This is a genomic window from Nisaea sp., from assembly GCF_017640745.1.
Taxonomy (GTDB): Bacteria; Pseudomonadota; Alphaproteobacteria; order Thalassobaculales; family Thalassobaculaceae; genus Nisaea.
Genome location: NZ_JAEPQA010000004.1, coordinates 11,803 through 121,016, shown reverse-complemented (window position 1 = coordinate 121,016; position 109,214 = coordinate 11,803). Strand labels below are relative to the sequence as shown.

The window sequence follows — 109,214 nt, the reverse complement described above, 5'->3', positions numbered from 1 at the left end:
GGCCTTCACCAAGGACGGTACGGTCACGGCGGGCAACGCCTCGGGCATCAATGACGGTGCGGCCGTAACTGTCCTGATGACGGCGGACGAGGCCGCGAAGCGCGGCATCACCCCGCTCGCGCGGATCGTTTCCTTCGCCACCCGCGGCGTCGATCCCTCGATCATGGGCACCGGCCCGATCCCGGCGAGCCGGGCGGCTCTGGAGAAAGCCGGATGGTCCGCCGAGGAGCTCGACCTGGTCGAGGCGAACGAGGCCTTCGCCGCGCAGGCCTGCGCGGTGAACAAGGATCTCGGCTGGGATCCGGCGAAGGTGAACGTCAATGGCGGCGCCATCGCTCTCGGCCATCCGATCGGCGCGTCGGGCTGCCGCGTGCTGATCACCTTGCTGCACGAAATGCAGAAGCGCGACGCCAAGAAGGGTCTCGCCACGCTCTGCATCGGCGGTGGCATGGGTGTCGCGCTCTGCGTCGCGCGGGACTGACACTGAACTGACAGAACCGGGGACGGAACCGGAGGGGCCGGTTCCGTAAGCCGCCGGTCTGAATTCGATCAATGGAAATCGGAGGGAACAATGGGACGTGTCGCAATCGTAACGGGCGGAACCCGGGGCATCGGCGAGGCCATCAGCCTCGGCCTGAAAGAGGCGGGCTGCACCGTCGCGGCGAACTACGCGGGCAATGACGAACGGGCGAAGGCCTTCACCGAGCGGACGGGCATCAAGAGCTACAAGTGGGACGTCTCGGATTTCGAGGCCTGCGCCGCCGGCGTGAAGCAGGTGGAGGCCGATCTCGGCCCGGTCGACATCGTCGTCAACAATGCGGGCATCACCCGCGACGGCACGATCCATAAGATGGATCACAAGATGTGGCAGGACGTGATCGATACCAATCTCGGCGGCTGCTTCAACATGTGCCGCAACGTGATCGAGGGCATGCGCGACCGGAAGTTCGGCCGCATTGTCAATATCGGCTCGATCAACGGCCAGGCCGGCCAGTACGGCCAGGTGAACTACGCTGCCGCCAAGTCCGGTATCCACGGCTTCACCAAGGCGCTGGCCCAGGAAGGCGCGCGCTACAACATCACCGTGAATGCCATCGCGCCGGGTTATATCGATACCGACATGGTCGCCGCGGTGCCGGCGAACGTGCTGGAGAAGATTGTCGCCCGGGTGCCGGTCGGCCGTCTCGGCCATGCCGAGGAGATCGCCCGCGGCGTGGTCTTCCTCTGTGCCGACGATGCCGGCTTCATCACCGGATCGACCATGTCGATCAACGGCGGCCAGCACATGTACTGATCCGGCAGGCGGGCCGGTTCCCGGTCCGCCGCCTCCCCTCAAATCAGGAGACAGTGCGATGAGCGCAACGGTCAAGCCGGTGGCGTACGAGGAGGCCTGCGACAAGGTGCGGGCGGTCTATGACGACATCATGTCGAGCCGGAACATCGATTTCGTGCCCAATGTCTGGCGCACGCTGGCCAGCCATCCGCCAACCCTCGAGCGGGTCTGGTACGGCCTGAAGGAGGTGATGGCGCCGGGCGCACTCGACGCCCGGACGAAGGAGATGATCGCGGTCGCGGTCTCGGCCACCAACGGCTGCGAATACTGCACCCGTTCCCACACCCGCCAGGCCCGCGGCCACGGTATGACCGAGGAGATGTACGGCGAACTGATGGCCGTGATCGGCATGTTCAACCAGACAAACAAGCTGATCGAAGGCTACCAGGTCGAAGTAGACGGTTTCCTGAAGGAAGTCTGAGCTACGGTCCCGGAGACCGGTTCACCCGGTCTTCGGCATCACGTCGAGACGTACCACCGCGCCTTCCAGGTCCGGCGACGGCGCCGGATAGTAATCCATCACCAGCGGGTCGTGCCCGGGTACGATATGGTCCGGACTGTCCGCCAGCAGCTCGATGGTGTTGAAGCCGTTCATCATCGCGCCGAGGTCGTAGCAGATCACAAACGGTTTGCGCTCGCGGATGTTCTCGTAGAAATGCGCGCAGTCCGAAGCGAGCACGATCCAGCCGCGTTCGGTCCAGACGCGCACGCACATCAGGCCCGCGGAATGCCCGCCGATCTTGTGGATCGAGAGGCCGGGCGCCAGTTCCGCGTCGCCGTCATGGAACTTCGCCTGCCCGCCATAGACCTTGCGGACCATTGCGACGACGTCCTCGACCTCGAACGGGCGCTGGATCGCCTCGAAGCACATGCAGCGGCCGGTGGCGAAGGCCATTTCCGAATCCTGGATATGGAAGGTGGCGTTCGGGAACTCTCCAATGCCGCCCGCATGGTCATAATGCATGTGAGTGAGGATCACATCCTCGACCTTTGTCGCATCGATCCCCATCAGGGCGAGGGCCTCGGTGGTCGAGCGCAGCAGCGGGGCGCCCCGTTTCAGGGACGCGACCTCGCCGAAGCCGGTATCGACCACGAAGGTCCGGTTCTGGTTGCGGATCACCCAGACGAAATAGTCGAGCGGCATGGGGACGTCGTGCGCATCCGCAAAGACGAAGTTCTCGGCGCGCATGCGTTTGGCATTGTGTGCATACCGTATGGCGAAAACCTCGTGGACTTCTTTACCGCTCATTTACATCACTCCCCTATAGTTTGTTGCCTGACCGTATTGTTTCGTTGAGCAGAGCATGGCGTAGCATTGCATGACGAGAAGAAATATGGGAGAAATCCAGATAATAATGGAAAATCAGTGATTTAGAATATTTTTCATTAAATTTTCTGGACCTGAGTAAATCCATAGGTGGTTTCGAGCAAAAGAAGCGCGCGCGTGCGGCGCGAAGACCAGCAACGGAGGAGACGGGGACAATGTTCTCCAAGTTCAACGACATGAAGTTCGGCATGAAACTGCTGATCGGGATCGGCGGTATCCTGCTGCTGCTCGTCCTGAACAGCCTGGCCTCGTTTTTCGGTCTCTGGGAAGCCGGTCAGGCCCTGTCGCGCTATCAGCTTCTCACCGGCCAGGCCGGACAGCTGACGAGCGCGCGCGCCGACCTGCTGCTGGCCGATAGCAGCGTGAAGCAGTTCGTGATCGACGGCCGTCAGGAATCGGCCGACAACGCCCTGTCCAAGCTCTCGGCGGTACGCCGCGATCTCAAGGTCGCGGAAAACAGCGCACAGACGGACCGGCGGCGTGAGCGCATCGCCGGCATTCAGGCCGGCCTTGCGGAGTACCGCACCGCCTTCGATACCGTGGTCGAGAACCGGCAAAAGCGGGATGTCGCCATCGCCGAGGTCAACAGGCTCGGGGCGGGGCTGGAGAAACAGCTGTCCCAGATCATGGCTGATGCCAACGAGGCCTACGACGCCGAAGCGGCGTACAAGGCGGGGCTGGTGCTGCGGAGCATGCTGATCCAGCGCGCCGATCTGAACCGCTATCTGCTTGAGAACGACCCCGAGATCTTCAAGCTGGTCGAGGCGGAGATGGAGCCGCTCGCCGTCGCGCTCGCGGATCTCATCGGCAATCTGCAATTCGGGCAGGACGAGAACCTGATCAAGGAGTTGAAGGACCGGGTCGAGGCCTATCAGACCGGGCTGACCACGGTGCGCGATCTTTTCGTCTCTCTCAACACGATCCTGGACGAACAGCTGAAACCGACGGGCGATGCAATCCTGGCCTCCGCGAGAGAAGCGAACACCACCATTCGAAACGAGCAGGACGTGCTCGGCACCGAGGCTCTGCAGGGGATCAAGAGCACCGAGATTCTGACCGTTGCCGTCACTGTCATCTGCGTTCTGCTCGGACTGGCGGCAGCCTTCGTCATCGCGCGCGGCATCTCGCGGCCGGTCAAGGCGCTGACGGAAGTCATGGCGCGCCTCGCGGAAGGCGACTCGAGCACCGAAGTTCCGATGACCGAGCGGGGCGACGAGATGGGCGAAATGGCCAAGGCGGTCATGGTCTTCCGCGAAGGCATGCTCAAGAACGAGGAGCTCCAGCGCGAGACCGAGAAGGCACAGGAGCGTCGCGAGGCGCGGACGCGGAAAATCGAGGAGCTGACCCGCAACTTCGACAGTACCGCCTCGGAGACCCTGAAATCGGTGTCGGAAGCGGCCGAAACCCTGCGCGGGTCGGCGAACAGCCTGACCGCGACGGCGGACCGGTCGAGCAACATGGCCAGCATGGCATCTTCCGCTTCCGATCAGGCGACCGACAATGTGCAGACGGTCGCCAGCGCGGCGGAAGAACTCTCCGCCTCGATCACGGAGATCTCGCAGCAGGTCGCCCGCTCCACCCAGGCCGCCGACCGGGCGGTCGCGGATGCGGAGCAGAGCCGTCAGCTGGTCGGTCGTCTCGTGGACAGTTCGGCCAAGATCGGCGAGGTGGTGAAGCTGATCACGGACATCGCGGAACAGACCAACCTGCTGGCGCTGAACGCGACCATCGAGGCAGCCCGCGCCGGAGAGGCCGGAAAGGGCTTTGCGGTCGTGGCAAGCGAAGTGAAAAACCTCGCCAACCAGACCGCGCAGGCCACCGAGGAGATCGCGAGCCAGGTGCAGACCATCCAGGACGACACGCAGCAGACAGTGTCCTCGATCCAGCACATCGCCGAGCTGATCGAGGATATCAACAAGATCTCCGCCGGCGTCGCCGCTGCGGTCGAGGAGCAGAGCGCGGCGACCCAGGAGATCGCCCGCAACGTCTCGGACGCGGCCGCGAGCACCGGCTCCGCCAACGAGAATATCAGCGGGGTCAGCGATGCCACGCGGGAGACCACGGCGATCTCCGGCGAGGTGCTGAGCGCGTCGGAGCTGGTTGCGGCCAAATCCGGCGATCTCAACAAGGTCGTGCAGCGGTTCCTCGCCGACATGCGGACGGTCTAGGCCGCCGGCTACTCCGCTGCCGCGACGGCGGTGGGGCGTCTGCCGGGCAAGAGGGTGACGGTGGCCGTGATTACGGCCGCCGCAACGGCGCCCGCGAGGAACATCGCCGGAAAGCCTCCGCCCTCGTCGTAGAGCCAGGAGAGCCCGGGCACCACGGCTGCCGAGACCGTGAAGGTCAGCACGTATTTCACGGCATAGACCTGCCCGCGCCAGCGGTCCGGCGTATAGCGGGCAACCAGCGTGTCATTGATCGGGATCTGGCCGAAAACCAGCACCATCACTGCGGCGGAAGCCGCCACCATGGCCCATCCGTCGAGGTTGATGGCGATGAAGAGCGCGACCGCCTGTCCCGCCGTGACGGCAAGGAAGATCGGCTTGATCGCATGGCGGTCGATCGCCCGGCCGACGACGATCTGGGAGAAGGCGGCGATCGCATAGACGGCGCTCGCGATGGCGCCGATCTCGGTCGCCGAGAAGGTGAACCCGGCAAGCCGGTCGTCCAGCACCTTCGGCAGGGCGACGGTCATTGAATTGAAGATGAACCCGCCGATCGCCGCGGAAATGCCGATCACCAGCAGGACGCGCTGCCAGCCGATGGCTGGCGGTCCGTGATCGGCGGTCTTGCTGGCGGCGCTTTCCTCAACCGGGACCGACCTGATCCGCGTCCAGTAGAGACCGGCAAGGATCGAGAAGCTGCCGAGCAGGATGAAGGCGGTGCGCCACCCGGCGAAATCGGCGAAGGCGCCGATGGCGAGGGCCGAGGCGGCCACCCCCATATTGCCCCAGACGCCGTTGACCCCGAGCCGGCGCCCGACATTGCCGCCGCCCTTGGCCACCATGGCGATCCCGACAGGATGGTAGATCGCCGCGAAAATGCCGAGCAGGGTGAGGGACGCGGCGAGATGCCAGAAGCTCTCCGCGAGCCCGGCAAGGATGCCGGCACCGCCGATGCCGATGAAGAAGATCGTCATCATCCGTTCGCGTCCCCAGCGGTCGCCGAGCCAGCCGGCGGGCAGGGAACAGGCGCCGAAAGCGATGAAGCTGCCGGTCGAAAGCACCAGTACGGAGCCGTAACTGTCGCCGATATCGGCGGCGGCAAGCGCCGCCACGGCCGGAAAGAGCAGCATGAACAGATGATCGAGCGCATGCCCGAGATTGAGCAGCAGCAAGCGGCGGGGTTCCATCGGCAGCCTCCCTCGTGGACTGGTCAAATCATGCCACACGGCGTATCGTCCGTCTTGCGATGGAAAGCCAACAAACATCGATGAACGGACAAACATCTCCCATCCGCGATGCGGTCGCGGCGCTCGACGCCTCTGCGCCGCAGATTGCCGCCTTCGGGACTTTTTTCGCCGAAGGGCATGACACCGGGGAGCATCACCACGACCGCGCACAATTCGTTCATGCCGAGCGCGGTCTGCTGCAGGTCTGGACGCGGGAAGGACAATGGTCGGTTCCGCCGGGCATGGCCGTCTGGGTTCCCGGCGGTGTTCCGCACCGGGTGCAGGCGATGAGCGACGCCGATTTCGTCTCGCTCTATATCCGGGAGCCGTTTGAGGGAGAACCGAGGATCCCGATCCCGGCCCATTGCGGCGTGGTGGCGGTGTCGCCCTTTCTGAAGCAGCTCATCGTCCGGCTCCGGACAGTTTCGGAAGACGGCGATGCGGAGCGCTCGGCCCGCATTGGCGCCGTGATCGCCGACGAACTTGGCGACCTCGTCTCGGCCAATCTCCACCTGCCGGTACCGGCCGACCGCAGGGCGGCCAGGGTCGCCCGCGCTTTGATAGAGGATCCGGCGGATCCGCGGGAGCTCGCCGACTGGGCCCGAATAGCCGGCGCCTCCGGCCGGACCCTCACGCGCATCTTTCTGCGCGAGACGGGACTGTCCTTCGCCGAATGGCGGCAACGCTGCCGATTGATGGCGGCGCTCGAGATGTTGTCCGCCGGCCGTCCGGTGACGGCGGTCGCATTCGATACCGGCTATCGCAGTTCGAGCGCTTTCGCGGCGGCTTTCTCCAGAGCGTTCGGATCGCCGCCGCGGGAATTCATGCGCAACGCCGACAAGGCCTGAGCAAGATTGCGTGACTGTCTATCCGGCGTTCATCTCCGGACGCGCAGGGGGAAGGGCCGACGCGTCGGCGACAAGCCGGACCGCGATGCTTTGCTCGCGCCCGCGTGCGGATATCTCCGCGGTTTCTCCAAGCTCCAGTGCGAGGCCGGCCGCTTCGATCACCGCTTCGGAGATGATCAGCTGGACCCCGTGATCCTTGGTCAGGGCTTCGAGCCGGCTCGCTGTGTTCACCGTGTCGCCGACCGCGGTGAGGCCGCGCGTCGCCCGGTAGCCGAGTTCGCCGACGATCGCCGGCCCGCCATGAATGCCGATGCCGATGCGTAGCGGTTCGCCGAGATCCGCCGCGAGACTGTCGTTCAGGCGTTTGAGGTTCTCCGCCATGCCGCGGGCTGCTGCAATGGCGTTGCGCGCGCCCGTCTCCAGGCCGCGATCGACTCCGAAAAGCGCCATGATGCCGTCGCCGATGAACTTGTCGATGCGCCCGCCCGCCTCCTCGATCGCATGGCCCATTTCGGAAAAGTAACGATTGAGGATGAAGACCGTGTCGTAGGGCAGACGCTGTTCCGAGAGCCTGGTGAACCCGCGTATATCGGCGAACAGCACGACGATGTCGCGCTCCTGCCCGGCGAGATAATCCGGCCGCGCACCGGTGTCCTCGACGCTGGCCTGGGCCGGCGGCAGCAGCGGCGTGACCTCCACATCGACTTCCGGGAAGGTCTGGCAGGCGAGCCGGACATTGTCCGGTGCACCGACACGCCTCAACACGCGCTGCTCCAGCTCGGAGGGCGGGTGCAGGGCATCCAGCCCGATGCCGATCCGCACCCGGCAGGTCGAGCAGCGCCCGCGCCCGCCGCAAACGGAGGCGTCCGGAATCCCGGCCGCCCGGCTGGTCTCCAGAATGCTCGCGCCGGCCCGGTGCCCCACCTTCTGGCCGGTGTGATAGGTCAGGGTAACGTCCGGCTCGCGCTTCCGTTCCAGATGCAGCCTGAAGGCGCGGGCGGCGAAGGTGAAGAGGACGAGGCCGTAATATCCGTACTCGACACGTTCCACGAGCCGCACGACATCCTGCGCCCGCTCGCCGCGCGGAAGCTCGAACGAGGCGACCGCCTGCGAGAGCCACGCCCCCTCCTCCGCGAGCCTCAGCACTTCCATGCCCGACGCGACGAAGCCGGAAAGCGAAAGGGTCGGGACCAGTACCGCCAGGGCCAGCCAGAGCGGCAGCAGCCGGCGATAGCCGGGCCGGTATCGGAGCCAGAGGTGCAATCCTATGCAGCCATGGATCCAGGCCGCGAGCAGCAGCACCGTCTGGTTGACGGCATAATGCGGAACGAATTTCCAGACCAGGAGCTGGACATAGAGGTAGGATGGATCGGCGTCGAAAAACTCGTCGAGGATGCGGGTTCCGATGGCGTGGGCGATCAGGAAGACCGGGATCAGCAGGCCGAGGGAGAGCTGGGTGAGTTCCGCCTGGTTCATGTCCGTCAGCGAGTCGCGCCGGTAGGCGGCATAGAGTGCGCCGAGAAAATGAACGGTGAAAGCACCGTAGAGTGCCAGGGTCGTCACCGGATGGTGCCAGAAGATGACGAACGCGCGCCCGACAACCGCCAGGGCTTCGGTCGAAAGAATGCCGAAGCTGTGATTCAGCAGATGGTGGGCGACATATGCGAAGAGAATCAGACCTGAGACGGTGTGAGCCCGGCGGACAAGCAGATCGCTCTGGCCACGCGGTCGGGAAGATTCTTCGCTCAAGCGTGCTGCTCCAGATGTCCGCGTCGGCTCAAAAGAATATTAGATAGGTACAATCCGGGAAAACCCAATTCTTTGATTCTTACTGAATTTCAGGTACATCGCAGGGGTTGGGGAAAACGCCGCTGAAGATAGGGACCAAGTTCGCACGAGATGAGCGCGTTACTATCGATCCAGAAGTTAACCAAACGCTTCGGGCCGATCACGGCCGTCGACGGCCTTGAGTTCGAGGTCGGACGCGGCGAGGTACTCGGCTTTCTCGGCCCGAACGGGGCTGGCAAATCGACCACGATGAAAATGATCTCCGGCTTTCTCGCGCCGAGCGCAGGAACCGCTGTGGTCGCCGGACACGACGTGCGCATGGCGCCGCAGGCGGTGAAGGCGGCGATCGGCTATCTGCCCGAGGGCGCGCCGGCCTACCCGGACATGACCCCGCTCTCCTTCCTCTCTTTCGTCGCCCGGATCCGCGGTCTGGCGGACGGGGAGGTGAAGGACGCGGTCGAACGGGTGATCGAGCAGACCCGGCTGACGCAGGTTGTGATGCAGCCGATCGAGACGCTTTCCAAGGGCTACAAGCGACGGGTCGGTCTGGCCCAGGCGCTGGTCCACGATCCCGAGGTGCTGATCCTCGACGAACCGACCGACGGGCTCGACCCCAACCAGAAGCACGAAGTCCGCAACCTGATCATGAGCATGGCGGCGGAGAAATGCATCGTCGTCTCGACCCATATCCTCGAAGAGGTCGACGCGGTGTGCAGCCGGGCCATGATCATCGCCCGCGGCCGTGTGCTCGCGGACGGCACTCCGGAAGAGCTGAAGGCCCGCTCGGGGGCCGCCAGCCTCGACGACTTTTTCCGCGAGGTGACCGGCCATGCGTAACATCGGCCTGATCTTCCGGCGCGAGTTCGGCGCCTATTTCGCGACGCCGCTCGCCTATATCTTCATCGTGATCTTCCTCGTCATGGCGGGCACGCTGACGTTCTTCGTCGGCGGTTTCCTTGCCCGCGACCAGGCGGATCTCCAGCCGTTCTTCGGGTTCCACCCCTGGCTCTACCTCTTCCTCGTTCCGGCGCTCTCGATGCGGCTCTGGGCGGAGGACCGGCGGCTCGGGACGATCGAACTCTTCCTGACGCTGCCGATCACGATGTTCGAGGCGGTGGTGGGCAAGTTCCTCGCCGCCTGGGCCTTCACCGGTGTCGCCCTGGCATTGACCTGCCCGTTCTGGATCAGCGTGAACTATCTCGGAAATCCGGATAACGGCGTGATCCTCGCCTCCTATATCGGAAGCTATCTGATGGCCGGCGCCTATCTCGCCATCGGATCCCTGATCTCGGCGATGACAAAGAACCAGGTGATCGCCTTCGTCGTTGCCGCGGCCGTCTGTTTCCTCTTCACCGTCGCGGGCTCGCCGATCCTGCTGAACTATTTCGAGAACTGGGCACCGGGGGGACTGGTCGAGGCGATCGCCAATTTCGGTTTCCTGACCCATTTCGACGCGATCCAGCGCGGCGTGATCGATCTGCGCGACGTGATCTTCTTCGGCTCGGCGATCGTCATCGCGCTGATCGCCAATGCGTTCGTCATCGACTGGAAGAAGGCGGAATAGGATGCGCGCGCTCCAGACCCTCTTCACCCAGGGCCGCATCGCGGTCACGGCGCTTGCCCTGCTGCTGGTCCTGTTTCTTGGCCTCAACGTGTTGAGCTCCAGCCTGCTGACCTCGACCCGCCTCGACCTGACCGAGGAGGGGCTCTATTCCCTGTCCGACGCGACGGAGGAGCTGATCGAGAACATCGAGGAGCCGATCACGCTCAAGTTCTACTATTCGCAGGCGCTTGGGCGGAACGTGCCGTTCTACGGCATCTATGCCGGCCGGGTGCGCGATCTGCTCGGAGAGTACGAGGCGCGCTCCGGCGGGAAGATCAAGGTCGAGATCTACGACCCGCAGCCCTTCACCGAACTTGAGGACCGGGCGGTCGCCGACGGTCTGCAGCAGATCCCGCTGCAGGAGGGTGGCGAGCAGGTCTTCTTCGGCATTGCGGGGACCAACCTGACCGACGACCGGGAGGTGATTCCCTTCCTGCAGCCCGAGCGCGAGCCCTTCCTCGAATACGACATTTCGCGACTGATCTATGCCCTGGCGACCACGCAGCGGACCGTGGTCGGGATCGTCACCAGCCTGCCGATGGACGGCACGGTCCGGATGAACGCGATGGGGCAGCAGACCCCGGTTCCGGCCTACATCATCGCCGACCAGATCGGCGCGACCTACGAGACCCGCTATCTCGAAGCCGATTTCGAAAAGATCCCGGACGACGTCACGGTGCTGATGCTGGCGCATCCGGGCGAGCTTGGTCCGAAGGCGCAGTTCGCCATCGACCAGTTCATTCTCGGCGGCGGCAAGGCGCTGATCATGGTCGACCCGGATTCGGAAACGGAGGGCGGGCAGGCCCAGTTCTTCGGGCGCAGCGCCCCCGATTCGAGCGATCTGCCGATCCTGTTCAAGCATTGGGGCGTCGCATACGACCCGAGCAAGATCGCGGCCGATCGCCTGACGGCCCGCAAGGTGCAGCCGGGCCAGGGCCAGCGTCCCGTCGACTACGTCGCATGGCTCGAACTGCGCGGCGGGAACATCGACAAGTCCTCGCCGATCACGACCAACGTCGACACCATCGCCGTCGCCAGCACGGGCCATATCGCGCTTGCGGACGATGCTCCGGTGAAAATGACGCCGCTGTTTTCGACATCGCTCGGCTCCATGGAACTGGACGCCGAGCAGGTGAAGGGAATGCGCACGCCGCAGACCCTGCTGCGCAACTATGTCCCCGGTCCGGACGCGTTCGTGCTTGCTGCCCGGCTGACGGCGGAGAAGATCACCACGGCCTTTCCGGACGGCCCCCCGGAGCCGGAGCCGGTCGAGGGCGAGCAGGCGCCGAGCGCGGAAGAGATCGCGGCCTACAAGGCGCTGTTCCCGAACGTGCTGATGGAGTCCGCCGCGCCGCTCGACGTCATCGTGGTGGCGGACAGCGATATTCTCGCGGATCGCTTCTGGGTTCAGGTGCAGCAGTTCTTCGGCCGCCGGGTGCCGGTGCCGGTCTCCGGCAACGGCGATTTCGTGCTGAATGCCCTCGATGCCCTCTCCGGCAGTTCTTCGCTGCTCGGGCTTCGCGGGCGAGGCTCCACCGCCCGGCCGTTCGAGGTGCTGGACCGTATCCAGCGTGAGGCGGAGAAGGAATATGCGGCCCAGGAAGAGCGGCTGCAGAAGACCCTTTCTGAGACCGAGAAGCGGTTCGACGAGCTGCGCCGCGCGATGCCCGAGGGCGCGGCCGCCATCATCTCCGACGAGGAACGTGCCGAGATCGAACGGTACCGCCAGGAGATCCTCCGGATCCGCGGCGAACTCCGGGCCGTGCAGCGCTCGGTGCGCGGGAATGTGGACCGGCTGGAGAGCGATCTCTGGTTCTATAACATCGCCCTTGTTCCGATCCTGGTCACGGTCCTGGCGCTGCTGCTCGCCCTCTGGAGGGTGATCCGCCGCCGCCGTATCCAGGGCCAGGCCGGTTAGGGAGGGATCGATGCTGAATCTGCGCACCCTTGGACGCCTTGCCGCCGTCACGGCCCTCGTCGTGCTTGCCGCCGTCGCCGCCATTCTCGCCCGGCAGGACGCGACGGTCACCGCGATCAAGGACACCCGGGCGTTTCCGGGTCTGGAGGACCGCATCCCCGATATCGCCAGGATCGAGATGTCCTGGAGCCGGGACGGGGCGGTGGAACAGGTCACGGTCGCCCGCGACGACGGAACCTGGCGCATTCTGGAGCAGGGCGGCTATCCGGCCGACACGGGCCGGGTCCGCGATTTCGTCCTGTCGCTGGCCGAACTGAAGCTGGTCGAGGCGAAGACAGCCGATCCCGAGCGTTACGCGCGCCTCGGCGTTGCCGATGTCAGCGATGCCGGGTCCGAGGCGACCCGGGTCCGGATGGTTGGCCGTGACGGAGACGTGCTGGCGGATGTGCTGATCGGCAAGGAGCGGGCCAGCGGAACGGGAGCGCCGATGGTCTATATCCGGCCGGCGGCCGAGGCGCGGTCCTGGCTTGCCCTCGGCAGGGTTGACGATGTGCAGAGGGCGGCGTCCTGGGCCGACAATACTGTGATCGACATCGGCGCCGACCGGATCCAGGAAATTCATCTGACAGGGCCGGACGGCAAGGTCCTTGAGGTGCGCCGCACCGGCGAGGGCGAGAAACCGTTCGAGCTGATGAACATGCCGGAGGACCGGGAGTTCGCGACCTTCTACACCCTGAACGAGATCACCGACGGACTGGCGAAGCTGGGTTTCGAGGAGGTCCGCGCGATGGGCGAGGTGGCATTCGAGCCGTCGCTCGGCAACGCGATCTACCAGACAAGGAGCGGGCTGACCGTCATCGTCGATTTCGCCGAGGTTCCGGGCAAGGACGGCGCCGTGCAGACCTGGACCCATTTCTCGATCAATGTCGCTCCGGATGCGACCGAGGAAGCGAAGTCCTTTGCCGAGGCGCACAAGGAGCGTCTGTCGCAGTGGGCCTACCGGCTGTCGGCGAGCCGCACCGAACGGCTGCGCCACACGCTGGAAACGGCGACCAAGCCGGCAGAGAAGAGCGGCTGACGCTCAGGACGTGAGCGCGGAGGGCCAGGTGTCGGCGACCCGGTAGCCGCGCGGCCATGGATCGCTCGGGTCCAGCAGGTACTGATGGGTGCCGGTGATCCATGCGGTCCCGGTGATCGAGGGAATGATGGCAGGAATGCCGCCTAGGGTGCAGTCCTCCTCGATCCGGCCCGAAAACTCGGATCCGATGATCGAGCGGGCGGTCAGCCGGTCGCCCACGCGCATGCGCCCGGTCGTCCTGAGCAGCGCCATGCGGGCGGAGATCGCCGTGCCTGTCGGCGAGCGGTCGATCTTGCCGGGTTCGATCGCGACGGCATGCCGGGTCCGGAAACCGTCGTCCGTTTCCTCCAGTGCTCCGGTGAAGAGGCAGAAGGAAATATGCCTCCAGTCCGGGTTCGCCGGATGGCTGAAGCCGATCTGTTCGGTCGCGGCGCGGGTCAGTCTGGCGCCGAGTTCTGCGAGCTCCCGTCCCTCGTCCGGACGGATCGCGAAGCCGAGCGCCTCTGCGTCCACAATGACGAAACTGTCCCCGCCATAAGCCGTCGAGACGCTCAAGGTGCCGTGGCCATCGACTTCCAGCGGAACGTCGATCGCGGCCGCGAAGGACGGGTGATTGCGGACGGTTACGCTCTCCGCCTTGCCGTTCCGGCAGGCCGCCTCGACCGCGACCAGACCTCCCGGCGCTTCAAGGTGAAAGCGTGTGACAGGCTCCTCCATCGGCACGATCCCGGTTTCCAGGAGCACGGTAGAGACGCAGATCGAGTTCGAGCCGGACATCGGCGGCGTGTGCACCGGTTCCATGATGATCCATCCCATGGCGGCGCGCGGGTCCTTCGGAGGGACCAGCAGGTTCACATGCCGGAACACGCCGCCGCGCGGCTCGTTCAGCATGAAGTCGCGCAACTCGCCGTTCTCCGCGATCCAGCGCGACTGGGCCCAGAGCGTCTCGCCGGGCGGAGGGGCAACCCCTCCGACGATCACGTCCCCGACCTCGCCGGCCGCATGGCATCCGACGACATGGATCTGTTTCTTGCTTTGCATCGCGCAGGTCCGCTACCAGATGGAATTCCGGAACAATTAGCGCATGAGCGTGTTGACCCTGGCAATCGGCCAGTGCCGCCGATCGCTCATGGTCTGCTACACTGGACAGGTAACGGAACAGAGCTGCCGGGATATGAGCAAGGCCTTCGTCAAGGAAAGCGACGCGGAATTCGAGGAGGAGGACGATGTCCCTGATCCTTTCCCGAAGGGCGTCAAGAACTACATCACGCCGCGCGGCTTCAAGGCGCTGCAGGACGAACTGAAGCATCTGCGCCGCGACGAGCGGCCGAAGATCGTCGAGATCGTCTCCTGGGCGGCGGGGAACGGCGACCGCTCGGAGAACGGCGACTATATCTACGGCAAAAAGAGGTTGCGTGAGATCGACCGCCGCATGCGTTTCCTGCTGAAGCGGCTGGAGGCGGCCGAGATCGTCGATCCGACCCAGCAGCCGAACAAGGACAAGGTCTTCTTCGGCGCGACCGTGACCTATGCCGACGAGGAGGACAACGAACGCACGGTGCGGATCGTCGGCGTCGACGAGGCGGATCTGGACCGCGGCGAGGTCAGCTGGATCTCGCCGATCGCCCGCGCGCTGCTCAAGTCTGAAGTTGGCGACGTCGTCGAGGTGCGCACGCCGCGCGGGCCGCAGCAGGTCGAGGTGGTGGAGATCCTGTACGAGGACCGCTGACAGACACTATCCCGAAAGGAAGTGAACGATGCAGCAGCCGAAGGCGCCGCCGCGGCGGGTCAATAGCGACGGAGAGGAGCGCCGGGTCGGCGTCGAGCTGGAATTCGCCGGTCTCACGGTCGAGGAGACGACCCGTCACCTGCATGCAGAGTTCGGAGGTACGGTCGAGCAGCGCGATGCGCACCGCAATATCCTGAAACATCCGGACTGGGGCGAGGCCACGATCGAACTCGACGTCCAGTATGTGCACCGCAAGGACGACGAGCAGGAGGACGGCGAGGCGGAAAAGTTCGGCTTTCTCGACGTGCTCGATATCTCCGACAAGGTTCGGGAGCGGCTCGGCGATGCGCTGACCGGCCTCGTCCCGGTCGAGATCGTCTTCCCGCCGGTCCCATGGTCCAAGCTCGGCGAGCTGAACGCCGCCTTCGAGGTCCTGCGCAAGCACGGAGCCCTCGGAACACGCGAGAGCCCGCTTTATGCCTTCGGTCTGCATCTCAATGTCGAGGTTGCCACCGGCTCGGCCGCGGAGATCCTCGACACCTTGCGCGCCTACATGGTGATGGCCGAGGGGCTGCATGAGAAAATCGATATGGACCTGACGCGCTGGGTCCTGCCGCATGCGGCCCCGTTCCCGGACGAATATGCGAAAAAAATCTGTGCGCCAGGCTATCCGGCGGAACTTTCCGGCATGATCGACGATTATCTGGAGATGAACCCGACGCGAAACCGCGAACTCGACATGCTGCCGCTCTTCGCCCATCTCGATCCCGACCGGGTGAAGGCGCAGATCTCCGACGCGTTGGTGAAGCCGCGGCCGACCTATCATTACCGGCTTCCCAACGCCGATCTCGGCGATCCGGACTGGTCGGCGGTGAACGAATGGAACCGCTGGGTCGAGATCGAGGAACTCGCCGAGGACAAGGACAGGCTGAGCGCCGCCGTCGGGGAGTTCCTGAAGCGCGACCGCGGCCTTGGTGCTCGTCTGCAACGCTATCTCGGTCTCAAATGAGTTCTTCCGACCGGCCTCTCATCGGCATTTCGACCTCGAAACATGCCGGCAGGATCCCGCTTGCCTTCCATTATCTTGCGGTCTGGCGGGCGGGCGGGCGGGGCGTGCGCCTCGGCCCCGGCCGCCCCCTCGACGCGGAGGCGCTCGACGGGCTGATCATCGGCGGCGGCAGCGATCTGCATCCGACGCTTTATGGCGGTGAGGTCGCGCTGGAAGAGGGGATCGACGAGGAGCGTGACGCCTTCGAACTCGACCTGCTGGATCGCTTCAAGGATGGCCGGCGCCCGGTGCTCGGGATCTGCCGGGGCGCGCAGATCCTGAATGTCTATTTCGGCGGCACCCTGCACGAGGAGATCTCCGAGGCCTATCCGGGCACCCGCGCCCGGCGCACGCCGCTGCCGGTGAAGCGGATCGAGATCGACGAGGGCACCCGGCTGCGCGAGATGCTCGGGGTTTCCTGGTGCCGGGTGAACAGCATCCATCACCAGTCGGTCGATCGCGTAGGCGAGGGGCTCCGGGTCTCGGCGCATGACCGAAGGGGCATGGTGCAGGGGATCGAGAGCGTGAACGGCCAGCTCTTCTTCGGTGTGCAGTGGCACCCGGAGTTCCTGGTCTTCAACCGCTCGCAGCAACGGCTCTACCGCGCCCTCGTGCGCGCTGCGGCGGAGCGCGAGCGCTGAGGCCCGCGGGCTTTTCGTTCCCGATCCCGCCCCGCGTCATTCCGCCCGGACCTATGGTCAGCCGTCTCCTTGCCCATTAGGGTCGTATACAATTTCCGAATGACAAGGGAGGAGGACCCCGATGGATCTGGACCAGATGTTCGAACAGGGCATGGAGACCCGCAAGAAGGTGCTCGGCAAGGAGTATGTCGAGAACAGCTTCAACAATGCGGACGAGTTCTCGATGATCCTGCAGAAGTTCGTGACCACGCATGCGTGGGGCGCCTGCTGGGGCCGCGAGGGACTGGACCTCAAGACCCGCTCGATGCTGAACCTCGCCATGCTCTCCGCCATGGGCCGCGAGCACGAGCTGCGCCTGCATCTGGTCGGCGCGCTGAACAATGGCGTCACCAAGATCGAGATGGCCGAGATCTTCATCCAGGTCGCGACCTATGCCGGCTTCCCGGCCGCGGTGACCGCCTTCAAGGTCGCCCGTGAGGTCTTCAAGGAACAGGGGGTCTGAGCCATGAGCGATGCCAAACCGGTGATCGGTTGGATCGGCCTCGGCATGATGGGCTGGCCGATGGCCCGCCACATGGTCCAGGCCGGCTACGACGTGCGCGTGTTCGATCTCAGACCCGAGGTTTCCCAGCGATTCGCGGGTGAGATCGGCGGCGAGGTGGCGCCAAGCCTGGAGGCGCTCGGCGCGGCCTCCGACATCGTCGTCACCATGGTGCCGGACGGCAAGGCCGCCCGCATGGCGCTGCTCGACGGGGCGGACAACGCCTCGAAGGGCATGAAGGCCGGCGCGGTCGCCATCGACATGAGCTCGTCGGAGCCGACCGGTACGGTAGAACTCGGCGCGGCGTTGAAGGAAAAGGGCATCGCGCTCTGCGATGCTCCGGTGTCCGGCGGCACCTGGCGGGCCGAGGAAGGTTCGCTCGCGATCATGCTCGGCGGCGGTGACGCGGCGGCGCTCGATGCGGCGGAGGCGATCATGGGGCCGATGAGCCGGGTCGTGATCCGCACCGGCCCGCTCGGCTCCGGCCACGCGATGAAGTGCCTCAACAACTATCTCTCGGCGATCGCCCTCAGCGCCACCAACGAGGCAATCCTCGTCGGCGCCAAGTTCGGCCTCGATCCGAGCGTGATGATCGACGTCATCAATGTCTCGACCGGGCGCAGCAACAATACCGAGACCAAGTTCAAACCCTCGGTGCTGACCCGCAAGTTCGACGCCGGCTTCGCCACCGCCCTGATGACCAAGGATGTCGGCATCGCGGCGGGCCTCGCGGAGGCGCAGGGTCAGGACATGCCGATCCTGAAACTGCTGACCGGCATCTGGCGCGAGTTCAACGAGGCCCATCCGGGCAGCGATCATTCCGCCGCGATCCAGTACTGGGAAGAGCGCAACGGCGAGAAGCTGAAGCCGACGGGCGTGTAGTCCGTTCGGGAGTCCGCGCCCTTCATTCCCGGGTCCCCGCGTTCGCGGGGACCCGGGGAACATGGGGCCGATCCGCTGAAAAAGCGGACTCCCCTTGCATTCCGCCCCTATCCCCCGATATAGAACCCCCGGAAGGCTGGGACGGACGAGCTCCTCGCCAATCCGGTCAGGTCCGGAAGGAAGCAGCCGTAACGAGTTTCGGTTCGGGTCGCTCCCAGTCTTCCACCTCGCTTCCCTCTCCCCTATGATCCCCGCATGGATGATCTGACACCCCCCGCCACCGCCGAGGCGCCGGGCGAGTATCGCGTGCTCGCGCGCAAGTACCGCCCGCAGACCCTGGACGACCTGAAGGGCCAGGATGCGCTGGTGCGCACGCTGCGCAACGCGCTCGCCTCCGGCCGTCTGGCGCACGCTTTCGTGCTGACCGGGGTGCGGGGTGTCGGCAAGACGACGACGGCGCGCATCATCGCCAAGGGTCTGAATTGTATCGGACCGGACGGTTCCGGCGGGCCGACCGTGACCCCCTGCGGCGTCTGCGAGCCCTGCCGGGCGATCACCGAGGACCGTCATGTCGACGTGATGGAGATGGATGCCGCCTCGCGGACCGGCGTCGACGATATCCGCGAGATCATCGACGGCGTGCGCTACAAGCCGGTCTCGGCGCGCTACAAGGTCTACATCATCGACGAAGTGCACATGCTCTCGCGCAACGCCTTCAACGCGTTGCTGAAAACGCTGGAAGAGCCGCCGGAGCATGTGAAGTTCATCTTCGCGACGACCGAGATCCGCAAGGTGCCGATCACCGTGCTGTCGCGCTGCCAGCGCTTCGATCTCCGCCGCTTCGACGTCTCCGAGCTTATGGAGCTGTTCGGCACGATCTGCGGCAAGGAGGGGGTCGAGGCCGACGAGGAAGCGCTCGCGCTGATCTCCCGCGCCGCAGACGGCTCGGCCCGCGACGGGCTCTCGATCCTCGACCAGGCGATGGCGCTCTCTGACGGGCGGATCGCCGCCGTGCAGGTGCAGGAGATGCTCGGCCTCGCCGACCGGGCGCTGATCTTCGATCTGTTCGAGAAGGTGATGGGCGGCAAGACCGCCGACGCGCTCGCCGACGTGCGTTCGATGTACGCTTCCGGAGCCGATCCGGTGGTGATGCTGCAGGACCTGCTCGATCTCACCCACCTGATCACCCGGCTGAAGACGGCGCGCGAGTCCGCGCTCGAGGGGGCCTCGGAGCTGGAGCGGACTCGCGGTGTCGAATTTGCCGACAAGCTCTCGCTGCCGGTGCTGGCGCGCACCTGGCAGATGCTGATGAAGGGCCTCGGCGAGGTCCAGAACGCGCCTTCGACGCTGGCCGCGCTCGAGATGGTGCTGATCCGGCTTGCCTATACGGCGGATCTTCCGCCGCCCGGCGAGCTGGTGAAGGCGATAAAATCGGGAAAGCCTGACGCGGCCCCGTCCCGCCAGCCGGCGGCCGCGGAAAACAGGGTGGCGGACCCCCGGCCGGAGCCGGTCGCGGCGATGCCCGCGCCCCGCGCCGAGCCCGAGGCACCTCCTCCCGCACCGCCTCCTCCCGAGGAGCCAGCCGCGCCGCAGATACCGGAGAGTTTCGAGGGCGTGGTGGCGCTGTTCGAGGAAAAGCGCGAAGCCCTGCTGCATGCCCTGCTCAGCCGGTCTGTCCGTCCGGTTTCCGCCGGTGCGGGCCATCTGGAGCTGATCCTCGACCCGGGCGCGCCGGAGACACTGGCGGGACAAGTCGCGGCGAAGCTCAAGGAATGGACCGGGATCCACTGGATCGTCGAGGCGAGCGATGCTGTGCCGGGCGACGAGGAGATACACACACTGGCCGAACGCAAGGCCAATGCGGAGGCGGCGAAACGCAAATCCGTCGCCGAGCACCCGGTCGTGGCCGCGGTGCTTGAAGCCTTCCCCGAAAGCACGATAGAAGCGATCCGTCCGCTGGTGCGCGAGACCGAAGACGCGGCGCCGGAAGCGGCGGCCTACCCCGACGAGGACAGCCAGGCAAACGAGGCGTGAGATGATGAAGAATCTCGGCAACATGATGAAGCAGGTCCAGCAGATGCAGGAGCGCATGCAGGAGATGCAGGCGCAGCTGCAGGAGCTGGAGGTCGAAGGCTCCAGCGGGGCCGGGATGGTCAAGGTCAGCATGACCGGCAAGGGCGAGATGAAATCGATCAAGATCGATCCGTCCCTCGTCGATCCCGCCGATACAGAGGTGCTGGAGGACCTGATCCTCGCCGCCGCCAACGACGCCAAGGCGAAGGCGGACGAGAAGATGCAGGAGGAAATGCAGAAGCTGACCGGCAGGATGCCGCTGCCCCCGGGCTTCAAGCTGCCGTTCTGACCCCCGCGACGGCAGACGGCGTTCCGGCATGGATGAACTCGATCGCGTGATGCATTACCTGGCGAAGCTGCCGGGTCTCGGCCCGCGCTCCGCGCGCCGGGCGGTGCTGCATCTGCTCCGCAAGCGCGAGACGCTGATGCGCCCGCTCGCCGACGCGCTCGGCCAGGCGGCGGAGGCGGTCACGGACTGCTCCGTCTGCGGCAATCTGGATGCCTCCGATCCCTGCCATATCTGCCGCGACGAGAAGCGCGACGGCTCGGTCATCTGCGTGGTCGAGGATGTCGGCGACGTCTGGGCGCTGGAACGGGCCGGGGCCTTCTCCGGCCGTTACCACGTGCTCGGCGGACTGCTTTCCGCTCTCGACGGTGTCGGGCCGGAGGATCTCAATATTGAGTCGCTCGTGACCCGCGCGCGGGCGCCGGAGGTGAAGGAGATCATCCTCGCCATGGACGCGACCGTCGACGGCCAGACCACGGCGCATTATATCTCGGACCGGCTCACCGGAACCGGGATCTCGATCACACGCCTCGCCCGGGGCGTTCCGGTCGGCGGCGAGCTCGACTATCTCGACGACGGGACACTGACCCAGGCGCTCAAGGCGCGCCGGGAAGTCTGATCATGGATGATAGCAAGGCCCGTTTGCGGGCGACTGCGATCGGTTTCTCCGCCGTCCTGATGTGGGCGACGCTGGCGCTCTTCACCGCGCTCTCGGGCAAGGTGCCGCCGTTCCAGCTTCTCGCCATGTGTTTCAGCGTTGCCACAGTGATCGCCTGCATCTTCTGGCTGGCGCGGGGACAGAACCCGCTTACCTACATGCGCCAGCCGGCGCCGGTCTGGCTGCTCGGGGTCGGCGGTCTGTTCGGCTATCACTTCTTCTATTTCCTTGCGCTCCGCAACGCGCCGGCGGTCGAGGCCGGTCTGATCGCCTATCTCTGGCCGCTGCTGATCGTCCTCTTTTCGGCGCTGCTGCCGGGCGAACGGCTGCGCTGGTTCCATATCGCCGGCGCCGTTCTGGGGCTCGGTGGGGCGGCACTGCTGGTCACCCGCGGAGAGACGCTGGAGCTTGATACGCGCTATTCCCTCGGCTATCTCGCGGCCTGCGTCTGCGCGCTTACCTGGTCGAGCTATTCGGTGCTCTCGCGCCGTTTCGGGGCCGTACCGACCGAGGCGGTCGGCGGTTTCTGTGCCGTGGCGGCCGTGCTCGGCGCGCTCTGCCACCTCGCTTTCGAGCAGACCGTCTGGCCGGAAGGCACGCTGGAATGGGCCTCTGTGCTGCTGCTCGGCCTCGGTCCGGTCGGCGGCGCCTTCTTTACCTGGGATTACGGCGTTAAGCGCGGCGACATTCAGGCGCTCGGCGCATCCTCCTACGCGGCACCGCTGCTCTCGACGCTGCTGCTGATTCTCGTCGGGCTGGCGCCTTTCACTTTCGTGGTGGCGGCGGCCTGCCTGCTCATTGTCGGCGGCGCCGTGCTCGCCTCGAAAGACATGATCTTCAAACCGAAGACCGTCCCGGTGACGATCGCGGAGGACCCAACATGATTGTGCGCACCGCTCTTCATTTCGCTCCGGAGCCTGGTGATGCTTCCCGTCTGGTCGGCCGCCAGGTCGCCAATGCCGGGTTTCTGAAAGCCTATCTTGAGCATGCTGCGCCGGGCGAGGTGCCGATCCACGCCCTTCCGGCGGATTTCGAGCAGTTCCGGGCGGCCTTCCCGACCGGCCGGACCTTGCGTCATCTCTCCGCGGCACAGCCGCGGGCGCTCATGGGCGCGGGGGGACTTTTCATGCCGGGGCCGGCGCTGGCGAAACGGGCCTGGCATCGCCAGATCCTCGGTCGCGGACGCTACAGTCTTTCCGGCGTGACCCACGCCATGGCCTCTACACGCGCGCAGGATGCGGTGCGCGAGATGATCACCGCGCCGATGGCGTCCTGGGATGCGCTGATCTGTACCTCGGAAGCGATCAAGACGCTGGTGCAGTCTCTTGCGGCGGAATATGTCGAGGCTCTCAGACCGGTTACCGGTGGAAATCCGCGGTTCCAGCCGCAGCTTCCGGTGATTCCGCTCGGCGTCGATACGGCTGCGCTCGCGGCCATCGCCGAGGCGCCCGGACGCGCCTTCCGGACCGCGCACGGGATCGCGGAGGACGGTTTCGTCCTGCTCTATCTCGGGCGTCTCAGCTATCACACCAAAGCGCATCCGATCCCGCTCTACCGGGCGCTGAGCCTGCTGGCGCGCCGGACCGGCCGCGCGGTCACGCTGATCGAGGCCGGCTGGTACTACAATCCCGAGACCGAGGCGGCGTTCGACGCAGCGGCGAAGGCGATCGCGCCCGAGATCTCAATCCTCAAGGTCGATGCCCGCGACGAGGCGGCGAAGGCGGCGGTGCTTTCGGCGGCCGACGCCTTCATTTCGCTCGTCGACAACGCCCAGGAGAGCTTCGGCATCACGCCGGTGGAGGCGATGGCGGCCGGGCTGCCGGCAGTGGTCAGCGACTGGGACGGCTATCGCGACACGGTGGTCGACGGCGAAACCGGGATGCGTGTGCCGACGCTGATGCCGCCGCCAGGGGCCGGTTACGAATATGCCTGGCGCCATGCGTCTGGCGAACACGATTACGATGTCCATATGGGACTGGTCGCGCAGCATGTGGCGGTCGACATCCCGAAGACTGTCGAGGCGCTGGCGGCGCTTGCCGGGGCCCCGGCAAAGGCGCGCGAAATGGGTGAGGCGGCCGCGAAGCGTGCCCGCGAAATCTATGACTGGCGGGTGATCGTGAAGGCCTATGACGCGCTCTGGCAGGAACTGGCCGAGCGCCGGGCGTTCCATTCCGAGGAAGAGGGGCGCGAGGTCCCGCAGATGGCCGATCCGTTTGCGGTATTTGCCGGTTTCGCCAGCGAAACGATCAGGCCGCCTTTCAGCGTTCGACCGGTCGAGGACGCGGAAAAGCTGCTCGATCTGCTGGCGGTCTCGCCGATCGCGGCGATGGACCGGCGCAGTCTCGACGACGGCCGGGCCCTGGTCGCCGCGATGCGGCAGCAGGGGCCGATGGTCATGGAGCAGGAGCTGTCGCAAGCGCAGATCGCCGAAGCGGCGCGGACCTTCCGGGCGCTTGCCTGGCTCCTGAAAATGGGTGTGGTGGAAAAGGTCTAGCGGGGTGTCCGCGGCGTCGGGCGCCAGTCCGGCGGGGCCATTTCGAAGCCGGAAAATTCGAAGGCCGGTGCCACTGTACAGCCGGCCAGCGTCCATTCCCCGAGGCTTTCCGCGGTCTGCCACCAGCCTTCCGGGACCACGACCTGCGGCTTCTCCCCCGCGAGAACGTCCGGGCCGAGGCGGTGCGCTTCGGCATCATGGCCGTTCGGCGAGAGCGTCAGGGCGAGTGGCGCGCCGGCGTAGTGATGCCAGATCTCCGTCGCGTCATTGACCCGGTGCCAGGCGGAGAACTCTCCGACGGGCAGCAGGTAATAGATCTGGGTCACGGTCCCGCGGCCGCCGTCCGCGGGAGCATGGCGATATGTTTCGGCATAATAGCCGCCCTCGGGATGCGGCTGCATCCCGAGCTTCTCGATGATGGCTTTCCAGTCGGCGGTGCTCATCCGGTCAGGCCGGCTTGGTTTCCTGCATGGATTTGCGCTCGGAGAACTTGCCGTACCAGGCGGCGAGCGCCGGATAGCTCTCGCGCCAGCCCATGTCGCCATACCGGAAATCGAGATAGCCGCAGGCGCAGGCGGCGGCGATGATCCCGGCATTGATGCCGTCGCCGAAGGAGGCGGCCTCGCCGTCCAGCGCCTTCAGTGCGCCGTGGACCTTCTTCATCTGGCCGTCGACCCAGTCGTCCCACTGCTTCTCCGCCGGGCGCAGGCCGCGCTCGTAGCGGGCGTTGACCGCGGAATCCATCATGCCCTCGGCGGTCGCCTCGAGCCGCAGCACGTCCCAGCGCGCCTCGCCGCTCGCGGGATAATAGCCGCAGGAAGGGGCGAGAGAGACGAGATACTGGGTAATGACCCGGGAATCATAGAGCGGCTTGCCATTGTCCATCACCAGGGTCGGGATCCGGGTCAGCGGATTGGCGGCGGCCAGCACATCGCTCTGGTCGACCACGGAGGTCGTGACCTTGACGAACTCCACCTTGTCCTCGAGCCCGAGCTCTTTCAGCGTGACCAGAACCTTGCGGACATACGGAGATGCCGGCGAATAGATGAGTTTCATGCGATTTCGCTCCCTTGCATGACCCGGTTCGGTGAACCGGGAGTCTCGATTGTAGATCTCAGAAATTGTCCTTGCGCTTGCGCACCTCGGCGAAGACGGCGACCGGGTCGGCGCCTTCCATCCCGATGGCGGCGGCGAGGTCCGGTTTGTCGGCGCGGAGGAACGGATTGGTCTCCAGCTCCTCGCCGATGGTGGACGGCACCGTCGGCTTGCCGTCGGCGCGCAGCCGGTCGATCTCGGAGGCCTGGGCCTGCAGCTTGGTGTTCCCGCCGTCGACCGAGAGCGCGAAGCGGGCGTTCGACTGGGTGTATTCGTGGCCGCAATAGATCCTCGTCGAGGGCGGCAGGGCGCGCAGCTTCTTCAGCGAGGTCCACATCTGTTCCATCGTGCCCTCGAAGACCCGCCCGCAGCCGAGCACGAAGAGCGTGTCTCCCGAAAGCAGGATGTCGGAATCCGGGAAGAAGAAGGCGATATGGCCGCTGGTATGGCCCGGGGTCTCGAAGATCTCCGCCTTGTGCCCGGCGAACTCGAAGCTGTCGCCCTCGGCCAGCGTGATGTCCATGCCCTTGATCCGCGCTGTCTCGGACTTCGGCCCGACCAGCGTGCAGCCGTATTTCGCCCGCACCGCTTCGTTGCCCTCGGTATGGTCGCCGTGATGGTGCGTGTTGATGATATGGCTCGGTTTCCAGCCGCGCGCGTCGAGGGCCGCGATCACCGGAGCGGCCTCGCCCGGATCGACCACGGCGGTCGCGCCGCTGTCCGCATCGTGAAGCAGGTAGACGTAGTTGTCGGATCTTGCGGGGACCAGCACGACTTCCAGCTTGGACATGACCTTCTCTCCTCTGCGGGGGACAGGAGCGCGGACCGTAGCATCAACCTTTTGACGCGGCCAAGCTGCGCACTATGATCCCTTCGCGACAAGTGAACTGCCGGCTTGGAACATGTTCAACGACGCCGTCGATCTCTGGGATTTTTACGGCACGCGGGTCGGCCAGGTCGCCCGCCGGATGATTCGCCGCCGTATCCGCGAGCTCTGGCCCAACACGAAGGGCGAGACCGTGCTCGGGCTCGGCTACGCGACGCCGTTCCTGCGTCCCTTCCGGGACGAGGCCGAGCGGGTGATCGCGATCATGCCCTCCCAGCAGGGCGTGCTGCACTGGCCGCGCGACGGCAAAGGGCTGGTCTGTCTCGCCGACGAGGCCGAGCTGCCGCTTCAGGACGTTTCCGTCGACAGGGTGCTGCTGGTCCATGCGGTGGAATGCACCGAGCAGCTCCGCGCGATGCTGCAGGAAGTGTGGCGTGTGCTTGCCGGGAACGGAAAGATCCTCGTCGTGGTGCCGAACCGGCGCGGGATCTGGGCGCGGCTCGACCGCACGCCCTTCGGACACGGCCATCCCTATTCGCCATCCCAGCTCTCCCGCCTTCTGAAGGACAACATGTTCGCGCCGTCGCTGACCGCGCACGCGCTCTACATGCCGCCCTCGAACTCGCCGCTGCTGCTGCGGTCGGCACCGGCCGTGGAAAAACTGGGGGAACGCTGGTTCAACCGCTTTTCCGGTGTGGTATTGATCGAGGCAACGAAGCAGATCTATGCCCGTCCGAAAGGGCGGGCGGTGCGCATACGCCAGCTTCTGCCGCTGCCGGGCCGCCGTGCCCCGGCGCTGAACGCGGCCGGAAGCCGTCGCGGCGTGGCGCTCGGACATCTAGGGAGGACAGAAAAATGATCGTGATCGCCGTCAATCTGATCGTCGCCGAAGCGGACGCGGACGCGTTCGAGACCCGGCTGCGCAAGCATGCCGCCAACAGCCTGACCCAGCCGGGTTGCAAGGGCTTCCTCGTCGCCCGCGACCAGGAAAAGCCGGGCAGCTTCCATCTCTGGGAGACCTATGACGATCTGGACGCGTTCGAGGAACACAAGAACGCCGGCTTCATGGCCGATTTCCGGGAATATTCGACGCCGCTGGTGAAGGAGCGCCATCTCGCGATCTGCGATCTGGTGCCGGGTGGCGTTGCCGAGCATGAGGGCCTGGTCGTCTAGAAAACGGCCCACGGCTTCACTGCCATTCAATCCCGGCGGCGTACCGATTTCCGCCAGCCGGTGATCAGCTTGCTTGAATTCGGCGTCTGCCGCCGCTATTGCTGTCCGCCGCGCCGCAATCGGGAACGCTGCGGGGCACGGTTTCTCTCGCCGGGCGTTTCGGGTCCGGCCGATGCTTCGATGGGAAGGCATATCCGGTGAGCACGCTCGACGACCTGAGGCGCGAGATCGACGGGATCGATGAGGCCCTGCACGATCTTCTGATGCGCCGCGTCGAGATCGGCAAGCGGGTGGCCGAGGCCAAAGGCGGCAATCGCGGGCCCTATTTCCGTCCGGGACGGGAAGCGCAGATCATCCGCCGGCTCGTCGCGCGCAACGAATCCTATCTGAACATTCCGACGTTGATCCGCTTCTGGCGCGAGATCCTGAGCGCGAACCTGAACATGCAGACCCATGTCCACGCCGCGGTCTTCATGGCGGAGGGCGCGGAGAAGGTCTACGACCTGGCGCGCGACCATTGCGGCATTTCCGCTTCGATCGAATGCATGAACGATGCCCGGCAGGTGCTGGATGCGGTCGCATCCGGTGCGGCGACGCTCGGCGTGCTGCCGGGCTTCCCGATGACCGTCGCACGATGGTGGCCGCTGCTGCTTTCCGACAGGGCAGAAGGCACGGCGCCGCGCATCATTGCGCGGCTTCCTTTTTGTGAGACCGGGCCCGAGGACGGGGTGAACGGTTTTACCGGCGACGCCTTCATCGTCGCGGCCCAGGAACCGGAAACCTCGGGCGAGGACCGGACGCTTTTCGCCGTTCCCGCGGAGCTTGCCGTCGAGGGCGAGATCGTCGACGAGGCGGACGGCTTCAAGCTGGTCGAGCAGGCAGGTTTCCTTGAGGCTCCGCTGGGGCTGGAACGACATATGGGCGGCCGGGAAGGCGAGGTGCCCTATTACCGCATCGGCGCTTACGCGGTCCCGGTTCACGCCGGTTGATCCTTCCGGCCCACGGCCGGTCCTGCTTTCCCGTTCCAGTTTTTCATACGAGCGACAGACCGATGTCCACGATCAAACCGAAATCCTCCATCGCGACGATGGTGAGCTACACGCCGAACCATGGCGGCGCCAAGAAACCCGGAAAGGTGATCCGCCTCTCCGCCAACGAGGGCGCGCTCGGCATGAGCCCGAAGGCCCTCGCGGCCATGCACTCCGCCGATCCGGACCTGCACCGCTATCCCGCGGTCGCCGCCAGCCGTCTCGCCGAGGCGGTCGGACGGCGCAACGGCATCGACCCGGCGCGCATCGTCTTCGGCTGCGGCTCCGACGAGCTGATCCAGGTGCTCTGCCTCGCCTATCTGGAGCCGGGCGACGAGGTGATCTACACCCAGTACGGCTTCCTGGTTTACCCGATGGCGACCCGGATCGCCGGCGGCGTGCCGGTGGTGGCGCCCGACGACGAATACACGGTCAGCGTCGACGCCATCCTGAAGGCAGTCACCGACCGCACCCGGATGGTCTTCCTCGCCAACCCGAACAATCCGACCGGGACCTACATTCCGCAGGACGAGGTGAAGCGCCTGCGCGCCGGATTGCGCGACGATATCCTGCTCGTGCTCGACGCGGCCTATTGCGAATACGTAACGAAAAACGACTATGACAGCGGCATCGAGATGGTCGAGAGCCACGACAACGTGGTCATGCTCCGCACCTTCTCGAAGCTCTACGGCATGGCCGGGCTGCGGCTCGGCTGGGCCTACGGCCCGAAGGACATCGCCGCGACGCTGGAAAGCATCAAGCAGCCGTTCGGGGTGAATTCCCTCGCCATCGCGGCGGGGATCGCGGCCGTCGAGGATCTCGCCTTCCAGGAGGCCGTGGTCGGGAGCAACAACAAATGGCTGCCCTGGTCGGTCGAGAAATTCACCGAGCTCGGTCTGGAGCCGCTGCCGACGGTGACCAACTTCCTCCTGCTCCGCTTCCCGGAGACGGACGGCAAGACCGCCGAAGCGGCGCGCCTGTTCCTCGCGGAACGGAACATTCTGGTGCGCGAGATGGGGGGCTACGGCGTGCCTGATACGGTGCGGCTCTCGATCGGCACCGGCGAGGAAATGCGCGAGGTCGTCGACGCGCTGGCCGACTTCCTCGGCAAGGAAAGGCCTGCGTCATGAGCGAGAGCGACTTTCCCAAGGACAAGCCGGTCTTCCGGCGGCTCGCGGTCATCGGCTGCGGCAATATCGGCTCCTCCGTCGTCCGCGCGGTGCGCGCGGCCGGAAACGGCGCAGCCCATGTCGCGGTCTTCGATCCCGATCCTGCGGTACGGGCGCGGGTGCGTGAACTCGGCATCGCCGACAGCGTCCATGACGGCATCGTCGAGGTGGTCGAGGGCGCGGATTGCGTCGTGCTCTGCTCTCCGGTCCGGACCTACGGCGCGATCACCAGGGAGATCGCGCCGCATCTCGCCAGGGGCGCGGTGCTGACCGATGTCGGCTCGGTGAAGATGGCGGTGGTGAAGGATGTCGCGCCGGAGGTGCCGGACGGCGTCCATTTCGTGCCGGGCCACCCGGTCGCGGGTACGGAGAAGTCCGGTCCCGATGCCGGTTTCGCCGAGCTCTTCCAGGGCCGCTACTGGCTGCTGACGCCCGAACAGGGCACGGACGAGGGAGCTGTTTCCAGGCTGGTCGAGCTCTGGTCCCGCGTCGGTGCCATTGTCGAGGTGATGGACGCGGCCTATCACGACAAGGTTCTGGCCCTGACCTCGCACCTGCCGCACCTGATCGCCTACACGATCGTCGGCACCGCCTTCGACGTGGAGGAGCAGGAGCGCCAGGACGTGATTCGCTTCTCGGCGGGCGGTTTCCGGGATTTCACACGCATCGCCGGGTCCGATCCGACCATGTGGCGGGACATCTTCCTCACCAACAAGGATGCGGTGCTGGAGATGCTGCAGCGTTTCAACGAGGACCTGACCGCGCTGCAGCGGCAGATCCGTTACGGGGAAGGCGACAAGCTGTTCGACTTCTTCACCCGGACGCGCGACGTCCGCCGCAGCGTCGTCGAAGCGCATCAGGCCGGCAGCAACCCATGGGGGCCGGGCGCCAACGGCGATCACCCGGCTTCAGAAACCGGGAAGCCGAAATAGCGTAAAGGGGCCGGCGCTCACGCGCCCGTCCTGTGCCGCCACCGGGACGCTGACGATCCGCGTCCCGTCGCTGGCGCTGGTCCGGCTGAAGGCGCCGAGCACCAGCTTTGCGATCTCCGCCGCGTCCTGCTTCAGGTGACCCGCCTCGACCAGATCCTGGATCGCCTCGTCGAACCCCTTGACCTCAAGCGTTCCGGCGCCTTCCGGGCGGAGCAGACGGTCCAGCGCCAGCGTGGCGCTGAGGCGGAGGCCGACCGGATCCATTGCGAGCGTGAAACGGTCGATCTCCAGAATTCCGCCACTGTCCCGCCAGAGCGCAAGATCCTCGCTGTCCGTGCCGGTCAGGACGCCGCGCAGCGTCGCTTCCATGGCGAGCGCCGCGTGTTGCGCCTTGGTGCCCATCGCGGCGAGGGCCGGGCTTTCGATGCGGGTCGCCGTCAGGTTGACGACGGCGGAGGCTTCGGTGTGATCCCTGATCGCCTCCGCCTGGTCGACCGTGAGGGAGGCGGCGACGAAGCGGGCGGCCTCGCGCGGGCCGCGTCCGTCGCCCTTGCGCTCCGAGGTCAGCAGCCCGCCGAGCACGGTCAGGCGCGCATGCTCGAGCACGCCGGAGCCGTAAAAACTCGTTTCCAGTTGCGTGCGCGGGGCGGCCTCGAGGGTGACGACCGTGTCGGTGTCGAGGTTGCGCTGGCGCGCGGTGACCGGGGTTTCCGCCGTAAAGGTATAGTCGAGCGGCGCCCAGGGCTTGGCGACCGCCCTCAGTTTGCCGAGTTCCACGGTCTCTGAAATCCGGCCCCGCCGCCGCTCGTAGGCGACATCGGTCGCCAGCACGGACATCTCGAACGGAAAGCCTTCGAAGCGCAGCTCGCCATAGGCGACCTGGTTGCCGCGTGCTTGTTCCTCCGCCGCCCAGTCCTCGATCTTGCCTTCCAGCCAGAAGGCGGCGGCGAACCAGTTCCCGACATAGGTCAGCACCGCGAGGGCGAAGATGAACGACAGAACGGTACCGATGCGTCTCTGGCGCTTGTGCGGCGGGGGCGTCGGGATTATCTCGGAGATCATCTTGTTCATGTGCTTTCCGTGAAGTCCGCCAAGTTATGACCTCAGATTGTGGCGATCTATGGGTGTTCGGTTACGGCTCGCTGATGTGGCGGCCGGGCTTCGAGTATCTCGAACGGGTGCCGGCGCGCCTGCAGGGCTATCACCGGGATTTCTGCGTCTGGTCGCACCGTTATCGCGGGACGCCGGAGCGCCCCGGTCTGGTGCTCGGCCTCGACCGTGGCGGTTCCTGCCGCGGTATCGCCTACCGCGTGGCGGAAAGCAAGCGCGAGCAGGTGCTCGCCTATCTGCATGAACGGGAAATGATCACCGGCGTCTACACGCCGCGGGTTCTGCCCGTGAACGCCTGGGGCTCTGGCCGCCGGGTCGGGGCGCAGGCCTATGTTGTCGACCGTGGCCATGCGCAATATGCCGCCGGACTGACACCGGAAGAGCGCGCGGCGCTGATCATCCAGGGCCACGGCACGGCGGGGCCGGGACGCGAGTATCTCGCCAATACCGTGGGCCATCTGGTCGAACTCGGATTGCCGGACCGGCGCCTGGAGCACTTGCTGTCGCTGGTCGAGCGGATGCTGGACGGCTCGCTGGCGATGCCTGCCGCCCCCGCCGGGCCGCCGGCGCATCCCGCGAACCGCCCCGGCGTGCGGCCGGAAAAACCGATCTGATGCCTCAGACCTTTGGCAGGCGCAGGCCGTTGGCGAGCTCGAAATAATCCGGATGGTCCGGCGCGATGAAGCCGTTGCGCAGCAGATAATCGATGATCGCGAGGTTGCAGTTGTACTTGAAGGCGTCGGGCTCGGTTTCGACGATCCGCATCACCTCGCCGATCGGGAGCAGTTCGAAACTCTCGACCTCTCCGTCGACCGCCTGAGGCACGAAATCCGGGTCGAGTTCCAGGTCGTAGGTATAGAACATGTGCCGCCGGAGCCCGGCCTGAACCGCCATCCTGTAGCTGATGACGCCGGTCGGCCGGGCCGTTGCGGCAATCTCCGCCGGTATGCCCGCCTCCTCGGCGCACTCCTTCAGCAGATTGTCGAACGCAGAGATGCCGGCGGGGTGGCCGCCCGCGACCATGTTGTCCAGCTTGCCGGGATAGGTCGCCTTGTCCCGGGCCCGGCGTGCGATCCACATGAAGGTGCCGTCGACCCGGCGGACGATGCCATTCAGGTGGAAGCCCTTGTTTACAATGCCGAATTCGGTGGCGGCACCCCGATCGAGAATGGCAAGCGGGTCCGCATCGGGATGGGTGAGGACCGGGTAGAATTCACCGCGTGCCTTCGCGGCCAGTCCGGCTTCGCGCAGGGTTTCCGAAGCCTCGGCGAGTTTCTCGCTGAGCTCCTCGAAAGTTCCCGTCGGGAGCGCAAGACCGGCTTCGGATCGGGTGAAACCGCATTCCTGGAGTTTTTCCGCGATCGCGTGCGGGACCAGCCCGACTTCTGCGTCTCCGATGGACCAGGGACAATAATCGGCAGGATCGTGCGCATTGCAGACCCGGAGATGATGCAGGAAGCCGCTCATGCTCCGGGCCGCTTTCCGGCTTCGAGCTTCAGGAGAAGCGTTTTTCCGAGACCAGCACCGAGGTGACCGAGACCATGCTTCGCATCACGGCGGCGGCGTGGTCGCGCTGCGCATCTGTCAGTCCCTGGACCTGCAGGTCGATGGTGAGCTCGTCGCGCCGCCGGCCGCCGAGATCGCTGTGCCAGCGCGTCGGGATCAGGCCGAGTTTGGCGAAGGTCTCCAGTACGCGGGGCATCACCGAAGGTTCGGCGCGGGCCTGTACGGAAAAGCAGGCAGTCACATCCGCTTCGTTCGCGGGTTCGGGAAAAACAGTATGAAAAGAAGGGGATACAGCAACGTCTTGCATGACAAAACCACTCCGGTCGCGGGGGTCGAATAAGGGAAAACAGCACTGGCCCGGCCCTATCAGAGGACCGGGTTGCTAATTCGCCCGATAATTCGACCGGCCAGACGCCGGAGAGGTTGGCTGTTCATGAGCGTGACCCTATTGCCACCGCCCCGCGCCGTCAAGCGCGGGTAAGCTTCTCGAGCGCCTCGTTGAGCTGGCTCATGCGCTGATGGTCGCCGAAAGGCGAGTCCGGATGGAACACCAGGGCAAGCCGCCGGTAGCGTCCACGGATCGCCTTCTGGTCCGGAACCGCGGTCGGGGCGAAGCCCATGACATGCAGCGCCTCGCTCCGGCTGGTGATGCCGTTGCGCAGGGGTTCAAAGGCGAGATCCCCGATAATCCGCTGCAATTGCTCAATATCTTCTTCAAGGCGGGCCCGCGTGGCGCCGTCGTTCTGGCGCCGCTGACGGTCCTCTGTGCTCTCAATCGAGAGTTGGCGGTCGCCTTCCGCCATCTTCAGCGACAGCGCGAGGGCGCGCCGAAGGCGGGCGATGTCGTAACCGATCGGCAGACGCAGCTGCAAACGCGGTTTCCGCCGCAGAGTGCGGCCTTTCGAGGGGCCCGACTGCAATTTCACCACTTCGCGGTCGTCCGGCGCCGGTTCCCCGGGGTCTTCCGTCGCCATAACGGTCTCATTCGGGATCAACATCAGGACGGCACGCGCCAGATCGGCGACGCTGGCGCCCTGTGAATCCGCAAGTGCAGTTACGCGATCCCGGAATGCGCTGGAACAGGGGACGATATAGGACTGGCTTTTCTTGTAGTTAATTGAAATAGCTTCGTTTTTCCGGTTGGGGGCGGTGTAGGCGAGGACTGAATCGTCAGGCATTTGGGATCACGAATCCTACTACAATTTGCGGTTCAGGCGCCCCGCATAGCAAATCTTGGGGGGCAACCGGAAGTCTATTTCGGATAAAAAGCCAGAATCAACTGATAAAAGAGTTACAATCAGTCGAATCTGTTTCGTTTTCGGTCCGAATTGTTAACGCGGGGTAAATTTTGCTCGGGAATTAAGGCGCATTTTTGTCAAATCGTTGCGTCTTTGGCGATGTGGCGGATTGACGCCCGTCACGCTTGGCACTGGTCTTCGACGCTGTGCCGTTCTATATCGGCGGCATGTCAGTCTTCGTCATCATCCTCATGGCCATCGCCCTCCTGCTGGTGCTCGGCACCCTCTTCGGCGGTCTCGTGTCCATGGCGCGCGGTGGTCCCGACGGACCGAGGCGCTCAAATCGTTTCATGCGATATCGCGTGTTATTTCAATTCCTTGCGGTCGTGCTCTTCATGATCGCCCTGGCCTTGTCGCGGTAGCGTCCGGCGTCCGGCGCAAATAGTTTCGGAGGCGTTCAGATGGTCCGGCTCACCAAGATCTATACCCGCGGCGGGGATGGCGGAGAGACCTCGCTCGGCGACGGAAGCCGGGTCAAGAAGCACTCGCTGCGCCCGGAAGCCTATGGAACCGTGGACGAGGCGAACAGCGTGATCGGCCTTGCCCGCCTGCATACCTCAGGTGCGGGCGCCGTCGACGAGATGTTGGCCCGCATCCAGAACGATCTGTTCGATCTCGGCGCCGATCTGGCGACCCCGGAACAGGAAAACCCGAAATGGGAGCCCCTGCGCATCGGTGCGGCCCAGGTCGAGCGGCTCGAGCGCGAGATCGACGCCATGAACGAGACGCTGAAGCCCTTGGATTCCTTCATTCTGCCCGGTGGAAAGCCCGCCGCGGCCTACCTTCATCTGGCGCGGACCGTGATCCGCCGGGCGGAGCGGGCGATGACCGCGCTGGCCGAGCAGGAGCCGGTCGGGGCCAATGCCATCAAGTTCGCCAACCGGCTTTCCGACCATCTGTTCGTGCTCGCTCGGCACATCAATGATGACGGTGCGGCGGACGTTCTCTGGGTTCCGGGCAAAAACCGCTGAATTAAGACGGCTTTCCCCGATGTCGCATTGAGGTCAGAAGGCGGCGGGGTTAGCTTGACAGGCGAAAAACGCATCGCCTATGACCTGCTACCGCATATGAAACTCAAATCTCTTTCGGGGTCGCCATGAAGGTTCTCGTACCCGTCAAAAGGGTCATCGACTACAACGTCAAGGTTCGCGTGAAGGCGGACCAGACCGGGGTCGAACTCGCCAACGTCAAGATGTCCATGAACCCCTTCGACGAAATCTCCGTCGAAGAGGCGATCCGCCTCAAGGAAGCCGGTACCGCGACCGAGGTCGTCGCCGTCTCGCTCGGCGTCCAGCAGTGTCAGGAAACCATCCGCACCGCGCTCGCCATGGGCGCCGACCGCGGCATCCACGTGCTACATGACGGCGATCTGGAGCCGCTGGCCGTCGCCAAGATGCTTAAGGCCGTGGTCGAGAAGGAGCAGCCGCAGCTTGTCATTCTCGGCAAGCAGGCGATCGACGACGACGCCAACCAGACCGGCCAGATGCTGGCCGCGCTGCTCGGCTGGGGCCAGGCCACCTTTGCCTCCAAGATCGAAATGGGCTCCGGCGAAGCCAAGGTCACCCGCGAGATCGACGGCGGTCTCGAGACCATCTCGGTGAAGCTGCCGGCGATCGTCACCACGGACCTGCGTCTGAACGAGCCGCGCTATGCGTCGCTGCCGAACATCATGAAGGCGAAGAAGAAGCCGATCGACCAGATGACGCCGGCCGATCTCGGTGTCGATCCGGCGCCGCGCCTGCAAACCCTGAAGGTCGAGGAACCGGCCAAGCGCGAAGCGGGCGTGAAGGTCGCCGACGTCGCTGAGCTGGTGTCCAAACTTCGCAATGAAGCAAAGGTGATCTGATGAGCGTTCTCGTCGTTGCCGAACACGATAATTCGGAAATCGCCCCGGCTACCCTGAACGCCGTGACCGCCGCGACCCAGATCGGCGGCGACGTCGCCGTGCTGGTGGCCGGCAGCGGCTCTTCCGCCGCGGCTGAGGCCGCCGCGAAGATCGCCGGCGTCTCCAAGGTTCTGCATGCGGATGCCGCGGAATATGCCAACGGCCTTGCCGAAAACGTCGCTCCGCTGGTCGTTGCGCTCGCGTCCGGCTACAGCCATGTCCTCGCCCCGGCGACCAGCTTCGGCAAGAACGTGATGCCGCGCGCCGCCGCCATGCTCGACGTGCAGCAGATCTCCGAGATCTCCGCCGTCGTCGATGCGGACACCTTCGTGCGCCCGATCTATGCCGGTAATGCGATGGCGACCGTGAAGTCCTCCGACTCCGTCAAGGTCATCACCGTCCGCACCACCGCGTTCGACGCCGCTGCGGCCGAAGGCGGTTCCGCCGCCGTTGAAGCGGCCGACGCCAAGGGCGATGCTGGCCTGACCTCCTATGTCGGAGCCGAGCTCAGCAGCTCCGAACGCCCGGAACTGACCTCCGCGAAGATCGTCATCTCCGGCGGTCGCGGGATGCAGAACGGCGAAAACTTCAAGATGCTGGAAGAAGTCGCGGACAAGCTCGGTGCCGCCGTCGGCGCGTCCCGTGCCGCCGTCGATGCCGGCTTCGTGCCGAACGACTACCAGGTCGGCCAGACCGGCAAGGTCGTTGCTCCGGAGCTCTATGTCGCCGTCGGCATCTCCGGCGCGATCCAGCACCTCGCCGGCATGAAGGACAGCAAGGTCATCGTCGCGATCAACAAGGACGAGGAAGCGCCGATCTTCCAGGTCGCCGATTACGGCCTCGTCGCCGATCTGTTCGAAGCGGTTCCGGAACTCAGCAAGGCGCTGGACGGCTAACAGCCGCAAATACTTGACAGCCAAGCGGTGCCGGGCGTCCCATGCGACCCGGCACCGGCCGGCCGCCCGGCCGATGCCCCGACGAAACGGGGAGAGCGGATATGGACGTGCGCACAATCGGCGTGATCGGAGCCGGGCAGATGGGAAGCGGCATCGCCCATGTCAGCGCGCTTTCCGGGCTTGATGTCCGCCTGCTCGATATCGAGGACGCACGGCTCTCCGAAGCGGTCGAGAAGATCGACCGGGACATGCGCCGCCAGGTCGCCCGCGGCAAGATCGCGGACAGCGACGTCGATGCCGCGATGAAGCGGATCTCCACCGGAACGGATTACGGGATATTCGGCGCCTGCGACATCGTCGTCGAGGCGGCGACCGAGGACGAGTCGATCAAGCGCGAGATCCTGAAGACCCTGGTTCCGCATCTTTCCAAGGACGCGATCATCGCGACCAACACCTCCTCGATCTCGATCACCCGCCTTGCAGCGGTGACGGACCGGCCGGGACGGTTCATGGGCATGCATTTCATGAACCCGGTGCCGGCCATGCAGCTGGTCGAGCTGATCCGGGGCATCGCGACGGAGCAGGATACCTTCGAGACCGTCCGCGCGCTCGCCGAAGCGCTCGGCAAGACGGTTTCGGTCGCCGAGGATTTCCCGGCCTTCATCGTGAACCGGATCCTGCTGCCGATGATCAACGAAGCGATATACACGCTTTATGAAGGCGTCGGGTCGGTGCACTCCATCGACACCGCACTCCGGCTCGGTGCCAATCATCCGATGGGGCCGCTGCAGCTCGCCGACTTCATCGGCCTCGATACCTGCCTCGCGGTCATGCACGTGCTCTATGACGGGCTGGCGGACAGCAAGTACCGTCCCTGTCCGCTGCTGGTGAAATATGTCGAGGCGGGCTGGCTCGGCCGCAAGACCGGCCGCGGCTTCTATGACTATTCCGGCGACGAACCGGTGCCGACGCGCTGATTTTCCGTACGTCGCCAGGAAATATTTGCCGGGTAGGCAGGAATTTCCTTGCATTTCGATATAATTTTAGATAATTCTTGTGAGCCTGCCAAAAAGGCAGGTCAAAACGTCCTTTAGAAGGAAGGATATGTCCAATGACCGACTCGGTTGCCGAGAAGGCTTTACGCCTACTCCAGATATCCGTTGCCGATATCGAAGGGAGAGAGAGCCAGGTGGCCCTCGCTCTCAGCACTGCCGTTCACACTGGAAATTCGATCGACAGGATCTTCGCGCGGCAGCGCTTCGATAGTCTCGATCTCTATACAAGAAAAAGAATCAAGGGGCGCGCGATCCAAGAAGCCCAGACGTTCTCGGTGCACTGACAGAGAGAGGTCAGCAGCGCTGTTGTCGGGGGTCTGGCAGCCGGCTTGAGCAGAATTCTGCCTCCGGCTTCTCGGATGGGGTGCGCCTAGCGCAGGAGTCCGAGATCGCGATAACAGCGCTCTGCCCCGCTGTGCAACGGGATCGCGATCCCGTCCAGAGCGGAGTTCAGCTTGACGTTCCGGCCTTGGGGATGGCCGGCGGCAAGCGCCTTCAGCGTGTGCTCGTTCCAGAGTGCGCGGCAAATGTCGTAGACCAGCTGTTCGGGGAGCGTCTCCGGAACGATCCACTGGCTGCCGACGGAGAGCGTCGCGACCTCGCCGACACCGGTATAGGTCCCGGACGGGATGGTGTAGCGGGTGAGGAAGCGGTGCGTGTCGAGCAGCTTGTCGACCGCCGGTCCGTCGAGGGTCAGCAGGTCGACATCGTGATCTTCCGCGGTCGTCGCCACAAGCTCGCTCGGCATTCCCGAGATCTGAAACAGGGCGTCGAGCTCGTTCTTGACCAGAAGATCCACCGCTGGTCCCGATTTGAGATAGGACGCGATCATCTGGTTTTCGTCGATGCCATAGGCGTCGAAAATGTTTCGCGCCATCACCAGCAGTCCCGATCCCGGCTCGTCGATCGAGACGCGCTTGCCGATCATGCCCTTCACGGACGCGATCTTGGCGTCGCGCCGCACCAGCACGTGCAGCACTTCCGGATAGAGATGGGCTAGGGCCCTCAGGTTCTTCATCGGCGGCAGGCCATCGAACGGGCCGGTACCGGAATAGGCCGCATAGACGATGTCGGCCTGCGCGAAAGCGGACGTCATGCGGCCGCTTTCGACCGCTGTGACATTGTCCACTGAACCGCTGGAACTCTGGGCGGAGGCGACCAGATTCTCCACCCCGCAAACCGCGTTCTCCGCGCAGGGCGGGGAGCCGGGAGGACGGGAAATCGCATTCGCGATCTCTGTGCCGAGCGGATAGTAGGTGCCGTCGACTCCGCCGGTCGCGATCTGGAAGAAGATCATCTTCTGCTGCGCGGCGGCGGTTCCGGATCCGGCCGGGCCATACCCCACCAGTACCGCAGCCTGAACCAACATGAAGAGGAACAGGGTCGGGCGGGTGAGGTGCGGCATCGTTGTCCGGTCTCGGTGCAAAAGGCGTCGGATGTTCCCGACTATACCTACTATGAGCTTGAAGTGTAATACTTAATCAGCTCTTTCGCGGCTGCGGAATCCCACTCGGCGTCACCGACCAGTCGGCCCCGGATGGTTCCGTCCGGGCCGATCAGGTAGGTGGTCGGCAGGCCGGGAGCCTTGAAGGCGCGCAACAGGTCCGCCTTGCTGTCCGCGGCGGAGCGCAGATTGGCGATGCCGAGCTTTTCGAGGAACGGCTCGTAGATCCGGGCGCCGCCACGGTCGATAGAGATGAGGACGACTTCGAAATCGGGACTGCCCATTTCCGCGTTGAGCCGCTCGAGCGAGGGCAGTTCCTTCACGCAGGGCGGGCACCAGGTCGCCCAGAAATTCACCAGAACCGTCTTCCCGCGATACGAGTCCAGCTTGATGGGTTGGCCCTCGGCGCTTATGAAGGGGATGTCCGGCGCTGGGCGGTCTTCGGCGCTGGGTACGAACTTGACCATGTCGCCCTGCTGCGGCGGCTCCGCTCGGGCCATTCCGGCCTGCGACGCGAGCGCGGCGGCGAGCATAGCGGCAAGCGCGATCTTCCTGACCGTCACTGATGCAATCCAAGACACGGGGCATTTCCCTCCATGAGTAAACGGCACAACGACCCCCAGCACGAAGGCGCCAGCACGATCTGGGGCGGCCGCTTCGCGTCCGGCCCGGCGGCGATCATGGAGGAGATCAACGCCTCCATCGGTTTTGATCGCCGTCTTTCGGCCCAGGACATCCAGGGCTCGATCGCCCATGCCGAGATGCTGGTCGCCCAGGGCGTGCTCAGCGCTGAAGATGGTAAGGCGATCCGCCTGGGTCTAGAGCAAATCGACTCCGAGATCCGCAACGGCGACTTCAAATTCTCGCGTTCGCTGGAAGATATCCACATGAATGTGGAATCCCGCCTCTCCGAGCTGATCGGCGACGCGGCGGGCCGTCTGCACACCGCACGGTCCCGGAACGATCAGGTGGCGACCGATTTCAAGCTCTGGGTCCGCGGCGCGCTCGACTCCGTCGACGAGAGCCTGACCCAACTGATCGCGGCGCTGATCGAGCAGGCGGACAGGAACGCCGATGTCGTGATGCCCGGCTTCACCCATCTGCAGACCGCGCAGCCGGTTACCTTCGGCCATCATCTGCTGGCCTATGTCGAGATGTTCGGCCGTGATCTCGGCCGTTTCCGGGATTGCCGCGCGCGAATGAACGAATGCCCGCTCGGCGCCGCCGCGCTCGCCGGCACCTCCTTCCCGATCGACCGGCATAAGACCGCCGCTTCGCTCGGCTTCGACCGGCCGGCGGCGAATTCGCTCGATGCCGTCTCCGACCGCGATTTCGCGCTCGAATTCCTGTCCGCGATGTCGATCTGCGCCACGCACTTCTCGCGTCTCGCCGAGGAAATCGTCATCTGGACCAGCGCCCAGTTCAACTACATCACGCTCTCGGACGCCTTCACCACCGGCAGCTCGATCATGCCGCAGAAGCGCAACCCGGACGCGGCCGAGCTGGTGCGCGCCAAGGCCGGCCGGATCATCGGCGACATGAACGCGCTGCTGATTGTCATGAAGGGCCTGCCGCTCGCCTACGGCAAGGACATGCAGGAGGACAAGGAGCCGGTCTTCGACGCGGTCGATTCCCTCGGTCTCTGCATCGCCGCAACCGCTGGCATGATCCGCGACATGAAGGCCAATCCGGAGGAAATGCGCGCCTCGCTGAAGGACGGCTTCCCGACCGCGACGGACCTTGCCGACTGGCTGGTGCGGGCGATCGGCATGCCGTTCCGCCGTGCCCACCACGTCACCGGCACCATCGTGAAGCTGGCCGAGGACAAGGGCTGCGGGATCGAGGAGCTGAGCCTCGCGGACATGCAGGCGGTCGAGCCGAAGATCAACAAGGGTGTGTTCGATGTGCTGACGGTCGAGGCCTCGGTCTCGAGCCGCACCAGTTACGGCGGCACCGCGCCAGCAAATGTCCGCGACCAGGTCGCCAGGGCGCGGGAACGGTTCCTCGCCTGAGGAACCGAACGGGAGAAGTGCGATGCTGAAACGGATCACACGGTTTGGACTGCTCTTTCTGCTGCTCGCCGGCCTGGCGCTGAGCCAGGCGGCCTGCGGGAAGAAAGGCAACCTCAAACCCCCGCAGGGCTCGCCCTCCGATTTCCCGCGCACCTACCCGACGCAATAAGACGCCAGGATTCCAGTCAAATGAGTGAGCAAGTCTCCTATCAGGACGGCGCGCTGCATGTCGAACAGGTCCCGTTCGCACGCATCGCCGAAGAGGTCGGCACGCCGGTCTATGTCTATTCCGCAACCGGAATGACCGCGCGCTACCGTGCGCTCGAAGCCGCCCTCCAAGGGCTGCCGGTCTCGATCTATTACGCCATCAAGGCGAACTCCAACCTCTCGGTGATCAAGCTGTTCGGCGATCTCGGCGCCGGGATGGACGTGGTCTCCGGCGGCGAGCTGGCGCGCAGCCTGCGCGCGGGCGTTCCGGGATCGAAAGTGGTCTTTGCCGGCGTCGGCAAGACGGCCGAGGAGATGGCTTTCGCGCTGGAGTCGGGCATCCACCAGTTCAACGTGGAATCCGAACCCGAGCTGCGCTTGCTGAACGATGTCGCCGCCTCGAAGGGCGTCGTGGCGCCGGCGGCGATCCGGGTCAATCCGGATGTCGATGCCAAGACCCATGCCAAGATCACGACCGGCCGCAAGGAGAACAAGTTCGGCATCGACATCGCGCGGGCGTCGGAGATGTTCGAGCTGGCGGTGACGCTGAAGAACGTCTCGCTCAGGAGCATGTCGGTCCATATCGGCTCGCAGCTGATGGACGTCACGCCCTACCGCGCCGCCTACGAGCGGCTGCGCGGCGCGACGCTCTCGTTGCGTCAGGCTGGCCACGTCGTCGACCATCTCGATCTCGGCGGTGGCATCGGCGTTTCCTACGATGGCAGCGCGCCGCCGGACCTTGCCGACTACGCGGAGATCGTGAAGGACACGGTCGCCGACCTCGATTGCCGCCTCTCGATCGAGCCGGGCCGCTATCTGGTCGGTAACGAAGGCTACTTCCTGACCCGCGTGCTGTTCGTGAAGCACGGTGCCGAACGCCGGTTCGTAATTGTCGACGGCGCGATGAACGATCTGATCCGCCCGACCCTCTACGAGGCCCATCACGAAATTGTCACCGTCGAGGAAAGTCCGGCAGCGGGTGAGTCCGGGCTTGTCGACATTGTCGGCCCGATTTGCGAGAGCGGCGATTACCTGGCACGCGGCCGGAAGTTCGGCGCGGTCTCCGAAGGTTCGCTGGTCGTTCTTAAGTCGGCCGGAGCCTACGGGGCGGTCATGAGTTCGAACTACAATTCGCGGCCGCTCTGCCCCGAAGTCCTGGTCGAAGGCGACAGTTTCCGGGTGGTGCGCCGCCGGCAGAGTTTCGACGAGATGCTGGCCCTTGAAGAGAGGCTCGACTGACCCACTTCCGTATGCGAGTCCCTTGACCCTCCCGGCGTCTCCGGGAGAAGATCGAGGATCGACAGGTTCCCGTGCCGCCGCGGGTGGTTGACGCCAGCGGGGGAGGCGGTCGGGATCCGTCCCTCACGACACGGCGAAACGCCGGGGATGGGTCTTTGCATGCGTGACGGTGCCCGGACGTTTCTTCCCTACCGCCCCAAGCTCTGGGTGACCGGTATCATTATGGCCTGGGAACGGTTCTTCCCCGCTTTCAGGTGGCCGCTCGCCCTGATCGGGCTGTTCCTCGGGCTCGCTCTGCTCGAAGTCCCCCAATCCATCGCGGAAGTGACCGGCGGGCTGTTGCACGCGGCCCTGCTTCTGCTGGCCGTCGTGGTATTCGTGGTTGCCCTCAGAAAGAGCATCCAGGACTTCTCCTGGCCCGACGAGGAACACATCCTGCGCCGGCTCGAAAGCTGGTCGGGGCTTCGGCACCGGCCGCTTTCCGCCCTGAGCGATCATGTCGCCGGCGGCGGGCGTACGGAAGCGGCGCTCTGGCAGGCGCATCTGAAACGGCTGGGCGACGTCCGGGCCCGGGTCCGGGTCGGCAGTCCCGAGCCGCAGGCCGCGGAAGCCGATCCGATCGGATTGCGCACCGTGGTCGGCCTGCTTCTCATCATCGGTCTGGTCGCGGGCTGGCAGAATCCGGGAGAGCGGCTGCGCGCGGCGATGCTGCCGGATCTGAGCGGTACGGGCAGCGCGCCGGTGTCGCTCGCCGATGTCTGGATCAGTCCGCCGGACTATACCGGCAAGCCGCCGATCCTTCTGACCCGGCCGGCCGCGGCAAAAGCCGAAGCCGGACCGGAACCCGAGCCCGAAACCGTGGCGATCCCGGTCGGCAGCCGCTTCCTCGCGACCGTCAACGGGGGCGCGGAGACCCCGGTCCTGGTGATCGAGGACGGGGTAGAGGCCGGTGCCGTCGACAAGAGCGCGGACGGGGTCTCGCAAGGCCGGTCCGAGCGGATCGCGTTCGAAACGATCGCGCCGGAAAGCCATCAGATCGAGGCGCCGATCGCGCGCGGGACCCGTCTCGCGGTGACCCAGGACGGCGATCCGATCGCATCCTGGCAGATCAACGTGTTGCCGGATCTGGCCCCTACGGTCTCTTTTCCCGAGGCTCCGTCCGCATCCGAGCGCAACGCGCTCGTTCTCCGCTACGAGGCCGTGGACGATTACGGCGTGGCGAAGGTCCGCGCCCGCATTCACCGTCTGGTCGACGGCGCTGTGACGGACGAGGCTCCCATCGAGATCGCAATGCCCGCCGTCGCCGGCGACCGGAAGGATATTTCCGGCCGCAGCTTCAGCGATCTGACGCCGCATCCCTGGGCCGGCCATCAGGTCCGGATCACGCTCGAGGCCGAGGACGATATCGGCCAGAAGGGCGTCAGCGATCCTGTCGATATGCCGCTGCCGGAGCGGGTCTTCACCCACCCGGTGGCCCGCGCGGTGATCGAGCAGCGCAAGCGTCTGGTGACGGAGCCGGAGGAACGGATCGACATTTCCGAAATCCTGCTGACCCTCGCCGCGCGGCCGCACCATTACTTCAACGACACGGTGGTCTTCCTCGGCCTGAAATCCGCCGCCAGCCGGCTCTATTTCAATGCGCCGGACGCGGACGGGATCGCGGCATTGCAGAAGCTGCTCTGGGACGTCGCGCTCCGCATCGAGGACGGGGACGTCTCCACCGCGCTGCGCGATCTCCGCGAGATCGAGCGCAAGCTGCAGGAAGCGCTGGCCGGCGACGCCAGCGACGAGGAGATCGAGCGTCTGATGGAAGAGATGCGTCAGGCGATCGACAAGTATCTGCAGGCGATGGCCGAGCAGATGATGAAGCAGGCGCAGCGCGGCGATCAGATGGAACGCCAGCAGGTCGACCCCAACCAGATGCTCCGCCGCGAGGATCTGATGAAGATGCTCGACCAGATGCGCGACATGGCGAAGACCGGCGCCCGCGACGCGGCGCGGCAGATGCTCTCGCAGCTCCAGCAGATGATGGAGAACCTGCGCATGGGCATGCAGCAGCAACAGCAGATGTCGCCGCAGCAGCAGGCGCTGCAGGAAATGATGCGGCAGCTGAACGAGCTGTCGCAGCAGCAGCGCGACCTGATGGACCGGACCTTCCAGGAAGGCCAGCGCCAGCGTGGTCAGCGTCCGGGAGATCAGGCGCAGCGCGGCCAGCGTCCGGGCCAGCAACCGGGGCAGCAGCCCGGGCAACGCGGCCAGCAGCCGATGCCGGGCCAGTCTCCGGGGGGCGGCGACGGCGAGATGACGGCCGAGGAACTCGCGGCCGAACTTGCCGAGATGCAGGAACGGCTGCGCAAGCAGCTCGGCGAGTTCATGCGCAAGGTCGGCGAGGGGCTGGGGCAGATCCCGGAAGGCTTCGGGCAGGCAGAACAGTCCATGCGCGATGCGACCGAAGCACTCGGAGAGAATGCGCCTGGCCAGGCGGTCGGCCCTCAGGGCGACGCGCTGAGCCAGATGCGCCAGGGGGCGGACGCCCTGAACGAGGCGCTGCAGCAGATGGCGAACGGCGAGGGCCAGGAAAACCCGAACGCGCAGGCGAGCGAGAGCGACGATGTCGACTACGATGATGGCGATCCGCTGAACCGCCGGCGCACCGGCTACGGCTTCAACGACAACAGCGATGTCGAGATCCCGGCGGAAAGCGATATCCAGCGTGCCCGACGGATCTTCGACGAGTTGCGCGAACGCTCCGGCGACCGCTCGCGGCCGACGCTGGAGCTGGACTACATCGAGCGGCTGCTCAAGCGCTTCTGATCAGTAGCCGAGGCCGCCGCCGAGCGATTTCGCGGAGAAGGTGACGGTCACTTCCGCGGCATCCGCGCCGGGCTGCGGCAGTTCATATTGGAACGTCGTCTTCTCGCCTGGCAGGATGACCTGGTTCTCCGTCTGGAAGAGCCATTCCTGCATGATATCGCCCTGTCTGCCGGTCAGTTTTCCGGCCAGCGTCGGCACGGTCTGCAGCTGCTCGGTCGGATTGCGGATCTCGCCCTTCACCAGCAGCAGTTCGATGGAATCCTCCGCCTTGCGCCATGCGGCGACATTCTGGATCACGAGACCCTCGCCGATGACAGGGACGCCAAGACCGACACTCTGGTAGAGCCGGTCGACCGGCGGCCAGGCGCCGACCAGCGCCGCGCGGGCGCCGAACAGCGTGCCGAGCCCGGCGACGATGACCACTGCGGCTGCGGCCGCGATCAGGCCCTTGCGCTTGCGTTTCGGTTTGCCGGAGAGCGGCATCCGTCCGCGCGGGATCGGCGGCGCGCTGAACACGCCTTCATGGTCCTCGCCGTCCTCTTCCTCGAAGGCCGGCGGTGCGTCCGGGTCGGCCTCGCCGCTGCCGAAGCGGGCGAAGGGGACGACCTCCTCCTCTTCCGGCGGGCTTTCCTCGACCTCCGTCGCAGCCGGTTCCTTCGCCGGCTTCTTCGGCGCCGCCTTCTTCTTCTTTTTCGGCGCCTCCTCCTCCAGCATCTGGTGCCATTGATGGCCGCATTTGCTGCACCGGAGCTTGCGGCCCTTGGGGCCGATCGCCTTGTCCGGCACGCTGAAGTGCTGGGAGCATTCGGGGCAGTTGACTTTCATGGCTTTCCGATATCCGAGACCGCACGGCAACACTATACGGCAAAGCGGTTCCCGTCGCCTACCTGCTGCCTCCGCGCACCTTTCCATCGCGGCCCCGATCTGAAATCATGGGCCGGAGCGAAACCGGATGTGGTGACGGCATCCGGGAACCGGGAGAGGGAGGCGCGCCGCGCCGTGATCCAGTTCGAAAATGTGGAACTCCGCTATCCCGGGAGTCCGGCCATCCTGCGCGACGTGAATTTCGACGTCGAGGAAGGCAGCTTCCAGTTCATCACCGGGGCGAGCGGGGCCGGAAAATCCAGTCTTCTCAAGCTGATGTATCTTGGGCTGAAGCCGTCACGCGGGCGTCTTACGCTGTTTGGCGAGAACGCTACGGCGATTTCCCGCGAGGGCATTCCGGCGCTGCGCCGGCGGATCGGCATCGTCTTCCAGGACTTCCGGCTGATCCCGCATCTGAGCGCGCTCGACAATGTCGCCCTGCCGCTCCGCATCGCCGGCGCCCGCGAATCGGCGATTCGCGAATATGTCCCCGAGCTGCTCGAATGGGTCGGGCTCTCAGGTCACCTCGATGCCTTGCCGCACACGCTCTCCGGCGGGCAGCAGCAGCGCGTGGCGATCGCCCGCGCGGTGATCGGCCGGCCGCAGCTGCTGCTCGCCGACGAGCCGACCGGCAATGTCGATGACGGGGTCGCCGTGCGCCTGCTCTATCTCTTCGAGGAACTGCACAAGATGGGCACCACGGTGCTGATCGCGACCCATAACCGGGCCCTCGTCGAACGCTTCTCCCATCCCTGCATCAATGTCGAGGAAGGCCGCGTCGCGCTGGTGCGCGGACTCGGTGTCCGGCGCCCGTCGCCGCGTCCGGTCGGAAGCGGCAGCGGCGAGCAGGCCGACCGGCGGCGCGGAGGGTGAGGCGATGGCGCTGATCACCCGCGGCGACATTCCGCTGAACCAGGACCCCTCGGCCCGCTACCTGCCGTGGCTGCTCGGCATCATGTGTTATTTCGCGGTGCTTGCGACGGTCGGCGCCGTGACCTCGTACCGCCTCGCCGCGCGCTGGGATTTCGCCCTCGGCAGCGTGGTCACGGTGCAGCTGCCGGCGGCCGAGCCCGGGATCGACGACACACTGGAGATGGAACAGGCGATCCGCATGATGCGCAGGCTGCCGGGCCTTGTGAGGCTGCAGCGTGTAGACCCGTCTGAAAGCGCGCATCTTCTGGCGCCGTGGCTCGGCCCCGATCTGGTCCGGGACCTGCCGCTGCCGCGCCTGTTCGACCTTCATTTCGAACATGAGCCCACGACCGAACTCGCGTCTTTCGAGAGCCGCCTGGCGGAGCTCTATCCCGGGGTCTCGGTCGATGCGCACAGCCGCTGGATGGGGCATGTCGCCAAACTGACCCGGGCGGTGGAGGCGATGGGATTGACCGTGCTCGCGCTGGTCATGAGCGCGTCGGTGATCGCGGTCGTCTTCGCGGTCAGGACTTCGGTCTCGATCCATCGCGAGGTGATCTCCATCCTGCATCTGATCGGCGCCCGCGACGGATACATCGCCTCGGAATTCCAGGCCCATGTCCTGAAGATGGCCCTGCGCGGCGGGATCGTCGGCGGTCTGCTCGCCGTCGGGACACTGGCCGCGATGGCGGCGCTGCTCGACCCCGACACGGCCCGCAGCCCCGGTCTGCTCGGCACCGCCATCGGCGGTCTGCCGGACGATCTCGTCGAATGGGCCTTCATCGTCGCCGCGCCGCTTCTCGTTGCTTTCGTTGCCTGGGTCGCCGCGCGCTTCTCCGTCATGGGTGCGCTTCGGAGGCTGAACCCGTGACCGCGCAACCGCAGGAGGGGAGCCGGGCGGGGCTGACCCAGTCCGTTCGGACCTGGCTGCTGCGGGCCGCGATCGGCGCCCTTGCCGTGCTGCTGCTCTGGATCGGCGGTTTTCTCTGGTTCCTCGCAGCGATGCCCGCGGAAGCGCCGGACGCGAGTCCGGAGGCGGATGCCATCGTGGTGCTGACCGGCGGCAGCCGGCGGGTCCCGGTCGCGGTCTCGCTGCTGCTCGACGGCCGCGCCCGCGCGCTGCTGGTGACCGGCGTGAACGATATCGTCGGGCCGCCGGCCTTCCGCGCGGCGATGGCGGAAAGCGGGCTGACGGTCGATCCGCAGACGATGGCCTGCTGCATCGCGCTCGGCTACGGCGCGCATGACACGATCGGCAATGCGGAGGAGGCGGCCGCCTGGATGAAAGCGGGGGGCTACCGCTCGATGATCCTGGTCACCTCGACCTACCACATGGCGCGCTCGGCGATGGAGTTCCACGCGGCGATGCCGGAGGTCGAGATTTACGAGCATCCCGTCCGTCCGGCCCCGCCGGGGCTCGACGACTGGTGGACCTCGCCCGACTCGCGGCTGCTGATGTTCTCGGAGTTCGTGAAATACCAGGCCGCCTGGCTCCGGGTGACCGCCCGGTCAATGATGCCGGGCTAGAGTCACTTCGAGTCGCAAGACGGCGTATCAGGTGATAGACTTCCTCAATGGGCGCATATATGTTGTGCGTCCCCTGTGATGGTTCACAAAATATAGTGTTTCAAGAAACGAGACGGACACGCCCGGAATGACGTCCATTGCGCCGATTTCCCAGCAGATCTGGGACATGAAATACCGCCTCAAGAAGCCCGACGGCGAGCCTGTCGACCGTACGATCGAGGAAAGCTGGCAGCGTGTTGCGCGCTCCCTCGCCGCGGTGGAGGGCGATTCCGAAGCCTGGGCGGAGAAGTTCTATTCCGCGCTGGAGGATTTCCGCTATCTGCCCGCCGGCCGCATCTTCGCGGGCGCCGGCACCGGGCGGCAGGTCACCCTCTTCAACTGTTTCGTCATGGGAACGATCCCCGACGACATGGCGGGGATCTTCGAGGCGCTGAAGGAAGCGGCGCTGACGATGCAGCAGGGCGGCGGCATCGGCTACGACTTCTCCACGATCCGGCCGCGCGGCGCGCGCGTGCACGGCGTCGGCGCGGACGCGTCCGGCCCGCTCTCCTTCATGGATGTCTGGGACGCCATGTGCCGCACCATCATGAGCGCCGGCTCGCGCCGCGGCGCCATGATGGCGACCCTGCGCTGCGACCATCCGGACGTCGAGGCCTTCATCGAGGCGAAGCGCGATCCGGCGCGGCTGCGCATGTTCAACCTCTCGGTGCTCGCGACCGACCCCTTCATGCAGGCGGTGAAGGAGGACGAGCCGTGGGATCTCGTCTTCGACGGCACGGTCTACAAGACCATCCAGGCGCGCGATCTCTGGGACAAGATCATGGCCGCGACCTATGCCTATGCTGAGCCGGGCGTGATCTTCATCGACCGCATCAACAAGCGGAACAACCTCTATTACTGCGAGACCATCGCCGCGACCAACCCGTGCGGCGAGCAGCCGCTGCCGCCCTACGGCGCCTGCCTGCTCGGCTCGATCAACCTCGCCCGCTTCGTGAAGAACCCGTTCGAGGAGAATGCCGAGCTGGACATGGACGAGCTCGCCCGCGTGGTGCCGCTCGCCGTCCGCATGATGGACAATGTGGTCGATGCCTCGAAATTCCCGCTGCCGGAGCAGAAGCACGAGGCGGAGACCAAGCGCCGCATCGGCCTCGGCGTCACCGGCCTTGCCGACGCGCTGATCTTCTGCGGTCTGCGCTACGGTTCGCCGGAAGCCGTCGCGGCGACGGAGAAGTGGATGGCCGCGCTCCGCCGTCACGCCTATCTCGCCTCGGTCGAGCTGGCGAAGGAGAAGGGGCCGTTCCCGCTCTTCGACAAGGACAAGTATCTCGAGAGCGAATCGGTGAAGGAGCTGGACGAGGACGTGCAGGACGCGATCCGGGAGCACGGCATCCGCAATGCCCTGCTGACCTCGATCGCGCCGACCGGCACCATCTCGCTGGTCGCCGACAACGTCTCCTCCGGTCTCGAGCCGGTCTTCAGCTTCTCCTACGACCGCACGGTCCTGATGCCCGACGGCAGCCGCAAGACCGAGGAGGTCTCGGACTATGCCTACCGGCTCTACAAGCACATCATGGGTGAGGATGCGGAGCTGACCGACGCCTTCGTCAATGCCCAGACGCTGGAGCCGAAGGACCATGTCGCCATGCAGGCGGCGGTGCAGAAATACATCGACAGCTCGATCTCCAAGACCATCAACGTGCCGGTCGATATCTCCTTCGAGGATTTCAAGGACGTCTATCTCTCGGCCTACGAGCAGGGCTGCAAGGGCTGCACGACCTACCGCCCGAACGAGATCACCGGCTCGGTGCTGAGCGTCTCCGACGACAAGAAGAAGGCCGACGCCAAGGCGCCGGCGAATACGAACGAATCCGCCCCCGCCGCTGCGGCCAAGACCGATCCGGCACTCGACCCGCATGTGGTCTACATGTCGGAGCCGCTGGACCGGCCGGAGGAGCTGCCGGGCAAGACCTACAAGATCAAGTGGCCGGAGAGCGACCACGCGATCTACATCACCATCAACGACGTGATCCAGGCCGGCCGCCGGCGTCCGTTCGAGGTCTTCATCAACTCGAAGAACATGGAGCACTACGCCTGGACCGTGGCGCTGACCCGCATGGTCAGCGCGGTGTTCCGGCGCGGCGGCGACGTCTCCTTCGTGGTCGAGGAGCTGAAGGCGGTGTTCGATCCGCGCGGCGGCTGCTGGATGGGCGGCAAGTACGTGCCCTCCCTGCTGGCGGCCATCGGCGGCGTGATCGAGCAGCATCTGCACGATATCGGCTTCCTGAAGGACCCGGATACGCTGGAGATGGATTTCGGCGACAAGAAGAAGGCGATCGCGGTCAATGACGGCCCGGCCGCCGGCGGCCCGATCCCGAACCAGTGCCCGAGCTGCGCCTCGGTCTCGCTGATGAAGCAGGAAGGGTGCGATTTGTGCACGTCCTGCGGCTATTCGAAATGCGGGTGAAGGGTTAGAGCCCCTCACTCCCCCCCCCCTCAAGCCGTCATCCCGGACTTGATCCGGGACCTCATGCAGGATCGGATCCGATGCTCGACAAGGTCCCGGCTCTGCGGCCGGGATGACGTCTAGAACCGGGAGATGGCTCGGCGTGCCATCGCCCCTTCACCGTCATTCCGACGGAAGTCGGGATCCACTCTCTACCGGCTGGATCGACCGTGGGTCCCGATTTTCATCGGGATGACGATCTTGGTGTCCAGGGCTAGATCCGCCCGTCGTAGCTCTGCCGGTCGATGCGGCAGGCGCAGACTGTGAACGTGTCGGCCTTGAGCCCTGCCTTCACCGCCTCCGCCAGCGTCTCCCGGTCCTCGCACCAGAGGCCTCGCCCGCCGAGCGCCGTGGCGATGGCGACGAAATCGGTCTCGTGCATATCGACCCCGGCATTGCCGTAGCGCATCTCGCGCTGCTTTTTCTCGATCAGCGCGAGCGAGGCGTCGACGAAGACGACGACGATCACCGGCAGCTTCAGGTCGCGGAGCGTCACCAGTTCCCCAAGAACCATCTCAAGGCCCCCGTCGCCGGTGAAGGCGACGACCGGGCGGCCGGGCGCGGCGAGCGCGGCGCCGGTCGCGAGCGGCAGGGCGCAGCCCATGGTGCAGAGGCCGGTCGATTGCAGCACGGCGTGCGGCACCTGCGCTTCCCAGACCTGGCTCGCGAGGATGCGGTGGGCGCCGCTGTCGATGGTGAGCACGGTCTCCGGCGGGGTGCTGGCGCGCACCGTCGTGGTGATCGCCGCCGGACCCCAGGCCTCGTTCTGGCCGAAGGCGCCGGCGAGCGCGGAGCGGGTGTCGGCGATGACGGCGCCGGGCCATGTCGCGCGCGGTTCCACGCCCTCTCCGAGCGCCTTCAGGCTTTCGCCGACATGGGCATGGAAGGTCATCGAGGCAGTGTGCATGTAGGAATATTCGGGCGCGGCCAGCAGCTCGACCACGGTCTGTTTTTCCGGATCCCAGAGATTGCGCCAGCCGGTGCGCATCTCGATCGGGTCGTAACCGGCGAGCAGGATGAAATCGGCCTGCTCGATCACCGGCTTCAGATGCTTGTCTGCAAGCGGCGAAAGCCCTGCGCCGCCGAGGCAGAGCCGATCGTCCTCCGGCAGCACGCCCTTCGCCTTGTAGCTGGCGATCACCGGGGCGCCGAACTTGCGCGCGAATGCTGCCAGTGTTTCGGAGGCGTTCTGGTTCACCACGTCGAGCCCGGCGACGATCAGCGGACGTTCGGCTTTCGCCAGCGCCGCTCGGGCGGCCTCAAGCTCCGGTCCCGGCGCGGGTGCGGCAGGCAGCGGGGCCGGGCGGCGCACCGGTTTGGCCTCCGGCACCTCCGCCGCGGCGACGGCGATCGGCAGGTCGAGATGCACCGGGCCCGGCCGGTCGGCCAGCGCGAGGCGCACCATCTTGTCGATCAGCGCGTCGGCATTCTCCGCCGGCACCGTGACGCTCGCCTTGGTGACGGGCCCGAATACCTTGGTGTGGTCGAAGATCTGGTGATTGTAGGTCACCGCCTCGCCGTCATCGACGCAGCCGGTCAGCACGATCAGCGGCACCCGGTCCTGCTCGGCATTGGCGGTGACGTTGACCGCGTTCGCGGCGCCCGGCCCGACGGTGCAGACCAGCACGCCCGGCGCCCCGGTCATGTGCCAGACGCCCTCGGCCATGAAGCCCGCCGCGTTCTCATGCTTCGCCAGCAGGAAACGGATCCCGGCCTGCTCCAGCGCGTCGACCAGGGTCAGCACCTCGCCCCCCGGCACGCCAAAGGCATAGCGGACCCCCGCCTCGTAAAGGCGGCGGGCAATCACGTCGGCAACACGCATGGAAGGGGTCCTTATTCGGCGGCGATCCGGTTCGCGGTGTCTTTCTCGGCCAGCCGCAGATGGCCCTCGCGGGTCTGCGGCAGCTTGCGTTCGAGGATGCGGGAGGCGACCACGGTGCGCAAGATCTGCGCCGTGCCTCCGCCGATCGTGAACATGCGCGCATCCCGCTGCATCCGCTCCATCGGATAGTTGCGGGAATAGCCGCGCGCGCCGAACACCTGCAGCGCGTCGGTCGTGACCTTGATCGCCATCTCCGAGGCCATGATCTTGGCCTGGGCGGCGAGCGTGACGTCCGGGAAGGGACCGTTCGGGCCCTCGGCACTGGCGGCGGCGCGATAGATCAGCGAGCGGGCCGCCTCGAGCTGCACCGACATGTCGGCCAGCATCCATTGCAGGCCCTGGAACTCGGCGATCGGCCGGCCGAACTGTTCGCGCTCTCCGGCGAAGGCGAGGGCATGGCGGTAGGCGCCGGCGGCGACGCCCATGGCGACGGTCCCGGCGCCGACGCGCTGGGCGTTATAGGCGCTCATCAGGTCGGCGAAGCCGCGCTTGTAGCCGCTCGGCGGCAGCAGCGCCATGGAGGCCGGGACCTCGAGGTCCTGGAAGATCACTTCCGTTTCCGGAATGCCGCGCAGACCCATGGTCGGCTCGCGGGTGCCGATGATCAGGCCGTCGGACCTGTCCTTGTCGGCGAGGAAACCTCCGATGCCGAGCTCGGTGCCCTCCTCGTCGAAGACGCGGGCGAAGATCAGGTGCAGGCGGGAGACGCCGCCGCCGGTGATCCAGTGCTTCTTGCCGTTGAGGATGAAGGTGTCGCCGCGCCTGTCGGCGCGCGTGGTCATCTGCGTCGCCGCGCTGCCCGCATCCGGCTCGGTGATGCAGATCGCGAGCTTGTCGCCGGAGAGCACATGCTCGGCGCCAAGCTTCTTCTGCGCTTCCGTGCCGTAGGTCATGATCGCGGAGATCGCGCCCATATTGCCTTCAACGACGATGCGCCCGGTGACGCCGCAGGCCGCCGCCATTTCCTCGATCACCAGCACGGTGTCGAGATAGGAGCGCCCGGGACCGCCATATTCCTTCGGCACGGTCATTCCCATGAAGCCGGCCTCGGTCAGGTCCTTCACGTTATGCCAGGGATACTGCTCGCTGCGGTCGACCTCGGCGGCGCGGGGGGCGATGACCTCCGCCGCCAATGCGCGGGCGCGGGCCTGGAGATCCTTCTGGTCGGCGGACAGATCGAACAGCATGGGGCGTTTCCTCAATTTCCGGCGCGGACGTTCACGCGCCTCTCACGGTTCCGTGAAGTCTGGGCGCCGGAATAACTTCAGGCAAGTGCATTAGTCTGATATTTAAAATCAGAAAAACTGAAGTAGATGATGCGATGTCGCTGCGACGCCTGCAGATCTTTCTCGAAGTCGCCGCCCGCGGGAGTTTCGCCGCCGCGGCCGACCGGCTCGGTCTCGCCCAGTCGGCGGTGAGCATGCAGATGCGCACTCTCGAGGAGGAACTCGGGGCGGATCTCTTCGACCGCTCGCGGCGCCCCCCGGTGCTGAATGACCGCGGCCTCGCGCTGGTGCCGGAGGCGCGGGAGATTCTCGGCAAGTACGAGGATCTGAAACGCATCGTGCGCGGGGGCGGAGAGATCGCGGGCACCCTGCGGCTCGGCGTGATCCAGACCGCCAGTACCGGGATCCTGCCGGCGGCATTGACCCGGCTGCACGAGGCACATCCGCAGCTCCGGGTCAGGATCGAGAGCGGGCTCTCGTCGGGCCTGCTGGTCCGGGTGGCGCAGGGCGAACTCGATGCCGCGATCCTGACAGCGCCCGAGCGCCTGCCGCCGGAACTGAGGGGGCACCTGATCTTCGTGGAGCCGCTTTCCGTGATCGCGCCGCGGGACTTCTCCGGTGCGAACGATATGGAGCTGCTGACGCGCCATCCCTTCATCCGCTTCAACCGCCGCACCGGCGTCGGCCGCATCATCGAGCATGCCCTGCGCGACCGGTCCTTCCAGGTGGACGAGGCGATGGAGCTGGACGCGATCGAGCCGATCATCGAGATGGTCTCGCGCGGTCTCGGGGTCGCGGTGGTGCCGGCCTATGCGATCGGCGAGGCCGCGCGGGCGGAATTGCGGGTGCTTCCGTTCGGCGATCCGGCGGTCAGCCGGCGCGTGATCGTGGTGGAGCGGCATGTCTCGCCGCGCGCCGCGCTGACGGAAGTGCTGGTGGGCGCCCTGAGCGGCTTGCAGTAATGTTATAGTATAACATAATATCAGAATGCGCCAAAAATGAGATTGCGAACCATTCTCATCTAAGGCACATTCATCCGATCAGAATTTGGTGCCGCACGAACCGGCTCGCGGTCACCTCGCCCCAAGGAGAAATTCGGTGAACCTGTCCCTGAAACGCACAGGCGCGACTGTCGCGCTCGCGGCGCTCTCTGCCGCCTGGATTCCGTCTGCGCATGCCGCGGAGAAGCTCTCCGTCGGTATCGAAGGCTACATGACCCAGTATTTCGGATATGCGAACAACGACGATAACGGCGCCGCGACCGACACCACCGGGTTCGACCAGAAGTCGGATACGGAGATCGGCTTCGCCGGCGAATTCACCATGGACACCGGCCTGCAGGTCGGCCTCGAAGTGGTGATGAACGGCAATTCGGACAATGGCGAGCAGGTCAAGGACAGCTACGCCTGGACCGAAGCGAAGTTCGGCCGGCTGGAGCTTGGCAAGCGGGACAATGCGGCCGCGCAGATGCATTACGCTGCGCCGGATGTCGGGCTCGGCATCAACGATGCGGATATCGACGACTGGATTGACAATCCGACCGGCGGCGATTCCGATTCGGCCTTCAAGTCGACCTACCTCTTCCTCGGCGAGGACAAGGGAACGAAGCTCAGCTACTACACGCCGCGCTTCATGGACCTGCAGCTCGGCGTCTCCTACACCCCGGAATTCGAGCGCGACAACAACGCCCAGCCGGGCGAGGACCTCTATCACGACGGCATCGCCATCGGCGTGAACTATGTCCGCGACTTCGGCGAGGATACCTCGCTCGCGCTTGCTGCCGGGTTCATGACCGCCTCCGCGCCGAACGCCAGCGCCAGTGACGCCGAGGGCTACAGCCTTGGCTTCGAGGTCAGCCATGCCGGGTTTACCCTTGGCGGCTCCTACGCCAAGACCGATGGCAACGGCGCCCAGGGAACCGACACGGCGACCTCGCTCGATGGCGAGGGCTTCGATATCGGCGTCTCCTACGCCTTCGATCCGGTGACCGTCAGCCTCTCCTATTACAGGGGCGAGTTCGAGGACCAGGTCGCGGTCGCGGGCGAGAGCAAGAACGACACCGTGATGCTGTCGGCGAATTACGAGGTCGGCCCGGGCGTCAGCCTGATCGGCACGCTGTTCCACAGCAAGTTCAAGGACGAGACCGGCACCGAGAACAAGGGCACCGCCGCGCTCGTCGGCCTGACCATCGAATTCTGAGCGGAGCCCCCTGCCTCCGCCGAAGCGATCCGGCCGGGCCTCTGCGCCCGGCCGTTTTGCGTTCGGGGCGTGAGGGTGAATAACTCTCCCTCAATCGTCATCCCGGCGGAGGCCGGGACCCAGGGAGGCCACGCGGCACCGTTCGATCCTCTGGGCCCCGGCCTGCGCCGGGGTGACGACCGTTATTAATGGCCGGTTCAGCCCTGCCGGGTGCCCTCGAAGCAGAAGTTCTCCAGTTCCTCGCCGCGCGCGAAGCGGTCGAGATTGGCGGCGACGAAGGCCCAGCGGCGGTCGCTCATCTCATTGCTCCAGGCGGAGTTGTGCGGCGACATGATGATGTTGTCGAGCTTCTGGAAGGGGAACTTGGAGGGCCAGGGGTTGGGGTCCTTCTTCGAGGGATAGACGTACCAGACGTCGATGATCCCGCCGCGGATCCGCTTGGTGGATAGCGCCTCGTAGAGCGCGGCCTCGTCGATCACCGGGCCGCGGCCGACATTGCAGATCACCGCGTCCGGCTTCATCCGGTTGAAGGCGTCGCGGTCGATCATGCCGCGCGTCTCCTCGGAGAGCGGTGCGGTGACGACGACGAAATCGCTTTCCTGCAGCAGCGTGTCCAGCTCGTCGGTGGTGCCATACCAGTCGACCAGGCCCGGCTCGTCCCGCTTCGTGCGGGAGAGCGCCATCACCCTCATGTCGAAGGCCTTGCAGCGTTTCGCCACCTCGCGGCCGATATGGCCGTAGCCGACGATGCCGACGGTCTGGCCGCGCATTTCCCGGTGCATCGGGCCCTTGGAGATATCGCGCCCATTGTAGGACTGGGACCGCATCATCGGATGGGTCTCTCGCATCAGGCCGAGCTGGAACTCCAGCATCCCGGCCAGCACATGCTCGGCGATCGTGGTCTCGTGCTCGAAGGTGTTGCAGAAGACGGTGCCGGCCGGCACCTCTTCCGGCGTGATCCAATCGTAGCCGGTGAAGGGGATCTGGAACAGCTTCAGCGGAATGCCCTTGGGCAGCTCCGGCACGCCGCCGCCGACGATCACGTCGACATCCCCGACCCGCTCGCGGAAGGCCTCCTCGCCGTCATCCTTCGCCCAGGTGACGATGTCCCAATCGGTCGTCAGGTGCTTCTTCAGCAGATTGTAGCGCGGGCTGTCTTTCGGCTGGGTCAGGAGCAGTTTGAGCGGCTTCGTCACGGGGGCGTCTCTTTCGGGTTCCGGAAGGCGGGAGGCCGCCTCGGGCGACCGTGTCCGACATAGCCCGGTCGACCGTACCGTACAAGGCTCCCTGTGGGCACGACTGGAGGGACTTCACGGGAACAATCCTTCCCGTAATACGGATGTACATCGCGGTTTCGAAGCGCCACACTCCCGCCTTCGCGCAATTCAGGAAAGACACCCCATGGCCGATCCGGAACCTATCCCCTCCACCTGGCAGCAGGGCAAGCCGCAGGTCGGCGCGGCCGCCACAGGCAACGCGGATGCGACGCGCGCGGCGCTCGATATCCTGGAGGCGGGCGGCAACGCCATCGATGCCGCTGTGGCCGCAGCCTATGTGATGGGCACGGTGGAGCCGCTCGACAGCGGGATCGGCGCCGGCGGTTTCATGATCCTGCATGACGCGGCGAGCGGCCGGACGGAAAGCATCGACTTTCTCGGCACCTGTCCCGCAGCGGCGAAATACGAACTCTATGCCTCGATGGATGCCGGCAATGAATATGTGATCCGGGTGAAGGGACGCGAGAACGAACGCGGGCACCGCTCGGTTGCGGTGCCGGGTTCGGTGCGCGGTCTCGGCGCGGCGCAGGCGAAATTCGGCAAGCTGGCGATGGCGGACGTCCTGGCGCCGGCGATCGCGCTTGCCGAAGGCGGTTTCCGCGTTGGCCACAAGGCGGCGCTGCGCATGGCGCGCACGGAGAAGCTGCTGAGCCTGACACCGGCCACGCGCAAACTCCTGCTGAAACCCGACGGCAGTCTCTATCGTGCCGGCGACGAGATGGCGAACCCGGAATACGGCGCCTCGCTGCGCCTGATCGCGAAGCAGGGGCCTGAGGTTCTCTACGAGGGCGTGCTCGGCGACCTCCTGATCGCCGAGATGGAGGCGCATGACGGTTTTCTCTCGAAAGCGGACCTCATGGGGTACGAAGCGATCTGGCGCGATCCCGCGACGGCCAGATTCAGGGGATACGACGTCGCGACCATGCCGCCGCCCTCTTCCGGCAGCCTGGTCTTCGCCGGGCTGGCGGCGCTCGAGGGCGAGACGGTCACGGACGGCGCGCATTACGGACAGCTCGCCGACGCGATGCTGGCGATGTTCCGCAAGCGGGCAGCGAGTTTCGGCGATCCGGCCTTTCTGAAAGCGGCGCCGGGCGAGTCGAGCGAAACCACAAGTCTGGCCGTCATCGACCGGGACGGCAACGCGGCCTGCATCACCTACTCGAACAACAACCATTCGGGTGTCGTGCTGCCGGGCACCGGCATCCTCCTGAACAACCAGATGATGCTGTTCAGTCCCTGGCCGGGCAATCCGAACGAGGTGGTTGCCGGCAAGCGCCCTGTCTCCAGCATGATGCCGAGCCTGATGTTCCGGGACGGGAAGATCCGCATGGCGATCGGGGCCTCGGGATCGACCCGCATTCCGACCTCGATCATGCAGGTGCTGTTCAACCGGCTGGTGCTGGGCGATGCCCTTCCGGACGCAGTCGGCAGGGCCCGGGTCCATGCCGAGACCGAGTCCATGCTGGCGGATCAGGAACTCGAGGAAACGGTTCAGCCGCTCGCGGACTCACGTGGCCTGAAGCTTACGCTCAGCCCCGGCCGCGATCCGATGCTGGCCTCGGTGCAGGCCGTCGGCGTCAATGACGACGGGACGATGGCCGCCGTCGGCGACCCGCGGGCGCGGGCCGCCGGGATGGTGCGCTAGCGCGGTTCAGGTCTCCGAATTGTCGGCCGCGAAATCCGCCTGCATCCGCTCCTCGAGCTTCAGGAGGTCCTCCGGCGGCTGCAGGCCCTCGGCCCGCATCGTGTTGAGGATGCGCTGAAGTTGCTCCCAGGCCTCGTGCAGGTCGGTGTTCTCTTCCTCGACCGACTCCAGGAGCAGCTGCGCGCTCATGGTCAGATCGTCTTGTGGCATCTCTCGCTCCCGTTTGCATTGCCGGCCGCTTGGGCATCAGGTTCGCCTGAGTGTACCCTGCCGGCCGTGATCGGGAACAGGCGATTGATCGTGGAGCGGAAATGACGCAGGACGGAGCCGGGGTGACGCTGGTGCTCGGCGGGGCGAGATCGGGCAAGAGCCGCTATGCCGAAGCGCTTTGCCGGGCCGCGGGCGGCGAGCGGATCTATATCGCCACGGCCGAGGCGCGGGACGCGGAAATGCGCGAACGCGTCGCGCAGCATAAGGCGGAGCGCGTCGGGGACGGCTGGCGCACGATCGAGGAGACCATGGATCTTGCGGGCGTGCTCATGCGCGAGGCCGGAGAGGGCAGGGTGCTGCTGGTCGATTGCCTGACCCTCTGGCTGACCAACCACCTGCTCGCGGGTTCTGACATCGGGACGGAGATCGACGGGCTGACCGATGCCGTCTCGGCGTGGCCGGGCGGCAGGCTGGTGCTGGTGGCGAACGAGGTCGGTTACGGGATCGTTCCGGAAAACAGGCTGGCGCGGCAGTTCCGCGATCACGCGGGGCGTCTGAACCAGCGCATCGCCGCGGCGGCGGACGAGGTCACGCTCGTCGTCGCCGGATTGCCTGTTTCGGTAAAGGGAGGCTGAGGCGCACCGGCCTCAGAAGAAGGTCCATTCGCCCGAAAGACCTCGGACGCGGAGCACGGAAACGAGGTAGATGGCTGCCAGGACCGCGATGATCGCAACCGCGATCACGTCCAGGGTTCCCTGAGAAACCACTCTGTAACCGAGCCACATCGCGAGGCACGGGGCCGCGATCCAGCTCGTGGTTCTGATCCAGAGAAGGTTCGCCTTGATGGCGTGCCTCCTGCGGGTGAAATATCGCCGTTTCATCGTCAGCCCTTTCAAACGTAAATGAATAGGCGGTCCAACTAACTAAACGAAATGTGTTTACGTATTGTAAATTAAAATCGAAAAGTGCATACTTCTTTACGGTGAGTCCCTTAGCCGATTCTCCTTGTGAGAACTCACTTTAAAATTCAACGGCCCGGTCGCCCTGATCGGGCCGCTTTTTTGTCGTCAGCAAGTATGTGGAATCGTTGGTCATTTGTCAAGAAGGCCTCATTTTTGCTGTGGATTTATATAAATTGCTATGTATTTGATGCCCCGGATCGTGGCAGTGAACGGCACCCCCGCGGCCCTGCGGGGCGATCGGCAAAGGCGGAAAAATGGCTGAGGCTTTCTTCACCGGGACGAGCGGAATTCTCTGCCTCGCGCTGCTCATCGACGCGCTTGTCGGCGATCCGCCGCGCGTCTGGAACCGGCTGCCGCACCCGGTGGTTCTGTTCGGCCGGGCCATCGCCTGGGGTGAGGCGCGGCTGAACGATCCCGCCCTGCCGGACGCCGAGCGCCGCCGCCGTGGTGTTCTGCTGCTCACCGTTCTCCTGACCGGCGCGGCAGCGGCGGGGTGGCTCCTGCACCGCGCGGTCTCGGGGCTCCCGTATGGATGGCTTCTGGAGGCGGCGATCGCGTCGGTCTTCCTCGCCCAGCGCAGTCTCTACGATCACGTCCGGGCCGTCGCCGTCGGGTTCGGGGAGGACGGGCTCGCCGGTGCCCGCAAGGCGGTCTCGATGATCGTCGGGCGCGATCCGGAGCGGCTCGACGAGGCCGGGGTCTGCCGGGCGGCGATCGAGACCGCAGCGGAGAATTTCTCCGACGGCGTGGTCGCGCCGGCCTTTTGGTACCTCCTCGGGGGGCTGCCCGGCCTGCTCGCCTACAAGGCGCTGAACACGGCCGACAGCATGATCGGGCACAAGAACGCGCGCTATCTCGATTTCGGCCGGGCCTCGGCGCGGCTTGACGATTTCGCGAACTTCGTTCCGGCGCGGATCTCGGCGGTGCTGTTCTGGGCGGCGGCCTTCGCGCTGCCGGACGCCGATCCGGCCGCTTCCTACAAGGCAACCTTCCGGGACGCGCGCAAGCACCGCTCGCCCAATGCCGGCTGGCCCGAGGCGGCGACGGCGGGCGCGCTCGGACTGCGCCTCGCCGGGCCCCGGGTCTATGGCGGGGAGACGGTCGAGGATGCCTGGATGGGCGATGGCAGGGCGGAGGCAAATCCGGGCGACATCCTCCGCACCCTCTCGCTCTTCCGTCTGGCCTGCCTCGCGCTGATGCTCGCCGTCGTCCTGATCGGGCTGCTCTTCCTCTGAGAACCTGCCCTGCTCCACATGGATGTTGTCCCGCGGTTCGATTTTTTACCGACCTTGCGGGAGCGGTTGCCTCTAAGGTGCCGGCGGTCTACATCGCGCCATCGCCGTCCCGGGAAAGCTCCGCCACGTGCCCAGCGAACTGACAATGAACCGAAGGGTCTGGCGCCTCGCCTGGCCGGTCGTGCTCTCGAACCTGACCATCCCGCTCGTCGGTGCCGTCGACACGGCGGTGGTCGGCCATCTGGACGCGGCTTTCTATATCGGCGGTGTCGCGCTCGGCTCCCTGCTCTTCGACTATATCTACTGGGGCTTCGGTTTCCTGCGGATGGGAACCACCGGCTTCGTCGCGCAGGCGAAAGGCGCGGGCGACGGCACGGAGGTGATCGCCGCGCTCGGCCGTGCGCTGATTCTGGGGCTCCTCTTCGGGGCTGGCTGCGTTTTGCTATCGGTCCCGATCGAGGAGACGGCCTTCGCGCTGCTCGAAGGCAGCGCCGAAGTGGAGGAGGCGGCGCGCAGCTATTTCGCCATCCGCGTCTGGGCGGCGCCGGCGGCGCTCTGCAATTTCTCTCTCCTCGGCTGGCTTTTCGGCATGCAGGCGATGCGCGCCGGGCTGGTGCAGCAGCTGTTGATCAATTCCGCCAATGTGGTGCTCAATCTCTATTTCGTGCTGGTGCTGGGCTGGGGCATCGAGGGCGTCGCACTCGCGACGGTGATCGCGCAATATGCCGGCCTTGCCGTCGGGGCCGCGATCGTCTGGCGCATGATGCCGCGGGACGCGCGCCGTCCGACGCTCCGGGAACTGACGGATTTCCGGCGCCTGAAAGCGATCATGGCGGTGAACCGGGACATCTTCCTGCGCACTCTCGCAGTCCTGACCGCGGGCGCCTTCTTCATGAACGAGAGCGCCAAGCTTGGCGACACGGTGCTGGCGGCGAACGCGGTCTTCGGGGTCTTCAAGAGCTTCGCCGGCTACGGGCTCGACGGCTATGCCCATGCCGCCGAAGCGCTGGTCGGCGAGGCGATCGGTCGCCGCTCGCGCAGCCGCCTGCGCGAGGCGGTGATCGCGACGACAAAGGGCGCCGCAGTCCTCGCCCTGCTGATCGCGGCGATCTTCTGGTTCGCCGGCGGGCCGATCATCGATCTGATCACCAGCATCGACGGCGTGCGCGAAACGGCACGGATCTACCTGCCCTGGGTCGCGGCCTTCCCGGTCCTCGCTGTCTGGTCCTTCCAGCTCGACGGGATCTTCATAGGCGCGACGCGCGGTCCGGAAATGCGGAACAGCATGATCTTCTGCCTGATCCTCTTCGTCGCCGCCGCGACGCCGCTCGTCGCCGCCTTCGGCAATCACGGGCTTTGGGCCGGCTACAGCCTGTTCCTGGCCGTCCGCGCCGTCACGCTCACGCTCTATTATCCCCGGATCGAGCGGGGGCTCGGTGACTGATCAGAATTCGTGCCTGTCGATCACCATCGGCTCTTTCTTGGCGTCGTCGACCCAGGCCTTGACCGCCTCGTTCTCCCAGACCGCATCGGCATAGGCCGCCGCCTCGTCGGCGAGCTCTACCGCATAGGTGCGGAAGCGCGAGACCACCGGCGCGAACATCGCGTCGGCGATGGTGAAACGGCCGAAAAGGTAGGGGCCGTCGGCCGGATCGGTCACCCGGCGCCGGTGATTGCGCCAGATCGCGGTGATCCGGTTGATGTCTTCCTGCACGCCAGGTCCGCGGCCCATGCCCGGGAAGCTGGAGCGCACGTTCATCGGCATGTTCTGGCGCAGCGCCTGGAAGCCCGAATGCATCTCCGCCGAGACCGAACGGGCGCGCGCGCGGGCGATCGGGTCGTCCGGCCAGAGCCCCGCTTCCGGATGTTTCTCGTTCAGATACTCGCCGATCGAAAGGCTGTCCCAGACCGTGAGCTCGCCGTCCTTCAGAACCGGAACCTTGCCCGTCGGCGAGTGGCGCAGGATCTCCTGCCGCGTGTTGGAGGTGTCGAGCGCGATCACGGTTTCCTCGAACTCGATGCCGGTCGCCTTCATCATCAGCCATGGCCGCATGGACCAGGACGAATAGTTCTTGTTCCCGATAATAAGGCTGTATGGCGCCATTTTCTTTGTTCCCTCTGAGCCCTGCCGGGGCCATTTGAACCGCCAGCGGCGTGGTGCGCAACCTCTGTCGTCGCCGTGCCCGCGCGGGAATGCCGGAGCCGCCCGCTCTGCCGCGCTTGAAGCGGGCCCGGAGCGCGGGCTAGAACGGATGGCGATTGACCCTCTCTGGAGCTCCTCCGATGCCGTTCCGATTCGTTGCCAAGGCCACTCCGAAATCCGTCCCGTTGACCCCGGTCAGCGCCGCCACTCTGCCGGGCTGGCTGAAAGGCGCGGAGACGCGGGTCGCGCGCTGGGTGCGCGATTCGGGCTTCAAGGCGGATGCGGGTGCGGTCTGCTTCGTGCCCGGCGAAGACGGCGGTCTCGAACGCGTGCTGTTCGGCGTTTCCGAAAGCGCGGCGCCGGGCGGCGGTCTCTGGGATCTCGCACCGCTCCCGGCGCAGTTGCCGAAGGGCCGCTACTATCTTGACGCGGCGCTGGCGCCGGAGGCGGCGACCAGGGCGGCGACCGGCTGGGCCTTTGCCCATTACAGCTTCGACAAGTTCAAGGAGAAAACCGTCTTCAAGGCGGAGCTGGTCTGGCCCGAGGGAGCGGATCAGGACGAGGTGAAGCGGCTGGCCGAGGCGACAGCGCTTGCCCGTGACCTGATCAACCGTCCGGCCAACGATCTCGGCCCGGCGGAACTGGCGGCGGCGGCCGAGGATCTGGCGAAGAGCTACAAGGCGAAATTCTCCGTCATCGAGGGCGAGGCGCTGCTTGCCGAAAACTTCCCGATGATCCATGCGGTCGGCCGCGCGGCCGACCGGGCGCCGCGGCTGATCGACATCCGCTGGGGCAAGAAGAGCCATCCGAAGGTGACCATCGTCGGCAAGGGCGTGATCTTCGACAGCGGCGGGCTCGACCTGAAGCCGGCCTCCGCCATGCTGATGATGAAGAAGGACATGGGCGGCTCGGCCCAGGCGCTGGCGCTGGCCAAGCTGGTGATGGACGCGAAACTGCCGGTGCGCCTGCGGGCGCTCGTACCGGCGGTGGAGAACGCGGTCTCCGGCAATGCCTTCCGGCCGATGGACATCCTTTCCTCGCGCAAGGGGCTCACCGTCGAGGTCGGCAACACCGATGCCGAGGGCCGGCTCGTGCTGGCCGACGCGCTGACGGAGGCGGACAGCGAGGCGCCGGAGATGATCCTCGACTTCGCGACCCTGACGGGGGCGGCCCGGGTTGCGCTCGGTACCGATCTGCCCGCGCTGTTCAGCAACGACGACAAGCTGGCGGAGGATCTGCTCGAGGCCGGGCTTGCCGAGGACGACCCGCTCTGGCGTCTGCCGCTGCACAAGCCCTACAAGGCGATGCTGAATTCTCCGAACGCGGATCTGTCGAGCACCGGATCCGGTCCGTATGCCGGATCGATCACCGCGGCCCTGTTCCTCGAGCATTTCGTTTCGGCGGAGACGCGCTGGGCGCATGTCGACCTGATGGCCTGGAACCTCAAATCGAAACCGGGACGACCGGAAGGCGGCGAGGCCATGGGTGTCCGCGCATTTTATAAAATGTTGCGTAAACGTTATGGTTAATCTGCGCGAATGACGAACGATCCCGTGGCATCGATCGTTGCGCAAGTCGGTATCGCCCTGTATAGTCAAATCGACTTCGAAACAAATACAGCGGTGCCGGAAGCGAAATGGCCGTCGATTCGATCCAAGCTCTCAGCATTTGGCGCAAGGCCCTGGTCGAAAGCGTCCGGCGCGACACGCCGGACCTGACCGCACGCCAGCTGGCCGTGCTGCTGACGGTCTATATCGAAAGCCCGCCGCACACGGTGCGGGGGCTCGCCAAGACCCTGAACGTTTCGAAGCCGGCCATCACCCGCGCGCTCGACCGGCTCGGCGAATACGGGTTCGTCCGACGCAAGCCGGATGAGAATGACCGCCGGAGTGTGCTGGTGCAGCGCACGGTAAAGGGCTCCGTCTTCCTGACCGAGTTCGGCGACCTGGTGGTCGGGGCTTCCAGGGGAACCCGGTTCGAGCAGTCCGACGCGGCCGACTGACCGCGCCGCCCCGGTTCAACCAATCAATATTGCGTCTTCGGATCGACAAGGTTGTTCGGCGCCTCGCCGCGGAACACCTTGGTGATCGCATCCGCCACCTGCTGCGCACCGCTCAGCGGGTTTGTCTGGGCCGAGACGTGCGGCCAGAGATCGACCTTCGGATGCTCCCAAAACGGGCTGTCCTGGGGCAGTGGTTCCTGGCGGAAAACGTCGAGGGCCGCGTAGGCGATATGACCGCTGTCCAGCGCCGCGAGCAGATCCTCCTCGACGACGTGGCCACCACGGCCCGAATTGATCACGAAGCTGCCTTTCGGCATGGCCGCCAGGGTTTCGGCATTGATGACGCCTTCGGTGTCCGGCGTCAGCGGCAGCAGGCAGCAGAGGATCTCGGTCCGTTTCATGAACGGAATGAGCTGGTCGGGGCCGAAATAACTTGTCACCCCGTTGATGATCTTCTCGCTCCGGCTCCAGCCGGCCGTATCGAAACCTAGGGCGGCGATCTTCGCCGCCGCGTCCGCGCCGAGCGCGCCGAGACCGAGGATGCCGACCTTGCGGCTCGCCGTGTCGGGCGCCGGCAGCGAGGTCCAGGTCTTGCTCTTGCGCAGCTCCTCGTATTCCGGCGCCTGGCGGTGGTAGCGCAGCACATGCAGCAGCACCCACTCGCTCATCGCCTGCGCCATCCAGGGGTCGACGAGGCGCATGATCTGCACGCCCTTCGGCAGCTCCGGGTCGGCGAAGATATGGTCGACGCCCTGGCCGAGAGAGCAGACGCATTTCAGGTTCGGGAAATCCTTCAGCGCACCGGGCGGCATCTTCCAGCCGAGCACGAACTCGATGTCCTTGGGGTCGCCGACATTCGGCCAGGCACGGAAATCGAGATCGGGGATCAGTTCCTTCAGGGACTTCTCCCAACCGGCGGCGGCGTCGTTCGAGGACCGGAAAAAGACGGCGGGCATTAGGCTCTCCGGGATGTGGGGTCGAGGTAGGGTCTTGGTCCTAGCATGGCATCGGCCGTCCCGGCCAGTGAAGGCATACCGCGCACCGCAATATGTCCGTCACAGTTATCGTCTAGCGTGCGTGCCTTTCCCTAGAACCGGATCTCGGAGGTAGCCCGGAATGTTCGTGTGGTTCTCAGACAAGGTTGAAAAATATGCGAGCGGAATCGAGGGCACCGGCCTGCGGGCCTTGCACGCGATCCCCGCGGGAGAACTGCTGGTCATTAAAGGCGGGCATGTCTTCACGCGCGAGCGGCGCGACGAGCTGGCGAAGACTCTCGGACCGTCCGAGATCCAGATCGACGATCACCTCTTCATCGGTCCTGACCGGCCGGGGGACCGGGATGCGGGGATGATGTATCTGAACCATTCCTGCGATCCCAATGTCGGGATCATAGGCCAGATCTCGTTCCATGCGATGCGCGACATCGCGGCCGGAGAGGAGCTTGCCTTCGATTATGCGACAGGCGACGACGATGACTGGAGCATGGAGTGCCGATGCGGGGCGGACAATTGCCGCGGGACCGTGACCGGCAAGGACTGGAAGCAGCCCCAGCTGCAGGCTCGCTACGAGGGCTGGTTCTCCGCCTATCTCGCGCGGAAGATCGCGGCGCTGAAGGACGGGTGAACCACCTCACTTATCCTCCGAATGAATGTCGTCATCCCCATGCGAATGAAGATGACGACCGGTTCTTGGGCGGATGATGAAATCATCAGGCTTTCGAGAGGATCTCAAGCGCGGCCTCGTGCACCCGCCCGTCGCCGGAGGCGAGGATGCGGTTGGTCGAACCCGGAGCCGGGCGCTCGCCCTTCCAGTCGGTGATGATCCCGCCGGCGGCCTCGATCACCGGGACCACGGCAAGGAAATCGTAATCCTGAAGGCCGGCCTCGACGCAGAGATCGACATGGCCGCTCGCGAGGGTCGCGAAACTGTGGCAGTCGCCGCCGAACACCTGGTAGCGGGTCGCGGCGCGCATCTCGGCATAGATCTCCTCGACGCCGTCGAACATGCTCGGCGAAGTGGCGGACAGGATGGCGCCGGCGAGGCTCTCGCACGGACGCACGGTGACCGGCGTGCCGTTCATCCGGGTCATGTACCCCTTGCCGCCGATCCAGCGCTCGTTCAGCACCGGCATGTCGATCACGCCCAGCACCGGCGAGCCGTTTTCGACCAGACCGATCAGGGTGCCGAAGCGCGGGCTGCCGGTGATGAAGGCCTTGGTGCCGTCGATCGGATCCAGCGACCAGACGAATTCCGCATCCTCCCGGACCTTGCCGAACTCCTCGCCCGCGATGCCATGCTCCGGATAACGCTCCTCGATCAGGGCGCGCATGACCTTCTCGGCGGTGCGGTCGGCGATGGTGACCGGACTCTCGTCGGCCTTGGCCTCGATATTGACGCCGAAATTGTGATAGCGGCGGATCACGCCGCGCGCGGCGTCGGCGAGGGAAGCGGCGAAGGCCGCGAGTTCGGTGGTGGATGGCCGGGTCATGTCAGGGGTCTCTCCGCAAATGAAAAAAGCCGGGCAACCCGTGCCCGGCTTTCTCAAGACAGTCTTCGCTCGGGATCAGCCGCCGGAGGCTGCTTTGAATGCGTCCTCGGCCGCCTGCACTTCCTCTGCCGTCGGCAGCGGCGCCGGGCTATCGGAGAGAGAGCGCAGATAGGCGACGAGGTCGGCCCGGTCTTCCGCTTTCTTGATGCCGGCGAAATTCATCTTCGTGCCCGGCGCATAGTCCTTCGGCTTCAGCAGGAACTTGTTGAGCGAGGTGTAAGTCCAGTTCGGGGTTTCGCCCGAGGACTTGATCGCGTCGGAATAGGCGAAGTCGGCGATGTGCCCCTTGTCGGCGTTCACGACGTTCCAGAGGTTCGGGCCGACCTTGTTCGGGCCGCCCTTGTCGAAGCTGTGGCAGGCCGCGCACTTCTTTGCGCCTTTCTCACCGGCCGCGACGTCCGCCGAAGCGAGCATGCCGAGGATCGGTTCTACCGGTGCCGGGCCCGCAGGCTCGGCCGCGGCCGTCGCCTCGCCGCCGGTCACTTCGATCGGATAGGCATTCTCTTCGAGATCCGTCGGGTGAACCAGCACGCCCGCGAGCTTGCCGACGCCCATCAGAAGCAGGCCGCCGCAGAGAACGCCCGCGGCGATCTTGTTGAATTCCAGAGAAGATGACATGCCGAACCCTCGTCCCGCCTTTGTTTCCCGCCGTCGCGCCACCTCTTTGGGCAACGCGCGGACCAGCTTATCTCACACTCCGGCCGCGCCGCAAAATCGGAGGCGACAGGCACGGAACAGTTTCCTATAAGGTTCCGCCCCTTAAGACGCAAGTCCGGACATCGGCTTGCCTGATCGAGCGGGGGGAGCGATGCGCGACATTTCGCCGCGCCGCTTGCATGATTTCCAGGGTCCGGGAGGGCTGACCGCGATGGCGGCGAGTGCGAAACCCAGCAATCCGATCGTGCTGATTCCGGCACGCATGAAGTCGGAGCGGCTGCCGAACAAGCCGCTGGCGACGATCGCCGGCGCGCCGATGATCGTCCATGTGATGCGCCGCGCCGAGGAAGCGAATCTCGGCCGTGTCGCCGTTGCCTGCGCGGAACAGGAAATCGCGGACGCGGTCAGGGTGGCCGGCGGCGAGGCGGTGCTGACGGATCCGGACCATCCTTCCGGCTCCGACCGGATCTGGGAGGCACTGTTGAAGCTGGATCCCGAGGGCAGGCACGACGCCATCGTCAACATCCAGGGCGACCTGCCCGTGCTCGACCCGGCGGTGCCGCAGGCGGCCTTCGCCATGCTCGACCGGGCCGAGGTCGATATCGGCGCACCGGCGGCGCCGATCGTCGACGAGGACGACATCACCAATCCGAGCGTGACCAAACCGGTCGTCGCCTGGGAGGCGGACGGCAGCCGCGGGCGCGCACTCTATTTCAGCCGTGCCACCGTGCCCTATGGGCCGGGCGAGCTGTTCCATTTCATAGGCCTCTATGCCTATCGCCGCGCCGCGCTCGAGCGTTTCGTCTCCCTGCCGCCCTCAGCGCTGGAGAAACGCGAGAAGCTGGAGCAGCTCCGTCCCCTCGAGGCCGGCATGCGGATCGACGTCGCCCGCGTTGACACGGTTCCGCTCGGTGTCGATACTCCGGCGGACCTCGAAAAGGCCCGGAAAATCCTCGAAAAACCGCGAGTTTGAAAGCAGCCCCGTGACCGAGCAGAAACAGAAGATCGCCTTCCAGGGCGAACCCGGCGCAAATTCCCACATGGCCTGCCAGGCGGTGCGGCCCGATCTCGAACCGATGCCCTGCCAGAGCTTCGAGGACATGCTGGAAGCGGTGAAGGCGGGAGAGGCGCTCTGCGCCATGGTGCCGGTAGAGAATTCCGTCGCCGGCCGGGTCGCCGACATCCATCACCTGCTGCCGGAGTCGGGACTGCACATCATCGGCGAGCATTTCCAGCGCATCAACGCGATGCTGCTCGGCGTGCCCGGCACGAAGATCGAGGACATCAAGGAGATCCGCTCACATGTCCACGCGCTGGCCCAGTCGCGCAAGCTGATGGCCGAGCTCGGCGCCAAGCCGGTGCAGCATTCCGACACCGCCGGCGCCGCCCGCTTCATCGCCGAGAAGGGCGACAAGTCGATCGCCGCGATCGGCCCGCGCCTCGCCGCCGAGCTCTACGGGCTCGACATCCTGCGCGAGGGCGTGGAGGACGCGGAGCACAACACCACCCGCTTCCTTGTCATGGCCCGCGAGGGCGTGGTGCCGCCGGCCAACAACGGCCGCTGCGTCACCACCATCGTCTTCCGGGTGCGGAGCGTCCCGGCCGCGCTCTACAAGGCGCTCGGCGGTTTTGCCACCAATGGCGTCAACCTGACCAAGCTCGAATCCTACCTCGTCGACGGGCATTTCTCGGCCGCGCAGTTCTATGTCGACGCCGAGGGCCATCCGGAGGAGACGCCGCTGAAGCTGGCACTCGAGGAACTGCGCTTCTTCTGTCCGAAGGGCGCGGTGAAGATCATGGGGACCTATCCGGCACACCCGTTCCGTATCGAGAATATCTGAAACGGTCCGCGCCAAGCGGCCAGAAATCAAGGGAGCTTCCTATGCCTTACGCCATCATCGCCCGCGACAAGCCCGGCGCCCTCGAGAAGCGGATGGAACATCGTCCGGCCCATGTCGAGTACTTGAAGTCGAAGATGGACCTGATCCTCTGCGGCGGCGCCACGCTCGGCGGCGCGGACGAGAGCATGGACGGCAGCCTGCTGATCCTCGATACCGAGGACCGCGCGGTGGCCGAGGATTTCGCGAACAACGATCCCTTCGCCCTCAACGGCGTGTTCGCCTCCGTGACTGTCATTCCGTGGCGCAAGACCATCTGGGACAAGGCCCTGCAGGGCTGACACGAGATCGGGAACGGGTGAGCCGGACAGCTCGCCCTTTTTCCCGACCAGGTCCTTTCCTCCCTCGCTACCGCCGCCTCGAGACGGGGCCTGCGCAGCGCAAAACCGGTTTCCCCAAGAGTCACTTCCCGTATTTCGGTTGTCACCCCGGCGCAGGCCGGGGCCCAGAGGACCGAAGGGCGGCGCGCGTCATCCCTGGGTCCCGTCCTTCGACGGGATGACGTGAGGGATTTGGGTCGCGTGCTTGCGCTTTTCGGCTGCCGGATATGTCCCTTGCTCCATTGGTGTCGCCAAGACGTAGGATGGACCCCGCGACTATAGGTCGACGAGTGCTGCCGGCAGCCGGAAATGCGGCCGCCAAACACCTATAAATTATTTATTTTCAATATGTTAAAGGTGATCTAACGGGTCTGTAACGCGCAAATAACGCTCCTCGCCTCTAATGTCCCTCGCCAGCTGGATATGGCGGCGCCGACAGAAGGAACGGCTTGTATTTGAGAGGAGCAGCGCGAATTTGCTGCGAACACATTCTCAGAAGCAAATTTTCACGAGAGTCATATTTTCGGGCCATGCGTCGTCCGCGCGTCGCATGGCCCTTTTACTTTTCTGAAAATCCTCCCACGCGCGGCCTTGCTCCGGCCGGTTCCCCTTTGCCGACCGGGAGAGGGCATGGACGGCGCCCCGCTTATCTCTCACACTCTTTTGGCGAAACGGCCGGAGCAAGGCCGCGCGTGGGAGGATCAAGATGGCGAGATACAGCATCGCGGTTGCGGGAGCCGGCGTGATCGGGCGGGAGCACTGCAAGCTGCTCACGGCCCATCCGGAGGTCGAGCTTGCCGGCATTGCCGATCCGGCGCCGGCGGGGCGTGACCACGCCAGAAGTCTCGGCGTACCGCATTTCCAGGATCTCGAGACGATGCTGGACGAGACCGAGCCCGACGCAGCAATCGTCGCCCTGCCGACCGGCCTGCACAAATCCGCCGGCCTTGCCTGCATCGACCGCGGCATCCCGTGCCTGATGGAAAAGCCGGTCGCGGCCACATTGAGGGACGCGTTCGACCTCGCGCGGGCGAGCCGGGAGGCCGGAATCCCGATCCTCGTCGGCCATCACCGCCGCCACAGCGCCGACATCCGGCTGGCCCGCGAGACCGTGGCGAGCGGCAGGCTCGGCCGTATCGTGACGGTGAGCGGCATGTGGTGGGTCGACAAGCCGGACAGCTATTTCGACATCGCATGGCGGCGGCAAGCGGGCGGCGGCACGCTGCTCATCAACCTGATCCACGATATCGACTGCATGCGCTTCATTCTGGGCGAGATAAGACGGGTTGCCGCCTTCACCTCGAACAGGGTGCGCGGCCTTGAGGTGGAGGATACGGCGAGCGTCTCGCTCGAGTTCGAGAGCGGAGTGCTCGGCGGCTTCACCATCAGCGACGCGGTTGCCTCGCCCTACAGCTGGGAGCGGACCTCCGGCCAGGCGCTCTACTTCCCGCACCAGCCGGAAAACTACCTCTTCATCGGCGGCCGCGACGGATCGCTTGAGGTCCCGACCATGGAACACTGGCATCACGGGCCGGGCGGCGGGGACTGGCAGTCCAAGCTCGTGCGCGAGACCCTGCCGCTCGACGGGAGCCAGACCTACGAGAACCAGCTCGCCCATTTCCTGAAGGTGATCGACGGGGCCGAGCCCCCTGTGATCGGCGCCGAGGACGGCGCCCGGACGCTCGCCGTTCTGCTCGCGGTGAAGAAGGCGGCGCGGGAGGGGCGTGTTGTCGAGGTCACGGAGATGCTGGAGGGGCTGTAGGGGACGACGCACATTGTCGCTCTTCACCTCCGTCATCCCGGACCCCGATCCGGGATCCATTCTCCGACGCGTCACTCCCGTAGCCAGTGGATCCCGACGTCCGTCGGGATGACGGGTCGCAAAGTGTGGGGAATTGAGTGATGTGTCCGCTTAATCCCGCCCCTTAATTCCGAGCAGCACTAGCTGACCCCAAGATCGAAATTGGTTAATTCTATCAAACTCTAATCTAAAGAACTTCGTGGCTAGCACTTGTCGAGGTTGCGAGAGCCTGTAAACGCGCAGCCAAGTTTTTTAAATCAGCTCCTGCTCCCGATCGTCCGTCTCCCCGTACCGCTGCAGTGACGGCTTCTTCAGCCCCTCGTAGAGCTTTTCGATCCCGGCATTGATCTCGCGGTTGTTGCGCTCGAAGAGCGAGTTGCCCTGGAGATCGCTTTCCACCAGCAGCGGGCCGAACTTCTCCACCTCCAGCACCCACATCGCCTGGGCGATGCCGAGTTCGTCGAGCCAGTGTGCCGCCCTCACGTTCTTGATCCCGCGCCCGAGCAGCGCGCCGGTGCCGTAGCCGACGGTGGTGAGATAGACCGCGCCGGCGGGCACGAAGAGATTCTTGTAGTCCTCCTCCGACATGCCTCCCTTGCCGACGATGAGCTTGGCGCCGGAGGCGGCGAACCAGTCCTTCATCCACTTGGAGAAGCGGAAGCTGGCGGTGGCGGTGACGGCGCTGACCCGGAGGCTGCCGTCCGCCTCGACCGCAGCGGCGGGGGAGCAGTGGAAATTGACGTTGGTGAGGTCTGCAAAATCGACCGGCGGGGCCTCACCGTCCTGCAGCACCTTCTTGTAGACGCCCTCGCGCGCCGTATAGATCAGGCCGTCGAGATAGACCACGTCGCCGAGTTCGAGCCCGGCGAGATCTGCGTCACTGACCGGCGTCTTCAGGCGGACCGTTTTGCGCTCGCGGGCATTTCCCATGAGACCGTCTCCCGTCGCATATAGGGGGTGAACCAGTTCGGGTCGGTGCGGAACTCCTTCCGCCCGTCGGCATGCAGGCGCACCGTCGCGCGGCGCGAGGAGAGGCAGAAGGCGTGCAGGCTCATCGGCATGCCGCCGGTGTGGGTGTAGCCGACCTCGATATGGCAATCGACCACCATGCTCTTGCCGACGAAGCCCATCGCGCCCATGCCGATGCTATTGCCGAGCTCCTGCAGCTCCAGCTCCAGCGCGGCGATCTTCGGGTCCGGGTTGCGGTCGCCGACGGTGCGCAGGCACGCGGCCTGCTTGCCGAGCACCATGCAGGTATCCTTGGAGCCGCCGAGCCCGACGCCGACGATCGCCGGCTGGCAGGCGAGGCCCCGCTTCCCGAAGGCGATCATGCCGTCGAGGAAGAAGCGCTTGATGCCGTCGATCCCGTCGCCGGGAAAGAGCATGCGGTAATCGGTGCCGAAGAGGCCACCCTTGTGCACGGTGGTGATGTCGACCCAGTCCGCGTCCGGCTCGAAGCTGTATTCGATCTCCGGCGCGTTGATGCCGATATTGTTGTTGTGGTCGGTGCGCCAGAGCGGATGCACCCGGTTCGGGCGGAGCGGAATGTCGTGGGTGGCGCGCGCGGTGGCGCTGCGGAGCGACTCTTCCAGCGCGATGAAGCCGCCTTCCAGCTTCGCCTCGTTGCCCGCCTTCACATAGTAGCGCGGCACGCCCGTATCGGCGCACATCGGCCGGCGATCTTCCTTCGCCGCCTCGTAATTCTCCAGCATGGCCTCGAGCACGAAGGCGGAAAGGTCGCCGTCCTCCGCCGAGGCCATTTTCTTGATGCCCGCGAGATAATCGTCCGGAATGTCGATCCCGGCCTTGAACATGATCTCGTAGGCAGCCTGTTCGACTGCTTCTTTTGCGATCACCGGCGCTCCTCCCTGATGCACGAGGCCTGGCTGGGGAGAAGCCTAGCTGCTTTCCGGAGCGGTGGGGAAGGGGAGATCAGGAAAAGGAGCCGTGCCGGAACGCTGCAGCGCCCCCGTCCTACTTCCCGTCCGGCTTCTTCAGCGCCCGGCGGGTGAGCCGATGGAGGAAAAACCAGAGTGCGACGACGAGCGCGGGCAGCAGGGCGGCAGATGTGATCGTCGGATCGACCGAGATGAGCTTCGCCTTCACCATGCCTTCGAGGAGGTATTTCAGCAGGCTGACCGCGTAATAGCTGATCGCCACCACGGAGAGGCCTTCGACGGTGCGCTGGATCGCCAGCGACTGGGCAGCACGGCGGTTCATGCTGTCGAGCAGGTCGCGGTTCTGCTGCTCGACCTTTACCTCGATCCCGGTGCGCAGCAGGCTGGAGAGCCGCGAGGCGCGTTTCGAGATCGCCTCCTGCCGGCTCTGCACCGACCAGCAGGTACGCAGCGCCGGGTCGATCCGGCGCATCAGGTAGTCGAAGAGATGGATATAGCCGTTGAAGCTGACCGCACCGAGCTGGCGCAACCGGCTCTCGACGATCTCGAAATAGGCGGTGCTGGCGCGGTATCGGTAGCTCGAATCCGCGATGATGGTCTCCAGTTCCGCGGAGAGCTGGGCGAGCGGATCGAGCAGGCTTTCGTCCGTCCGTTCCGGATCGTCCTCCGCCAGTTCCGCCGCGATCTTCGCCAGCCCGCGCTCGATCCGCTCGAGCTTCGGGCTGGAGGCGCGGGCGATCGGCAAAGACAGGAGGGAGAGCCGCCAGTAGGTTGTCAACTCCAGCACGCGCTGCACGGTCTGGCCGAGCAGCTCGGGGCCAAGGTCGCCGGCGCGCAGATACATCCGGTCGAAGCCGTCGTCATGGGTGCGCAGGTCGCCGTAGATCTCGACCCGCTCTTTCTCCATGAGATTGGCGAAGACCTCGTTGCCGTCGAACCAGCGCGAGAGCCGATTGGCGTCGAGCGGGGCGTCGATACCGTCGGAAACCGCGAGATGCACTGCGACCAGGACGTCTCCGAACTTGGCTTCCTTCCACTCGGCGGGCAGCAGGTTGAAGACGGTCTCCTCGAAGGGCGCGTCGAAGCTCTCGGAGCGGAGGAAGGTGTAGGTCGAGAACTCGGTATGGCGCTCCCACTTCACCGTGAAGGGACCGAGATTGGCGGTGAAATGCTTCATTTCCGGCGAGGGCTCGGGCTTGCCGTATTTGCGGCAGAGCGCGACCAGATCCTGGAAATCCTGTTCGCCGCCATGCTCGCCGGTGCCGAAGGCGAGGTGGCTGATGCGCAGCGGCGCCCGCGCCGGCCGGATCGGCCGGGCGTGCAGTTCCAGGGTCAGCTGATCCCGTTCGGGATGAAATTTCACGTCTCGTGCCCTCCACCGGAGCAGGACCGGTCCCAAACACCCTTACTGTGTCGCGCCGCCTCCCCCAATGAGGCACCTTGCCGCGCTTACCCGGCCGCCGTCATTCCGCTGCTGTCGGGGGCGCCCCTGCCTCGTCTTCGATCAGCGATTGACCGGGCGCGACGATGGAGAACTCGACCGGCACCATTTCAAGCGCCAGCCCGGCCTCGCTCTGCGTCACCCGAGTGAAGCGGGTCTCCTCCAGCGATCCTGTCTCCGGAAAGTCCTCGCGGTAATGGGCGCCGCGGCTGTCTTCGCGGGCGAGCGCGGCCGAGGCGATGACGGCGCTGATGTCGATCTGGCTCTCGAGGTTCATCCAGTCGTGCCAGGTGAGATTGAAACTGCGGTCGCCGTCGGCGAGCCCGGCCTCGTGCAGCTCGGCGCGGAGATCGCCGAGCCCAGTCATGGCTTCGGAGAGCCCGGCCCGGTCACGCAGGATGCCGACCTTGTCCCACATCAGCCGCCAGAGCCGCTCGCGCAGGTGCGAGAGATCGCCCCCTTTGGCGGCAAACGGCCGCTCGGCACGGTCGAGCCCGGCCTCGATGACGTTCCGGTCCGCCTCCTTCCAGCTTGCGCCCGCCTTGACGAAAGCCGCCATGCTCTCGCCCGCGACGCCGCCGAAGACGGTGGAGTTGGCGACCCCGTTGCCGCCGAGCCGGTTGGCGCCATGCACCCCGCCGCAATCCTCGCCGGCGGCGAAGAGGCCGGGCAGGGCGGTCGCGCAATCCAGCTCGAACTCGACGCCGCCCATCATGTAATGCGCGGTCGGCACCACCTCGACGCGGCCGCCCGCGAGATCGAAGCCGCAATCGGCGCAGCGCTCGACCATGCCTTTGAAACGCTTGGCGACATTCTCCGGCCCGAGATGCGCCATCTCGATATAGACCCCGCCGTTCGGTGTCGTCCGGCCGTCGCGCATCTCGGCATAGATCGCGCGGCTGACGATGTCGCGGGTCGCCCGTTCGCCATGGGGATGGTAGCGGGTCATGAAGCGTTCGCCGTCGCCGTTGAGGAGATAGCCGCCGGCGCCGCGCAAACCCTCTTCCAGAACCGTCCCGGTCATCCGCGTGTCAGTCCCGGCGAGCAGGCCCGTCGGATGGAACTGCACCATCTCCATGTCGCGCAAAGGCAACCCGCGGCGGAGCGCCATGCCCATGCCGTCACAGGCCTTGTCGCCGGAGGGCGTGTGGTAGAGGTACATGGTCGGCCCGCCGCCGCTCGCGAGCAGCACGGCCTTGGCCTCGACATAGCGGTAGCGGCCGGTGCGCATGTCGATCAGCAGCACGCCGGCGATGCCGCTGCCGTCGCGCGCCGGGACCAGCTCGATCGCCCGGTGCTCCTCCAGCTTGTTCACGCCGCGGGCCCAGACCTGCTCCATCAGCCGGTTCACGATCTCGATCCCGGTCAGGTCGCCCTTGTGCACGGTGCGGTCGAAGCTCTGCCCGGCGAAGGCCTTCTGGTGCAGCGAACCGTCCGGATTGCGGTCGAAGAAGCAGCCGAGCTCGTTCTCCAGCTCGTGGATGCGCTCCACCGCCTTGTCGACCAGCTTCCAGGCGAGGTCCTGGCGCGGCAGCCACTTGCCGCCGACGATGGTGTCCATGAAGTGCCGCTCGACGCTGTCGCCGGGGGCGAGCGCCACGTTGTAGCCGCCCTGTACCATGCGGGTGCAGCCGCATTTCCCGATCAGCCCCTTCACCGCGATGGTGACGTCGAGGTCGGGATCGGCCTGCAGCGCGTGCAGCGCCGCCATCAGCCCGGCGCCGCCGGAGCCGATGATCAGGATGTCGGTGCGGAGGGTTTCGATGTCGCGGCTCATGAGACCATGATCCAGAAGAGGAGGCCGGCCAGCACGGAGGCGCCGGCGCCGAGGGAGATCAGGACTTTCAGCGGGTCGCGCCAGGGCAGGAACTCCAGCGCCAGAACGCGCAGTCCGAAACCGAGATGAAGCGTCAGCAGCATGACGAGTCCCCATTCGGCGAGCTTGACCAGCGGCCGGTCGGTCCAGGCGAGCATGCCGTCGAGCGCCGCATCGCCCTCCAGCGCAAGGCCGAGGACGAGGAAATGGGCAGGCAGGAAGAGCGCGAGGGCGAGGCCCGACAGCCGGTGCCCGAGCGCCGCCCACCAGCCCGGATGATTGCGCGAGGCCCGGATCATGCCGTCACCGCCCAGACGGCGCGCAGGCCGAGTGCGAGCAGCAGCAGGGCGAACCCGCCCGTTGCGAGATCGAGCGAGCGGCCGCGCCAATGCGTCCATTCCCGCAGGATGTTGCGCAAACCGATCGGCGCATGCAGTGCGGCCGCGAGCACGAAGAGGCCGTAGAAGCCTGCCCAGAAGAGGCTGCCTTTGGTCCGTCCGAGGATTTCGCCCGCCGAAAGCCCGCCCTCGATGGCGTAGAGGATCAGGCCGAGATGCAGCAGCACCAGCGGTGCCAGCAGCATGGCGCTCGCGCGCTGCAGAAGATAGAGCCGCGCCTCCAGCATCAGAGCTCCCCCCGCATCAGGGCGGCGAGCGTCATCCGCTTCAGCCCGGCGATGCCGGCGGTCGGATTGATTCCGACCGGGCAATGCTCGACGCAGCTTCCGTGGCTGTGACAGGTGTGGCAGCCGCCGCTTTGCGAAACCGCGCGCAGCACGCCGCACCTGTCCGCGTCGCGTTCGTCGTTGGCGAGCGTCCAGGCCCGGTTGAGGGCGGCGGGACCGAGATAGCTCCCGTCCCAGCCGACGACGTCGCAGGCGGCGTAGCAGACCGCGCAGTTGATGCATTCGATCCCGGCGTTGGCGGCGGCCCGCGCAGGGTTTTCCGGAGAGACCGGTGCCATCGGCTCGTGCCTTGTCCGCGTCGGCTCGTGGCGCCCGCGGGCCTCCGCCCACTTCTCGAAGAAGGGCGCCATGTCGGTCGCGAGATCCTTGATCTTCGGCAGGTTGGCAAGCGGTTCGATGCGGAGCTTTCCGCCCTCGGCGACCTTCGCCACGTGGGTCCGGCAGGTCCAGCGGGGCTTGCCATTCACCTGCATGGCGCAGGAGCCGCACATCCCGACCCGGCAGGCGAAACGGTAGGCGAGCGCGGGCTCGGCGTTCCGCTGCACCCAGGTCACCACGTCCAGCACGGTCTGGCTTTCACGCCGGGGCACGCGATAGGTCCGGAGCGCGCCGTCCTCGGCCCCGCGCCAGATCTCGACCTCCAGCATTTCCTCCGTCTCGGCGGTGTCTTGCATGGCACCACTCCTTTTTCTGGAAAGCGAGTGTGGCGCCTATTCGGAGCGGCGGAAAGGGGCAGGCGTGGAAAAACTCCGGTTCAGCCCCGGCGTCTAGCTGTAGCGGCTAGCTATAGCGACTTTGGCCCCAGAAGCCGGGCCGGGTATCCAGCAGATGCTTGAGGCCGGTGCGCTCCAGCGCTTTCGCGATGGCGGCGTCGGCGGCATCCAGTACCACGTCCTCGTCCATGCTCAGCACCTTGCGGCCGCGCATCAGGATCCGCCCGTCGACGATGGTGGTGTCGATATCGGCGGCATTGGCGAAATAGATCGCCCGGTGCAGCGGCATGTTGGCCGGGACGAGATGCGGTTTCCGAAGGTCGAGCAGCACGATATCCGCCTTCTTGCCGGGCTCGAGCGAGCCGATCTCGTCCGCCATGCCGATCGCCCTCGCCGCGTCGATGGTGATCATCTCCAGCGCCTTGCCCGGCGGCAGGATCTGGTCGTCGCGGAAATGGCGGCGGTGGTAGTGCATCGCCTGCTGCATGTGGCGGAACATGTCGCCGGAGCGGTCCGGCGCGGGGGCGTCCGAGCCGATGGCGACGGTGACGCCGAGATCGATCAGCTCGGGCGCCGGACAGCGGCCGCGCACCGAGGCGATGGCGGAGGGATTATGCACCACGCTGGCACCGCTTTCGCGCAAGGCGGCGATGTCCGCTTCGGTCAGGTTGGTGCAGTGGGAGAGATAGGCGTCCGGTCCGAGAATGCCTTGCTCCCGATGGGCGTAGGCGATGCTGCCCTCGCGGTGCCCGTCCTGGGTGAAACGCAGGCCGAGTTCGCGCGACAGGGCGCGGACCTGGCGCGCATGGTCGCTCACCAACTCCGGCGTGACGCCCTCTGGCAGGGCAGCCTTCTCGTGGCTGACGGGGTATGTGAGGGCGATGGAGAGCCGCCCGTTCGCAGCGCCGTTCCATTTTCCAGCCAGCGCGCGGCTGACCTCAAGCTGGCGCTCGAAGGAGATCGACTCGTCTGCGCCGCTACCATCCCAGTCGCGATAGAGCCAGGGGAAGGGCGGGCGGTTGCAGCCGGCCGCGACCACGGCGCGGGTGCCGGCCTGCTCTATCGCGCCGCAGTGGGCATCGCCATGACGCGGATCGTCGGTCCGGCTGATGCTGTCGCCGCCGCCGAGCATGGAAACGCCTGTGGTGACCCCGGCGCGGATCCGTTCCAATGCGAAGAGCGCGGCGTCGGCGCGCCAGAATTCGGCGTCCGAACCAAGGGTGTAAAGCTGCTTGCAGGCGTCGAACCAGCCCTGCCCGTCATCGCTGGCGAGGGTTTTCACGAGAGCATGTCCGGCATGGGCATGAGCGTCGATCAGGCCGGGCAGGACGAGCATGCCGGTCGCATCGATCCGTTCGGCGCCATCGGCCTGCATGCCGCTTTCTCCGACACCGGCGATGCGCCCGTCCTGCACATGCACAGCGCCACGCTCGATGACGCGGCGCTTGCCGTCCATGGTGACGACGATGCCGCCCTCGATTATGAAATTTTGCACTGTCGTTCCGCCGTCAAAACAACCTGTAGTTAGGCGCGGCAGATGTTCTTGCCGACCGTCAGGACATTATGTGCGGTTGGCGTTCCACAACACATAGAAAAGATCCTGGCCCAGCGGGTGATCGGGGCAGGTGCCATCGGGTGCATCGTCTTCGGACGCATCTGCGACGGCAATCGGATTCCCGGAAACCTGAAATTTTTCAGATTCCTGCATGCCGAGACGCTGCAGAATGGAAACGCGGTTTCGGTTCTCGAAATCCGGCTGTTTCGGCACTTTCTTCTCCTCATGGGCGACGGTGTCTTGTGCTCGCCGGGACGATTCCGTCATCAAAGCGCAGAGTGAGTCAAGCCGTGGGGCGCGCTCCGTGAACCGTCCCGTGCGACACCAGCGGTTGCGGCGGGCGGTGTTGCGGATCGGGCCATCCCGCGCCTACTCTCGCTGCGGCAAAGCATCAGGGACAAAGCATCGATGAAAACGCTCGCCGATCTGATTGAAGACCGTTTCGGCCTGAAAACCAGGGCGGGAGCCGACATGCCGGCGGAAGGGGAACTGGCGAACATCCTCTCGCACCGCTCGCACCGGCGGTTCAAGCCCGACCCGGTGGAGGATGACCTGCTCGAGGTTCTGATGTCGGCGGCCTTCTCGGCGCCGGCGAAATCGGACCTGCAGCAATCGGGAATCGTCATCGTCCGGGACCCGGAGAAACGCAAGACGATCGAGGCCCTGATGCCGGCGATGCCATGGATCGCCGAGGCGCCGGTCTTCATGGTCTTTCTCGGCGACAACCTGCGCATCCGGCGGGTCTCGGAACTGCGCGGCAAGCCCTTCGGCAATGATCATCTGGATTCCGTTCTCAATGCCGCAGTCGATGCCGGACTGGTGCTGATGAACTTCATCCGGGCGGCGGAGTCCGTCGGGCTCGGCTGCTGCCCGATCAGCGTCGTGCGCAACCATATAGAGACCGTGTCGGAGCTGCTGGAGCTGCCGGAGCACGTCTTTCCGCTCTGCGGCTTCTGCCTCGGTTGGCCGGCGGGAGCCGGACATATCAGCCTCCGCCTGCCGCCGCGCGTGATGGTTCACACGGACCGCTATGACGACAGCGGCCTCGAGGCCGAGCTCGACGGCTACGATGCGAGGCGCAGCGCGCGCTACCGTATCCCCGACGAAAAGCAGAGATTGGTCGCTGAATACGGGCTGGCGCAAGATTACGGATGGTCGGAAGATAAAGCCCGGCAAGTTTCCAAGCCGGAGCGCACCCAGCTCGCCAAATATTTGCGCGACCAAGGTTTCAAGCTTGAGTGATCTAGCTCTTCGCGATCTTGCATCCCGGAAAAAGGACTGGCGTTGACCCGGCGGATTTTCTAACGTTTTTCCGGACAGGGAGAGCGCGCCGCCAAAAAAACAAAAAATGCGGTTCGGGCATGGGCCTGCGATCTCCCTGGATGACAAGGGAGGAACTGAGATGCGTTTCCTGAAAATGGATATGCGTGCCGCTACCGTTGCGGCCGCCCTGACCGCCTCGTTCGGTCTCGCTGCGGCACCTGCCGACGCGAAGGTCGAAGGGGACACCATCATTCTCGGCGCGGCGATGTCGCTGACCGGCAAATATTCCACCAACGGTATCGACACGCAGAACGGCTACGAGCTCGCGGTCGATATGATCAACAAGAACGGCGGCGTGAAGGTCGGCGGCAAGAGCTACAAGTTCAAGGTCGCCTATTACGACGACGAGTCGACCCCGGCGCGCGGCGCGCAGCTCGCCGAGCGCCTGATCAATCAGGACGGCGTCAAATATATGCTTGGCCCGTACAGCTCCGGCCTGACCAAGGCCATTGCGCCGGTCACGGAGAAGTACAAGATCCCGATGATCGAGGCCGAGGGCGCGTCCCGCTCGCTCTTCACCCAGGGCTATCGCTACATGTTCGCGGTGCTCTCGACCTCCGAGCAGTATCTCGCGAGCTCCGTCGCGCTGGCGGCCGAACTGGCCGAGGCCTCGGGCAAGAAGGCGTCCGACGTCAAGGTCGCCATGGCGTTCGAGAACGATCCGTTCTCGCTCGACGTGCGTGCCGGTGTGGTCGAAGACGCGAAAAAGCACGGCATGAACATCGTCATTGACGACAAGCTGCCGCGTGATCTCGCCGACATGACCTCGACCCTGACCAAGGTGAAGGCTTTGAAGCCGGATCTGCTGGTGATTTCCGGTCACGCCAAGGGTGCTGTTACCGCAGGCCGTCAGATCAGCGAAATGAAGCTCGACGTGCCGATGATCGCCATGACGCACTGCGAGTCGGCCAAGATCACCGAGAATTTCGGTGCCGGCCCGATGGAAGGCATCCTCTGCCCGACGCAGTGGTCCGAGACCCTGAGCTACAAGGACGATCTCTTCGGCACTGCCGGCGAGTATGACGCGCTCTTCAAGAAGACCTATCCGAGCTACAAGACGGTCCCGTACCAGGCCGCCCAGGCCTCCGCGGCCCTGCAGGTCTGGAAGGACGCGTTCGAGCGGGCAAACAGCTTCGACACCGAAGCCCTGCGCGACGCGATCGCGGCGACCGACATGGAAACCTTCTACGGTCGGATCAAGTTCGCTCCGGAAGGCAACAACATCGCCAAGCCGATGGTGCTGCGCCAGATCCAGGGCGGCGAGTATCTGGTTGTCGCGCCGACGAAATGGGCCTCCTCGAAGGTCCAGCATCCGCGTCAGCCCAAATACTGAGCGTATGACCTCGTGAACGCGGTGGAAGGCATCCCCTTCCACCGCGTTTCCTTCTCTCTGCGGGTGCCGCTCCGGCGGCCTCAACCCGGCAAGAAAGGCTGAGCGCTTCCATGCTCGACAATATCTCGATTCTCTTTCAGGCACCGATCTTCGCCGTCGACCTGCTGATCCAGGGACTGCTGATCGGGGGCATCTTCGTGCTCGCGGCCTATGGCCTGGCGCTGGTCTGGGGCGTGATGAACGTCAAGAACCTGGCGCAGGGCGAACTGGTCATTCTCGGCGGCTATCTCGCCTATCAGGCGACGCTCTGGGGCATCCATCCGATCGTGGCGCTGCCCGTGGCCTTCGTGCTCATGTTCTGCTTCGGCTGGGTGATCTATCTGGTGATCATCAAACGCGTGGTCGACCGTGACATGTTCACCTCGCTGCTCGCGACCTTCGGCCTCAGCCTCCTGATCCAGCAGTCGCTGAACCTGGTCTTCGGCCCGGAAGTGCGGATCGCCGAAGCGGGGTTCGGAACACTCATTCTCGGGGATCTCGCCATCCCGGTGATCCGCATCGTCAGCCTCGGCCTCGCCGCCGTGCTCGCGGTCGGGATCATTCTCTTCATGCGCAATTCCAGAATGGGGCAGGCGATCCGGGCCACGGCCCAGGATCCGCGCGCCGCGCGCGTGCTCGGCATCAATACCGATCGGGTCTATGCCTTCACCTACGCGCTGAACGCCGCGATCTGCGGCTCGGCCGGGGTGCTGGTGGCGATGATCTGGAACATCCAGCCCTATTATGGCCTGGTGCACTCGATCCGCTCCTTTATCATCGTCACGGCGGCCGGGCTCGGTAATCTGCCGGGCGTGATCATCGCCGGCTTCGGCCTCGGCGTCTGGGAGAACTATGCCGGCTTCGTGTTCGGGGCCGAGTTCGCCATCGCCGCCGTCGTCGCGCTTCTCGTCGGCGTGCTGATGGTGCGTCTCTTCCAGCTCTATCGTGTGCGGCAGGTGGTCCGATGAGCGCGCGCAGTCTCGATCTCAAGATCTACGCCTTTCTGATCGCCGTCGGCATCATCGGGCCCCTGCTGGTTCCCTCGATCACCAGCCAGATGGCGGTGATGTGGCTGATGGTCCTGATGGCCGTCACCTGGGACATGACCGGCGGGCAGATGGGCTACAATTCGCTCGGCAACATCACCTTCTTCGGCCTCGGCATGTATGCCTCGGCGGTGGTGCAGATCGGCCTCGTCTACGACGTGATGGAGTACACGGCGTCCTTCGGCGCCATCAAGGTGGACTTCACCGTCTCGCAATACTGGACCGGTCTGGTGCTGGGCATCGGGGCGGGGGGCGCGGTGGCGACTGTTTTCGCCCTGGTGGTCGGGCCTTTCATGCTCGGCCTGCGCGGCCCGTATTTCGCCATCGGCACGCTCGGCCTCGCGGTCGCGGTGGCGGAACTGATCAGCGGCTGGCGCTATGTCGGAGGCGGCAGCGGCATTTCCATGCCGATCTTCCCCGGCGAGGCGGGCACCGGATCCATCGTCTTCTACGTCATGTTCTTCGTGCTCGCGATCGTCTGCCACATGGTGATCCGGGCGGTCTACCGCACCCGTTTCGGCCTCGCGATCAACGCGATCCGTGACGATGAGGACAAGGCCGAGGCGATGGGTATCCACACCACGCGCTACAAGGTGATGGCCTGGGCCATCTCGGCCTTCTTCATGGGCATGGCAGGGGCGATCTTCGGCAACATGTCCGGCTTCATCGAGCCGCTCGAGGTCGCCTTCCCGACCGCCACCTTCGGCATCTTCATGGTCGCCATGGCCCTGCTCGGCGGCAAGGGGACGCTCTGGGGGCCGGTGCTCGGCGCCATTCTCTTCCACATCGTCAAGGAAGTGACCTGGACCGAACTGCTCGGCTGGCAGTGGGTCGCGCTCGGCGCGATCATCATCCTCAACATCGTCTATTTCCAGCAGGGCATCCTCGGCTGGGCCCAGGACCGCTGGCCGGCGCTGTTCGGCGTGACGGTGGACGAGAAAATGAGCCGGACCGGCCAGGCGGAGGCAGCGGAATGAGCGGCAACCTGATCGAAGTGCGCGGCGTCTCCAAGAGCTATGGCGGCGTCGTCGCGAACAAGGATGTCAGCATCGATGTCGCCGAGGGTGGCATCACCGGCCTGATCGGGCCGAACGGTTCGGGCAAGACCACGCTGTTCAACTCGATCGTCGGCTACCATCCGATCGACGAGGGCTCGATCAAGTTCCGGGGCAAGGAGATCTCCAAGCTCCGGGTACCGGAGATCGCGCGGCTCGGCCTGCTCCGGACCTTCCAGCAGACCCGCATCTACTCGAAGATGGACTGCATGAAGAACATGCTGATCTCGGTCTCGCACCGGGACGAGGGCCTCGGCTCCATGTTCGGCTCCATGCGGGACCGCGAGACAGAGGAGTTCGCGGAGGAACTGCTGGAGTTTGTCGGACTCTACCAGAAGCGCTTTCTGGTGGCGGGCGAACTCTCCTTCGGGCAGCAGAAGCTGCTGGAATTCGCCATGGCACTTATGAACCGGCCGCAGGTCCTTCTGCTGGACGAGCCGACGGCGGGGATCAACCCGACCCTGATCAACGGTCTGATCGACCGGCTGAAACGGGCAAACGAGCAGTTCGGCATCACCCTCTTCGTCATCGAGCACAACATGCGCGTCATCATGAATCTCGCCGACCGGATCTCCTGCCTCGCCCATGGCGAGCTGCTGGCGACCGGAACGCCGGACGAGATCCAGAATGACCCGCGCGTGGTCGATGCCTATCTGGGAGCCCACTGATGAGCGGCAAGGAAGAGGACGTCACCGTGACGGTGAGCGAGACGCGGATCAGCGGCTATGGCCGCGGCGGTGTCGAGACGGTCATCTCCGTCGAGGACGTGGTCCGTCAGGTCGAGGCCATCGCCGAGGGACCGGACCAGGCGCGGATCGATGCGCTTGCAGGACCAGAGCCCTATGTTTCCATCGAGTCCCTGCGCGCCGGGTACGGCAAGATGGAGATCCTGCACGACTTCTCGCTGAAGGTCGGCAAGGGCCAGTCCTGCTGCCTGATCGGGCCGAACGGGGCGGGCAAGTCGACGATCCTGCATTCGATCTTTGGCTTCACCAACATCTTCTCCGGAAAGATCACGGTCGGCGGCAAGGACGTCACGCACTACTCGTCGAATGAGAAGCTGAAGAATGCGGGCATCGCCTACATCCTGCAGGACAAGTCGGTGTTCGGCGGCATGACAGTCGAGGAAAATCTCTGGATGGGCGGTTACCTGAAGGAGAAGACCTCGGAGGCGAAGGAGGCGGCGGAGCGGATTTTCGAGAAGTATCCGCGCCTCGCCGCGCGCCGCAATCACCAGGCCAAGGTGCTCTCCGGCGGCGAGCGCCGGCTGCTGGAAATCAGCCGCGCGCTGGTGATGGAGCCGGAGGTGCTGCTGGTGGACGAGCCCTCGATCGGCCTCGAGCCGCGTTTCATCGACATGGTGTTCGAGATTCTCGACGACCTGCAGCGGGTCGAGGGCAAGACCATCCTGATGGTGGAGCAGAACGCGAAGAAGGGGCTCGAGTTCGCCGATATCGGCTATGTTCTGGTCTCGGGCCAGACGGCGATGGCCGGCACCGGTGAAGAACTGCTGGCGAACCCGGAGGTCGGGCGGCTCTTCCTCGGGGGCTAGAGGCCCCTAGCGCTCCAGCCCGAGCCGCTTGTGCCAGTCTTCGATGCTTTCTTCCGGATAGTCCTCGAAGCACTGGTCCTTCGGCCCGGCATGCAGCGGCACCCAGTCCGGTTTCGAGGAGAGCATCAGATGGGTGCGTTCCGGTGCGGCCGGCAACGGCGTGTCGATGGCGCCGGCCTGCGGGTGCACCAGCTCCGGCCAGCGCGGGTCCCAAAGCCAGAGAGCGGAGCCGCACTTGCTGCAGAAGCTGCGCTCCGCCGGGCTCTCGTGCCCGTCGGTCACGGCCCGGTATTTCGAGATGTGCTCCGCGCCTTCGACCTTCATGCTTTCGAAATCGCCGGAGAGATTGATCGCGTAGCCGCCGCTGCCCGCCGTCTTGCGGCAGATGGAGCAGTAGCAGTGGTTGAACGGAGTGGGGTGCCGGCTCTCCAGACTGAAGCGCACGGCGCCGCAATGGCAGGAACCGTCAAGCTTCACCGAGCTTCTCCTTTCCCGCATCGACGCTGAAATTCGGCCGGAAGAAATTGAGCCGCGCGCGGCCGTAGGTGCGCGCCTCGATTTCCTCCAGCCATTCCGGCACCTCGAGTTCCTCGCCCTTCTCGCATTCGACCACGATCAGGGTATTGCCGTCGATCCAGCCGCGCTCGTGCAGCTTGTCGAGCGCGGGCGCGGCGAAGCCGCTGCGATAGGGTGGGTCCATCAGCACAAGGGTGACCGGCCGTGGGCTGGTGCGGTGCAGATTGAGGACGTCGCCCTCGATCACGGTGACGTCGCCACCCGCCCGGAGCCGGATGATGTTCTTCTGCAGGGCGGTCACCGCCTCGCGGTCGCTTTCGATGAAGAAGACCTCTGCGGCGCCACGGGAGAGCGCTTCGAGTCCGAGCGCGCCGGTGCCGGCGAAGACGTCGACGACGAGCCCGTCGGTTACCGGGTCCCCGTGCTTGCCGCCTGAAAGAATTCCGAACAGCGACTCCCGCGTCCGGTCCGCGGTCGGCCGAGTGGTCCAGTTCTCAGGGGCGACGAGTTTGGTTCCGCGATGCTTGCCCGCGACGATCCGCATGTTTCTCTCCCCGAGCCGGCCGCGATTTTGCGTTTCCCCGGGGGGCATTCTGCTTGCCGCCGGCGCTGCGCGTCGAGCGCTTTTCCGCATCCGGTCCCGCCTTGCCTCTGGCCGGACCCTTGTTGCCGGCCGGGCCTTTTCCACCGGCTGCTGCCGCGCCCGGTTTCTTGCGCGGTCCCTTGAACGGGGCCTTGGGTTTCGCCGTCGCGGTTCCGGTCTTTTTCTCTTCCTTGAAACCGAGCTGTTCCTTGAGGGTTGCCTGCCGCACCTCGGCAACCTCGCCCGCCGGCAAATCGCCGAGCTGGAAGGGGCCGTAGGAGACCCGGATCAGCCGGTTCACACGCAGGCCGACATGTTCCATCAGCTTGCGGATTTCGCGGTTCTTGCCCTCCCGGATGCCGAGGGTGAGCCAGGTGTTGGATTTTCCCTCGATATCCCGCTCGACGGAGACCGGACCGTATTTGATCCCGTCGACGGTCGCGCCCTTCTTCAATAACTCGATGGAGCTTTCGGTGATCGAGCCGTAAACCCGGACGCGATACTTCCGGAGCCAGGCCGTCGACGGCAGTTCCAGCAGGCGCGACAGCTCGCCGTCATTGGTCAGCAGCAGCAGGCCCTCGGTGTCGAAGTCGAGGCGGCCGACGGTGACGACGCGCGGCATGTCTTTGGGAAGGGCGTCGAACACCGTCTCGCGACCTTCCGGGTCCTTGTTCGTGGTCACCAGCCCGCGCGGCTTGTGGAAGCGCCAGAGACGGGTCGGCTCGATCACCGGCAGGTCCCGGCCGTCGACCCGGATCCGGGACTCCGCGGTCACGGTGACGGCGGGCGTGGTCAGTAGCTCGCCGTCCACCTCGACGCGGCCGGCGGCGATCCATTGCTCGGCCTCGCGGCGCGAGCAGAGCCCGGCGCGGGCAAGCCGTTTGGCGATCCGCTCGGGACCGCGATCCTCGGTGAAGACTTTTTCGAATTCGCTCATGAATCAGGTCTTACGCGCGGGCGCGCGCGGATGCAACGCGCATCCAAACGGCTTGGAGCCGGGAGCGCTTCCCGCTAGGAAGGAAAGATGGACGGGAAAACCGAAAATCCAATGGCACTGGCCCTCGCCGAGGCGGAAGCGGCGGCGGCGCGCGGCGAGGTGCCGGTCGGTGCGGTGGTGACCGATGCCGACGGTATCGTGCTGGCCGCGGCCGGCAACCGGGTCGAGGAGCTGAACGATCCGAGCGCGCATGCCGAGATCCTGGCGATCCGCGCGGCCGCGGCGAAAGTCGGTGCGCCGCGGCTCGTCGCGTGCGATCTCCATGTCACGCTGGAGCCCTGCCCGATGTGCGCCACGGCGATCAGCTTCGCCCGCATCCGCCGCCTCGTCTTTGGGGCCTACGATCCGAAGGGAGGCGGGGTCGAGCACGGGCCCCGGATCTATACCCAGCCGACCTGCCATCACGCGCCGGAAGTGGTCGGCGGGGTCGAGGAGCGCCGCGCGGGCGACCTGCTCCGCGACTTCTTCCGCGACCGCCGCTAGGAGACTTCGATGCAGCTCAATCTCTCTCCCGATGCCTCTATCGTCATCCTGACCGGGGCGGGCATCTCCAAGGAAAGCGGCCTCGACACTTTTCGCGATGCGGATGGGATCTGGTCGAAGGTCAATCTGGAGGACGTGGCGACGCCGGAGGGCTATCTGCGCAATCCGGTCATGGTGCACGAGTTCTACAACGCCCGCCGCCGCTCCCTCCTGAACGCGAACGTGCAGCCGAACGCGGCCCATACGGCGCTCGCCCGGCTGGAGAAGGAATGGCCCGGTGACGTGCTCCTGGTGACGCAGAATATCGACGACCTGCACGAATGTGCGGGCTCGGAAAAGCTCCTGCACATGCACGGGGAGATGCTGAAGGTGCGCTGCGAGCGCACCGGCGAGGTGTTCGACTGGCAGGGGGATCTCGGCCTGGAGAGCCGCAATCCGACCACGAACGAGGCGGGCACGCTGCGCCCGCACGTGGTCTGGTTCGGCGAGATGCCGCTTTACATGGAGGAGATCTACGCGGCGTTGGCCGATGCCGATCTCTTCATCTCCATCGGCACCTCCGGCAACGTCTATCCGGCCGCCGGCTTCGTGCAGGAGGCGCGCATGCACGGCGCCCACACGATCGAGCTCAATCTGGAGCCCTCCGAGGGCGCGACGCTCTTTGCCGAGAAGCGCTACGGCCCCGCGAGCGAGATCGTGCCGGCCTATGTCGAGGAGTTGTTGCGGTAGTTGGTTAGAGCTGTATAGAAGCATTTCAATTATGGAGTTTTGAAATGGACTCAGAAATAGCCATTAATCAGATCGATAATGTTTTGGAACGTTTCAGATTAATCTCTGAAAGGTCTGAGGAGTTTGCGTTGGATGATGTGGATCATTCAACGGTGCATAAGGTTTTTAATATGATGGCTAGTGTGGCGAGGAGATTTTCTGTTCAATCTTCGACCCATTCACAAGAGTTGGATAGAATATTATCTCAAGGAAAGCCGGGATTATTTATTAGGTCATTGGCTGGGTTGCTTATGGCGATGAGGGACGAGTATGAACTGGGATATCTTCAAAGTATAGAAGAATTAGTACATGCGAACACTTTTGCGAGTTTCGTTGAAATGGCGCAACATTTGATTTCGCAGGGTTACAAGGATGCGGCCGCTGTAATTGTTGGTAGCATTCTCGAGCAGCACCTTCGTCAGTTGTGTCAGAAAAACGGAATTCCTCCTGAAGAAAATGGAAAATTCCGAAAATCAGAGGCTTTGAATGTCTCGCTTTCTTCTAAAGGCATAATAAATAAGCTGGATCAAAAAAACATTACGGCTTGGCTTGGTTTAAGAAACAATGCAGCTCATGGAAATTACGATGAATATGACATTCAGCAAGTCAAATTGATGCTTTCCTCCATTCAAAACTTTATAATGAAATACCCCGCTTGATTTCTCGCGGCTGTCACCCTAGGCCCCGATCCGGGATCCGCTGATCACGCTGCGTGCTTGCTGAACCAGTGGACCCCAGATATCCGCCGGGATGACATTGTGTAGGTTGTGGTTGGAAAATTACCGTGGCTGCATCCGGATCGCACCATCCAGCCGCACCGTTTCGCCGTTCAGCATCACATTGTCGATCATCGCCAGCGCCAGTTTCGCGTATTCCTCCGGCGTACCGAAGCGCGACGGATAGGGGACGGTGGCGGCAAGGCTGTCCTGCACCTCCTGCGGCATGCCGAGCAGCATCGGGGTGCCGAACAGGCCCGGCGCGATGGTGTTGAAGCGGATCCCTACCTTGGCGAATTCGCGGGCGCCGACGATGGTCAGCGCATGCACCCCGCCCTTGGAGGCGGCATAGGCGCTCTGCCCGATCTGGCCCTCGAAGGCGGCGACGGAGGCGGTCGAGATCACGATCCCGCGCTCGCCGTCCTCCAGCGGATCCATGCCCTGCATGTCGGCGGCGGCGAGCCGCATCATGTTGAAGGTGCCGATCAGGTTCACCTCGATCACGCGGCGGAAATTGTCGAGCGGCGTCGGCCCGTTGCGGCCGACGATGCGTTCCGCCGGCGCGATGCCGGCACAGTTCACCAGGATGCGGGCCGGACCGTGCGCCTCGCGGGATTTGGCGATGGCGGCCTCCGCCGAGGCGGCGTCGGCGACGTCGCAGGGAACGGCGATGCCGCCGATCTCGGCGGCGACCTTCTTCGCGCCCTCCTCGTTGACGTCGAACAGCGCGACCTTCGCGCCGGCCGCCGCCAGCGCCCGTGCGGTGCCCGCGCCGAGCCCGCTGCCGCCGCCGGTCACGATCGCGGCTTGCCCCTGAACCTGCATCTCTTTAGCTCCCTCGAGGTGTTTTCTGCCCGCCGGTCTTTCTTGACCTTGCGCGGGAAGGCTATAACTGGCGGCAGTGAAACCGAAACCCGCCCGTGCGTCCAGCGCGGCAAACGGAAGCACTGCCGATGTTCTCCTCGCTCCGCGACGTCCCCCGCCCGGCCCTGATCCTCGGTCTCGGCGGGGTGATCCCGTTCTACCTGCTCTCGCTGCCGCTCTGGCTTATGGACCCGCTCTACGGCTATGTGCTGATCGACAGCATGATCACCTATGGCGCGGCGATCCTCTCCTTCCTCGGTGCGGTGCATTGGGGCGCTGCGATGTGGCAGGGCGAGCTTGAGGAGGCGCGCGAGGAGGACGCCGAGGAGATGGACCGGGCCGCCTGGGCGCGCTACGGCTGGAGCGTGATCCCGGCGCTGATCGCCTGGATCGGCACCCTTCTGGTGCCGTTCGCCGGGCTGATGCTGATCGTCGTCGGCATCGGACTCGCCTATTTCATCGACCTGCGCGCCTGCCGCGCCGGGTTCTTTCCGGAATGGTATGCGGGTCTGCGGAAGGTTCTGACGATCCTGGTCCTGCTCGCCTGCGCCAACGCCATTGCCTCCGGTGTGACCGGGCCGTTCTAGGCCCTTTCCTTCGCCGCTTCCTGCTCTTCGGGAAGCAGGACAGGGTGATGGTCGGTCTTGTTGCGCACCGGCACCTTGCCGAGCTTTGCTTCGCGGTGGGCGATATAGAGCGTCGAGGCGACGATCAGGCCGGCGCCGAGAAGCGTGTGCAGACCCGGCACGTCGCCGAAGAGCCAGAAGCCGATGAAGCCGGCGAAGAGCAGCCGCGAATAGTCGAACGGCACCACGGCCGTCGCCTCGCCGACCTTGAAACCCTTGACCGCGCAGGCCTGTCCGGCCGAGCCGAGCGCGCCGACCGAGAGCAGCATCGCCATCTCGGTCCAGGTCGGCTGCTGCCAGACCAGGATCGCGGGCACGGTCATGATCGAGGTCGAGACGATGCCGAAGCTGAAAAGGATGGTGAGCGGGGATTCTGTCGCGCTGAGTTTTTTGACCAGAACCACGACCAGCGCGACGAAGAAGGTGCCGAGCAACGCGACACCCGAGGCGAAGCCGATTTCTGAGCCGCCCGGCTGAACCATGATCAGCACCCCGAGGAACCCGACGGCGGTCGCGCTCCAGCGCCGCCAGCGGACCTTCTCGTTCAGGAACAGGACCGCGAGCACGATCATGAAGAGCGGCTTGGCGAAGCTGATCGCCGTCGCGTCGGCGAGCGGCATGTGGGTGACCGAATAGAAGCCGCAGGCCATCGCGCCGGCGCCGAGGCAGCCGCGCAGCAGATGCGCGAAGGGGCGCCGTGTCTTGAAGACCTGCGGCCCGGCCCGGACCATGAAGGGCAGGATCACGGCGAGCCCGAAAGCGCAGCGGAAGAAGGCGATCTGGAAGGTGTCGAGCCGGGCGCCGAGCAGCTTCACGTTCGCCTGCATGATCGAGAAGATCACGCAGGAGACGACGATCCAGAGCGCCCCCTGGGTATTGGGGGAGAGCGCGGCGAAGCGGGAGGACAGCGATGTTTCGGCGGGGGCCATAGGCTCGATCTCAGGCACCCGGCGGCACCCATGTCCTTGATCTGCGGAAGGCTTTCAGGATACGCCCCGCCCGCCGCATTACCAGCGCCGATTGCGCATTGCAGCCTTGAGGCTGCCCCGGAGGATCAGGTCGCCAGTCTCGGCGCGGGCCAGACGACGAGAATGTTGCGCGATTTCCAGATCGGGCCCGGGTCCTCGAACGTGGCGCTCTCCGTCCCTCCGAGGGCACGGTAGAACTTCCGTGCCGCTTCGTTCTCTTCCACCACGGAGAGGCCCGCGCCCTCGAAATCGAGTGTGCTCATTTCCTGCAGCGCGAGCCGGAGCAGATGCGCGCCGAGCCCGCGTCCGCGCTGGCTGCCGTCGACATAGAGATGCTTGATTTCGCCGCGCCGGCCGAAGATTTCCGATCCTGGCGGTCCGTAGCTGACAAGCCCGACGATCTGCCTGCCGGCAAGGGCGAGCACGGTGTTCTTCCGACGGTCTTCCGAGGTCAGGGTCTCGATCCAGCCCGGCAGGCGGCGCTTCTCGTCGAGGATGGCGACGGCTTCGGCAGGCGCCATCTGGCCGTAGGTCTCGCGCCAGATCCTGACGTGAAAGCCGGCGATCTCCTCCGCTTCTCCCGGAACCGCCTTCCGTATCTCGATGCCGTCCGGTGTCGCTGCCCCGTCCATCGTCCTCGTCCGTCTTCCATTCTGCTGCATCCAGCTAACCCGCATCGAAGCGGCGCTCGCCAGCGCCCATTGCGCATTGCAGCATTGCCCGCCGGACGGCGCCTCGCTATAGCTTTGGGCGAATGGCAAGACGCTGACCGGACCGCGTTCCGGGCAATGGCGCGGCAAACAGGGGACGCCTAGAGATGACGACCGACAGCAAACCGCTTTGGCAGCCGAGCGCCGAGCGCATCGCGAACGCGAACATCACCCGCTTCATCGAGTTCGTGAACCGGGAACGCGGCGCGAAGCTCACCGACTTCGACAGTCTCTACGCATGGTCCGTGGACGAGCTCGAAACGTTCTGGGACGCGTTCTGGGATTTTTCCGGCATCGTTGGCGACAAGGGCAGCGACGTCATCCTGAAGGACGGCGACAAGATGCCGGGCGCCGCCTTCTTCCCCGACGCCAAGGTCAATTTCGCCGAGAACCTGCTGCGCCGCCGCGACGATGCGGATGCGATCGTCTTCTGGGGCGAGGACAAGGTGAAGCGGCGGCTCAGCTTCGCCCAGCTCTATGACGAGGTCTTCAAATTCGCCCAGGCCCTGAAGGCCGAGGGCGTCGGCCCCGGCGACCGGGTCGCGGCCTTCATGCCGAACATGCCGGAGACCGTGATCGCCATGCTGGCGACCGCCAGCCTCGGCGCCGTCTGGTCCTCCTGCTCGCCCGATTTCGGCATCCGCGGCGTGCTCGACCGCTTTGGCCAGATCGAGCCCAAGGTGTTCGTCGCCGTCGAGGGCTATTACTACGGCGGCAAGGCCTTCGACACGCTGGACAAGGTGGAGGGTATCCTCGCCGAGCTGCCGAGCGTGAAGAAGACGGTGATCGTGCCTTATACGCGGAACGAACCGCCGATTTCGGGGCTGCCGAACGCCGTCACCTACGGCGACTTCACCGGTGCCTTCAAAGCGGGCGAGATTTCCTTCACCCGTATGGGCTTCAACGAGCCGCTCTACATCATGTTCTCCTCCGGGACGACCGGGGTGCCGAAATGCATCGTGCACGGCATCGGCGGCACGCTGATCCAGCACCTGAAGGAGCACCAGCTCCACAGCGACGTGAAGAAGGACGACCGGGTCTTCTACTTCACCACCTGCGGCTGGATGATGTGGAACTGGCTGGTCAGCGGCCTCGCCTCGGAAGCGACGCTGCTGCTCTATGACGGCAATCCGTTCTACCCGAGCGCCAACATCCTCTTCGACTATGCCGATGCCGAGAAGATGACCCTGTTCGGCACCTCGGCGAAATATATCGACGCCCTGAACAAGGCCGGCGTCACGCCGAAGGACACCCACGATCTCTCGACCGTCAGGGCGATGACCTCGACCGGCTCGCCGCTGGTGCCGGAGGGCTTCGACTATGTCTACCGGGCGATCAAGTCGGACATTCAGCTCTCCTCGATCTCAGGCGGCACCGACATCGTCTCCTGTTTCGTGCTCGGCAATCCGGTCGGCCCGGTCTGGCGCGGCGAGATCCAGACCCGCGGCCTCGGCCTCGCGGTCAATGTCTTCAACGACGACGGCAAGCCGGTGGTCGGCGAGAAGGGCGAACTGGTCTGCACGAAACCCTTCCCCTGCATGCCGATCATGTTCTGGAACGATCCGGACGGCTCCAAGTACAAGGGCGCCTATTTCGAGAGCTACGAGAACATCTGGTGCCACGGAGACTATGTCGAACTGACCTCGCGCGGCGGCATGGTGATCTACGGCCGCTCCGACGCGGTGCTCAATCCGGGTGGCGTGCGCATCGGCACGGCGGAGATCTACCGCCAGGTGGAGAAGCTGCCGGAGGTGCTGGAAGGTCTCGTGATCGGCCAGGACTGGGACGACGATGTACGCGTCGTGCTCTTCGTCCGCCTCGCCGAGGGGGTGACGCTGGACGATGCACTGATCAAGCAGATCAAGGACACGGTCCGCAAGGGGGCCTCGCCGCGCCACGTGCCGGCGAAGATCCTGGCTGTCGCCGACATCCCGCGCACCAAGAGCGGAAAGATCGTCGAACTCGCCGTGCGCAACGTGGTGCATGGACGCCCGGTGAAGAATGTCGAGGCGCTGGCCAATCCGGAAGCGCTGAAGCTCTACGAGGGGCTTCCGGAACTCTCGGCCTAGCCCGCTGTTCCGAGAAAGCTTGGCCGTGCATCGGGAGCCCGATAGGCTGAGACCGGGGCCCGGCGAGAAGATTTAGGGAATAAGGCGATTTCGGCCCAGGACATCAGCGCGGAACAGGACGCTCCGGATTCGGCGCTCTCTCGCCGTCAGCTCGAGGAAATCGTGCGAGAGCTCGAGTCCGCGATCGAGGAGACGCGGCAATGGCTGGCGCTGTTCCACCGCGCACTGGTCTGCCGGCTCCGTCCCGATCCGGAAGTGGTCACCGAGGACGCCCACCGGATGAGCCGTTTCGGCCGCTGGTACTCGACCAAGCGGGACGACGACCTCTTCTCGCAACCGGCTTTTGCCACGCTCGTCGGCATGCACCAGGGGATCTACGCCCATGCGGCCATTCTCGCCGTGCGGGGCTGGAAGGACGACGGTGTTCCGCCGGCGGAATACGATGCGCTGTTGCACAAGATCGACAGTTTCAACGAGCAGGCGGGGCGCATGGCCCGGGCCTTCCGTGCGGCGCTCTCCAATCTCGATCCGCTGACCGGGACAAATACCCGCCACACGATGGAAAAGGAGCTGATGCGCGAGCAGCAGCGGATCCGCCGCACCGGTCGTCCCTGCTCGATCGCCATTGCCGATATCGACCGTTTCAAATCGGTGAACGATACCTACGGCCACCATGCGGGCGACCGGGTGCTGTCCCGCGTAACCCGGCTCATCGAGGATTCGCTCCGCCCGTACGACACGATCTACCGCTTCGGTGGCGAGGAATTCCTGATCTGCCTGCCGGACTCGGATCCGGAAGAGGCGCGGAAGGTGCTCGACCGGGTACGCAAGAAGATCGAGGAGACGCCGGTCGATATCGACGGCGCGGAACCGCTTTCCGTCACCGTCTCGTTCGGCGTCGCGCAGCTCGTGCCCCGCAGGCGGCTGAAGGAAATCACCGAGCGCGCCGACCGGGCGCTCTACGAGGCCAAGAATTCCGGCCGGAACCAGGTGGTGGTCTGGACCGCCGAATTGCACTGAGGTCGCTGCCCCGTCTTTCTGTGCGCGCGATTGGGATTGCCGCCGGGCCGGAGCCGGGTATGATCCCGGTGAAATTCGATTTGTCGAAAATGCGAGGGAGTTTTCGCCGTGGCGCTAGACAAGGGACGGGCGACCGAGCTTGAGCATATGGTCCGCAAGATGGGGGCGATCATCTCCGTCTTCGAGGTCCGGTCGGATCCTGTCGGCAATGCGCGTTTCAGCGCCTTTCGCGACCTGATGGACGTGTTCCACGCCATGTGCGAGCGCCAGCTGAAAGAACACAAAGACTTCATCGACGAGATGGGCGAGATGACCGAAGAGGAGACCGAGCGCCTGAAGGCCGCGTTCGAGAAGATCTACGGGAAAGCCCCGGGCGCCGTATGACCGGCGGCGTGCTTCAAGTCTACCGAATGGTCTGGCAGGCGAAGCCGCCTTCGTCTTTCGCCCGCTTCTTCAGTTCGGCGAAGGCGGTCAGCACCGTCTCCAGATCGGAGTTCCGCCGGCCTGGTTCGATCACCAGCATGGCCGCGCTGCAGGTGAGCAGCGGATAGTTCCGCAGCTTTCCGTCCCGCCCGCGGGCCTCGATCGAACCGCGCTCCCGGGCTTTCTTGTCGTAGAAACTCTCGACGTCCCGGGCGAACTGATGGCGTGCCTCGTAGGCAAGCCGGCTGACCGCTTCCGGATCGGCTCCGATGCTTCCGACGAAGAAGTCGTCCCCGCCGATATGCCCGACGAAGAAATCGGGTCCGCTGAAGGTCTGCCGGAGATTTTCCGCGAACAGCAGCAGCGCCCGGTCGCCCTGGCGGAATCCGTAGGTGTCGTTGAAGGGCTTGAAGTTATCGAAGTCGAAATGCAGCAGCGCGCAGGTCTCTTCGGTATCGGTCACCGCGTCGGCGATATGGTCCGAGATCGAGGTGTTGCCGGGAAGCTTTGTCAGCGGATTCATCTCGCGGGCGAAGATGAGGTTCTTCTCGTTGAGCACCCGGAGCAGGGAGGAGTTGTCGAGGAAGCCGATATATTGCGCATTCTCGACGATGATCACGCCGTTCAGCGAGTCGTTGTGGCTGTAGATCTGCAGGATGCGCTCGGCCTGGGTGTGGATGTCCGCGATCGGGCAGGGGCGCACGAAATCGCCGAGCCGCTTGCCGAAGCTGCGGTTCACGATCAGGTCCTTGCCGTAGGGTGAGAAGGCGTAGGCTTTCAGGTCGACGTCGCGGACGATTCCGAGCGGACGGTCGTTCGTGTCGAGGACCGGAAAGAGCCGGGCGCTCTGGTTGGTGCGGAAGGCATCGAACACATCCTGCATCGGCGTCTCGATCCTGAGCGTCGGCACGGCGACGATCTGTTCGCGCAGGATGTGCTGGTCGGAGGAACGGGCCCGCCGGTCGCGGCGGCGCGCGGTCATCAGGGTCTCGTAGCTCCGGCTGAGGCTCTCATGCTCCAGCGTCGGCCGTGCCACCAGATAGCCCTGAACCAGATCGAAGCCGAGCTCCCGGCAGCTGCTCAGGTCCTCCTGGGTCTCCACGCCCTCGGCGATGGTCTGGATCCCCAGCACCTCGAACATGTCGATCAGGCTCGAGACGAAGAGCTTCTTCTTCGGGTCGCGGGCGACGTTGTTGATGAAATAGCGGTCGAACTTCACGTATTCGGCATGCTCTTCATGCAGCAGGCGCAGGCGCGCATAGCCTTCGCCGAAATCGTCGAGCGCGATCTGGATACCGTGGTCGCGGGCCTGACGGAGCGCCCTGGTTGCGGCGCTGTCCTGGGAAATGTCCGACTTCTCCGAGACCTCGAGGCAGAGCTGCGTGCTCGAGAGGCCGAGGCTTGCCATGGCCCCGAGGATGTCCGTCGTGCGGCTGCTCAGATGGGGCAGGCTGCGCGCATCGATATTGAAGAAGAGGTGCAGGCCGTCCGCGCAGGAAAGCGCGGCGAAATCCCGCAGGGCCTTGTGCAGGAGGCGGGCCTCAAGCTCCTCGACCGAGCCGTTTTCGGCCGCACGGTCGAAGAGATCGGCGATGCTTTCGAAGCCGAGTTCGGCCGTTCCGCGCAGCAGGGCCTCGAAGCCGTGGGTCAGGCCGGTATCGAGATGGACGATGGGCTGGAAGGCATGCCGAAGGCCGGCGACCAACGAGTCCAGGGGCGGAAAGCGACCGCTCAACTCAAGCATTCCCGCGCCGTCGGCCGCGGCCGATTTCAAATTGAGCACTGCGCTTCGCCGCAAAAAATTAGGGCATACTCACGTACCCTTTCTAGTGCATTTCGCGGCTTTTTATATGTGAAGGTTAGATGACTGATTCCTCGGAATTTTCGCTGTTTTCCGCAAAATTTTAGCGACTGGAGCCGCCGTGTTCGCGCGCGACCGCCCGCCAGCCGATATCCTTGCGGCAGAAGCCGTGCGGCCAGTTGACCGCTCCGACGGCGTCATAGGCGCGGGACTGCGCTTCCGACACGGAAGCGCCGCGCGCGGTCACGACGAGCACCCGTCCGCCGGTGGCCAGCAGCACCCCCTTGTCGGTCCGCGTCGTGCCGGCATGGAATGTGGTCACCATGTCGGTATCCTTCGGCAGTTCCGCGATCAGGGTGTTCTTCTCGTAGGAGCCGGGATAGCCGTTCGAGGCGAGGACCACGCAGAGCGCGGCCTCGTCGCGCCAGCGCAGCGTGATCTGGTCGAGCTGACCGTCGGCGGAGGCGATCAGCGCCGGCAGGAGGTCGCTCGTCAGGCGCATCATCAGGACCTCGCATTCCGGATCCCCGAAACGGACATTGTGCTCGATCAGCTTCGGGCCGTCGGCGGTGATCATGAGGCCGGCGAAGAGCACACCCTTGAACGGCATGCCTTCGGCCGCCATGCCGTCCACGGTCGGCTGCACGATTTCCTTCATCACCCGGTCGACCATCGCCGGATCCATCACCGGGGCCGGCGAATAGGCGCCCATGCCGCCGGTGTTCGGGCCCGTATCGCCGTCGCCGACGGCCTTGTGGTCCTGCGCCGCGGCGAGCGGCAGCGCCGTTTTGCCGTCGCAGAGCGCGAAGAAGCTGGCTTCCTCGCCGATCAGGCATTCCTCGATCACGACCTCCTCGCCGGCGGCGCCGAAGGCCTTGTCGGACATGGCGTCCTCGAGCGCCGAGATCGCCTCGTTGACCGTCTGCGCCACGGTGACGCCCTTGCCGGCGGCGAGCCCGTCCGCCTTGACGACGATCGGCGCGCCCATTTTCGTCACGTAGTCCTTCGCGGCCTCGAGATCGGTGAAGCGGGCATAGGCGGCGGTCGGGATGTTGTGCCGGTCGCAGATGCCTTTCGTGAAGGCCTTGGAGCCTTCGAGCTGGGCCGCGGCGGCGCTCGGACCGAAGGCCTTGATGCCGGCGGCCGCCAGCTTGTCGACCAGGCCGGCGACGAGCGGCGCCTCGGGGCCGACCACGACGAAGTCGATGGCCTTGTCCTTCGCGAAGGCGACCAGCCCGTCGAGATCCTCCGCTTTCACGGCGACGCATTCCGCGACCTCCGCGATGCCGGCATTGCCGGGCGCGCAGTAGAGGTGATCGCACAAGGGCGAGGCGGAGATGGCCCAGCACAAGGCATGTTCGCGCCCACCGGATCCGACGACCAGAATTCTCATTTTGATGTCCCCATGCTTTCGCTCGGCGGCCTTGTAGCATAAATTCCGGGGATGCAAGACGATAGCCCGCTGCCCACCGGCAACATTCCCGAATTCTCCGTCAGCGAGATCTCCAACCAGGTCAAACGGACCGTGGAAGGTGCCTTCGAACATGTCCGCGTGCGCGGCGAGGTCTCGCGCCCGACCCGCGCCGGATCGGGGCATGTCTATCTCACCCTGAAGGACGAGAAGTCGGTGCTCGACGCGGTCTGCTGGCGCGGCACCGCGGAACGGCTGTCCATCCGGCCGGAAGAAGGCATGGAGGTGATCTGCACCGGCAAGCTCACGACCTTCCCGGGGCGCTCCAAGTATCAGATGGTAATCGAGCAGATGGAGCTCGCCGGCGAGGGCGCGCTGCTTAAGCTGCTGGAGGAGCGCAAGCGCAAGCTGGCCGCGGAAGGTCTGTTCGCCGACGAGCGCAAGCGCCCGCTGCCGTTCCTGCCTCGTGTCATCGGCGTCGTCACCTCGCCGACCGGAGCGGTGATCCGCGACATCCTGCATCGCCTCTCGGACCGCTTCCCGACCCATGTGCTGGTCTGGCCGGTGCTGGTCCAGGGCGAGACCGCGAAGGACCAGGTCGCGGCCGCGATCGAGGGCTTCAACCGGATGGCGCCGGACGGACCGGTACCGCGCCCGGATCTGCTGATCGTCGCGCGCGGCGGCGGCAGCCTCGAGGATCTCTGGGCCTTCAACGAGGAGATCGTGGTGCGCGCCGCGGCGGCGAGCGAGATCCCGCTGATCTCCGCCGTCGGGCACGAGACCGACACGACGCTGATCGATTTCGCCTCGGACCGCCGGGCCCCGACGCCGACGGCGGCGGCCGAGATGGCGGTGCCGGTGCGCGCCGAACTGCTCGCCACGCTGATGCAGGACGAGTCGCGGCTCTTCAACGGGCTGCAACGCAAGCTCGGCGAGGCGGAGACGCGTCTGACCGGGCTCTCCCGGGGGCTCGGCGATCCGCGCGCGATCATCGAGGCGAAGGCGCAGACGGTGGATTACCGCTGGCAGAGTGCGAGCGCCGCGACCGACCGGATGCTCTCGCGGCTGACGGAGCGGGTGCGCGATCTCGCGGCGCAGATCCCGGAGCCGGCTGCCGAGCTCGGACGGCTGGAAAACCGCTTCGTGACCGCCCGGCAGCGGCTCGAGTCGGCAATGGACGTGGCTCGGCAGAACGTGGTGAGCGATCTGCGTGCCGCCGCCGTGCGTCTCCGCATCGAGCCTGTCGCCGAACGCATGACACGCGGAGGACGGGACGCGGAGCGCGCCTGGGAACAGATCGAGCGCGCGGTCGATCGTGCGCTGCTTCAGCGGAGCGACCGGCTGAGCGCGGTTGGCCGCATCCTCGAGAGCAATTCCTACGAACAGACCCTGAAACGCGGCTTCGCGCTGGTGCGCGACGCGGAGGGCGTGCCGGTGACCAGTGCCGCGGCGCTTTCCGAAGGTGACGGGGTTTCGATCCATTTCGGCGACGGCAGCCGCGAGGCGGTGATCGGCGCGGGCGCGAGCGACGGCACTGCGCCGAAGCGCGCCGCCCCGAAATCCGCCACGAAGCCGAAGCCGGGAAACACCGATCCGGCCCAGGGGAGTCTGCTGTGATCCGCTTCCTTCTGCTTGCTCTGCTTGTCTTTGCTGCGCGGCCTGCCGGCGCGGTCTCTCTGGAGATGAACGGCGCCTTCACCCAGGGCGGGATCGTCATGGGCCGCACCGATCCGGGCGCGACGCTCACCCTCGACGGCAAGCCGGTCCGGGTCGGGGCGGACGGAATCTTCGTTCTCGGCTTCGACCGCGAGGCGGCGCCGGCATCGGAGCTCGTGGTGCGCGGAGCGGACGGCAGCGAGCAGCGCCGCACGCTCGAGATCGCGAAGCGCGAATACAACATCCAGCGCATCGACGGTCTGCCGCAAAAGTATGTCGAGCCGCCGGCGGAGGTGCTCGCCCGTATCCAGCGCGAGCGCGAGCAGATCAAGAAAGTGCGCGAGATCGATACCGAGCGCGCCTATTTCGCCGAGGGCTTCATCTGGCCGGCCAAGGGGCGGATCTCCGGTGTTTATGGCAGCCAGCGGATCCTGAACGGCGAGCCGAAATGGCCGCATTTCGGCGTCGATGTCGCGGCACCTGTCGGCACGCCCGTTGTGGCCCCCGCGGGCGGTATCGTGCGGCTGGCGGAAAAGGATCTCTACTATACCGGCGGCACGATCATCCTCGATCACGGGCACGGCCTGACCTCGGCCTTCCTGCACATGCGGGACGTGAACGTGAAGGTCGGTCAGGAACTAAAGCGCGGCGATCCGATGGGCACCATCGGCGCCACCGGCCGGGCGACCGGGCCGCATCTCGACTGGCGGATCAACTGGTTCGAGGTCCGGGTCGACGCGGCGGTGCTTGTGCCGCCTATGGAGTGACCAGCCGGTCCAGCAGGGCTTCGAGCGCGTCCGGGTCGTCCCAGACAAGATCCACATCGACGCGCCGGACCATGAGCCGCAGCTCCTCCGGCAGCCGGACATGGTCCTTCGCCGTGGTCAGCAGAAGCGCGTCCTCTTTCTCGGCGCGGGCGATCAGGTCGATCAGATCCTCGCCGCGATAGGGCTCGTGGTCGCCGAAGGAACGCGCTTCCAGCAGCTTCACCCCGAGCTCCGTCAGGGTCTCGAAGAACTTTTCCGGCCGCCCGATTCCGGCGAAGGCGATCGCACGCTCTCCCCTGAGGCCTTGCGCCGAGCGTGATGGCGCAAGCTTGCCGCGCAGCACAGGCAACGCTTTCGCGAGTGGTCCGGCGAGATCCTGCTTGTCCTCTCCGAGCAGAACGACCGCATCCGCTCGGGCGAGGCCGCCCGCGATACTTTCCCTCAAAGGTCCGGCAGGCATCACGCAGCCATTGCCGAAGCCGTAGCCGCCGTCGACGACCAGAACCGAGGCGGATTTGGCGATCGTCGGATTCTGGAAGCCGTCATCCATCAGGATCACGTCGGCCCCGGCCTTCGCGGCCATCTCGGCGCCCTTCGCGCGATGCCGCGAAATCCAGGTCGGTGCGGCCTCGGCCAGCAGCAGGGGTTCGTCGCCGACATCGGCGGCGCTATGCCGCTCCGGCAGCACCTGGAGCGGTCCGGCGAGGCGGCCGCCATAGCCCCGGCTCAGGAAGGCGACCTTGAGCCCGCGTTTTCCAAGCGCGCGTCCGAGCGAGAGGGCGACGGGCGTCTTGCCGGCGCCTCCGGCGACCAGATTGCCGACGCAGAGGACCGGAACCGGCGCCCGGTAGGGCTGCGCGGTCGCCGCGCGCAATGCAGCGCCCGCGCGGTAGATCCAGGAGGCCGGCGTCAGCAGGGCCGGCAGCAGGCCGCCGCTCCGCCAGAAGCCGGGGGCCTTCACTTTCTCTCTCCATGGGCGGCGACGGCGGCGCAGATGCGCGCGGACATCTCGTCCGCAATGGCGCCCTGGCCTTCGGCAAAGGTCTTTGCATTGGCGCCGAGCTCGGCCCGTTGCGCGTCGTTCTGCAGCAGGTCCCGCAGGCGCTTTCCAAGATCCTTCGCATCGGCGATCTCAAGGGCGGCCCGCGCCTCGATCATGTCGGATGCGATGTCCGCATTCTTGGCCATCAGCTGTCCGAACAGGACCGGTTTGGCGAAATGTGCCGGCTCCAGCGGATTGTGCCCGCCGACCGGGATCAGCGAGCCTCCGACGAACACCGCGTCCGAGAGCTCGAACAGGGTGCCCATCTCGCCGAGCGTGTCCGCGATGTATATCTCCGTCTCCGGCGTGGGCAGAGCATCCAGGGACCGGCGCGCGCAGTGCAGGCCCTGACCTTTGAGCAATGCCGCGATCTCGGCGCCCCGGTTCGGATGACGCGGAGCGACGAGGGTCAGGAGATCGGGGCGGGCCGCGGCGGCGATCCGGTGCGCTTCCGCCGCCGCGTCTTCCTCGCCCGCATGGGTGCTGGCGGCGAGAAAGACGGGCCGCTTGCCGACGGCCTCTCTCAGAACGGCAAGCTTCTCGGCGTCGGTCGCCAGCGGCGCGGCGGCGCGCTTGAGGTTCCCGACATATTGCACCGGCGCCCGGGTCAGGCTTTCGAAGCCCGCTTTCTGCACCGGGTTGCTCGCAAGGATGAGCGAAAAATCCGCGAAAAGGCGCCCGGTGAAGAACGAGAGACGGCGCCAGCGCTCGAACGAGCCCTCGGACATCCGGGCATTTGCCAGGATCAACGGAATGCTCCGCCGAGCGGCGGCCAGCACGAGGTTCGGCCAGAGATCGGATTCGACGAAGATCGCGGCATCTGGCCTCCAGTGATCGAGGAAAGCGGAGATCCAGGCCGGGTGATCGAGCGGTACGAACTGATGCATGGCGCGCGCCGGGAGCCGGTCGGCCATCAGTTTCGCCGAAGTCAGGGTGCCGCTGGTCAGGAGGACGTTGAGAGCCGGATCGCGGTCGAGCAGACGTTCGATCAGGGCGAGTGCGGTCTGACACTCGCCGACACTGGCGCCGTGGACCCAGAAGAGCTGTCCTTCAGGGCGCGCAAGAGACGCTTGCCCGCGCCGTTCGGAGATCCGCGCCGGGTCCTCCTTGCCGCGGGCAAGACGGCGTCGCAGCAGGTGGTCAAGGACGGGGGACGCGAGACGCATGGCGCCGCTGTAGATCTGAAAGATCATGCCAAGGCCGCCGGCTCGGGTTCGGCGGGGAGGATGGGTTCCGTGCCAAGCGTCCGGTCCGCCTCCAGGCAGAGATCGTTCAGCCGTTTTTCAAGTTCCAGGCGCAGAGCTTCCAGCGTGTCCTCGTCCGCGTCCCGGGGCACGCTCAGCGGTGCGCCCCAGATATACACGCCGCGGGTGAAGGGCAGCGCCAGAATGAAGCGGTCCCAGCTGTTCAGTACGCGGCGGCGCCGGACGTTCCAGGTCACCGGATAGATCGGCGCGCCGCTCATCCGGGCGAGGGCGATGATGCCGGCACCAGCGCGCATGCGCGGCCCGCGCGGCCCGTCGGGGGTCAGGCCGACGGCGATACCTTCTTTCAGCGTGCGGAGCATGGAGCGCATGGCCTGCGCCCCGCCTTTGCCTTTCCCGGCCGAGCCCTCGATATCGCCGATCCCGAGATGCTCGATGGTGCGCGCGATCAGACGTCCATCGGGATGTTTAGACTGCAGCATCGCGAAGGGACGGCCGGTTTGCCAGATCTCCGACATCAACATGATGCGATTGTGCCAGAAGGCGCCGATGATGGGGCGGTCGCTCGCGAAAACCTCGTCCCGGATTTCTGGATTCAGGACCTGCCAGCGGATGGTGCGCGAGAGCCCCCGGATCAGTGCCGCCAGAAGGCGGCTCGCGACCTCGCGGCCGGTTTCCGTGCGCAACAGTCGCTTCAGCATGCTTTCCGTTCTGGTTCCGGGGCCGGGCCGACCGCTCGGGCAAGCTCGGGCCTTACGGTCACAGGAATGCATACTAGCGCCATGCTGCGGCGCCAAGGTCTTATTGTCCGTACGGCTCAGGCGGCGCGGCGTTCCGCAGGGCCGAAGGCGATTTCCGGGTCGAACGGCGCGAGATTGCCGAGGAACTGTTCGGCGCAGGCGCGCCAGCTGAAGCCGAGCGCATATTTCCGGCAGTCTTCCGGCGAGAGCTCAAGTGCTTGCAGCGCTGCCGCACGGAGATCCTCCGACAGCACGCCGACCTTGTCCGAGGCGATCACGTCGAGCGGGCCCGGAACCGGGAAGGCGGCGACGGGCACGCCCGAGGCGAGCGCCTCCAGCATCACGAGACCGAACGTGTCGGTGCGGCTCGGAAAGACGAAGACGTCGGCCGCGGCGTAGTGCCGGGCCAGCTCCTCGCCCTTCTTCGCGCCGGCGAAGACTGTTTCCGGGAACTTGCGCTTCAGCATCTCCATGTCCGGTCCGTCGCCGACCACGACCTTGCTTCCCGGCAGATCGAGTTCGAGGAAGGCCGGGAGGTTCTTCTCCACCGCGACCCGGCCGACGAACATGAAGACCGGCCGCGCAATGGGCGCATTGCCGTCGATCGCATCCTTCGCCTGTGGCCGGAAGAGTTCCGTATCCACGCCGCGGCTCCAGTCCCTGATGTTGTCGAAGCCGCGCGCCTCGAGATCGGCACGGATCGACTTTGTCGCCACCATCACGCCGGCGGACTTGCCGTGGAAATGGCGCATGACCCTGTAGGTCCAGGAGACCGGCACGCCGAGGCGGGGCTGCACATATTCGGGGAAGCGGGTGTGATAGGCGGTGGTGAAGGGCAGCTTGTTGCGCACGCAATAGCGCCGCGCGGTCATGCCGAGCGGGCCTTCGGTCGCGATATGGATGGCGTCCGGCCGGGCCGCCTCGATCATCGCCGGAACCCGGAAGAAGGGCCAGCAGGCGAGGCGGATCTCGGGATAGGTCGGGCAGGGGACGGTCCGGAACAGGTCCGGCGTGATGGTCTCGACCTCGTGCCCCATCGCCCGGAGTTCGCCGATCACCGTGTTCAGCGTGCGGACGACGCCGTTCACCTGGGGAAACCAGGCATCCGAGACGAGCAGGATTTTCATGGCGAAGGCCTCTCAGGCAAAGGTGAGATGGCGGATCTCGGCCCAGTTCAGGATTTCCATGCGGCCGTCGCTATGCTCGACCAGCGCCGTGCAGCTCTCCACCCAGTCGCCGTCGTTGCAGTAGGTGACGCTGCCGATCTGCTTCATCTCGGCCTTGTGGATATGGCCGCAGATGATGCCGTCGACGCCGCGCTTCATCGCTTCCTCGGCGAGGGCGTGCTCGAAATTGCCGATGAATTCGACCGCCCGCTTGGCCTTGTTCTTCAGGTAGGCCGAGAGCGACCAGTAGGGATAGCCGAGGAAGCGGCGCACCTGGTTGAATCGGGTGTTGAGCGTGAGGGCGAGGTTGTAGGCGCCGTCGCCGACCAGGGCGAGCCACTTGTTGTATTTCACCACCACGTCGTACTGGTCGCCATGCAGGATCAGGAAGCGGCGCCCGTCGCGGGTGACGTGGATATGCTCGTCGCGCACCTCGATCTGGCCGAAATTCTCGCCGAGAAAGCCGCGGAACATCTCGTCGTGGTTACCGGGCAGGAACATCACCCTGGTGCCCTTGCGTGCCTTGCGCAGCAGCTTCTGGAGGACGTCGTTGTGGCTCTGGTTCCAGGCCCAGGAACGTTTCATGCGCCAGATGTCGATGACGTCACCGACCAGGTAGAGATAGTCGGATTCGGTGTGCCGGAGGAAATCGAGCAGATAGTCGGCCTGGCAGCCCTTGGTTCCGAGATGAATGTCGGAGATCCAGATCGCCCGATAGCGGTCGATGCCCTTCTGACTGTTCATCTCCGTCTTCCATTTCCTTAATTTGGTCAAAATTCCAAGGAAAACTTCAACGCCATAGTTTATGTGGCGCATTCTATTATGGAGATGCCCATATGTTGTAAAATGAAGTTTGTGTGAATTCACAAAAGTGAAATAAAAAAAGTTTTTAAATCTGTCGGGATAAGGCGAGGCTTTAATAAATCTGTCATCGTTGGGGCCGCGAGAAGGCGGGGCGCCGGGAGTTTCATTTGGATCAGTTGACCGGCGAATCGGGCCGGACTCTTGCGGGTGCAGCACCGGGAGCGATTCCCGAAGGCGGACGCCGCCATGTGGTCGTCATCTACAATCCGAAGGCGGGACAGAGGC

112 protein-coding genes and 1 other RNA gene (1 of these 113 running past the window's edge) are annotated in these 109,214 nt (G+C 65.4%); 68 read left to right on the top strand and 45 right to left on the bottom strand.

Annotated features, from left to right (window positions below):
* The 3 genes from JJ959_RS04895 to JJ959_RS04885 all read left to right on the top strand — a co-directional run.
* Positions 1-481: the 3' end of an acetyl-CoA C-acetyltransferase gene (locus JJ959_RS04895; protein ID WP_292880251.1), read on the top strand. The gene continues 695 nt to the left of window position 1, outside the view; only the last 481 of its 1,176 coding nucleotides appear in the window; the start codon falls outside the window, past its left edge; the stop codon is at positions 479-481.
* Between the two features lie 90 nt (positions 482-571).
* Entirely contained in the window at positions 572-1,294 is a 723-nt protein-coding gene (gene phbB / locus JJ959_RS04890; protein WP_292880248.1) for an acetoacetyl-CoA reductase, read from the top strand.
* 58 nt (positions 1,295-1,352) lie between these two features.
* Positions 1,353-1,754 carry a carboxymuconolactone decarboxylase family protein gene (locus tag JJ959_RS04885; RefSeq protein ID WP_292880245.1) on the top strand — a complete coding sequence of 134 codons (402 nt, stop codon included), beginning with the start codon at positions 1,353-1,355 and terminating at the stop codon, positions 1,752-1,754.
* 21 nt (positions 1,755-1,775) lie between these two features.
* Here JJ959_RS04885 and JJ959_RS04880 read toward each other — a convergent pair whose 3' ends face one another.
* Complete coding sequence (locus tag JJ959_RS04880; RefSeq protein WP_292880242.1) at positions 1,776-2,582, bottom strand: N-acyl homoserine lactonase family protein; 807 nt, start codon at positions 2,580-2,582, stop codon at positions 1,776-1,778.
* A gap of 233 nt (positions 2,583-2,815) precedes the next feature.
* Here JJ959_RS04880 and JJ959_RS04875 point away from each other — a divergent pair, with 233 nt between their 5' ends.
* Positions 2,816-4,828 (top strand): methyl-accepting chemotaxis protein, encoded by a 2,013-nt coding sequence (locus tag JJ959_RS04875; RefSeq protein ID WP_292880240.1) that lies wholly within the window; start codon positions 2,816-2,818, stop codon positions 4,826-4,828.
* 8 nt (positions 4,829-4,836) lie between these two features.
* Here the strand turns inward: JJ959_RS04875 and JJ959_RS04870 are convergent, their stop codons facing one another.
* Entirely contained in the window at positions 4,837-6,012 is a 1,176-nt protein-coding gene (locus JJ959_RS04870) for an MFS transporter (RefSeq protein WP_292880237.1), read from the bottom strand.
* An 80-nt stretch (positions 6,013-6,092) separates the two neighbouring features.
* Here JJ959_RS04870 and JJ959_RS04865 point away from each other — a divergent pair, with 80 nt between their 5' ends.
* The gene (locus JJ959_RS04865) at positions 6,093-6,899 is read left to right on the top strand and encodes a helix-turn-helix transcriptional regulator (protein ID WP_292880234.1); all 807 of its coding nucleotides are present in this window, start codon (positions 6,093-6,095) and stop codon (positions 6,897-6,899) included.
* An 18-nt stretch (positions 6,900-6,917) separates the two neighbouring features.
* On the opposite strand, the gene JJ959_RS04860 is transcribed toward JJ959_RS04865, so the two are convergent.
* Positions 6,918-8,648 (bottom strand): adenylate/guanylate cyclase domain-containing protein, encoded by a 1,731-nt coding sequence (locus JJ959_RS04860; protein ID WP_292880232.1) that lies wholly within the window; start codon positions 8,646-8,648, stop codon positions 6,918-6,920.
* Between the two features lie 150 nt (positions 8,649-8,798).
* Between JJ959_RS04860 and JJ959_RS04855 the strand changes: the two genes are divergently transcribed.
* The 4 genes from JJ959_RS04855 to JJ959_RS04840 are packed head-to-tail and all read left to right on the top strand — an operon-like array spanning position 8,799 to position 13,286.
* Positions 8,799-9,524: an ABC transporter ATP-binding protein gene (locus JJ959_RS04855; RefSeq protein WP_292880229.1), complete on the top strand. Its 726-nt coding sequence runs from the start codon at positions 8,799-8,801 to the stop codon at positions 9,522-9,524.
* Positions 9,517-10,251, top strand: a complete 735-nt coding sequence (locus JJ959_RS04850; RefSeq protein ID WP_292880227.1) for an ABC transporter permease subunit — start codon at positions 9,517-9,519, stop codon at positions 10,249-10,251. The genes JJ959_RS04855 and JJ959_RS04850 overlap by 8 nt, the downstream gene beginning before the upstream one ends.
* 1 nt (position 10,252) lies before the next feature.
* The gene (locus JJ959_RS04845; protein ID WP_292880224.1) at positions 10,253-12,208 is read left to right on the top strand and encodes a Gldg family protein; all 1,956 of its coding nucleotides are present in this window, start codon (positions 10,253-10,255) and stop codon (positions 12,206-12,208) included.
* 10 nt (positions 12,209-12,218) lie between these two features.
* On the top strand, positions 12,219-13,286 hold the full coding sequence (locus JJ959_RS04840; protein ID WP_292880221.1) for a DUF4340 domain-containing protein: 1,068 nt from the start codon (positions 12,219-12,221) through the stop codon (positions 13,284-13,286).
* Positions 13,287-13,289: 3 nt separating this feature from the next.
* Here JJ959_RS04840 and JJ959_RS04835 read toward each other — a convergent pair whose 3' ends face one another.
* Positions 13,290-14,327 (bottom strand): proline racemase family protein, encoded by a 1,038-nt coding sequence (locus JJ959_RS04835; protein ID WP_292880218.1) that lies wholly within the window; start codon positions 14,325-14,327, stop codon positions 13,290-13,292.
* Positions 14,328-14,460: 133 nt separating this feature from the next.
* Between JJ959_RS04835 and greB the strand changes: the two genes are divergently transcribed.
* The 11 genes from greB (at position 14,461) to JJ959_RS04780 (ending at position 23,638) form a co-directional block, all read left to right on the top strand.
* Positions 14,461-15,015, top strand: a complete 555-nt coding sequence (gene greB / locus JJ959_RS04830; RefSeq protein ID WP_292880467.1) for a transcription elongation factor GreB — start codon at positions 14,461-14,463, stop codon at positions 15,013-15,015.
* Between the two features lie 28 nt (positions 15,016-15,043).
* On the top strand, positions 15,044-16,024 hold the full coding sequence (locus JJ959_RS04825) for an amidoligase family protein (protein WP_292880215.1): 981 nt from the start codon (positions 15,044-15,046) through the stop codon (positions 16,022-16,024).
* Positions 16,021-16,704, top strand: a complete 684-nt coding sequence (locus tag JJ959_RS04820) for a gamma-glutamyl-gamma-aminobutyrate hydrolase family protein (RefSeq protein WP_292880212.1) — start codon at positions 16,021-16,023, stop codon at positions 16,702-16,704. The genes JJ959_RS04825 and JJ959_RS04820 overlap by 4 nt, the downstream gene beginning before the upstream one ends.
* 121 nt (positions 16,705-16,825) lie before the next feature.
* Positions 16,826-17,206, top strand: a complete 381-nt coding sequence (locus JJ959_RS04815) for a carboxymuconolactone decarboxylase family protein (RefSeq protein WP_292880209.1) — start codon at positions 16,826-16,828, stop codon at positions 17,204-17,206.
* Between the two features lie 3 nt (positions 17,207-17,209).
* Positions 17,210-18,127 (top strand): NAD(P)-dependent oxidoreductase, encoded by a 918-nt coding sequence (locus JJ959_RS04810; RefSeq protein ID WP_292880206.1) that lies wholly within the window; start codon positions 17,210-17,212, stop codon positions 18,125-18,127.
* A gap of 130 nt (positions 18,128-18,257) precedes the next feature.
* Positions 18,258-18,354: signal recognition particle sRNA small type (ffs, locus tag JJ959_RS04805), an RNA gene on the top strand.
* A 28-nt stretch (positions 18,355-18,382) separates the two neighbouring features.
* A complete protein-coding gene (locus JJ959_RS04800) occupies positions 18,383-20,161 on the top strand; it encodes a DNA polymerase III subunit gamma/tau (protein WP_292880203.1) in 1,779 nt (592 codons plus the stop codon).
* A gap of 4 nt (positions 20,162-20,165) precedes the next feature.
* Positions 20,166-20,489, top strand: a complete 324-nt coding sequence (locus JJ959_RS04795; RefSeq protein WP_292880464.1) for a YbaB/EbfC family nucleoid-associated protein — start codon at positions 20,166-20,168, stop codon at positions 20,487-20,489.
* A 28-nt stretch (positions 20,490-20,517) separates the two neighbouring features.
* A complete protein-coding gene (recR, locus tag JJ959_RS04790; protein ID WP_292880200.1) occupies positions 20,518-21,105 on the top strand; it encodes a recombination mediator RecR in 588 nt (195 codons plus the stop codon).
* 2 nt (positions 21,106-21,107) lie between these two features.
* On the top strand, positions 21,108-22,028 hold the full coding sequence (locus JJ959_RS04785; RefSeq protein WP_292880197.1) for an EamA family transporter: 921 nt from the start codon (positions 21,108-21,110) through the stop codon (positions 22,026-22,028).
* Positions 22,025-23,638: a glycosyltransferase family 4 protein gene (locus tag JJ959_RS04780; RefSeq protein WP_292880194.1), complete on the top strand. Its 1,614-nt coding sequence runs from the start codon at positions 22,025-22,027 to the stop codon at positions 23,636-23,638. The genes JJ959_RS04785 and JJ959_RS04780 overlap by 4 nt, the downstream gene beginning before the upstream one ends.
* On the opposite strand, the gene JJ959_RS04775 is transcribed toward JJ959_RS04780, so the two are convergent.
* From JJ959_RS04775 to gloB, 3 genes are read right to left on the bottom strand one after another with little or no spacing between them, the layout of a single operon-like run.
* The gene (locus JJ959_RS04775; RefSeq protein ID WP_292880191.1) at positions 23,635-24,081 is read right to left on the bottom strand and encodes a cupin domain-containing protein; all 447 of its coding nucleotides are present in this window, start codon (positions 24,079-24,081) and stop codon (positions 23,635-23,637) included. The two genes, JJ959_RS04780 and JJ959_RS04775, sit on opposite strands and share 4 nt — an antisense overlap.
* 4 nt (positions 24,082-24,085) lie before the next feature.
* Positions 24,086-24,694: a glutathione S-transferase gene (locus JJ959_RS04770; protein ID WP_292880189.1), complete on the bottom strand. Its 609-nt coding sequence runs from the start codon at positions 24,692-24,694 to the stop codon at positions 24,086-24,088.
* A 58-nt stretch (positions 24,695-24,752) separates the two neighbouring features.
* Entirely contained in the window at positions 24,753-25,523 is a 771-nt protein-coding gene (gene gloB / locus JJ959_RS04765; RefSeq protein WP_292880187.1) for a hydroxyacylglutathione hydrolase, read from the bottom strand.
* Positions 25,524-25,635: 112 nt separating this feature from the next.
* Here gloB and JJ959_RS04760 point away from each other — a divergent pair, with 112 nt between their 5' ends.
* The 5 genes from JJ959_RS04760 (at position 25,636) to JJ959_RS04740 (ending at position 29,861) form a co-directional block, all read left to right on the top strand.
* Entirely contained in the window at positions 25,636-26,418 is a 783-nt protein-coding gene (locus tag JJ959_RS04760) for a methyltransferase domain-containing protein (protein WP_292880185.1), read from the top strand.
* Complete coding sequence (locus JJ959_RS04755) at positions 26,415-26,732, top strand: antibiotic biosynthesis monooxygenase (RefSeq protein ID WP_292880183.1); 318 nt, start codon at positions 26,415-26,417, stop codon at positions 26,730-26,732. The genes JJ959_RS04760 and JJ959_RS04755 overlap by 4 nt, the downstream gene beginning before the upstream one ends.
* A gap of 197 nt (positions 26,733-26,929) precedes the next feature.
* Positions 26,930-27,721, top strand: coding sequence for a chorismate mutase (locus tag JJ959_RS04750; RefSeq protein ID WP_292880180.1), 792 nt, complete (start codon positions 26,930-26,932; stop codon positions 27,719-27,721).
* Between the two features lie 62 nt (positions 27,722-27,783).
* A complete protein-coding gene (locus JJ959_RS04745) occupies positions 27,784-28,890 on the top strand; it encodes a histidinol-phosphate transaminase (RefSeq protein ID WP_292880177.1) in 1,107 nt (368 codons plus the stop codon).
* On the top strand, positions 28,887-29,861 hold the full coding sequence (locus tag JJ959_RS04740; RefSeq protein ID WP_292880174.1) for a prephenate/arogenate dehydrogenase family protein: 975 nt from the start codon (positions 28,887-28,889) through the stop codon (positions 29,859-29,861). Before JJ959_RS04745 ends, JJ959_RS04740 begins: the two co-directional genes overlap by 4 nt.
* Here the strand turns inward: JJ959_RS04740 and JJ959_RS04735 are convergent.
* Entirely contained in the window at positions 29,838-30,932 is a 1,095-nt protein-coding gene (locus tag JJ959_RS04735) for a DUF2125 domain-containing protein (RefSeq protein ID WP_292880171.1), read from the bottom strand. The two genes, JJ959_RS04740 and JJ959_RS04735, sit on opposite strands and share 24 nt — an antisense overlap.
* A gap of 26 nt (positions 30,933-30,958) precedes the next feature.
* Between JJ959_RS04735 and JJ959_RS04730 the strand changes: the two genes are divergently transcribed.
* Positions 30,959-31,585: a gamma-glutamylcyclotransferase gene (locus tag JJ959_RS04730; RefSeq protein WP_292880168.1), complete on the top strand. Its 627-nt coding sequence runs from the start codon at positions 30,959-30,961 to the stop codon at positions 31,583-31,585.
* A gap of 4 nt (positions 31,586-31,589) precedes the next feature.
* Here JJ959_RS04730 and JJ959_RS04725 read toward each other — a convergent pair whose 3' ends face one another.
* The 3 genes from JJ959_RS04725 to JJ959_RS04715 all read right to left on the bottom strand — a co-directional run bounded on the left by JJ959_RS04725 (position 31,590) and on the right by JJ959_RS04715 (position 33,655).
* Complete coding sequence (locus JJ959_RS04725) at positions 31,590-32,438, bottom strand: DUF4743 domain-containing protein (protein WP_292880165.1); 849 nt, start codon at positions 32,436-32,438, stop codon at positions 31,590-31,592.
* 28 nt (positions 32,439-32,466) lie between these two features.
* Entirely contained in the window at positions 32,467-32,673 is a 207-nt protein-coding gene (locus JJ959_RS04720) for a hypothetical protein (protein WP_226893681.1), read from the bottom strand.
* 271 nt (positions 32,674-32,944) lie between these two features.
* Positions 32,945-33,655 (bottom strand): J domain-containing protein, encoded by a 711-nt coding sequence (locus JJ959_RS04715; RefSeq protein WP_292880160.1) that lies wholly within the window; start codon positions 33,653-33,655, stop codon positions 32,945-32,947.
* Positions 33,656-33,900: 245 nt separating this feature from the next.
* On the opposite strand from JJ959_RS04715, the gene JJ959_RS04710 reads away from it, so the two are divergent.
* The 6 genes from JJ959_RS04710 (at position 33,901) to JJ959_RS04685 (ending at position 37,895) form a co-directional block, all read left to right on the top strand.
* Positions 33,901-34,137, top strand: a complete 237-nt coding sequence (locus JJ959_RS04710; protein WP_292880158.1) for a twin transmembrane helix small protein — start codon at positions 33,901-33,903, stop codon at positions 34,135-34,137.
* 39 nt (positions 34,138-34,176) lie between these two features.
* On the top strand, positions 34,177-34,746 hold the full coding sequence (locus JJ959_RS04705; protein ID WP_292880156.1) for a cob(I)yrinic acid a,c-diamide adenosyltransferase: 570 nt from the start codon (positions 34,177-34,179) through the stop codon (positions 34,744-34,746).
* Positions 34,747-34,871: 125 nt separating this feature from the next.
* Positions 34,872-35,621, top strand: coding sequence for an electron transfer flavoprotein subunit beta/FixA family protein (locus tag JJ959_RS04700; protein WP_292880154.1), 750 nt, complete (start codon positions 34,872-34,874; stop codon positions 35,619-35,621).
* Positions 35,621-36,556 (top strand): FAD-binding protein, encoded by a 936-nt coding sequence (locus JJ959_RS04695; protein ID WP_292880152.1) that lies wholly within the window; start codon positions 35,621-35,623, stop codon positions 36,554-36,556. Before JJ959_RS04700 ends, JJ959_RS04695 begins: the two co-directional genes overlap by 1 nt.
* A gap of 101 nt (positions 36,557-36,657) precedes the next feature.
* A complete protein-coding gene (locus JJ959_RS04690; RefSeq protein ID WP_292880150.1) occupies positions 36,658-37,533 on the top strand; it encodes a 3-hydroxybutyryl-CoA dehydrogenase in 876 nt (291 codons plus the stop codon).
* Positions 37,534-37,667: 134 nt separating this feature from the next.
* Positions 37,668-37,895, top strand: coding sequence for a hypothetical protein (locus JJ959_RS04685; protein ID WP_292880148.1), 228 nt, complete (start codon positions 37,668-37,670; stop codon positions 37,893-37,895).
* Positions 37,896-37,981: 86 nt separating this feature from the next.
* Here the strand turns inward: JJ959_RS04685 and JJ959_RS04680 are convergent, their stop codons facing one another.
* A complete protein-coding gene (locus JJ959_RS04680) occupies positions 37,982-39,016 on the bottom strand; it encodes a TAXI family TRAP transporter solute-binding subunit (protein WP_292880146.1) in 1,035 nt (344 codons plus the stop codon).
* A gap of 50 nt (positions 39,017-39,066) precedes the next feature.
* Entirely contained in the window at positions 39,067-39,636 is a 570-nt protein-coding gene (locus JJ959_RS04675) for a TlpA disulfide reductase family protein (RefSeq protein WP_292880145.1), read from the bottom strand.
* 15 nt (positions 39,637-39,651) lie between these two features.
* Between JJ959_RS04675 and argH the strand changes: the two genes are divergently transcribed.
* The 4 genes from argH (at position 39,652) to JJ959_RS04655 (ending at position 45,327) form a co-directional block, all read left to right on the top strand.
* Positions 39,652-41,067 (top strand): argininosuccinate lyase, encoded by a 1,416-nt coding sequence (argH, locus tag JJ959_RS04670; protein WP_292880143.1) that lies wholly within the window; start codon positions 39,652-39,654, stop codon positions 41,065-41,067.
* Positions 41,068-41,089: 22 nt separating this feature from the next.
* Positions 41,090-41,236 (top strand): hypothetical protein, encoded by a 147-nt coding sequence (locus JJ959_RS04665; protein ID WP_292880141.1) that lies wholly within the window; start codon positions 41,090-41,092, stop codon positions 41,234-41,236.
* 20 nt (positions 41,237-41,256) lie between these two features.
* A complete protein-coding gene (gene lysA / locus JJ959_RS04660; RefSeq protein WP_292880140.1) occupies positions 41,257-42,513 on the top strand; it encodes a diaminopimelate decarboxylase in 1,257 nt (418 codons plus the stop codon).
* A gap of 159 nt (positions 42,514-42,672) precedes the next feature.
* Positions 42,673-45,327, top strand: coding sequence for a TIGR02302 family protein (locus tag JJ959_RS04655; protein WP_292880138.1), 2,655 nt, complete (start codon positions 42,673-42,675; stop codon positions 45,325-45,327).
* Here JJ959_RS04655 and JJ959_RS04650 read toward each other — a convergent pair whose 3' ends face one another.
* Positions 45,328-46,152 carry a zinc-ribbon domain-containing protein gene (locus tag JJ959_RS04650; protein WP_292880136.1) on the bottom strand — a complete coding sequence of 275 codons (825 nt, stop codon included), beginning with the start codon at positions 46,150-46,152 and terminating at the stop codon, positions 45,328-45,330.
* Positions 46,153-46,326: 174 nt separating this feature from the next.
* On the opposite strand from JJ959_RS04650, the gene ftsE reads away from it, so the two are divergent.
* The 4 genes from ftsE (at position 46,327) to JJ959_RS04630 (ending at position 51,094) form a co-directional block, all read left to right on the top strand.
* Complete coding sequence (gene ftsE / locus JJ959_RS04645; protein ID WP_292880134.1) at positions 46,327-47,064, top strand: cell division ATP-binding protein FtsE; 738 nt, start codon at positions 46,327-46,329, stop codon at positions 47,062-47,064.
* 4 nt (positions 47,065-47,068) lie between these two features.
* Positions 47,069-47,974 (top strand): hypothetical protein, encoded by a 906-nt coding sequence (locus tag JJ959_RS04640; protein WP_292880132.1) that lies wholly within the window; start codon positions 47,069-47,071, stop codon positions 47,972-47,974.
* Entirely contained in the window at positions 47,971-48,630 is a 660-nt protein-coding gene (locus JJ959_RS04635; RefSeq protein WP_292880130.1) for a YdcF family protein, read from the top strand. The genes JJ959_RS04640 and JJ959_RS04635 overlap by 4 nt, the downstream gene beginning before the upstream one ends.
* Before the next feature lie 127 nt (positions 48,631-48,757).
* Positions 48,758-51,094 carry an adenosylcobalamin-dependent ribonucleoside-diphosphate reductase gene (locus JJ959_RS04630; RefSeq protein WP_292880128.1) on the top strand — a complete coding sequence of 779 codons (2,337 nt, stop codon included), beginning with the start codon at positions 48,758-48,760 and terminating at the stop codon, positions 51,092-51,094.
* A gap of 253 nt (positions 51,095-51,347) precedes the next feature.
* On the opposite strand, the gene JJ959_RS04625 is transcribed toward JJ959_RS04630, so the two are convergent.
* The gene (locus tag JJ959_RS04625; protein ID WP_292880126.1) at positions 51,348-52,955 is read right to left on the bottom strand and encodes a thiamine pyrophosphate-binding protein; all 1,608 of its coding nucleotides are present in this window, start codon (positions 52,953-52,955) and stop codon (positions 51,348-51,350) included.
* An 11-nt stretch (positions 52,956-52,966) separates the two neighbouring features.
* On the bottom strand, positions 52,967-54,202 hold the full coding sequence (gene acdA / locus JJ959_RS04620; protein WP_292880124.1) for a 3-sulfinopropanoyl-CoA desulfinase: 1,236 nt from the start codon (positions 54,200-54,202) through the stop codon (positions 52,967-52,969).
* Positions 54,203-54,336: 134 nt separating this feature from the next.
* On the opposite strand from acdA, the gene JJ959_RS04615 reads away from it, so the two are divergent.
* Complete coding sequence (locus JJ959_RS04615) at positions 54,337-55,203, top strand: LysR substrate-binding domain-containing protein (protein ID WP_292880122.1); 867 nt, start codon at positions 54,337-54,339, stop codon at positions 55,201-55,203.
* Between the two features lie 136 nt (positions 55,204-55,339).
* Positions 55,340-56,440, top strand: a complete 1,101-nt coding sequence (locus JJ959_RS04610) for a porin (protein ID WP_292880121.1) — start codon at positions 55,340-55,342, stop codon at positions 56,438-56,440.
* Positions 56,441-56,637: 197 nt separating this feature from the next.
* On the opposite strand, the gene JJ959_RS04605 is transcribed toward JJ959_RS04610, so the two are convergent.
* Positions 56,638-57,636: a 2-hydroxyacid dehydrogenase gene (locus JJ959_RS04605; RefSeq protein ID WP_292880119.1), complete on the bottom strand. Its 999-nt coding sequence runs from the start codon at positions 57,634-57,636 to the stop codon at positions 56,638-56,640.
* A 205-nt stretch (positions 57,637-57,841) separates the two neighbouring features.
* On the opposite strand from JJ959_RS04605, the gene JJ959_RS04600 reads away from it, so the two are divergent.
* The gene (locus JJ959_RS04600) at positions 57,842-59,362 is read left to right on the top strand and encodes a gamma-glutamyltransferase (protein WP_292880117.1); all 1,521 of its coding nucleotides are present in this window, start codon (positions 57,842-57,844) and stop codon (positions 59,360-59,362) included.
* Positions 59,363-59,368: 6 nt separating this feature from the next.
* Here the strand turns inward: JJ959_RS04600 and JJ959_RS04595 are convergent, their stop codons facing one another.
* Positions 59,369-59,572 (bottom strand): hypothetical protein, encoded by a 204-nt coding sequence (locus JJ959_RS04595; RefSeq protein WP_292880115.1) that lies wholly within the window; start codon positions 59,570-59,572, stop codon positions 59,369-59,371.
* Positions 59,573-59,673: 101 nt separating this feature from the next.
* On the opposite strand from JJ959_RS04595, the gene cobU reads away from it, so the two are divergent.
* A complete protein-coding gene (cobU, locus tag JJ959_RS04590; RefSeq protein WP_292880113.1) occupies positions 59,674-60,207 on the top strand; it encodes a bifunctional adenosylcobinamide kinase/adenosylcobinamide-phosphate guanylyltransferase in 534 nt (177 codons plus the stop codon).
* A 12-nt stretch (positions 60,208-60,219) separates the two neighbouring features.
* Here cobU and JJ959_RS04585 read toward each other — a convergent pair whose 3' ends face one another.
* Positions 60,220-60,453, bottom strand: a complete 234-nt coding sequence (locus JJ959_RS04585; protein ID WP_193185793.1) for a hypothetical protein — start codon at positions 60,451-60,453, stop codon at positions 60,220-60,222.
* A gap of 335 nt (positions 60,454-60,788) precedes the next feature.
* Between JJ959_RS04585 and cbiB the strand changes: the two genes are divergently transcribed.
* Both cbiB and JJ959_RS04575 read left to right on the top strand, forming a co-directional pair.
* Positions 60,789-61,769: an adenosylcobinamide-phosphate synthase CbiB gene (cbiB, locus tag JJ959_RS04580; protein ID WP_292880110.1), complete on the top strand. Its 981-nt coding sequence runs from the start codon at positions 60,789-60,791 to the stop codon at positions 61,767-61,769.
* A gap of 127 nt (positions 61,770-61,896) precedes the next feature.
* Entirely contained in the window at positions 61,897-63,213 is a 1,317-nt protein-coding gene (locus tag JJ959_RS04575) for an MATE family efflux transporter (RefSeq protein WP_292880108.1), read from the top strand.
* Here JJ959_RS04575 and JJ959_RS04570 read toward each other — a convergent pair whose 3' ends face one another.
* Positions 63,214-63,873, bottom strand: coding sequence for a glutathione S-transferase family protein (locus JJ959_RS04570; protein WP_292880106.1), 660 nt, complete (start codon positions 63,871-63,873; stop codon positions 63,214-63,216). It lies immediately after the preceding gene.
* A 179-nt stretch (positions 63,874-64,052) separates the two neighbouring features.
* Between JJ959_RS04570 and JJ959_RS04565 the strand changes: the two genes are divergently transcribed.
* Both JJ959_RS04565 and JJ959_RS04560 read left to right on the top strand, forming a co-directional pair.
* Entirely contained in the window at positions 64,053-65,441 is a 1,389-nt protein-coding gene (locus JJ959_RS04565; RefSeq protein ID WP_292880104.1) for a M17 family metallopeptidase, read from the top strand.
* Positions 65,442-65,548: 107 nt separating this feature from the next.
* The gene (locus JJ959_RS04560) at positions 65,549-65,914 is read left to right on the top strand and encodes a MarR family transcriptional regulator (RefSeq protein WP_292880102.1); all 366 of its coding nucleotides are present in this window, start codon (positions 65,549-65,551) and stop codon (positions 65,912-65,914) included.
* Positions 65,915-65,937: 23 nt separating this feature from the next.
* On the opposite strand, the gene JJ959_RS04555 is transcribed toward JJ959_RS04560, so the two are convergent.
* Positions 65,938-66,870: a glyoxylate/hydroxypyruvate reductase A gene (locus JJ959_RS04555; RefSeq protein WP_292880100.1), complete on the bottom strand. Its 933-nt coding sequence runs from the start codon at positions 66,868-66,870 to the stop codon at positions 65,938-65,940.
* A 160-nt stretch (positions 66,871-67,030) separates the two neighbouring features.
* On the opposite strand from JJ959_RS04555, the gene JJ959_RS04550 reads away from it, so the two are divergent.
* Positions 67,031-67,537 (top strand): SET domain-containing protein-lysine N-methyltransferase, encoded by a 507-nt coding sequence (locus tag JJ959_RS04550; protein WP_292880099.1) that lies wholly within the window; start codon positions 67,031-67,033, stop codon positions 67,535-67,537.
* Between the two features lie 85 nt (positions 67,538-67,622).
* Here the strand turns inward: JJ959_RS04550 and JJ959_RS04545 are convergent, their stop codons facing one another.
* Both JJ959_RS04545 and JJ959_RS04540 read right to left on the bottom strand, forming a co-directional pair.
* Positions 67,623-68,402 carry an inositol monophosphatase family protein gene (locus tag JJ959_RS04545; RefSeq protein ID WP_292880097.1) on the bottom strand — a complete coding sequence of 260 codons (780 nt, stop codon included), beginning with the start codon at positions 68,400-68,402 and terminating at the stop codon, positions 67,623-67,625.
* Positions 68,403-68,477: 75 nt separating this feature from the next.
* A complete protein-coding gene (locus JJ959_RS04540) occupies positions 68,478-69,080 on the bottom strand; it encodes a cytochrome c family protein (protein WP_292880095.1) in 603 nt (200 codons plus the stop codon).
* Positions 69,081-69,330: 250 nt separating this feature from the next.
* Between JJ959_RS04540 and JJ959_RS04535 the strand changes: the two genes are divergently transcribed.
* The 4 genes from JJ959_RS04535 (at position 69,331) to JJ959_RS04520 (ending at position 73,099) form a co-directional block, all read left to right on the top strand.
* Complete coding sequence (locus JJ959_RS04535) at positions 69,331-70,092, top strand: 3-deoxy-manno-octulosonate cytidylyltransferase (protein ID WP_292880462.1); 762 nt, start codon at positions 69,331-69,333, stop codon at positions 70,090-70,092.
* Between the two features lie 10 nt (positions 70,093-70,102).
* Positions 70,103-70,960, top strand: a complete 858-nt coding sequence (locus JJ959_RS04530) for a prephenate dehydratase (RefSeq protein ID WP_292880094.1) — start codon at positions 70,103-70,105, stop codon at positions 70,958-70,960.
* A 41-nt stretch (positions 70,961-71,001) separates the two neighbouring features.
* Positions 71,002-71,298, top strand: a complete 297-nt coding sequence (locus JJ959_RS04525) for a YciI family protein (RefSeq protein WP_292880092.1) — start codon at positions 71,002-71,004, stop codon at positions 71,296-71,298.
* A 745-nt stretch (positions 71,299-72,043) separates the two neighbouring features.
* Complete coding sequence (locus JJ959_RS04520; RefSeq protein WP_292880091.1) at positions 72,044-73,099, top strand: Gfo/Idh/MocA family oxidoreductase; 1,056 nt, start codon at positions 72,044-72,046, stop codon at positions 73,097-73,099.
* A gap of 291 nt (positions 73,100-73,390) precedes the next feature.
* Here the strand turns inward: JJ959_RS04520 and JJ959_RS04515 are convergent, their stop codons facing one another.
* The 9 genes from JJ959_RS04515 to JJ959_RS04475 form a co-directional block, all read right to left on the bottom strand.
* On the bottom strand, positions 73,391-74,068 hold the full coding sequence (locus tag JJ959_RS04515) for a fumarate hydratase C-terminal domain-containing protein (RefSeq protein ID WP_292880089.1): 678 nt from the start codon (positions 74,066-74,068) through the stop codon (positions 73,391-73,393).
* On the bottom strand, positions 74,032-74,994 hold the full coding sequence (locus JJ959_RS04510) for a fumarate hydratase (RefSeq protein WP_292880087.1): 963 nt from the start codon (positions 74,992-74,994) through the stop codon (positions 74,032-74,034). The genes JJ959_RS04515 and JJ959_RS04510 overlap by 37 nt, the downstream gene beginning before the upstream one ends.
* A 118-nt stretch (positions 74,995-75,112) precedes the next feature.
* A complete protein-coding gene (locus JJ959_RS04505; RefSeq protein ID WP_292880085.1) occupies positions 75,113-76,399 on the bottom strand; it encodes a DUF3422 family protein in 1,287 nt (428 codons plus the stop codon).
* A gap of 100 nt (positions 76,400-76,499) precedes the next feature.
* Complete coding sequence (locus tag JJ959_RS04500; protein ID WP_292880084.1) at positions 76,500-78,254, bottom strand: FAD-dependent oxidoreductase; 1,755 nt, start codon at positions 78,252-78,254, stop codon at positions 76,500-76,502.
* The gene (locus tag JJ959_RS04495; protein ID WP_292880082.1) at positions 78,251-78,592 is read right to left on the bottom strand and encodes a succinate dehydrogenase; all 342 of its coding nucleotides are present in this window, start codon (positions 78,590-78,592) and stop codon (positions 78,251-78,253) included. Before JJ959_RS04495 ends, JJ959_RS04500 begins: the two co-directional genes overlap by 4 nt.
* On the bottom strand, positions 78,589-78,918 hold the full coding sequence (locus JJ959_RS04490; protein WP_292880080.1) for a succinate dehydrogenase: 330 nt from the start codon (positions 78,916-78,918) through the stop codon (positions 78,589-78,591). Before JJ959_RS04490 ends, JJ959_RS04495 begins: the two co-directional genes overlap by 4 nt.
* The gene (locus JJ959_RS04485) at positions 78,918-79,652 is read right to left on the bottom strand and encodes a 2Fe-2S iron-sulfur cluster-binding protein (protein ID WP_292880078.1); all 735 of its coding nucleotides are present in this window, start codon (positions 79,650-79,652) and stop codon (positions 78,918-78,920) included. The genes JJ959_RS04490 and JJ959_RS04485 overlap by 1 nt, the downstream gene beginning before the upstream one ends.
* 106 nt (positions 79,653-79,758) lie before the next feature.
* Positions 79,759-81,186 carry an amidohydrolase family protein gene (locus JJ959_RS04480; protein WP_292880076.1) on the bottom strand — a complete coding sequence of 476 codons (1,428 nt, stop codon included), beginning with the start codon at positions 81,184-81,186 and terminating at the stop codon, positions 79,759-79,761.
* A 66-nt stretch (positions 81,187-81,252) separates the two neighbouring features.
* Positions 81,253-81,459 (bottom strand): hypothetical protein, encoded by a 207-nt coding sequence (locus tag JJ959_RS04475; RefSeq protein WP_292880074.1) that lies wholly within the window; start codon positions 81,457-81,459, stop codon positions 81,253-81,255.
* A gap of 195 nt (positions 81,460-81,654) precedes the next feature.
* Here JJ959_RS04475 and JJ959_RS04470 point away from each other — a divergent pair, with 195 nt between their 5' ends.
* The 6 genes from JJ959_RS04470 (at position 81,655) to JJ959_RS04445 (ending at position 87,594) form a co-directional block, all read left to right on the top strand.
* Entirely contained in the window at positions 81,655-82,488 is an 834-nt protein-coding gene (locus JJ959_RS04470; protein WP_292880072.1) for a nitroreductase family protein, read from the top strand.
* Between the two features lie 160 nt (positions 82,489-82,648).
* Positions 82,649-83,902 carry an amino acid ABC transporter substrate-binding protein gene (locus JJ959_RS04465; RefSeq protein ID WP_292880070.1) on the top strand — a complete coding sequence of 418 codons (1,254 nt, stop codon included), beginning with the start codon at positions 82,649-82,651 and terminating at the stop codon, positions 83,900-83,902.
* A 110-nt stretch (positions 83,903-84,012) separates the two neighbouring features.
* Positions 84,013-84,909 carry a branched-chain amino acid ABC transporter permease gene (locus tag JJ959_RS04460; protein ID WP_292880069.1) on the top strand — a complete coding sequence of 299 codons (897 nt, stop codon included), beginning with the start codon at positions 84,013-84,015 and terminating at the stop codon, positions 84,907-84,909.
* Complete coding sequence (locus JJ959_RS04455; RefSeq protein ID WP_292880067.1) at positions 84,906-85,964, top strand: branched-chain amino acid ABC transporter permease; 1,059 nt, start codon at positions 84,906-84,908, stop codon at positions 85,962-85,964. The genes JJ959_RS04460 and JJ959_RS04455 overlap by 4 nt, the downstream gene beginning before the upstream one ends.
* Positions 85,961-86,710, top strand: a complete 750-nt coding sequence (locus JJ959_RS04450) for an ABC transporter ATP-binding protein (protein ID WP_292880065.1) — start codon at positions 85,961-85,963, stop codon at positions 86,708-86,710. Before JJ959_RS04455 ends, JJ959_RS04450 begins: the two co-directional genes overlap by 4 nt.
* Positions 86,710-87,594 (top strand): ABC transporter ATP-binding protein, encoded by an 885-nt coding sequence (locus JJ959_RS04445; protein ID WP_292880064.1) that lies wholly within the window; start codon positions 86,710-86,712, stop codon positions 87,592-87,594. Before JJ959_RS04450 ends, JJ959_RS04445 begins: the two co-directional genes overlap by 1 nt.
* 6 nt (positions 87,595-87,600) lie before the next feature.
* Here JJ959_RS04445 and JJ959_RS04440 read toward each other — a convergent pair whose 3' ends face one another.
* From JJ959_RS04440 to JJ959_RS04430, 3 genes are read right to left on the bottom strand one after another with little or no spacing between them, the layout of a single operon-like run.
* On the bottom strand, positions 87,601-88,071 hold the full coding sequence (locus tag JJ959_RS04440; protein WP_292880063.1) for a GFA family protein: 471 nt from the start codon (positions 88,069-88,071) through the stop codon (positions 87,601-87,603).
* Positions 88,061-88,654 carry a 16S rRNA (guanine(966)-N(2))-methyltransferase RsmD gene (gene rsmD, locus JJ959_RS04435; protein ID WP_292880062.1) on the bottom strand — a complete coding sequence of 198 codons (594 nt, stop codon included), beginning with the start codon at positions 88,652-88,654 and terminating at the stop codon, positions 88,061-88,063. Before rsmD ends, JJ959_RS04440 begins: the two co-directional genes overlap by 11 nt.
* A complete protein-coding gene (locus JJ959_RS04430; RefSeq protein WP_292880061.1) occupies positions 88,605-89,630 on the bottom strand; it encodes a pseudouridine synthase in 1,026 nt (341 codons plus the stop codon). Before JJ959_RS04430 ends, rsmD begins: the two co-directional genes overlap by 50 nt.
* Before the next feature lie 87 nt (positions 89,631-89,717).
* Between JJ959_RS04430 and JJ959_RS04425 the strand changes: the two genes are divergently transcribed.
* The 3 genes from JJ959_RS04425 to JJ959_RS04415 are packed head-to-tail and all read left to right on the top strand — an operon-like array spanning position 89,718 to position 91,600.
* Positions 89,718-90,173, top strand: a complete 456-nt coding sequence (locus tag JJ959_RS04425; RefSeq protein ID WP_292880060.1) for a nucleoside deaminase — start codon at positions 89,718-89,720, stop codon at positions 90,171-90,173.
* A gap of 9 nt (positions 90,174-90,182) precedes the next feature.
* The gene (gene cobB, locus JJ959_RS04420) at positions 90,183-90,902 is read left to right on the top strand and encodes a Sir2 family NAD+-dependent deacetylase (protein WP_292880059.1); all 720 of its coding nucleotides are present in this window, start codon (positions 90,183-90,185) and stop codon (positions 90,900-90,902) included.
* Between the two features lie 44 nt (positions 90,903-90,946).
* The gene (locus JJ959_RS04415) at positions 90,947-91,600 is read left to right on the top strand and encodes a hypothetical protein (protein ID WP_292880058.1); all 654 of its coding nucleotides are present in this window, start codon (positions 90,947-90,949) and stop codon (positions 91,598-91,600) included.
* Positions 91,601-91,720: 120 nt separating this feature from the next.
* On the opposite strand, the gene JJ959_RS04410 is transcribed toward JJ959_RS04415, so the two are convergent.
* The gene (locus tag JJ959_RS04410; RefSeq protein WP_292880057.1) at positions 91,721-92,482 is read right to left on the bottom strand and encodes an SDR family NAD(P)-dependent oxidoreductase; all 762 of its coding nucleotides are present in this window, start codon (positions 92,480-92,482) and stop codon (positions 91,721-91,723) included.
* Between the two features lie 128 nt (positions 92,483-92,610).
* Here JJ959_RS04410 and JJ959_RS04405 point away from each other — a divergent pair, with 128 nt between their 5' ends.
* Positions 92,611-93,108 carry a DUF3429 domain-containing protein gene (locus tag JJ959_RS04405; protein WP_292880056.1) on the top strand — a complete coding sequence of 166 codons (498 nt, stop codon included), beginning with the start codon at positions 92,611-92,613 and terminating at the stop codon, positions 93,106-93,108.
* On the opposite strand, the gene JJ959_RS04400 is transcribed toward JJ959_RS04405, so the two are convergent.
* Both JJ959_RS04400 and JJ959_RS04395 read right to left on the bottom strand, forming a co-directional pair.
* Entirely contained in the window at positions 93,105-94,076 is a 972-nt protein-coding gene (locus tag JJ959_RS04400) for a DMT family transporter (protein ID WP_292880055.1), read from the bottom strand. The two genes, JJ959_RS04405 and JJ959_RS04400, sit on opposite strands and share 4 nt — an antisense overlap.
* Positions 94,077-94,201: 125 nt before the next feature.
* On the bottom strand, positions 94,202-94,747 hold the full coding sequence (locus tag JJ959_RS04395; protein WP_292880054.1) for a GNAT family N-acetyltransferase: 546 nt from the start codon (positions 94,745-94,747) through the stop codon (positions 94,202-94,204).
* 185 nt (positions 94,748-94,932) lie between these two features.
* Here JJ959_RS04395 and JJ959_RS04390 point away from each other — a divergent pair, with 185 nt between their 5' ends.
* The 3 genes from JJ959_RS04390 (at position 94,933) to JJ959_RS04380 (ending at position 98,298) form a co-directional block, all read left to right on the top strand.
* Positions 94,933-96,894, top strand: a complete 1,962-nt coding sequence (locus tag JJ959_RS04390) for an acetoacetate--CoA ligase (RefSeq protein ID WP_292880053.1) — start codon at positions 94,933-94,935, stop codon at positions 96,892-96,894.
* Positions 96,895-96,981: 87 nt separating this feature from the next.
* A complete protein-coding gene (locus tag JJ959_RS04385) occupies positions 96,982-97,914 on the top strand; it encodes a diguanylate cyclase (RefSeq protein WP_366816916.1) in 933 nt (310 codons plus the stop codon).
* A gap of 108 nt (positions 97,915-98,022) precedes the next feature.
* Positions 98,023-98,298: a hypothetical protein gene (locus JJ959_RS04380; protein WP_292880052.1), complete on the top strand. Its 276-nt coding sequence runs from the start codon at positions 98,023-98,025 to the stop codon at positions 98,296-98,298.
* Positions 98,299-98,317: 19 nt separating this feature from the next.
* On the opposite strand, the gene JJ959_RS04375 is transcribed toward JJ959_RS04380, so the two are convergent.
* A complete protein-coding gene (locus tag JJ959_RS04375) occupies positions 98,318-100,072 on the bottom strand; it encodes a GGDEF domain-containing protein (protein WP_292880051.1) in 1,755 nt (584 codons plus the stop codon).
* A 169-nt stretch (positions 100,073-100,241) separates the two neighbouring features.
* Entirely contained in the window at positions 100,242-101,531 is a 1,290-nt protein-coding gene (gene purD, locus JJ959_RS04370; RefSeq protein WP_292880050.1) for a phosphoribosylamine--glycine ligase, read from the bottom strand.
* A gap of 51 nt (positions 101,532-101,582) precedes the next feature.
* On the opposite strand from purD, the gene xseA reads away from it, so the two are divergent.
* Together xseA and JJ959_RS04360 are read left to right on the top strand one after the other, a co-directional pair.
* On the top strand, positions 101,583-103,166 hold the full coding sequence (xseA, locus tag JJ959_RS04365) for an exodeoxyribonuclease VII large subunit (RefSeq protein ID WP_292880049.1): 1,584 nt from the start codon (positions 101,583-101,585) through the stop codon (positions 103,164-103,166).
* Positions 103,163-103,972, top strand: coding sequence for a M23 family metallopeptidase (locus JJ959_RS04360; protein ID WP_292880048.1), 810 nt, complete (start codon positions 103,163-103,165; stop codon positions 103,970-103,972). Before xseA ends, JJ959_RS04360 begins: the two co-directional genes overlap by 4 nt.
* On the opposite strand, the gene lpxK is transcribed toward JJ959_RS04360, so the two are convergent.
* From lpxK to JJ959_RS04335, 5 genes are all read right to left on the bottom strand, one after another.
* The gene (lpxK, locus tag JJ959_RS04355) at positions 103,962-104,933 is read right to left on the bottom strand and encodes a tetraacyldisaccharide 4'-kinase (RefSeq protein ID WP_292880047.1); all 972 of its coding nucleotides are present in this window, start codon (positions 104,931-104,933) and stop codon (positions 103,962-103,964) included. The two genes, JJ959_RS04360 and lpxK, sit on opposite strands and share 11 nt — an antisense overlap.
* Positions 104,930-106,207, bottom strand: a complete 1,278-nt coding sequence (locus tag JJ959_RS04350; protein ID WP_292880046.1) for a 3-deoxy-D-manno-octulosonic acid transferase — start codon at positions 106,205-106,207, stop codon at positions 104,930-104,932. Before JJ959_RS04350 ends, lpxK begins: the two co-directional genes overlap by 4 nt.
* On the bottom strand, positions 106,204-106,920 hold the full coding sequence (locus tag JJ959_RS04345) for a lysophospholipid acyltransferase family protein (RefSeq protein ID WP_292880045.1): 717 nt from the start codon (positions 106,918-106,920) through the stop codon (positions 106,204-106,206). Before JJ959_RS04345 ends, JJ959_RS04350 begins: the two co-directional genes overlap by 4 nt.
* A gap of 116 nt (positions 106,921-107,036) precedes the next feature.
* A complete protein-coding gene (locus tag JJ959_RS04340; RefSeq protein WP_292880044.1) occupies positions 107,037-108,086 on the bottom strand; it encodes a glycosyltransferase family 1 protein in 1,050 nt (349 codons plus the stop codon).
* Between the two features lie 12 nt (positions 108,087-108,098).
* Positions 108,099-108,869: a UDP-2,3-diacylglucosamine diphosphatase gene (locus JJ959_RS04335; protein WP_292880043.1), complete on the bottom strand. Its 771-nt coding sequence runs from the start codon at positions 108,867-108,869 to the stop codon at positions 108,099-108,101.
* Between the last annotated feature and the right edge of the window lie 345 nt (positions 108,870-109,214).

What these genes read in the sequence shown, in the direction of transcription:
- argH (WP_292880143.1), top strand. Translation starts at nt 39,652, where the DNA reads ATGAGTAAACGGCACAACGACCCCCAGCACGAAGGCGCCAGCACGATC.
- JJ959_RS04570 (WP_292880106.1), bottom strand. Translation starts at nt 63,873, where the DNA reads ATGGCGCCATACAGCCTTATTATCGGGAACAAGAACTATTCGTCCTGG.
- JJ959_RS04725 (WP_292880165.1), bottom strand. Translation starts at nt 32,438, where the DNA reads ATGAGCGGCTTCCTGCATCATCTCCGGGTCTGCAATGCGCACGATCCT.
- xseA (WP_292880049.1), top strand. Translation starts at nt 101,583, where the DNA reads ATGCAAGACGATAGCCCGCTGCCCACCGGCAACATTCCCGAATTCTCC.
- cbiB (WP_292880110.1), top strand. Translation starts at nt 60,789, where the DNA reads ATGGCTGAGGCTTTCTTCACCGGGACGAGCGGAATTCTCTGCCTCGCG.
- JJ959_RS04690 (WP_292880150.1), top strand. Translation starts at nt 36,658, where the DNA reads ATGGACGTGCGCACAATCGGCGTGATCGGAGCCGGGCAGATGGGAAGC.
- JJ959_RS04695 (WP_292880152.1), top strand. Translation starts at nt 35,621, where the DNA reads ATGAGCGTTCTCGTCGTTGCCGAACACGATAATTCGGAAATCGCCCCG.
- JJ959_RS04740 (WP_292880174.1), top strand. Translation starts at nt 28,887, where the DNA reads ATGAGCGAGAGCGACTTTCCCAAGGACAAGCCGGTCTTCCGGCGGCTC.
- JJ959_RS04335 (WP_292880043.1), bottom strand. Translation starts at nt 108,869, where the DNA reads ATGAACAGTCAGAAGGGCATCGACCGCTATCGGGCGATCTGGATCTCC.
- JJ959_RS04845 (WP_292880224.1), top strand. Translation starts at nt 10,253, where the DNA reads ATGCGCGCGCTCCAGACCCTCTTCACCCAGGGCCGCATCGCGGTCACG.
- JJ959_RS04565 (WP_292880104.1), top strand. Translation starts at nt 64,053, where the DNA reads ATGCCGTTCCGATTCGTTGCCAAGGCCACTCCGAAATCCGTCCCGTTG.
- JJ959_RS04780 (WP_292880194.1), top strand. Translation starts at nt 22,025, where the DNA reads ATGATTGTGCGCACCGCTCTTCATTTCGCTCCGGAGCCTGGTGATGCT.
- JJ959_RS04450 (WP_292880065.1), top strand. Translation starts at nt 85,961, where the DNA reads ATGAGCGGCAACCTGATCGAAGTGCGCGGCGTCTCCAAGAGCTATGGC.
- JJ959_RS04735 (WP_292880171.1), bottom strand. Translation starts at nt 30,932, where the DNA reads ATGAACAAGATGATCTCCGAGATAATCCCGACGCCCCCGCCGCACAAG.
- JJ959_RS04775 (WP_292880191.1), bottom strand. Translation starts at nt 24,081, where the DNA reads ATGAGCACCGCCGACTGGAAAGCCATCATCGAGAAGCTCGGGATGCAG.
- JJ959_RS04835 (WP_292880218.1), bottom strand. Translation starts at nt 14,327, where the DNA reads ATGCAAAGCAAGAAACAGATCCATGTCGTCGGATGCCATGCGGCCGGC.
- JJ959_RS04460 (WP_292880069.1), top strand. Translation starts at nt 84,013, where the DNA reads ATGCTCGACAATATCTCGATTCTCTTTCAGGCACCGATCTTCGCCGTC.
- JJ959_RS04875 (WP_292880240.1), top strand. Translation starts at nt 2,816, where the DNA reads ATGTTCTCCAAGTTCAACGACATGAAGTTCGGCATGAAACTGCTGATC.
- JJ959_RS04425 (WP_292880060.1), top strand. Translation starts at nt 89,718, where the DNA reads ATGGACGGGAAAACCGAAAATCCAATGGCACTGGCCCTCGCCGAGGCG.
- JJ959_RS04685 (WP_292880148.1), top strand. Translation starts at nt 37,668, where the DNA reads ATGACCGACTCGGTTGCCGAGAAGGCTTTACGCCTACTCCAGATATCC.
- JJ959_RS04785 (WP_292880197.1), top strand. Translation starts at nt 21,108, where the DNA reads ATGGATGATAGCAAGGCCCGTTTGCGGGCGACTGCGATCGGTTTCTCC.
- cobB (WP_292880059.1), top strand. Translation starts at nt 90,183, where the DNA reads ATGCAGCTCAATCTCTCTCCCGATGCCTCTATCGTCATCCTGACCGGG.
- JJ959_RS04410 (WP_292880057.1), bottom strand. Translation starts at nt 92,482, where the DNA reads ATGCAGGTTCAGGGGCAAGCCGCGATCGTGACCGGCGGCGGCAGCGGG.
- JJ959_RS04665 (WP_292880141.1), top strand. Translation starts at nt 41,090, where the DNA reads ATGCTGAAACGGATCACACGGTTTGGACTGCTCTTTCTGCTGCTCGCC.
- JJ959_RS04395 (WP_292880054.1), bottom strand. Translation starts at nt 94,747, where the DNA reads ATGGACGGGGCAGCGACACCGGACGGCATCGAGATACGGAAGGCGGTT.
- JJ959_RS04825 (WP_292880215.1), top strand. Translation starts at nt 15,044, where the DNA reads ATGCAGCAGCCGAAGGCGCCGCCGCGGCGGGTCAATAGCGACGGAGAG.
- JJ959_RS04870 (WP_292880237.1), bottom strand. Translation starts at nt 6,012, where the DNA reads ATGGAACCCCGCCGCTTGCTGCTGCTCAATCTCGGGCATGCGCTCGAT.
- JJ959_RS04485 (WP_292880078.1), bottom strand. Translation starts at nt 79,652, where the DNA reads ATGCAAGACACCGCCGAGACGGAGGAAATGCTGGAGGTCGAGATCTGG.
- JJ959_RS04680 (WP_292880146.1), bottom strand. Translation starts at nt 39,016, where the DNA reads ATGCCGCACCTCACCCGCCCGACCCTGTTCCTCTTCATGTTGGTTCAG.
- JJ959_RS04495 (WP_292880082.1), bottom strand. Translation starts at nt 78,592, where the DNA reads ATGATCCGGGCCTCGCGCAATCATCCGGGCTGGTGGGCGGCGCTCGGG.
- recR (WP_292880200.1), top strand. Translation starts at nt 20,518, where the DNA reads ATGGATGAACTCGATCGCGTGATGCATTACCTGGCGAAGCTGCCGGGT.
- JJ959_RS04350 (WP_292880046.1), bottom strand. Translation starts at nt 106,207, where the DNA reads ATGATCTTTCAGATCTACAGCGGCGCCATGCGTCTCGCGTCCCCCGTC.
- JJ959_RS04445 (WP_292880064.1), top strand. Translation starts at nt 86,710, where the DNA reads ATGAGCGGCAAGGAAGAGGACGTCACCGTGACGGTGAGCGAGACGCGG.
- purD (WP_292880050.1), bottom strand. Translation starts at nt 101,531, where the DNA reads ATGAGAATTCTGGTCGTCGGATCCGGTGGGCGCGAACATGCCTTGTGC.
- JJ959_RS04415 (WP_292880058.1), top strand. Translation starts at nt 90,947, where the DNA reads ATGGACTCAGAAATAGCCATTAATCAGATCGATAATGTTTTGGAACGT.
- JJ959_RS04650 (WP_292880136.1), bottom strand. Translation starts at nt 46,152, where the DNA reads ATGAAAGTCAACTGCCCCGAATGCTCCCAGCACTTCAGCGTGCCGGAC.
- JJ959_RS04465 (WP_292880070.1), top strand. Translation starts at nt 82,649, where the DNA reads ATGCGTTTCCTGAAAATGGATATGCGTGCCGCTACCGTTGCGGCCGCC.
- JJ959_RS04345 (WP_292880045.1), bottom strand. Translation starts at nt 106,920, where the DNA reads ATGCTGAAGCGACTGTTGCGCACGGAAACCGGCCGCGAGGTCGCGAGC.
- JJ959_RS04455 (WP_292880067.1), top strand. Translation starts at nt 84,906, where the DNA reads ATGAGCGCGCGCAGTCTCGATCTCAAGATCTACGCCTTTCTGATCGCC.
- acdA (WP_292880124.1), bottom strand. Translation starts at nt 54,202, where the DNA reads ATGCTGTTCGATCTGTCCGCCGACCAGAAGGATCTCCAGGCCCGCGCC.
- JJ959_RS04390 (WP_292880053.1), top strand. Translation starts at nt 94,933, where the DNA reads ATGACGACCGACAGCAAACCGCTTTGGCAGCCGAGCGCCGAGCGCATC.
- JJ959_RS04545 (WP_292880097.1), bottom strand. Translation starts at nt 68,402, where the DNA reads ATGACCCGGCCATCCACCACCGAACTCGCGGCCTTCGCCGCTTCCCTC.
- JJ959_RS04625 (WP_292880126.1), bottom strand. Translation starts at nt 52,955, where the DNA reads ATGCGTGTTGCCGACGTGATTGCCCGCCGCCTTTACGAGGCGGGGGTC.
- JJ959_RS04430 (WP_292880061.1), bottom strand. Translation starts at nt 89,630, where the DNA reads ATGAGCGAATTCGAAAAAGTCTTCACCGAGGATCGCGGTCCCGAGCGG.
- JJ959_RS04770 (WP_292880189.1), bottom strand. Translation starts at nt 24,694, where the DNA reads ATGAAACTCATCTATTCGCCGGCATCTCCGTATGTCCGCAAGGTTCTG.
- phbB (WP_292880248.1), top strand. Translation starts at nt 572, where the DNA reads ATGGGACGTGTCGCAATCGTAACGGGCGGAACCCGGGGCATCGGCGAG.
- JJ959_RS04500 (WP_292880084.1), bottom strand. Translation starts at nt 78,254, where the DNA reads ATGAGCCGCGACATCGAAACCCTCCGCACCGACATCCTGATCATCGGC.
- JJ959_RS04640 (WP_292880132.1), top strand. Translation starts at nt 47,069, where the DNA reads ATGGCGCTGATCACCCGCGGCGACATTCCGCTGAACCAGGACCCCTCG.
- JJ959_RS04865 (WP_292880234.1), top strand. Translation starts at nt 6,093, where the DNA reads ATGAACGGACAAACATCTCCCATCCGCGATGCGGTCGCGGCGCTCGAC.
- JJ959_RS04855 (WP_292880229.1), top strand. Translation starts at nt 8,799, where the DNA reads ATGAGCGCGTTACTATCGATCCAGAAGTTAACCAAACGCTTCGGGCCG.
- JJ959_RS04800 (WP_292880203.1), top strand. Translation starts at nt 18,383, where the DNA reads ATGGATGATCTGACACCCCCCGCCACCGCCGAGGCGCCGGGCGAGTAT.
- rsmD (WP_292880062.1), bottom strand. Translation starts at nt 88,654, where the DNA reads ATGCGGATCGTCGCGGGCAAGCATCGCGGAACCAAACTCGTCGCCCCT.
- JJ959_RS04720 (WP_226893681.1), bottom strand. Translation starts at nt 32,673, where the DNA reads ATGCCCCGCGTACTGGAGACCTTCGCCAAACTCGGCCTGATCCCGACG.
- greB (WP_292880467.1), top strand. Translation starts at nt 14,461, where the DNA reads ATGAGCAAGGCCTTCGTCAAGGAAAGCGACGCGGAATTCGAGGAGGAG.
- JJ959_RS04655 (WP_292880138.1), top strand. Translation starts at nt 42,673, where the DNA reads ATGCGTGACGGTGCCCGGACGTTTCTTCCCTACCGCCCCAAGCTCTGG.
- JJ959_RS04560 (WP_292880102.1), top strand. Translation starts at nt 65,549, where the DNA reads ATGGCCGTCGATTCGATCCAAGCTCTCAGCATTTGGCGCAAGGCCCTG.
- JJ959_RS04600 (WP_292880117.1), top strand. Translation starts at nt 57,842, where the DNA reads ATGGCCGATCCGGAACCTATCCCCTCCACCTGGCAGCAGGGCAAGCCG.
- JJ959_RS04555 (WP_292880100.1), bottom strand. Translation starts at nt 66,870, where the DNA reads ATGCCCGCCGTCTTTTTCCGGTCCTCGAACGACGCCGCCGCCGGTTGG.
- JJ959_RS04595 (WP_292880115.1), bottom strand. Translation starts at nt 59,572, where the DNA reads ATGCCACAAGACGATCTGACCATGAGCGCGCAGCTGCTCCTGGAGTCG.
- JJ959_RS04615 (WP_292880122.1), top strand. Translation starts at nt 54,337, where the DNA reads ATGTCGCTGCGACGCCTGCAGATCTTTCTCGAAGTCGCCGCCCGCGGG.
- JJ959_RS04815 (WP_292880209.1), top strand. Translation starts at nt 16,826, where the DNA reads ATGGATCTGGACCAGATGTTCGAACAGGGCATGGAGACCCGCAAGAAG.
- JJ959_RS04715 (WP_292880160.1), bottom strand. Translation starts at nt 33,655, where the DNA reads ATGCCTGACGATTCAGTCCTCGCCTACACCGCCCCCAACCGGAAAAAC.
- JJ959_RS04490 (WP_292880080.1), bottom strand. Translation starts at nt 78,918, where the DNA reads ATGCTGGAGGCGCGGCTCTATCTTCTGCAGCGCGCGAGCGCCATGCTG.
- JJ959_RS04340 (WP_292880044.1), bottom strand. Translation starts at nt 108,086, where the DNA reads ATGAAAATCCTGCTCGTCTCGGATGCCTGGTTTCCCCAGGTGAACGGC.
- JJ959_RS04705 (WP_292880156.1), top strand. Translation starts at nt 34,177, where the DNA reads ATGGTCCGGCTCACCAAGATCTATACCCGCGGCGGGGATGGCGGAGAG.
- JJ959_RS04520 (WP_292880091.1), top strand. Translation starts at nt 72,044, where the DNA reads ATGGCGAGATACAGCATCGCGGTTGCGGGAGCCGGCGTGATCGGGCGG.
- JJ959_RS04755 (WP_292880183.1), top strand. Translation starts at nt 26,415, where the DNA reads ATGATCGTGATCGCCGTCAATCTGATCGTCGCCGAAGCGGACGCGGAC.
- JJ959_RS04730 (WP_292880168.1), top strand. Translation starts at nt 30,959, where the DNA reads ATGACCTCAGATTGTGGCGATCTATGGGTGTTCGGTTACGGCTCGCTG.
- JJ959_RS04630 (WP_292880128.1), top strand. Translation starts at nt 48,758, where the DNA reads ATGACGTCCATTGCGCCGATTTCCCAGCAGATCTGGGACATGAAATAC.
- JJ959_RS04535 (WP_292880462.1), top strand. Translation starts at nt 69,331, where the DNA reads ATGGCGGCGAGTGCGAAACCCAGCAATCCGATCGTGCTGATTCCGGCA.
- JJ959_RS04745 (WP_292880177.1), top strand. Translation starts at nt 27,784, where the DNA reads ATGTCCACGATCAAACCGAAATCCTCCATCGCGACGATGGTGAGCTAC.
- JJ959_RS04700 (WP_292880154.1), top strand. Translation starts at nt 34,872, where the DNA reads ATGAAGGTTCTCGTACCCGTCAAAAGGGTCATCGACTACAACGTCAAG.
- JJ959_RS04885 (WP_292880245.1), top strand. Translation starts at nt 1,353, where the DNA reads ATGAGCGCAACGGTCAAGCCGGTGGCGTACGAGGAGGCCTGCGACAAG.
- JJ959_RS04515 (WP_292880089.1), bottom strand. Translation starts at nt 74,068, where the DNA reads ATGGGAAATGCCCGCGAGCGCAAAACGGTCCGCCTGAAGACGCCGGTC.
- JJ959_RS04820 (WP_292880212.1), top strand. Translation starts at nt 16,021, where the DNA reads ATGAGTTCTTCCGACCGGCCTCTCATCGGCATTTCGACCTCGAAACAT.
- JJ959_RS04585 (WP_193185793.1), bottom strand. Translation starts at nt 60,453, where the DNA reads ATGAAACGGCGATATTTCACCCGCAGGAGGCACGCCATCAAGGCGAAC.
- JJ959_RS04550 (WP_292880099.1), top strand. Translation starts at nt 67,031, where the DNA reads ATGTTCGTGTGGTTCTCAGACAAGGTTGAAAAATATGCGAGCGGAATC.
- JJ959_RS04795 (WP_292880464.1), top strand. Translation starts at nt 20,166, where the DNA reads ATGAAGAATCTCGGCAACATGATGAAGCAGGTCCAGCAGATGCAGGAG.
- JJ959_RS04540 (WP_292880095.1), bottom strand. Translation starts at nt 69,080, where the DNA reads ATGTCATCTTCTCTGGAATTCAACAAGATCGCCGCGGGCGTTCTCTGC.
- JJ959_RS04880 (WP_292880242.1), bottom strand. Translation starts at nt 2,582, where the DNA reads ATGAGCGGTAAAGAAGTCCACGAGGTTTTCGCCATACGGTATGCACAC.
- JJ959_RS04405 (WP_292880056.1), top strand. Translation starts at nt 92,611, where the DNA reads ATGTTCTCCTCGCTCCGCGACGTCCCCCGCCCGGCCCTGATCCTCGGT.
- JJ959_RS04840 (WP_292880221.1), top strand. Translation starts at nt 12,219, where the DNA reads ATGCTGAATCTGCGCACCCTTGGACGCCTTGCCGCCGTCACGGCCCTC.
- lysA (WP_292880140.1), top strand. Translation starts at nt 41,257, where the DNA reads ATGAGTGAGCAAGTCTCCTATCAGGACGGCGCGCTGCATGTCGAACAG.
- cobU (WP_292880113.1), top strand. Translation starts at nt 59,674, where the DNA reads ATGACGCAGGACGGAGCCGGGGTGACGCTGGTGCTCGGCGGGGCGAGA.
- gloB (WP_292880187.1), bottom strand. Translation starts at nt 25,523, where the DNA reads ATGTCCAAGCTGGAAGTCGTGCTGGTCCCCGCAAGATCCGACAACTAC.
- JJ959_RS04400 (WP_292880055.1), bottom strand. Translation starts at nt 94,076, where the DNA reads ATGGCCCCCGCCGAAACATCGCTGTCCTCCCGCTTCGCCGCGCTCTCC.
- JJ959_RS04810 (WP_292880206.1), top strand. Translation starts at nt 17,210, where the DNA reads ATGAGCGATGCCAAACCGGTGATCGGTTGGATCGGCCTCGGCATGATG.
- JJ959_RS04850 (WP_292880227.1), top strand. Translation starts at nt 9,517, where the DNA reads ATGCGTAACATCGGCCTGATCTTCCGGCGCGAGTTCGGCGCCTATTTC.
- JJ959_RS04760 (WP_292880185.1), top strand. Translation starts at nt 25,636, where the DNA reads ATGTTCAACGACGCCGTCGATCTCTGGGATTTTTACGGCACGCGGGTC.
- JJ959_RS04525 (WP_292880092.1), top strand. Translation starts at nt 71,002, where the DNA reads ATGCCTTACGCCATCATCGCCCGCGACAAGCCCGGCGCCCTCGAGAAG.
- JJ959_RS04470 (WP_292880072.1), top strand. Translation starts at nt 81,655, where the DNA reads ATGAAAACGCTCGCCGATCTGATTGAAGACCGTTTCGGCCTGAAAACC.